The following is a 113942-nucleotide window of genomic DNA, read 5'->3' as shown; positions in this document are numbered from 1 at the left end:
CCGTCTCAGATTGCTGACAAACTGCGTGGACGCACCTTCTCCAATTTTGACGACTTCAGGCAGGCTTTCTGGCTGGAGGTCAGCAAAGACCCTGAACTTTCAAAGCAATTTGATCCACGTAACTTAGCTACGATGAAAAATGGTCGATCCGCCTACGCAAGAAAACCCGATAGCATCGGGCAAAGGGTCAAGTATGAACTTCATCATATCGAAGAGATCAGAAATAGTGGTGCAGTTTATGACGTAGATAATTTGGGTGTCACTACACCAAAGCGGCACATCGAAATTCACCAAGGAAAATAAAATGGTAACGCATAAAGACATCACTGATTTTACTGAAGCTGAGTTCCTCAGTTTTGTTGAAGATATTTGTAACGATACCTATCCATCTGAAAAGGCTCATATGGCTGCTGTAGCAGAGTTTGAGCGGCTTTCTGAACATCCGTCAGGTTCTGATTTGATATATTACCCAGAAGAAGGGAAAGGCGGTCCGGTCGCGGTTGTTCAAGAAATCAAAGAGTGGCGCAAAGCCAATGGCAAGCCCGGTTTTCGCGATGAGTAAATCCTGATTGTGAGTGAATGGCTGGGCTTTGTCCTGGCCTTTGTTTGTTGTAGTTGGTTCACCACGAATCTGGCCTTTATTTCCCATTCATCTCATCGTTATTTGACCTTTATTTACGCACTGAACTTCTTTTATCTAAGGGAATGTCTCGCGGGATATTTCATTTTTTGTGATGACTAGCACAAAACGCTGCGCGATACGTTTTTATCGAGAATAATCGAACGCAATCGATCGCCATCACAAAATTACTGGCTGATAAATCGTACAAAACTACTGTTAATGCAATGTTGCATTTGATGGTTCTTTGTATGTTTTGGTTTAAATATTAATAAATGCAATGTTTCTTTACAAACAAATAAGGCTAAAAAACGTGATGCATAACGTTATTTGACCACTATAAACGATAAAATATAATTATATTTGATAAGTTGCTTATTAAATTTAAGCGCTGTTTTGCCTGGTAATTACTCTGTAATTGATTGAAATATAGCCTTTCGTGGTTTTAAGAAATAGCAGGAGAAATGGTGTTGTTATAGCCATAAAAAATCGTTATCCCCCCATCTTTTTTTGATTAAAGTCAGGATAAAGTGAGATCGATATTTCATATCTATATGATTATTAAGTGATTTCAATTTAAATAATAGTCTTACAAAATGTAAGTCAAGGGGATTTGTGAGTGGTAGCACATATCCTCGTTCGCTTAATTTGGTACACTTCCTGCCGTCAACAAAGTAATTAGCGCAGGTCGATATGAATACTATTACACTCCCTAAAACACAGCACTTAGTGGTCTTTCAGGAAGTCATTAGAAGCGGTTCTATCGGCTCAGCTGCAAAAGAATTAGGTTTAACTCAACCGGCTGTCAGCAAAATCATTAATGATGTAGAAGCTTATTTCGGTATTGAGTTAGTCGTACGCAAAAATACTGGTGTGACATTAACTCAGGCAGGTCAGGTTATGCTCTCATGGTCTGAATCTATTACCCGTGAAATGAAGAACATGGTTGATGAGATGAACAGCATGACGAGCAATGTGGTCGTTGATGTGTCGTTTGGCTTTCCTTCACTGATTGCCTTCACCATCATGTCCGGCATGATTAAAAAATTCAAAGAAGTGTTCCCGAAAGCGCAGGTTTCCATGTATGAAGCTCAGCTCTCCTCGTTCTTACCTGCGATTCGTGACGGGCGTCTGGACTTCGCGATCGGTACGCTGAGTGATGAGATGAAACTGCACGATCTGCATGTTGAACCGCTCTTTGAGTCAGACTTCATCCTGGTTGCCAGCAAGTCCCGAACATGCACCGGCATCACCTCGCTAAGCGCGTTGAAAAACGAACAGTGGGTGTTGCCACAAACGAATATGGGGTACTACAGTGAACTTCTAACCACGTTACAAAATAATGGCATCAGCAGTGAAAACATCGTTAAAACAGACTCCGTCGTTACGATTTATAATCTTGTTCTCAATGCTGATTTCTTAACAGTAATTCCCTGCGATATGACCACACCATTTGGCTCAAACCAGTTTATTACTATCCCGGTAGAAGAAACCTTACCCGTCGCGCGTTATGCCGCCGTATGGTCGAAAAATTATCGAATTAAAAAAGCAGCATCTATTTTGGTGGAATTAGCCAAAGAGTATTCATCATATAATTGTCGGAGACGAAGGCAATTAATTGAAATTGATTAAAGATTGAATTTGTTTTAACACGAAATCAACGCCATCTGTCTATATCTGACAATGGTCATGGCTATCTATTTACTTTAATACCCTAGTAAGAGGTTCTAATGCACATTACATACGATCTCCCAGTTGCAATTGAAGATATCCTCGAAGCGAAAAAAAGACTGGCGGGGAAAATTTATAAAACGGGAATGCCTCGCTCTAACTATTTTAGTGAACGTTGCAAAGGGGAAATTTTCCTCAAGTTTGAAAATATGCAACGTACCGGTTCATTTAAAATCCGTGGTGCGTTTAACAAGCTCAGTTCATTAACCGAAGCTGAAAGATGTAAGGGCGTGGTGGCTTGCTCTGCAGGTAACCATGCGCAAGGGGTTTCTCTCTCCTGCGCCATGCTCGGAATCGACGGCAAAGTGGTCATGCCGAAAGGCGCGCCGAAGTCTAAAGTTGCTGCAACCTGCGATTATTCCGCAGAGGTTGTGCTGCACGGCGACAACTTCAACGACACCATCGCTAAGGTTAGCGAGATTGTGGAAACTGAAGGCCGTATCTTTATTCCGCCATATGATGACCCGAAAGTGATTGCTGGTCAGGGCACTATTGGTCTGGAAATTCTGGAAGATCTGTACGATGTCGATAACGTGATTGTGCCAATTGGCGGTGGCGGACTGATTGCTGGTATTGCAGTGGCAATTAAATCTATTAACCCGACTATTAAAATTATTGGCGTACAGTCTGAAAATGTTCATGGCATGGCGGCTTCTTTCCACGCTGGAGAAATAACCACGCACCGAACGACCGGCACCCTGGCGGATGGTTGTGACGTTTCCCGCCCGGGTACTTTAACGTATGAAATTGTTCGTGAGTTGGTGGATGACATTGTCCTGGTCAGCGAAGATGAAATTCGCAACAGCATGGTGGCATTAATTCAGCGAAATAAAGTTGTGACTGAAGGTGCCGGCGCGCTGGCTTGCGCAGCATTATTAAGCGGGAAATTAGATAGCTATATCCAGAACAGAAAAACAGTCAGCATTATTTCTGGCGGTAATATCGACCTTTCTCGTGTATCTCAAATTACTGGTTTAGTTGACGCTTAATATACTTCGTTGAGGATAGGATATGAGTACTACTGATAGCATTGTATCCAGCCAGACAAAACAGTCGTCCTGGCGCAAATCGGACACCACCTGGACACTGGGTTTATTTGGTACAGCCATCGGCGCCGGGGTGCTGTTCTTCCCTATCCGCGCAGGTTTTGGCGGACTGATCCCCATTCTGATAATGCTGGTGTTAGCATACCCCATCGCCTTCTATTGCCACCGTGCGCTGGCACGCCTGTGTCTTTCCGGTTCTAACCCTTCCGGTAACATCACAGAAACGGTTGAAGAGCACTTTGGTAAAACGGGCGGCGTGGTTATCACGTTCCTCTACTTCTTTGCGATTTGTCCGCTGCTGTGGATTTATGGCGTCACCATTACCAACACCTTTATGACCTTTTGGGAAAACCAGTTGCAGATGCCAGCGTTAAACCGTGGCTTCGTGGCACTGTTCCTGCTGCTGCTGATGGCATTCGTCATCTGGTTTGGTAAGGATCTGATGGTTAAAGTGATGAGCTACCTGGTATGGCCGTTTATTGCCAGCCTGGTGCTGATCTCTCTGTCTCTGATTCCTTACTGGAACTCTGCGGTTATCGATCAGGTTGATCTCAGCAATATCGCACTGACTGGCCATGACGGCATCCTGGTTACCGTGTGGCTGGGTATTTCCATCATGGTGTTTTCTTTCAACTTCTCACCTATCGTTTCTTCCTTCGTGGTCTCTAAACGTGAAGAGTATGAGAAAGATTACGGTCGCGAATTTACTGAGCAGAAATGTTCAAAAATCATCTCCCGCGCCAGTATGCTGATGGTTGCCGTGGTGATGTTCTTTGCCTTTAGCTGCCTGTTCACGCTCTCTCCGGCAAACATGGCGGATGCGAAAGCGCAGAACATTCCAGTACTGTCTTACCTGGCGAACCACTTCGCTTCACTGTCCGGTTCGAAGTCCACCTTCGCGACCGTTCTGGAGTACGGCGCTTCAATCATCGCACTGGTTGCTATCTTCAAATCTTTCTTCGGCCACTACCTGGGCACGCTGGAAGGTCTGAACGGTCTGGTGCTGAAGTTTGGTTACAAAGGCGATAAAACTAAGGTTTCCGCTGGCAAACTTAATACCATCAGCATGATCTTCATCATGGGCTCCACCTGGGTTGTGGCTTACGCCAACCCGAACATCCTGGACCTGATTGAAGCAATGGGCGCGCCGATTATTGCCTCTCTGCTCTGCCTGCTGCCGATGTATGCCATCCGTAAAGCGCCGTCACTGGCGAAATACCGTGGCCGTCTGGATAACGTGTTTGTTACCGTGATTGGTCTGCTGACTATCCTGAACATTGTCTACAAACTGTTTTAATCCTTAAGCTCAGGATGAGCGGAGTAGTGAAATGAATGAGTTTCCGGTAGTACTGGTTATTAACTGTGGTTCGTCTTCCATTAAATTCTCAGTGCTGGATGCAGCAAACTGTGAAGTTTTAATGGCGGGAATCGCGGACGGTATTAACTCTGAAAATGCGTTCATAGCAATTAATGGAGGTGAGCCAGCTAAGCTGGCTCACCACAGCTACGAAGACGCATTAAAAGCAATCGCCGTTGAACTGGAAAAACGTAATTTAATGGACAGCGTGGCCTTAATTGGCCACCGCATTGCCCACGGTGGAAATATCTTTACCGAATCAGCAATTATTACTGACGACGTTATCGATAATATTCGCCGGGTATCGCCTTTAGCTCCGTTACATAATTATGCGAACCTCAGTGGGATTGAATCCGCACAGCACCTTTTCCCAGGCGTGCAGCAGGTTGCGGTATTTGATACCAGCTTCCACCAGACGATGGCCCCAGAGGCCTATCTTTACGGTCTACCGTGGAAATATTTTGAGGAGTTAGGCGTTCGTCGTTATGGCTTCCACGGCACGTCGCACCGCTATGTATCTCAGCGAGCGCATGAGCTTCTTGAGCTGCAGAGTGATGACTCCGGTCTGGTTGTGGCTCACCTGGGGAACGGCGCGTCAATCTGCGCGGTGCGTAACGGGCAGAGCGTTGATACCTCAATGGGCATGACGCCGTTGGAAGGGTTGATGATGGGCACACGCAGCGGTGACGTCGATTTCGGCGCCATGGCGTGGATTGCCAGCGAAACCAACCAGACGCTGAGCGACCTTGAGCGCGTTGTGAATAAAGAGTCCGGTTTACTGGGTATTTCCGGTTTGTCCTCTGACTTACGTACGTTAGAAAAAGCCTGGCACGAGGGACATGAGCGTGCGCAGTTGGCGATTAAAACGTTTGTGCATCGTATCGCGCGCCATATCGCCGGACATGCCGCTTCGCTGCATCGTCTTGATGGGATTATTTTCACCGGTGGAATAGGTGAGAACTCGGTATTAATTCGTCGTCTGGTTATCGAGCATCTCGCCGTTTTAGGGGGGAATATCGACAGCGAGATGAATAGCCTGCCAAATTCCCATGGCGAAAGAATTATCTCTAATAAAGATGCTCGTGTTATTTGTGCGGTTATTCCCACAAATGAAGAGAAAATGATTGCGCGTGATGCCATTGCGTTAGGCAAAATTAATATACCAGTAGAATTTGCATAATTAATTTTCAGCAGAGAGATTATTTTTCATGAAGGTAAATATCGATACCAGCGATATGCTGTATGCCGAAGCCTGGAATGGCTTTAAAGGTACGGACTGGAAAGAAGAAATTAATGTCCGTGATTTTATTCAGCACAACTATACGCCTTATGAAGGGGATGAATCTTTCCTCGCCGAAGCAACGCCAGCGACCACTGCATTGTGGGAAAAAGTCATGGCGGGCATCCGTATTGAAAACTCGACGCACGCGCCGGTTGATTTCGATACCAATATTGCCACCACGATAACCGCACATGATGCGGGTTATATTGAACAAGAACTGGAAAAAATCGTTGGTCTGCAAACGGATAAGCCGCTCAAGCGTGCTCTGCATCCGTTTGGCGGCATCAACATGATCAAAAGCTCTTTTGATGCTTATGGTCGTGAGATGGATGCTGATTTTGAATACCAGTTTACTGAACTGCGTAAAACCCATAACCAGGGCGTATTCGACGCCTACTCTCCGGATATGCTGCGCTGCCGTAAATCCGGCGTGCTGACCGGTCTGCCGGACGGCTATGGCCGTGGTCGTATCATCGGCGACTATCGCCGCGTCGCGTTGTACGGTATCCGCTACCTGGTACGCGAGCGTGAACTGCAGTTTGCCGATCTCCAGTCGAACCTGGAGTGGGGCCAGAATCTTGAAGCCACGATTCGCCTGCGCGAAGAGCTGTCTGAGCACCGTCGCGCCCTGCTACAGATGCAGGAAATGGCAGCGAAGTACGGCTGCGATATCTCCCGCCCGGCGCGTAATGCGCAGGAAGCGGTGCAGTGGGTTTACTTTGCTTACCTGGCTGCGGTGAAATCTCAGAACGGCGGCGCAATGTCGTTGGGCCGTACCGCATCGTTCCTCGACATCTACATTGAGCGCGATTTCAAAGCGGGAATTTTAAACGAGCAGCAGGCGCAGGAGCTGATCGACCACTTCATTATGAAGATCCGTATGGTGCGCTTCCTGCGCACGCCGGAATTCGACACCCTGTTCTCAGGCGACCCTATCTGGGCGACTGAAGTTATCGGCGGCATGGGGCTGGATGGCCGCACGCTGGTGACGAAAAACTCGTTCCGCTACCTGCATACGCTGCACACCATGGGACCGGCGCCTGAGCCGAACCTGACGGTGCTGTGGTCTGAAGCGCTGCCGATTGCCTTCAAAAAGTACGCCGCCCAAGTGTCTATCATCACCTCGTCTTTGCAGTATGAAAACGACGATTTGATGCGTGCCGACTTTGACAGCGATGACTATGCCATTGCCTGCTGCGTAAGCCCGATGGTTATCGGCAAACAAATGCAGTTCTTCGGTGCGCGTGCCAACCTCGCCAAAACGTTGCTGTACGCAATCAACGGCGGCGTGGATGAGAAGCTGAAAATTCAGGTTGGGCCGAAAACGGCACCGCTGATGGATGACGTGCTGGATTACGATACGGTGATGGAGAGCCTGGACCACTTTATGGACTGGCTGGCCGTGCAGTACATCAGCGCGCTGAACATCATCCACTATATGCACGACAAGTACAGCTATGAAGCTTCGCTGATGGCGCTACACGATCGTGATGTCTATCGCACGATGGCTTGTGGTATGGCGGGTCTGTCCGTGGCGGCGGATTCTCTGTCGGCTATCAAATACGCCCGCGTGAAACCGATTCGTGATGAAAACGGTCTGGCTGTCGATTTCGAAATCGAAGGCGACTATCCGCAATACGGCAACAACGACGAGCGAGTAGACAGCATTGCTTGCGACCTGGTCGAACGTTTCATGAAGAAAATTAAGGTGTTGCCAACCTACCGTAACGCGGTGCCGACGCAGTCCATCCTGACCATCACCTCCAACGTGGTGTACGGACAGAAAACCGGTAACACACCGGACGGACGTCGCGCAGGTACGCCGTTTGCGCCGGGGGCTAACCCGATGCACGGTCGCGATCGTAAGGGCGCGGTTGCGTCATTAACCTCGGTGGCCAAACTGCCGTTTACCTATGCCAAAGACGGTATCTCGTACACCTTCTCCATTGTGCCGGCTGCACTGGGCAAAGAAGATGGGGTGCGTAAAACCAACCTGGTTGGTCTGCTGGACGGTTACTTCCACCATGAAGCGCATGTGGAAGGTGGGCAGCATCTGAACGTTAACGTTATGAACCGTGAAATGTTGATGGATGCCATTGAGCACCCGGAAAATTATCCGAACCTGACGATCCGCGTGTCTGGCTATGCGGTGCGCTTCAACGCGTTGACCCGTGAACAGCAGCAGGATGTTATTTCACGCACTTTCACCCAGGCGCTCTGACGCCGGAGGGATTATGAGAAAAGTTATTGCAACCGAATGTGCGCCAGGGGCGATTGGGCCTTACGTACAGGGGGTGGATCTGGGCAGCATGGTGTTGACGTCAGGTCAAATCCCGGTGTGTCCACAGACCGGTGAAGTGGCAGAAAACGTGGCCGATCAGGCACGTCAAAGCCTGGAAAACGTGAAAGCGATCGTCGAGTCCGCAGGTTTGAAAGTGAGCGATATCGTGAAGACTACCGTTTTCGTATCCGACCTGAACGACTTCGCCACCATTAACCAGGTGTACCAGCAGTTCTTTGATGAGCATCAGGCTATCTACCCCACGCGCAGTTGCGTACAGGTCGCCCGCTTACCAAAGGATGTGAAGCTGGAGATTGAAGCCATCGCCGTACGTGGCGACACGCTGTAATCCCTTGCGGGGCGATCTCAGGATCGCCCCAATCCTTAATGAGTGTGAAACCTGGTCTTCACTGAACGGCAATCCGAGGGTGTGGATATGATTAGCGCATTCGATATTTTCAAGATTGGCATTGGACCTTCCAGCTCCCATACCGTGGGGCCAATGAACGCAGGTAAAAGCTTTATCGATCTGTTGGTCAGCAGCGGCGAACTCCCCAGAACCACGCATATTGTGGTCGATCTTTACGGATCGCTTTCCCTGACCGGGAAAGGTCATGCGACAGATGTCGCGATCATGATGGGGCTGGCCGGTAACAGTCCGCAAAACGTTAATATAGACTCAATCGCTGGTTTTACTCAGGAAGTGGCCCGTACCGGACGTTTGCCGGTTGCTGAGGGCATGCATGTTGTCGATTTCTCTCCAGATGAAAATATTCTCTTTCATACCGAAACGCTGCCACGCCATGAAAATGGCATGCGTATCACCGCGTGGAACGGCACCGAGAGGCTATTAAGCAAAACCTATTACTCCGTCGGCGGTGGTTTTATCATTGAAGAGGAGCAATTTGGGCAGGTGCATGATGTTGAAGCACACGTGCCCTACAATTTTCATTCCGCCAGCGAACTGCTGAAACTGTGCGAGCGCAATGGGCTGTCTGTTTCCGGCTTGATGATGCAAAACGAGCTGGCGATGCGCAGCAAAGAGGAAATCGATGCTGGCTTTGCCGCCATTTGGGACGTCATGCACGCCGGGATTGAGCGCGGCATGAACACCGAAGGCGTCCTGCCGGGGCCGCTTAACGTTCCACGTCGCGCCGTGGCATTACGTCGGTTGCTGGTTTCCAGCGATAATCTGTCCAGCGACCCGATGAACGTTATTGACTGGATCAACATGTTCGCGCTGGCCGTGAGCGAAGAAAACGCCGCCGGGTGCCGGGTTGTGACGGCGCCGACCAACGGTGCATGTGGGATTATTCCCGCCGTATTGGCCTATTACGACAAGTTCCGCCGTCCGGTGAATGCGAACTCCATTGCCCGCTATTTGCTGGCCGCGGGGGCGATAGGCGCGCTGTATAAGATGAACGCCTCTATTTCTGGTGCTGAGGTGGGCTGCCAGGGTGAGATTGGCGTAGCCTGTTCAATGGCGGCTGCCGGTCTGACAGAACTGCTGGGCGGTAGCCCGTCGCAGGTCTGTATCGCAGCGGAAATCGCCATGGAGCATAACCTGGGGCTGACCTGCGATCCGGTAGCCGGACAGGTGCAAATACCGTGCATTGAACGTAATGCGATCAACGCAGTAAAAGCCGTCAACGCCGCGCGCATGGCGCTACGTCGAACGTCAGAACCACGCGTTTCGCTCGATAAAGTGATCGAGACCATGTATGAAACGGGCAAAGATATGAACGACAAATACCGTGAAACCTCACGCGGTGGGCTGGCAATTAAAGTGGTTTGTACCTGAGGTGAAAAGCCGTGCCTGGTCAGCGAAGCGCTATCCGGCAATAAATTATTCAATATGGCATGATAAAAAAGGTGCACGTTAGCGCGCCTTTTTTGTTGTGATCTGCTTCAAATATAGAAATTCAATTCTTTATATTGAAATAAAAGAGAAAATATTTCTTAACTTTTAGAAATTACAGGGGTTTGTTTGTGAAGTTTTTCTCTGATCCTGCGCGTATGATTTCCTCATTACTCCAATAGCTCACCTGCACCGTAGTACTGCGTATCGCATTGAGGCAGTACGAAAAAAATATAAAAACCTCTACCTACACATTGAGCGGAAAATTATGGAAACGGCAACGAATAACAGCGTAATACTCGACGCATCTGCTCCGGCACGTCGGGCGGGAATGACCGAAAGTGAATGGCGCGAAGCCATTAAATTCGACAGCATGGACACCGGCTGGGTCATTATGAGTATCGGTATGGCAATTGGTGCGGGGATTGTTTTTCTTCCCGTCCAGGTGGGTTTGATGGGGCTGTGGGTGTTTTTGCTCTCCTCTATAATCGGCTACCCAGCCATGTATCTGTTCCAGCGTCTGTTTATTAATACGCTGGCTGAGTCCCCAGAGTGTAAAGACTACCCGAGCGTAATCAGCGGCTATCTGGGTAAGAACTGGGGCATCCTGTTAGGTGCGTTGTATTTTGTGATGCTGGTTATCTGGATGTTCGTCTATTCCACCGCCATCACCAACGATAGCGCCTCCTACCTGCATACTTTTGGTGTTACTGAAGGGTTACTGTCCGACAGCCCGTTCTATGGCCTGGTGCTGATTTGCATCCTGGTGGCTATCTCGTCCCGCGGGGAAAAACTGCTGTTTAAAATCTCCACCGGTATGGTACTGACCAAGCTGCTGGTGGTGGCGGCGCTTGGCGTGTCGATGGTTGGGATGTGGCATTTATATAACGTAGGTTCACTGCCGCCGATGGCGCTGTTGATCAAAAACGCGATTATCACGCTGCCGTTTACCCTGACCTCGATTCTGTTTATTCAGACCTTAAGCCCGATGGTTATCTCCTATCGTTCTCGCAATAAATCCATTGAAGTGGCACGCCATAAAGCCCTGCGAGCCATGAATATTGCGTTCGGTATTCTGTTTGTGACCGTCTTTTTCTACGCCGTTTCCTTCACGCTGGCGATGGGCCATGACGAAGCGGTTAAAGCTTATGAGCAGAACATTTCCGCTCTGGCGATTGCCGCGCAGTTTATCAGCGGCGCGGGTGCTGGCTGGGTGAAAATCGTCAGCGTTATTCTGAACATCTTTGCCGTAATGACCGCTTTCTTCGGCGTTTACTTAGGGTTCCGTGAAGCCACTCAAGGGATCGTGATGAACGTGCTGCGCCGCAAAATGCCAGCCGAGAAAATCAATGAGACCCTGGTTCAGCGCGGCATTATGGTTTTCGCTATCCTGCTGGCGTGGGGAGCCATTGTGCTCAATGCGCCGGTACTGAGCTTCACTTCTATTTGTAGCCCTATCTTCGGCATGGTGGGATGTCTGATCCCGGCCTGGTTGGTCTACAAAGTTCCTGCACTGCACAAATACAAAGGCGCTTCCCTGTATCTGATTATTGTCACGGGCCTGCTGCTGTGCGTTTCTCCGTTCCTGGCATTTTCCTGAGATATCTGAGCAAAGGTTGTTGTTATGTTTGAGACTACATTGAATCCATTATGGGATAGTTTTATCCGCGCGGTGCAGGAAGAAGTTAAGCCTGCGCTGGGCTGCACGGAACCTATCTCTCTGGCTCTGGCGGCAGCGGTCGCCTCCTCTGAGCTGGACGGCGCGGTTGAACGCATTGATGCGTGGGTCTCACCGAACCTGATGAAAAACGGCATGGGCGTTACCGTGCCGGGTACCGGAATGGTTGGGCTGCCTGTCGCGGCGGCACTGGGTGCGCTGGGGGGAAATGCCCACGCCGGTTTAGAGGTACTGAAAGACGCCTCGCCTCAAGCGATTGCCGATGCGAAAGCGATGCTTACCGCCGGGAAGGTCGCGGTGATGCTGCAGGAGCCATGCGAGGACATTCTCTTCTCCCGTGCGAAGGTTTATAGCGCTGAGGGATGGGCGTGCGTGACGATTGTTGGTGGTCATACCAACATTGTGCACATTGAGACCAATAAGGGCGTGGTGTTCACGACAGAACAGAACGCTCAGGAAGAGGAGCAGGAGTCACCGCTGGCGGTATTGTCCCACACGTCGCTGGAAGAGATTCTGGCGTTCGTGAACGCGGTACCGTTTGAGTCAATCCGCTTTATTCTCGATGCGGCGAAACTGAACGGTGCGCTGTCCCAGGAAGGGCTGCGCGGTAACTGGGGCTTGCACATCGGAACCACGCTTGAGAAGCAGTGCGCGCGTGGCCTGCTGGCGAACGATCTCTCCACCTCTATTCTGATCCGCACCAGTGCGGCATCGGATGCGCGAATGGGCGGGGCGACGCTTCCGGCAATGAGCAACTCGGGCTCTGGAAATCAGGGGATTACCGCGACCGTTCCGGTAATGGTGGTGGCTGAGCACTTTGGTGCGGATGAAGAGAAACTGGCGCGTGCGCTGATGTTGTCTCACCTGAGCGCTATCTACATCCATCATCAGCTTCCGCGTTTGTCTGCACTGTGTGCGGCAACCACGGCGGCGATGGGCGCCGCGGCGGGGATGGCGTGGATTGTTGATGGTCGCTACAACACTATCGCGATGGCAATCAGCAGCATGATTGGCGACGTGAGCGGAATGATTTGCGATGGCGCCTCAAACAGCTGCGCGATGAAAGTTTCAACCAGCGCATCTGCGGCGTGGAAAGCGGTGCTGATGGCGCTGGATGACACCGCAGTGACCGGCAATGAAGGGATTGTGGCGCACAACGTGGAGCAATCGATCACGAACCTGTGTGCGCTGGCGTGTCGCTCGATGCAGGAAACCGACAAGCAGATCATTGAGATCATGGCCAGTAAGGCACATTAATCTGCAGGCCGGGTAAGGCGGAATCGCCCCCGGCATAACTCTAAGCCGCCTTTTCAGGCGGCTTCTTCGTCTTCCAGCCGTAGCTCGGCATCCGCCACAATCGCTTCCAGCTCTGTCAGCATTTCTTCATAGCCGAAGGTCACAGTATCCTGTTTTTTCGGCTCAACCTGCGGCTGGCGTTTTTTTGATGATTTCTTGCTCAATAGTCGTACTCCATTGTTTTCCCTGACTATACGGGCAAATCTATCAGCAAAGCGCGCAGCGCGGTATCGGCGACTAACGTTATGTTAGTTTCGTCACGAATAAATGCGCCATCGCCGCAGGTGAGCGCTTCCTTTTCGGCGCCAGATGTCACCGCATGGAATCTGCCGTGGATCGACTGTAAGTAAGCCCGCGGCCCATGTAACTGAAAACTCAGCGATTCACCTTGTTGCAGTTCAACGTGGTGCACCCATACCTGTTGACGCAGATGCAGGCTGCCTTGTTCTCCATCCGGCGAGGCGAGCAACTGATGCTTACCGGCACTCAGCGTGGCTTTCTGTACGCAGGCGTTTTCGCGCTGCGGGCAGGCATCCAGCCAGAGCTGCATTCGGGTTAACGGTTTATCTTTGCTGATATTGTGTTCGCTGTAGCTAATTCCCGGCTGTGTGGCGAGCAGTAAAACTTCTCCTGCCTTGGCCTGGATATGGTTCCCTTCACTGTCGCGATACTCCGCTTCCCCTTCGAGGATCAGATTGACGATATCCACCTTCGGATAGGTACGTGGCTGGAAAGAGGCTCCCGGTGCCAGAACTTCCTGGTTCAGAACACGCAGCGAGGCATAACCCAGCAGTTTAGGATCAAAATAGTGTCCAAAGGAGAAGGTATAACGGGCCTGCAGCCAGCCGTAGTCTGCTTGCCCGCATTGTTTGGCTGTACGGGTAGTAATCATAGTTCTTGACCTCTCTTTACTTCCTTTTATGTTAAATGGCTAGACGCTGCATTGTTAGCCAGATATTCTGCCCGGTATGTTCAAATTTCCTGAATGAGAACGAGATGGCCAAAGAAAGGGCTTTAACGCTTGAGGCGTTACGCGTCATGGACGCAATAGACCGGCGTGGCAGCTTTGCCGCCGCGGCGGACGAACTGGGGCGCGTTCCTTCCGCGCTCAGCTATACCATGCAGAAGCTGGAGGAAGAGCTGGACGTCGTGCTGTTCGACCGTTCAGGTCATCGCACAAAATTCACCAACGTCGGGCGTATGCTGCTGGAACGTGGGCGTGTACTGTTGGAAGCTGCGGATAAGCTGACCACCGATGCCGAAGCGCTGGCTCGCGGTTGGGAAACGCATCTGACCATCGTCACCGAAGCGCTGGTGCCGACGGCGGCGTTTTTCCCGCTGATCGACAGACTTGCCGGGAAGGCCAATACCCAGCTTTCCGTTATTACCGAAGTTCTGGCCGGGGCGTGGGAGCGTCTGGAGCAGGGGCGGGCGGATATCGTGATTGCGCCGGATATGCATTTTCGCTCATCTTCGGAAATCAACTCGCGCAAGCTGTACTCGCTGATGAACGTATATGTGGCGGCCCCGGATCATCCAATTCATCAGGAGCCGGAACCGTTATCGGAAGTCACCCGCGTGAAGTACCGCGGAATCGCGGTGGCGGACACGGCCCGCGAACGTCCGGTGCTGACGGTTCAACTGCTGGATAAACAGCCGCGTCTGACGGTGAGTTCGATAGAAGATAAACGCCAGGCGCTGTTGGCCGGTCTTGGCGTGGCGACGATGCCATACCCGCTGGTGGAAGAGGACATTGCGGCGGGTCGGTTGCGTGTGGTTAGCCCGGAATCGACAAGCGAAATTGATATTATTATGGCCTGGCGTCGAGACAGCATGGGCGAAGCGAAATCCTGGTGTTTGCGGGAAATTCCCAAGCTGTTTGCGGGTAAATAGCAGGGCTGTTACGCCGGATGCGGTGCAAATGCACCTTATCCGGCCGACAAGATGGTGTATTACATCAGGACAGTTTTTTCGGGTCAGCACCGAAGCGGTTGCTCCCCTGAGTCCCATTTTGACAGTTGAAAATGATGATTACCAACCAGCCTACGATCGGGATCAGCAGCACCAGTAGCCACCAGGCCGAACGGTCGGTGTCATGTAAACGCCGGAACTGCACCGCCCACCACGGGATAAAGACCAGAACCCCATAAATCGTCGTTAATATGCCTTCCCCTCCGGCGCGTTCCCAGCCAAGCATTCTGTCCAGAATGCCCAGCACGAACGTAAAGATGATGTTGACCAGCACAAACATCCAGTATTCTTTACGACGCGCGCGGCCCCCAAAACCAAAGTAGTTCTTTAATACGTTTAAATACCAATCCATTTTTGCCTCGTTCTGTATTCAATTACTTGTTTTTAAAGCAATCAAATTAAGAATAGCTGTGAATGGAATGCTGGTAAATATTTGCAGTATTAATTATTTGGCCCCCAAAGGGGACCCGTGTAAATCAGGCAAAACGGTCATCACGCCCGTGGGGCTCGTTGAGGTCCTGCCATGGTCCGACAGAAATAATGCCGGTCGGGTTAATGGTTTTGTGGCTACGGAAGTAGTGATTGCGGATGTGATCGAAATTAACGGTCTCCGCAATGCCTGGCATCTGGTAGATATCGCGCAGGAAACCGTACAGGTTCAGATAGTCGCTAATCCGGTGTTTGTCGCACTTGAAGTGCGTCACATACACAGGATCAAAGCGCACCAGCGTGGTCCACAGGCGAATATCGGCCTCTGTTAACTGGTCCCCGGTCAGGTAGCGATGTTGCCCAAGGATCTGCTCCAGTCGCGCCAGAGATTGAAAGACTTTTTCTACGGCGTCGTCGTAGGCTTCCTGACTGGTGGCAAATCCGGCTTTATACACGCCGTTATTGACGTTGTCATAAATCCAGCCGTTCAGCTCGTCGATTTTAGTTTGCAGAGCGGGTGGATAGTAATCCCCGGCTTTCGCGCCCAGCGCATCAAACGCAGTGTTAAACATACGGATGATATCTGCAGATTCGTTGCTGACAATGGTGTGGTTCTTTTTGTCCCACAGCACCGGAACGGTCACCCGACCGCTGTAGTGCGGATCGGCGTGTAAATAGAGTTGATAAAGAAATTCGTGCTGATACAGGGTATCGCCGGTTGCCGCCGGGAAGTTATCATCAAAGGTCCAGCCGTTTTCCAGCATCAGCGGATGCACAACGGAAACGGAAATAAACGGTTCCAGCCCTTTGAGTTTACGCAAGATCAGCGTGCGATGCGCCCACGGACAGGCCAGAGAAACGTAGAGATGATAGCGGTCTTTTTCGGCGGCGAAACCCCCTTCGCCCGTTGGACCGGGTGCGCTATCCGCAGTGAGCCAGTTACGGAAAGCTGATGCAGAGCGTTGAAATTTTCCCCCGGTTGATTTGGTGTCATACCAGGTGTCATGCCATACGCCGTCAATGAGTTGTCCCATGATTTTCGCCTCCTCAGATAGCAAAAGCGAGGAGATGTCTCCTCGCTTTTTGATGCGTTTAGTATAGCTCGCTTACCATTTTTTATTCAGTACACGGTCGATGCTGAATGCGCCCGGACCGGTGATAGCCAGCAGCAGGAAGCCGCCTGCGATGGTCAGGTTTTTCATAAACATCAGAGAGTTCACACCTTCCGCAAAGTTGCTGTGGAAGAGGAACGCCGTCAGCAGCGTGAAGCCCGCGGTGAACAGCGCAGTAGTACGGGTCAGGAAACCAAACAGGATGGCCAGACCGCCGCCAAACTCAAGCAGGATAACCAGCGGTAACATAAATCCTGGGACGCCCATGGCTTCCATGTACTGTTGGGTACCCGCATATCCGGTGATTTTTCCCCAACCTGCGGTAATAAACAGGATTGGCATCAGAATGCGCGCTACCAGTACACCAACATCTTCTAATTTCTTCATCATACTCTCCAGGAAACCACTCAGGCGGCTTATTGTGTTTTTTTGTGCAACGACGTCGCAGAGTGCGTCGTTGCTGTCGATGGAGAGAATCATAAACGCGGCTAATGACAATTGTTAGCAAGGAAAACTGTCAGAAATTTTCAAAAAATTTGAGGTTAGGGGGAGAAGAGGTGATTAGCCGCGCAGTTGCTGTTGTCTGATGGTCGATTTAACCAGACGCCAGATGCTCCACACGCTAAAGCCGCGTTTAGCCCAGCGTACCAGCAGATTCGGGTTACGGATGGTGCGAACCGCCATAATACTGCTTCCGACCAACACCCAGCCACGCAGGTTCAGCAGCGTCTTCCAGCCACGATCGTAAACTTCGGTGGCTTCAAGCCAGTCGCGGCGAGTGGCAGACAGATCCAGCCTTTGCTGCTGGATCTGTCCAAGCAGTTGCGCCTTACGTTGTTGACGTTCGACTTTACTGCTCATTATGCATCATCCTCCAGGGCCTGCCTGTCGTTAGCGAGTTCATTGCGTGTATGGCGTAGCAGCGTTGTTTTACGCGCTTTACTCAGCGTCCATAGCCCGCCGATAAGCGCTAAAAGCAACAGCACAACGGTGGTGGCAATCATGGCGTTCAGGCGATACTGCGGGTCTATGGCCCAGATGATAAGCACCATCAGGCTCATCAGACCAAACGCCGCGAACAGCATGGTCAGCCCAAGCATCAGCAGGATCTGGATGAGATTGGCTTTTTCCTCTTCCAGCTCAACGACGGCCAGCCGCAGCCGCGTCTCTACGATCTCAACGAGAATCGTCAGGATCCGCTGTCCAATACCCAGTACGCCTTTGCCTGGACCTTGTGCGTGTTGAGAGTCTGCCATTATTAACGGCGCGACAGCAGTACACCAAGTACCACACCGACTGCAGCGCCAATGCCGACGCCTGTCCATGGGTTTTCGCGTACGTAGTTATCGGCTTTTGCCGCGGCCTCACGGGTCTGTTTAGCAATCACATCGCTGGTTTCGCTCAGACGATGGCGGCTCTCGCGTAACGCATGTTCGGCTTTACTGCGAATTTTACTCATCTCTTCCTTCGACTTATCGCCAGAGGAGCTAAGTACTTCTTCAAGCGTATCCGCAAGAGATTTCAGCTCAGCGCGCAGGTTTTCCGTAGCATTATCTTTCGACATAGTTTTCTCCAGTTGAGTGACTAGTTACCGTACTTAGTAATCGCGTGTCTCGAGTTCTTTCAGCTCTTGCTGAGCTTCAGCAAGCTTATGTTCGCGCTTGGCTATCTTATCCGCATCGCCTTTTTGCTTCGCCTCGGCCAAATCACGTTGACGCTCGGCTATCTCATTTTTCTGCTCGGCGATTTTTTTCTGATGGTCGGCGCGCAGTTTGCTGTCAGTACAATTTGCCCGAACTTCGCTCAGCGCTTTGTTCAGACCATTGATGCGGTTTTGATTGTTGTGCTTTTCGGCATAGCTTATCTCCCGCTGAATATCCTGTTCTTTTTCCTGACAGAGGGTGGAGGCGTAACTGCCGGCACTGAGAGCGAAAAGACTAATTGCTAAAGCGATGCGGTATTTCATTCTTGAACCTTCCATTGTGATTCGACCTTGTGGTTTTGGCCGATGCTCCAGAATAATAAAGCAATGGGTCATAAACCCAGTTTATTAATCATAGGCGCTAAATGATGAAATCACCAAAGTGAGTGATCTAATTCAGATTCCTGGAGATTAACCAAAACGGTGCGGGGTATCACGTAAGCGGGATAACCACTGTACCGCCTGATTATCATCATCCTGCTGAGCAATAACGAAACCGCGCGGTAACGTTCGGTCCAGCACGACCTTTGCGGCTGCGCTTTGCGCGCTGGAATCAAAGGTGATCAGCAGCGCGTCATTTTGCGGAGTAATGCTTTTAAAGCGAATGCCGTTGGCGTCCAGGTGATGCCAGATAGAGAAGCCATCAGGCATGGTGGCTCCCTGGTTTACAGCACGAATGGCAAGCGTTGACTCCTGCTGGCGGATGACCGACCAGGTCAGGAGCAGCGCGCCGATAAACAGCATAAAAGTAGTCGTCCAGGCCAGTCGTCGGAGTGTTATGCATGATTTCAGCATAATTTACCCTCGGTTCCCGTATTTCTTTTTCCAAAGCACAACCAGTGAACCTGCCAGACCAAACACCAGTAACACCACGGGAAGCAGCATCAGACAAGACATCAGCTGATCTTCATATTTGAGAAACACTGGCGTTTTGCCCAGCAGATAGCCAAGCGTTGTGAGAATCAGAACCCAAAGCAGTCCGCTCATCCAGTTAAAGAACTGAAAGCGCGCATTGTTCAGACCGGACAATCCTGCGATGGTCGGCAGTAATGTTCTGACAAACGCGATAAAGCGACCGACCAGCAGGGCAGACAAGCCATGCTTATGGAACAGATGATGTGCGCGCTGATGGTAGTGCGCGGGTAGATGAGACAGCCAGTTTTGAACGGTGCGGGTATTTCCCAGCCATCTCCCCTGGATATAGCTGAGCCAGCAACCCAGGCTGGCCGCGGTGGTGAGCAGCAGTACCGTTTGCGGAAAACCCATCGCGCCTTTAGCGATAAGTACGCCGACCAGTACCAGTAGACTGTCGCCAGGTAAAAAGGCTGCTGGCAGCAGTCCGTTTTCCAGAAACAAAATGGTAAACAGTACGAAATAGAGCATGCCAATCATGGAGGGATTGGCCAGCGTTTCAAAATCCTGAGCCCATAAAGCATTCAGTAATTGAGTCAGTAGTTCCATTCAATATTCCTGGAGAATCGGTTGTCGTCATGCCGGTATTCTGGAGTTTGTAACGCCGCAATTTTATTGGTGTTTTTTACATGGATCGCGGTCTGACACAAATTCACGGCCTGAACTATTCCCTGTAAAGTTGTGAAGTAAGCAAGCTCTCAAACACAAAAATTCAAATAACAACTAATTGTAACAAAGGTCAACGTAGTCCGTTATAGAAATTACGGGTGTTGCACTGTGATTTTGCTTATCGCAATGGAGGGAGGCGAGAGGATTTACACAGGCTGACACTTTATACCTAATGCTTACCAAGCGTCAGAAACAGGCGCTTTGTCGCGCCTGCATCGTTAAGATTGTTTATTTTGCGCCGTTAGCTGCCGTATCGAGATGAACGACGGGATTATCGGTAAAAAGATAACGGTCTGCGTTGAATTCAAAATCATCGCTGGTTTCGTTAAACAGCATCTGCTTTGTGTTCTCAAGATGCTGCCACATCGCCAGTTTGGCGGCGTGTGGATCTTTGCGAATCAGCGCCCGCAGGATCTGGTCATGGTCGTCGCACCAGTTATCTATCGTGCGCAGGTCGATGTGGTCGTGCAGCTTCTTCCAGTAGGGGTTGTGAATACGCTGAGTCCACATTTTTTCAACAATCGCGGCCAGGGCAGAGTTCTGTGTTGCCAGCGCGACCTGCACATGGAACAGGAGATCCCACTCGGAGTCACGAAAGCTTTTTTCGTTACGCGACTTCTCCTGAATTTCCATCAGTTTCATGATGTCCTGTTTGGTCACCTGGGTGGCGGCAAACTCAGCAATGTTGCTTTCTATGAGCTGGCGAGCCTGGAGCAGCTCAAACGGACCGTAGCTGGCGAATTCCAGACTTTCATCTGGCGCGACATAGTGTTTGGGTTGGTTTGAAATGACGTGGATCCCCGATCCTTTACGCACTTCAACATAGCCCTCAACCTCGAGCATGATAATCGCTTCACGAACCACGGTGCGGCTGACATTTTTTTCATCGGCGATAAAGCGCTCGGCGGGGAGTTTGTCACCCACCAGGTAGACACCCTGCTCAATGCGTTCTTTCAGATCAGCGGCAAGTTGTTGGTACAAACGTCGTGGTTCGGTGATTTCCATATGCGCTACAGGCATGATACGGCAGACTCTATTTGTTATACCACTTTTGCGATTACGGCTCCACTCGCGGCGATAAAAAAGCCGCCAGATGACTGGCGGCTTAGCATTACATAACCTTGTTAAATCGTGTCTGGTTAACTTTGCGCAGCGGGATCGCCAGTTTGCGAAGCTGACTCTACCTCGCTGGCCGATTTGTTCTGCAATACTGTCCAGATGACTAACGCGCCGAGCAGGTCGAATACCGCCAGTACGGCGAACAGCGGGCTGAAGCCGATGGTGTCAGCCAGCGCGCCAACGACCAGCGCAAACAGCGTACTTGCAAGCCATGCGGACATACCGGTCAGACCGTTCGCGGTTGCCACTTCATTACGACCAAATACGTCAGAAGAGAGCGTGATCAGCGCACCGGACAGCGCCTGGTGAGCAAAGCCGCCGACGCACAGCAGGGCGATAGCAATGTACGGGCTGGTGAACAGACCGATCATCCCTGGGCCAATCATCAGCAATGCGCCCATGGTGACGACCATTTTACGGGAAACGATCAGGTTAACGCCGAACCAGCGCTGGAACAGCGGCGGTAAGTAACCCCCTACGATACAACCCAGGTCAGCAAACAGCATCGGCATCCAGGCAAACATCGCAATCTCTTTCAGGTTAAAGCCGTAGACTTTAAACATGAACAGCGGGATCCAGGCGTTGAAGGTACCCCAGGCCGGCTCTGCCAGGAAACGCGGCAGCGCGATGCCCCAGAACTGGCGGTTACGCAGGATCTGACCGAGAGACATTTTCTTGGCGGTGCTGTTTTTATGCTGTGATTCCTGACCATTCAGAATGTAATCACGTTCTTCATCAGACAGTTTTTTCTGATCGCGTGGGTGTTTGTAAAATACCAACCAGCACATGGCCCAGATGAAGCTCAGGGCACCGGAAATAATGAATGCCATCTGCCAGCTGTGCATGACGATAGCCCAGACGACCAGCGGCGGAGCAATCATCGCGCCGATAGAGGAACCGACGTTAAAATAACCCACGGCGATTGAACGTTCTTTTGCCGGGAACCATTCAGAACTGGCTTTCAGGCCCGCAGGGATCATCGCAGCTTCAGCGGCACCGACTGCGCCTCGCGCCAGCGCCAGTCCACCCCAGCTACCAGCCAGTGCGGTCGCGCCACAGAAGACGGCCCACAGAACGGCGAACATCGCGTAACCAATTTTTGTGCCGAGCACATCGAGCACATAGCCGGCAACGGGTTGCATTACGGTGTAAGCAGCAGAATACGCTGCGATGATATAGGAATACTGTTGGGTGGAGATGTGTAACTCTTCCATCAGAGTTGGCGCAGCTGCCGCCACAGTGTTACGTGTCAGATAACCCAGCACGGTGCCAAGCGTCACCAGTGCGATCATGTACCAACGTAACCCTTTAATTTTACGCATGTAAAACCTCATCGTTTTGTTATGTCCGCGAACGAGCGGTCATCTTCCAGTTCAGGGAGGAGGATGTTCTTTTACGAGGGGGTAACCGAAAAAAAGCCGGTACTCCCCGAACTCTGCCATGTCAATATTTGTGCTAATTCGGTTTCCGTACCGGTTAATCCGATGGTGATACATCGGTAATTTGCATTCCGTCGGCTTATGTATCGCGACGGCAAAAAGATAACTTGTCATACAGCTTTAAAAGGTGAGTGCCATCACAAAAGTGTGAATCTTCGTGTGGTCATTATTTCGATTCAGCAAAGCCAGTGCTGGTGCGGCTTGGCGCGTGGTTTACCTCTTTGAGAGTAATTTTTTTGTCGCCATTTGTTGATCTAACTCACGAAAATATCTTCAGTGTATGGAAATTGGTGTGATAACTTTGTCAACATCAAAACATAAGCAATCTGACGCACTCGCTGAGAGGAAGACGATAATGACCCCGTTTATGACTGAAGATTTCCTGTTGGACACCGAATTTGCCCGCCGTCTGTATCATGATTACGCCAAAGACCAGCCAATCTTCGACTACCACTGCCATTTGCCACCGCAACAAATCGCGGAAAACTACCGTTTTAATAACCTGTATGACATCTGGCTGAAGGGTGACCACTACAAGTGGCGTGCGATGCGTACTAACGGCGTCGCTGAGCGCCTGTGTACCGGCGATGCGTCCGATCGCGAGAAGTTTGACGCCTGGGCCGCCACGGTTCCACACACAATCGGTAACCCGCTGTACCATTGGACCCACCTCGAATTACGTCGCCCGTTTGGTATTACAGGTAAGCTGCTGTCTCCGGCAACGGCTGACGAAATCTGGAACCAGTGCAACGAACTGCTGGCGCAGGACAAATTCTCCGCGCGCGGCATCATGCAGCAGATGAATGTGAAAATGGTTGGTACTACCGATGACCCGATCGACTCTCTGGAGCATCACGCGGCCGTTGCTAAAGACGGAAGCTTTGATGTGAAAGTGCTGCCGAGCTGGCGTCCGGATAAAGCCTTTAACATTGAGCAGGCGACCTTTAACGACTATACGGCGAAGCTCGGTGAGGTGTCTGACACGGATATCCGCCGCTTCAGCGACCTGCAAGCTGCACTGACCAAACGTCTGGATCACTTTGCGGCTCACGGCTGTAAAGTCTCTGACCACGCGCTGGACGTGGTGCTGTTTGCTGAATCTAACGAATCTGAACTGGATAGCATTCTGGCACGCCGCCTGGCGGGTGAAACGCTGAGCGAGCATGAAGTTGCCCAGTTTAAAACCGCGGTGCTGGTGTTCCTCGGTGCGGAATACGCGCGTCGTGAATGGGTACAGCAGTACCATATCGGCGCACTGCGTAATAACAACCTGCGTCAGTTCAAACTGTTGGGCGCGGATGTCGGCTTCGACTCCATCAACGATCGCCCGATGGCCGAAGAGCTGTCCAAACTGCTGAGCAAGCAGAACGAACAGAACCTGCTGCCGAAAACCATTCTCTACTGCCTGAACCCGCGCGATAACGAAGTGCTGGGCACCATGATCGGCAACTTCCAGGGCGAAGGTATGCCGGGCAAGATGCAGTTCGGTTCCGGCTGGTGGTTCAACGATCAGAAAGACGGTATGGAACGTCAGATGACGCAGCTGGCCCAGCTCGGTCTGCTGAGCCGTTTCGTCGGCATGCTGACCGATAGCCGTAGCTTCCTGTCATACACGCGCCATGAATACTTCCGTCGCATCCTGTGCCAGATGATTGGCCGTTGGGTTGCTGCAGGTGAAGCGCCGGCAGATATCCAGCTGTTGGGTGAAATGGTCAGAAATATTTGCTTCAACAATGCGCGTGATTATTTCGCCATTGAACTGAACTAAGGCCTGGGTGAAGGTATGCAATACATCAAGATCCATACGCTGGATAACGTCGCGGTAGCGCTCGCTGATTTGGCTGAAGGAACCGAAGTCACCGTTGATGGGCAAGCGGTAATCCTGCGCCAAGCGGTTTCTCGTGGCCATAAATTCGCTTTATGCGATATTGCGCAAGGCGAAAACGTCATTAAATACGGTTTGCCAATCGGTCATACGTTGGTGGACGTGGCGGCGGGTGAGCATATTCATGCTCACAACACGCGCACGAATCTGAGCGACCTGGACACGTATAGCTACCACCCTGATTTTCAGGCAGAGCTTGTTCAACCCGCCGATCGCGACGTACAGATCTACCGTCGCGCCAACGGCGAGGTCGGCGTGCGCAACGAACTGTGGATCCTGCCGACGGTCGGCTGCGTCAACGCTATGGCGCGTCAGATGCAGACCCGCTTTCTGAAAGAGACCAACGACGCCGAGGGTATCGACGGCGTGCATCTTTTCAGTCACACCTACGGCTGTTCACAGCTGGGTGACGACCACATCAACACCCGTACCATGCTGCAAAATATGGTGCGCCACCCGAATGCGGGTGCGGTGCTGGTGGTCGGCCTGGGCTGTGAAAACAACCAGGTTGATGCCTTCCGCGAAACCTTAGGCGAGTACGATCCTGAGCGTGTTCACTTTATGGTCTGCCAACATCAGGAAGACGAAGTGGAAGCGGGGATTGAACATCTCCATCAGTTGTACAACGTGATGCGTAACGATAAGCGTGAGCCGGGTAAGCTGGGCGAGCTGAAGTTTGGTCTGGAATGCGGCGGCTCTGACGGCCTGTCTGGTATTACCGCCAACCCGATGCTGGGGCGTTTTTCCGACTACGTGATTGCCAACGGCGGCACCACCGTGCTGACTGAAGTACCGGAAATGTTCGGTGCCGAGCAGCTGCTGATGGACCACTGCCGTGACGAAGAAACCTTCGGCAAGCTGGTGACCATGGTCAATGACTTTAAGCAGTACTTCATTGCTCACGACCAGCCGATTTACGAGAATCCATCGCCGGGCAACAAAGCGGGCGGGATCACCACGCTGGAAGATAAATCTCTGGGCTGCACGCAAAAAGCGGGCTCCAGCCAGGTGGTGGATGTACTGCGCTACGGCGAACGCCTGAAGACACACGGCCTGAACTTACTGAGCGCGCCGGGTAACGATGCGGTTGCTACCAGTGCCCTCGCGGGCGCGGGCTGTCATATGGTGCTGTTCAGCACCGGCCGCGGTACGCCGTACGGCGGTTTTGTGCCGACGGTGAAAATTGCGACCAACAGCGAGCTGGCGGCCAAGAAAAAACACTGGATCGATTTTGACGCCGGACAGCTGATCCACGGTAAAGCGATGCCTCAGCTGCTGAGCGAGTTTGTCGATACGATCGTTGAGTTCGCCAATGGCAAGCAAACCTGCAACGAGCGCAACGATTTCCGGGAACTGGCTATCTTTAAAAGCGGCGTAACATTGTAATTACCCTTCATCTTTCGCGTGACAGCCGCGTTGGCTGCGTCCATTCACCGCGGTCACTTACTCCAGTAAGCTCCCGGGGATGTCTGAACTTACCGCCTTGCGGTAGCACGAAATCTATTGGGTAATCGAAATGGAGTGGATTTTAAAAACGGCGTTTCATAATATGGAGCGCCGTTTGTTTTTGCGTTTCCTCACAAGGATCTTCCATGACCGCGTATTGGCTGGCCCAGGGCGTAGGTGTCATCGCCTTTTTGATCGGCATTACCACCTTTTTCAATCGAGATGAGCGCCGTTTCCGGCTGCAACTTGCCGTCTACAGCGCCACCATTGGCGTGCATTTTTTTCTGATGGGCGCCTGGCCTGCGGGAATGAGTGCAGAGCTAAACACCATCCGCACACTCGTCTCGATGCATACCCGCAAACTGTGGGTAATGACCGTTTTTATTATCCTCACCCTGGTTCTCGGGCTGGCGAAATTACAGCATGCGATGGAGCTGTTGCCGATTATTGGCACGCTGGCCAGCACCTGGGCGCTGTTTCGCTGCCAGGGGCTGACCGTGCGCTGCGTAATGTGGTGCGCAACCGCCTGTTGGGTTATCCATAATTTCTGGTTGGGATCGATTGGTGGGACGATGATCGAAGGTAGTTTTCTGGTGATGAACGGCCTGAACATTATTCGCTTCCGGCGGATGCAAAAACGCGGAATTGATCCATTCAAAATTGAAAAAAGCGTACAAGAAGAGAACCCCTCCGTCCGGTGACGGAGGGGCAGAGATTAGCCGCGCAGTGCGTTATTTGCCAGACGTTCGTCTTCAGCCTGGCAGGCCGCAGCGGTAAACAGGACGTCTGTAGAAGAGTTCAGCGCCGTTTCACAGGAATCCTGCAATACGCCGATGATAAAGCCAACGGCAACGACCTGCATGGCGATGTCATTCGGGATACCGAACATATTACATGCCAGTGGGATCAGCAGCAGAGAACCTCCCGCCACGCCCGATGCGCCGCAGGCACACAGCGAAGCCACCACGCTCAGTAACAGCGCCGTCGGTAAATCGACCGGAATACCCAACGTATTTACCGCCGCCAGCGTCAACACGGTAATGGTGATCGCCGCGCCAGCCATGTTGATGGTGGCTCCCAGCGGGATAGAAACCGAATAGGTATCACGATCCAGGTTCAGCTTCTCACACAGCGCCATATTCACCGGAATGTTTGCCGCGGAGCTACGGGTAAAGAAGGCGTACACGCCGCTTTCACGCAGACAGGCCAGCACTAACGGATATGGGTTGCGGCGAATTTTCCAGAATACCAGCAGCGGGTTGACCACCAACGCTACCAGCAGCATACAGCCTACCAGCACGGTCAGCAGCTGCGCGTAGCCCCAAAGCGTGGCGAAACCGGTGGTTGCCAGCGTGGAGGAGACCAGGCCGAAGATACCGATCGGCGCGAAACGAATCACAAGCTTCACCATAAAGGTAACAGCGTTGGACATATCGTTGACCAGATTTTTGGTCGTTTCATTACCGTGACGCAGCGCAAAGCCCAGACCGACGGCCCAAACCAGGATGCCGATGTAGTTGGCGTTAAGCAGTGCATCAATTGGGTTAGAAACCATGCTCATTAGCAGGCCACGCATCACTTCGATAATGCCGGACGGCGGTACGATATCGCTGGCGCTGCTGGAAAGATGCAGCGTTGATGGGAAGGCGAAGCTGAAGACAACGGCCGCTAACGCTGCGGAAAATGTTCCGAGCAGGTAGAGGAACAGGATTGGGCGGATATTGGTTTTTTGCCCGTGCTGGTGGTTGGCGATAGAAGCCATTACCAGCATCAGAACCAGAATTGGTGCGACGGCTTTTAACGCGCCGACGAACAGAGTACCCAGTAAACCAACGGCTTCTGCCGCAGGTTTTGACACCAGTGCCAGTAAAATCCCCAGAACCAAACCGATCAAAATTTGTTTAACCAGGCTCCCTTGCGCCAGGCGCGAGAATAGCCCCGATGAACGTTGCGTAGTCATGTAGTAATCCTTTCATTGTGTTGTTGCCCTGCCTTTGTGCGTTCTGTAGACGCATCTTTCAGGATGAGGCAAATGTTTGCATGGCTGAGTATAAGGAAAGAACAGGGTTCTGGAAGCGAAATATCCTGGATTTCGCGTTGAGATCATATTTTATAACTTTGAGTTAACATTATTTTGACATGATAAACAAAAAGCCCGACGCACGCAGTGTGCTGTCGGGCTTTTCAGCTAGCAGATGAAACTTACTGTATTTGTTGCTTTTTATCGTGCTGGTGGTTGACCCAGGCGTTCACAATCAGCGTCACAAACAGAATGCCAAATACCACGCCTAACGAGATAGCGATCGGGATATGGTAGAAATCGACGATCAGCATCTTAATACCGATAAACACCAGAATGACCGACAAACCGTACTTCAGCATGGAGAAGCGCTCTGCCACGCCCGCCAGCAGAAAGTACATTGCGCGCAGACCCAAAATAGCAAACAGGTTTGAGGTCAACACGATGAACGGGTCGGTAGTGACGGCAAAGATAGCCGGAATACTGTCGACGGCAAAAATGACGTCGCTCAGCTCAACCAGAATCAACACCAGCATCAGCGGCGTAACAAACAGCAGGCCGTTTTTACGCACGAAGAATTTTTCATCTTCGATGGTATCGGTCATGCGCAAATGACCGCGCAGCCAGCGTACTAACGGCCTGTCGCCAATACCGGAAGCATCTTCTTTCGCCAGCGCCATTTTTACGCCGGTAAACAGCAGGAATGCACCAAACACGTACAACAGCCACTCAAACTGGGTGATAAGCCAACTGCCAGCGAAGATCATGATCGTACGCAGAACAATGGCTCCCAGCACGCCATACACCAGTACCCGACGCTGCAACGCAGGCGGTACGGAGAAGTAGCTGAACAGCATCAACCAGACAAAGACGTTATCTACTGCCAGCGATTTTTCGATCAAATAGCCGGTAAGGAACGCCAGCGCCTGTGGGTCGGCAACGGCGCGGCCCTGGGTTTGTGCCAGGTACCACCAGAAGACGGCGTTAAACAGTAACGACAGCGTTACCCAAACGATTGACCAGGCCGCAGCCTGCTTCATCGACATCGTATGCGCGCCACGACGACCCTGCAACAGCAGGTCGATGGCCAGCATAATTACCACCACGACAGCGAAGCCACCCCATAACAACGGTGTGCCGACAGTATTCATTGTATTTCCCCATGCATAAAAAAAACGGCCAACGCCGAATGACGTTAGCCGCTGCTTTTTATGCATAGACCTTGCCATTCGGCAAGGTCTCACTTACAACAACAAAGGAATACGATGGCGTATTCCTTTGTTATCGCCCGGCGACCGGATGTGGTTTTTCACACATCGTAATGACGATCAACCGACAACGAAGTTACTCCCCTTTGCGGGTTACAAAATATTACAGGCCATGCATTCAGTCAATGGCCTGCAACATTCGTTTTACATACTTTTACGCAGTCAGCGATATTACCGCTTCGTCTGCCGGGAAAATCACGCCGGTCTGGCGGCGAATCTCTGTTTGCAGTTTGGCGGTGATACGGCTGACGGCCAGTGCGGGGTGATCCACTTCGCCGGATTCAACCAAATGAGCAAAAGCCTCTGCCTCATACAGCATAGTATTGATGTGCTGAGGCGTCGTCAGATCCTGGGTTTTCCCCCCGCGAGGAACGAAGCACACTTTCTGACACTCGGAGATATGCTCGATCACCAGCGATCCCTGCTCACCCTGAATTTCACTGGCTAACACCGAGTCGCTTACTTTTGAGTGCTGGAGTGTGACGCTGAAATCACCGTAATTCATCACCACCACGCCGTGGGCATCTACGCCGCTTTCCAGCAGACTGGCGCTGGCCTGAACGCTTTGCGGCTCACCCCACAGCGCAACCGCTGAGGCCAGGCAGTAAAAACCGATATCCATAATCGAGCCATTTGAGAACGCCGGATTAAACGTGTTCGGATTTTCACCGTCCAGATAGCGCTGGTAACGCGAGGAGTACTGGCAGTAATTAATAAACGCTTTCCTGATTCTTCCGACTTTGGGTAGAGATTGCTGCAACAGCAGGAAGTTAGGCAAGCTGGCGGTCTTAAACGCTTCAAACAGCACGACCTGATTTTCGCGCGCGCAGGCGATAGCGGCTTCGGCTTGCGCCTGGTTTGAGGCCAGCGGCTTTTCGCAAATAACATGCTTTTTGTGCCGCAAAAACAGCTCAGTCTGCGGGAAGTGCAGGGAGTTTGGACTGGCGATGTAGACGGCGTCGATCGCCTCGCTTTGCGCCATCGCTTCCAGTGAGGTAAACAGATGCTCGACGGGGTAATCATTGGCGAAGATCTGCGCCTGCTCGAGGCTACGGGAATAGACCGCGGTTAACTTATATTTGCCGGTTTCATGGGCGGCATCGACAAACTGGCGGGTGATCCAGTTTGTGCCAATTACTGCGAAACGTATCATAATGGCCTTCAGGCTGCGAAAAGGGATCCTTTCGTCAATTTAGCATGCTCTGAAGACAAAGCCAGTGCGCGACTACGCAGTTTGCTTTAACGATTGTTGCGTTAACCACAGGCGGGTATCGAACTCCAGTTGATGATACTGAGGCTCCATATGACAGCACAGCTGGTAAAACGCTTTGTCGTGCTCTTTTTCTTTCAGATGCGCCAGTTCATGAACGACGATCATGCGTAAAAAAGGTTCAGGGGCATTGCGAAACACGGTGGCAACGCGGATCTCCGCTTTGGCTTTTAGCTTACCGCCCTGCACGCGAGATACGGCGGTATGCAGCCCCAGCGCATTCTTCAGAACGTGTATCTTGCTGTCATACATGACTTTATTCAGCGGCGGGGCATTACGCAGGAACTGATTTTTCAGATCCTGAGCATATTGCCAGAGCGCTTTGTCGGTCGCGAAATCATGCGTCCCCGGATAGCGCTTCTCCAGCACTGCGCCCAGACGCTGTTCAGCAATCAGCGTTCTCACCTGAGAAAGCAAATGTTCCGGGTAGCCCTGGAGATAAGTTAGTTGGTTCATCTTTGCCCATGCCAATCATAAAAAGTGTATACTCACGCACCCTTTTCAGGGATACGCCGAAATTTTACCATTCAGGAGGGCCGATGAGCCACATAGACAACGGTTTCCGTTCGCTGTCACTTAAACGTTTCCCGGAAACGGATGACGTTAACCCGCTGCTGGCGTGGGAAGCGGCAGATGAATATCTGCTGCAACAGCTGGACGATACCGAGATTAGCGGCCCGGTGCTAATCCTGAATGATACCTTTGGCGCGCTGGGCTGTGCGCTGGCGCAACATTCGCCGTACAGCATTGGCGACTCCTATCTCAGCGAGCTTGCCACACGCGAGAACCTGCGTCATAACGATATTGCCGAGTCGAGCGTCAAATTCCTCGACAGCACCGCTGAATATCCGCAGGCGCCGGGCGTGGTGCTGATTAAGCTGCCAAAAACCATGGCGCTGCTGGAGCAGCAACTGCGCGCGCTGCGTGAAGTGGTGACGCCGCAAACGCGTATCATCGCCGGGGCAAAAGCGCGTGATGTGCATACCTCGACGCTGGAGCTGTTTGAAAAAGTGTTGGGTCCAACCACCACCACGCTGGCGTGGAAAAAAGCCCGTTTAATCAACTGTACGTTCAGCAAACCTGAGCTGGCCGCTGCCTCGCAAGTGCTAAGCTGGAAGCTGGAAGGTACCGAATGGACTATCCATAACCACGCCAACGTCTTCTCCCGTACCGGACTGGATATCGGCGCGCGCTTTTTTATCGAGCATCTGCCGGAAAACCTCGAAGGGGAGATTGTTGACCTCGGCTGTGGTAACGGTGTCATCGGTATGACGCTGCTGGCGAAGAACCCGGAAGCCAGCGTGGTATTTGTTGATGAATCGCCGATGGCGGTGGCTTCAAGCCGCTTGAACGTGGAAAGTAACATGCCTGAAGCGCTGGATCGCTGTGAGTTTATGATCAACAACGCGCTGTCGGGCGTCGAACCGTTCCGCTTTAACGCCGTGCTGTGTAACCCACCGTTCCACCAGAAGCACGCGCTGACGGATAACATTGCCTGGGAGATGTTCCACCACGCTCGCCGCTGCCTGAAAATCAACGGTGAGCTGTACATTGTGGCTAACCGTCACCTTGACTACTTCCACAAGCTGAAGAAGATTTTCGGCAACTGCGTGACCATCGCCACCAATAATAAATTCGTGGTGCTAAAAGCGGTCAAAACCGGTCGCCGCCGCTAATCGTGTGTGCCGGATGGCGGCGTGACCGCCTTATCCGGCCTACGAAATACATACTGTTAAATTTCCAGCGCCAGCGTCGTCCCTTGGGCAATAGCGCGCCGGGCATCCAGCTCCATCGCCACATCGCAGCCGCCGATCAGATGTACCGTTTTACCTGCCGCGTGGAGTGGATCAACCAGTTCACGGCGCGGCTCTTGTCCGGCGCAAATCACCACGTTATCCACGTTAAAGATCAACGGTTCGCCGTTCAACACGACGTGTAACCCATCATCATCAATTTTCTGATAGCTAACTGCCGGGATCATTTTCACGCCGCGTGAGAGCAGGGTGGCGCGATGGATCCAGCCCGTCGTTTTCCCTAAACCTTGTCCCGGTTTGCTGGCTTTGCGCTGCAACATCACTATCTGGCGCGGGCTGCGGGATAAGTGCGGGCCTTCCAGGCGTAAGCCGCCAGGCTGTTGCAGGCTGGTGTCGATCCCCCATTCCACGCAGAATTCCGCAATGTTTTGGCTGGTGGGCTCACCGGGCTGGCTCAAATACATGGCGGTATCAAAACCGATCCCGCCGCAGCCAACGATCGCCACGCGTTTGCCCACCGGCATTTTATCGCGCAGGACGTCGAGATAGCTCAGCACTTTAGGATGCGCGATCCCCTCGATCGGTGGCATACGTGGCTCGATCCCGCTGGCGAGGATCACTTCATCGAAGGGGTACAGATCGCGTGCGCTGACAAAGTGATTCAGCTTCAGCGACACGCCAGTCACATCGATCATCCGGCGGTAGTAGCGCAGGGTTTCATAAAATTCTTCTTTGCCGGGGATCTGCTTAGCGATATTAAACTGCCCGCCAATCTCGCTATGCGCGTCAAACAATGTCACGTGATGACCGCGTGCGGCGGCATTAATGGCGAAGGCGAGGCCTGCAGGACCTGCTCCGACAACCGCCAGATTTTTCGGCACAGTGGCGGCAACGATCGGCATTTTGGTCTCATGGCAGGCGCGCGGATTCACCAGGCAAGAGGTGACTTTGCCGATGAAGATCTGATCCAGGCAGGCCTGGTTACAGCCGATACAGGTATTGATCTCATCCGCTCGCCCGGTTTGCGCTTTTGACAGCAGTTCGGCATCGGCGAGGAACGGACGGGCCATCGACACCATATCGGCATCGCCACGGGCCAGAATGTCATCGGCGACTTGAGGATCGTTAATGCGGTTGGTGGTGACCAGTGGGATCGTCACATGCCCTTTCAGCTTACGTGTCACCCAACTAAACGCACCGCGCGGCACCGGGGTGGCAATAGTGGGAATACGCGCCTCATGCCAGCCTATACCGGTGTTAATAATGGTCGCCCCTGCGGCTTCTATCGCCTGCGCCAGTTGGACGGTTTCGTCGAAGGTTCCGCCGTTTTCCACCAGATCGAGCATCGACAGGCGGAAGATAATAATAAAGTCATTACCGGCACGCTGGCGTACCGCGCGCACCACTTCCACGGCAAAACGCATGCGGTTGGCATACTCGCCACCCCACTCGTCATTGCGCTGATTGGTGCGCAGAGTCAGGAATTCGTTGATGAGATAGCCTTCCGAGCCCATCACTTCGACGCCATCATAGCCCGCTTCCCGCGCCAGTTGAGCGCAGTGGGCAAAATCTTCAATCAACTGCAGTACCTCATCGTGCGTCAGCTCATGCGGCGTAAAGCGGTTGATTGGCGCCTGAATGGCAGAAGGTGCCACCAGATGCGGCTGGTAGCTGTAACGCCCGGTATGCAGGATTTGCAGGGCGATTTTGCCGCCTTCGTCATGCACCGCGTCGGTAATGACGCGATGATGTGCAAGCTGGCTGGTGTCGTTCAGCATCGCGCCGCCTTCCATCCCCACGCCGGAAAGCGCAGGCGCAATACCTCCGCTCACAATTAACGCTACGCCGTGACGGGCGCGTTCGGCGTAGAACGCGGCCAGCCGTTCTGCACCGTCGGGATACTCCTCCAGCCCGGTATGCATTGAACCCATCAGCACGCGGTTTTTAAGCGTGGTGAAGCCTAAATCGAGCGGGGCGAACAGCGACGGATAGCTCATAAAGGTGTCCAGTATGTAAAATTATTGTTATGTGGTCGGATGAGTTAATAATTTAGCCGTCGCCGCGTAAAAGGGAAAAGGGGAATGCCGTGATTGTGATGGGATTCAAAAAATGCCCCTGCGGACGCAAGGGCAAGTGGGTCAGAACGCCAGTCGTTTACCCAGACCGTCAAAGAGGTGCAGGTGCGACTCTTGTACGGTGAGCGTAAGTGGTGTATCCGGCATGAAGCTAAGCTGTTGAAAAGACTTCAGGCACACGGGGTGGCCGGCTAAATCCAACCACACCAGCGTGGAGTCGCCCTGTAATTCACACAGCCGGGTACGCCCTTGCAATGTGAAATCCCCGGTCTGCTGGTACTGCATATGCTCCGGGCGGATGGCGACAAACAGTTTGTCCCCGTCGCTAACGCCTGTGGGCTGACGGGTGAGGCGGAAGACGAGGTTATCGGCGATATGCAGAGCGCCTTCACGCCATACCGCTGGCAGAACATTGATTTTCGGCGTGCCGATAAACTCAGCGACAAACAGGTTTGCCGGGGTGTTATACAGCTCCAGCGGCGTGCCCACCTGCTCAATTTTTCCCTTGTAAAGCACCACGATGCGATCGGCCAGCGTCATCGCCTCCACCTGATCGTGCGTTACATAAATCATGGTGTTTTTCAGGGTGTTATGCAGGTGCTGGATCTCCTGGCGCATCCCGACCCGCAACGCGGCATCCAGGTTAGACAGCGGTTCATCAAACAGAAACAGTTCCGGTTGCTGGACAATAGAACGCCCGATCGCCACACGTTGGCGCTGCCCGCCGGACAGATTCTGCGGCAGCCTGTCCAGCATCTCTTCCAGCTTCAGCATGCTGGCGGCGTGAGCGACCCGCTTATCAATCTCGGCGGCGGGCGTGTTGATATTACGTAAACCGAATGACAGATTTTCCCTGACGGTCATATGCGGGTAGAGGGCGTAGGACTGAAACACCATCGACAGGTTGCGTTTGCCCGCCGCAAGTTTGGTAACCTCTTTTCCCCCCATCACCAGTTTACCGCCGTCGGGGATTTCCAGTCCGGCGATGATCCTCAGCAGCGTGGATTTCCCGCATCCGGAAGGGCCAACCAGCACAATGAACTCCCCGGAGGCGATCTCCAGCGACAGATTTTCAATGATGGTGTTCTTGCCCCAGGCTTTATGAATATTACTCAGGCTTAGCGCGGTCATAACCTCTCCTTGTCAGAATCCCAGGCTGCAATCAGCGTTAAAAGTTCATCGGTTTTGCGCGCCAGCAGTGCCGTATCCGCGCGGGTTTCTACGTTCAGGCGCAGCAGCGGCTCGGTGTTGGAGGCGCGTAAGTTGAAGCGCCAGTCAACGAAGTTGATGCTCAACCCGTCGCAATCGTCACGCAGGCCGCCGGCTTGCTGATAGTGAGCGGCGATGGATTGCATGACCGATTGCGGATCGGCCACCGTCAGATTGATTTCGCCGGAAACCGGAAAGCGCACCTGGGCGTGTTCGATATACGCCGACAGCGGACGGCTGTCGCTGCCGATAATTTGCAGCAGCAATACCAGTGGGATCATCCCGCTGTCGCAATAGCCAAAATCGCGGAAGTAGTGGTGGCCGCTCATTTCTCCGCCGTAGACCGCGTCCTCTTCGCGCATCCGCGCTTTGATAAAGGCGTGCCCGGTTTTGCTGATGACCGGGATTCCGCCGCAGCGAGTTACAACGTCCAGCGTATTCCACGTCAGGCGCGGGTCGAGAATGATGTGACTGCCTGCGGAGCGTTGCAGGAAGTGCTCGGCGAACAGGCCAACCAGGTAGTAGCTCTCAATAAAGCGGCCACACTCATCAAAGAAGAAGCAGCGATCGAAATCGCCGTCCCAGGCGATGCCGAAATCAGCCTGATTCTCGATAACCGCCTGCTGGGTGATGAGGCGGTTTTCCGTCAGCATCGGATTCGGCACGCCCGCCGGGAAATGACCGTCCGGCTGATGGTGCAGGCGAATAAACTCAATCTGAACGCCCGCACGGGCCAGTCCGTCGGCGATCGCGTCAAGCGCAGGCCCGACGGTGCCATGTCCGGCGTTGGTCACAATACGTAGCGGGCGAGTCGGCGGATGCTGAAGGAAGCGCAGCAGGCAGGCAATCCAGGCGGGGCGATTATCATAAGGGATGAGGCTGCCACGATGGACGATCGGAGCAAAGTCATTGCGCTCCGCCAGCGCTTTTATCTCCAGCAGGCCGTTGTCGTTACTGATCGGACGCGCCTCTTCACGCACCAGCTTCATCCCATTGTACTGCGCCGGGTTATGGCTGGCGGTAATCTGAATGCCGCCGTCGGCACGCAGTTCCCGGGTGGCGAAATAGATCTCTTCGGTGCCTGACAGACCAATGTCGATAACATCCACGCCGCTGGAAATCAGCCCGTCGGTCACGGCGGATTTTAACGATTCCGAGCTAAGGCGAATGTCGGCGCCGATCACTACCCGGCGCGGATGGCGCCAGGCGGCGTAAGCGCGACCGATGCGAAAGGCGATATCCGGCGTCAGGTTGACGCCAACCTCACCGCGAATGTCGTAGGCTTTAAAACAGGTTAGTTCATCCATAATCTACTCTTCTGTAATTAATGAGTCAGGCTGACTCCCGAATGATGAGCTGGTAAGGCAATTCATAGTGGGTCACCGGTCCTCTGGTGAGCAGCAATTTGACGGCCATTTCCCCTTTCTTTTCCGCGTCTTGCGCGATGGTGGTCAGGCGTATTCCCGCCACCTCAACGGCGAGATTATCGAAACCGGTAACGGCAACCCGCTGCGGAACCGCCAGCTGCTGCCGTTGGCAGTAGTGGATCGCGCCGACGGCGAAGCGATCGGAAAGGCAGATAAGCGCAGTGATCTCCGGATGGGTTTCCAGTAACGCTTTGGCCGCCTGTTCGCCGTGTTCTTCATCGTGTCGGGTTTGATACAGCCAGCTCGTATCAAGGGCGAAGCCGCGCTGCTGGAAAACCTCCCGGCAGGCATTCACGCGGGAGAGCATCAGCAGGTTGTCGCCGGTGACGGGGGCGGTCAGATCGCACATTCCCTGCGCCGAGGGCTGTGACGGAAAGGCGATGATGCCGAAATGTCGATGACCTTTATCGGCCAGATAGTGGGCAATATCGCGCATGGCGCAGGCGTTATCGATGGAGACGCTGCTGTGGTCGGGAAACTGAAAATCGAGCGTGACCACCGGACGTCCGTGAGCCAGCGCGTGCTGGATCATGGCCGCATTGTTATGCGTGGCGTTGAGAATATAGCCATCAACCAGGGTGTTGAGCGGCGTCTGTTGCCGCTTACGCAAAGGGATCAAGACCAGATTGACGTTTTGTTCTTCACACTGGACGGCGATCCCCCGCATCAGCGCAATGTCGTGGGGATCGATAAACACGTAACTCATAGAGTCGTTGAATATCACGCCGATGGTGTCAGATTTACCGGTACGCAGCGCGCGCGCCAGCTTGTCCGGTCCCTGAAAGCCAAGCTCGCTGGCATATTGCAAAATTCGCTGGCGCAGCTCCGGAGATAATTTTTCCGGATTATTCCATGCGTTCGACACCGTGGTATGGGAAATACCCATAATTTTGGCCAATGATTTTATCGTAATACGTTTCTTATCTTTATTATCATTAACGTTTATTTTCATGTTTAATATATTTGCTGGGTTTATATATTGGCGTGAATTATTTATTTCTATCGTCCATTGCGTTGAACGTTGATGCAAAGTTTAACGTTAAACAAAAATCGTTTTGTGATTTGTTTAACGTTAAACATAAAAAGGGGGTGTTAATTTACGCTCCATTCAATAGCAGGGTAGCGGTAAATCAATACTTATTGAAAGTAAATGGAGAGTTATCGTGAGAGTTGTAAAATTAGCTAAATTAACAGCCTGTGTACTATTCGCATTTTGTATTTCTGGCTGCGGTCCGGATGATAAAAAATCCGCAGAGACAGCAAAAACGCCAATTAAAATGTGGGTGGCACCAAACGAAAATGAAGAAGCCTTCTGGAATACTATGGTTAAAGAATGGAATAAAGACCCGGCGCATACCCCGGTCGAATTTACGCCCATTCCTGCCGCCAGCAGTTCTGAAGAGGCAATAATGAACGCGCTGGCTTCCGGCACGGAACCCGATATTTCCAGTAATATCTTTATCGGTTTTGCCAGCCAGTTGGTGGAAATTGGTCAGCTTGAAGACCTGTCTAAAATGAGTGGTTTTAATGAACTCGTTAATAACCGACAGATGGGCAAAATTATTCCTGCCTGGCAATTAAACGGCGAGCAACACGTTCTGCCAATCTATATTAATCCTATCGTCTGGTGGTGGCGGGGCGATTTACTCAAGCAGTATGGTTTTGACCATGTTCCGACCCGTTATGATGAGCTTTATCAGCTGGCAGAGCGCCGGGCGGCGGATAATAACGGCTATGTTATCCAGATGACCGCCGGGAAAAACTGGTGGGAACGCTGGTTCGATTTTATTCCGCTTTATTATGCACAAAACGGCGGTAAACCTTACCTCGCAGGTCATCAGGCGACGTTTGCCGATCCTGCCGGACAGGCGGTACTGACCTTTATGGGGAAAGTCTTTAACAGCAAGTGGAGCAGCTACGACTTCACCGCCGCCGACGATCCGTTAGCGACTGGACAGGTGCTGGCGTCCGCGCGCGGTCCGTGGGATATCGCTCGCTATCACAAGCAGTATCCGGAGATCCTCAAAACGCTGCAAATTGGGCCGATGCTCACCGAGAAAGGCGACGCGCACCCGTATACGTTCGGCGACAGCAAAGGGGTGGTGATCTTCAGTTCCAGCAAGCGCAAAGCGCAGGCGTGGGCGTTTATTCAGTGGGTCTTTAACAACGCCGAGCACGACCGGAGCTGGCTGGAGTTGACCGGTATGCCGCCAGCACGCAGTGATTTAATGAGTAATCCGCTGTTTGTGAATTACTTTGAGAAAAACCCGCTGGAGAAGGCGATCGCATCTTACGTGGACGTCGCGCTGCCGCCAGCGGCCACTACGCAAACCACGGAGATTCAGCGCAGCATGACGCAGATGCTGGAGCAGGTCATTTTCAACCACGCCGATCCGGCAGCCACCCTCGATAAATCCGCGCAGGAAATTAACACATTGCTGGCGAAATAAGGGGAAAAAATGGCTGGATATGAATCCCGCACCGGAGGCCTGTTGGCCTCCACGTGGATCGGTTATTCGTTGCTGTTCTGGTTTTATCCGCTGTGCTGGCTGGTCGTGCTTAGCGTGACGAACTGGCAATTTATTGGCACGCCGACGTTTAGCGGATTACAGAATATCATTGGTGTGTTTCATGACGCGTTATTCTGGCAATCGATGTGGAACGTGTGCCGTTTTTTAATGTGGTATATCCCGATTGTCTTTCTTGCCTCGCTGCTGTTTGCCGCGGGATTACGAAAAATTAAGTACGGGAAAAGTTTTATTGCCCTGAGCTTTTTACTGGCGAATATCTCTTCGGGGGTGGCCTATTCCATTGTCTTTGCAAAACTGTTCAGCGAATACGGGCCGGTCAATCAATTTTTACAGGCCAGTTTCGGCATCTCTGTGCCCTGGTTTACCAACCCTGACTGCGCCATGTTATCCATTGCGTTAATTGTTACCTGGAAATTTGTCGGTTATTACGGGCTGATTCTCTATTCCGGGATGGTGGCGATCCCCGCGGATATTTACAGCGCGGCGCAGTTGGATAAAACCGGGAAGTTTAAGCAAAGTTGGGCGATTACCCTGCCGATGATGAACGCGCAAATCGTGATGGTGATGGTGCTGGCGATTACCGTGGCGTTCAGCATCTTTACCGAGCCGTATCTTATCACCGGCGGCGGACCGCTCAACAGCACCACCAGTCCGATGGTGGTGATGTATGAAGTGGCGTTCCAGAAAATGAAGCCAACCTGGGCGGCGACCATGTCGATTATCGTTGCGGCATGCAGTTTCCTCGCCATCTGGGTCTTCCGCAAAGTATTCGAAAAACATATCGAGATTGTGTGAATGAAGAAACTGACTCCTTTAACGCTGCTCATTCACGCCGTGATGTTTTTGCTGGCGCTCACCTGGCTTTATCCTTTTATCTGGATGGTGATCTCCTCGTTGAAACCGACGGCGCAAATCTACACGACCGGGCTGTTTTCCGGTCATCTGACGCTGGAGAATTACGCTTTTCTGTTCGATAACAGCAACCGGGCGGACAAACCTTTTTTGCGCACCCTGGTTAACTCGCTGTTCGTGTCGCTCACCATTACCGTCTGCGTCACGCTGACCTCAATGCTGGTGGGATATGCCGTCGCGAAAACCGAGTTTCGCGGCAAAAATGCGTTTCGCAACCTGTTGATTGTGCAGATGGTTTTCCCGGTCTTTATGTTCATCATTCCACAGTTTGTCCTGATGCGTGAACTGGGGCTGATCAACAGCTACGGGGCGATGATCCTGCCGTATGCGATGAGCGCCTGGGGCATTTTCATGGTTTCGCAGAGCTTTAAAGGCACGCCGAATGATTACCTGTACGCCGCAAGGCTCGATCACGCCAGCCTGTGGGGGATCCTGCGGCATGTGATGATGCCGCTGAATAAATCCATTCTGGCGATTGTCGCACTGTTCACCTTTTCCAGCTCATGGGACAACTTCCTCTGGCCGCTGATCGTGATGCGCGAAGTGGACAAAATGCCGTTTTCGGTGCTGCTCGCCACCTTCAGCAAATCCTACGGCATCTACCTGGGACCGGTGCTGGCGGGGTCGGTGGTGCAGATGCTGCCAATCGTTGTCCTGTTTATTCTGTTCAGAAAATACTTCCTCGAAGGCATGTCGTTATCACTGAAATAAGGAACGTGACGGTGAAAAAGCAACCGTGGTGGCAGGCGTGTACCTGCTATCAAATTTATCTGCCTTCGTTTTGCGACGGCAATAACGACGGGCTGGGCGATTTTCCGGGCCTGATTTCCCGGCTGGATTATTTGCAGGCACTGGGCATCGGCGCGGTGTGGATCACGCCGTTTTATCCCTCTCCGCTGGTGGATAACGGCTACGATATCAGCGATTACTGCGCCGTTGACGCCCGTTTCGGCACTCTGGACGATTTCCGCCGGGTGGTTGACGGCTGCCATGCCAGAGGCATTCGGGTGATTATCGATCTGGTGGTCAATCACGTCTCCTCAGAACATCCCTGGTTTTGCGATGCGTGGAATAATCCGGACAGCCGCTATCGTGATTATTTCCTTTTTCGCCGCCAGCCGAATAACTGGCGTTCTTTCTTTTCCGGCAGCGCGTGGACCGCTGAGCCAGACACCGGCGAGTTTTATTACCATAAATTCGCGCCCGGCCAGGTGGATCTCAACTGGGCCAACCCCGCGGTGGAACAGGAAATTTACCGGGTAGTGGATTTCTGGGTTACGCAGGGGGTGGACGGTTTTCGCTTTGACGTCATCAACTTTCTTACTACCGACGGCATTGGGCCTGATAACCCGGAAGAGAACGGCGAGCAGCGCCATGAATTTGACATCAATCAGCCGCGACTCCCGGAGACGCTGCAACGGCTGTGTGCCCATGTTCGGGCGCAGGGGGACTATTTCCTGATTGGCGAAATCGGCAGCGAAGACCCTGACGTGCTCAGCCGCTATCAAAGTCCGCAACTGATGGACGTGGTGTTTAATTTTAATATCGGCAGCCAGAAAACCTTTGATGTTTCCCGTCTTTTCAGCCAGTTAAAAACTACGCTGGCTGCGCAGTCGGGTTTACCGACGCTGTTTTTCTCCAGCCATGATATGTCGCGGATGATCAGCCGCTTTGGCGAAAACGAGCGCGATACCGGGCGGGCGCTGGCGGTGTTGGCGCTCCAGCTAACGGTGAGCGGCGTGCCGTTTATCTTCCAGGGAGAAGAGCTGGGGGTGACCGACTACCGTCCACAAACGGCAGAGCAGCTTTTTGATATACAGGGAAAAACCCATTACCGCACCGCCCTTGCCGCAGGCAGCAGCCCACAGCAGGCGCTGGCGCTGGCTATTGAACATTCGCGGGATGGTTCGCGCGCGCCGCTGCCCTGGCGCGACGCCCCCTTTGGCGGATTTTCCACCGTCGCGCCGTGGATGCCCGTCGGCGGCGATATCGCCCTGATTAACGCGGAGCGCCAGCAACAGGATGAGACATCGTTCTGGCATCAGTACCGGCTGCTGATCGCCCTGCGCCGCTGCGTTGCGGCGCTGCATCAGGGACAGCAGGACTCGCTTAACCTCACTGACGAATGCGTCTGGTTTACCCGTTCGACGGCGGCGGAGCAGGTCTGGGTCGCCATCAACTTTGGTGCGCCCGTTCGCAATCCGTGGCAGGAGATTGAGGCTGAAGTGCTGTACGGGGAGGACGCGCAATGGATTGGCAAGAATCAATGTTTGATCAAAAGGAGAGTACATGGACAGGCACAGTAAAAACCCGTTGATTACCCCGGCGGACGTGACGCCTTCACTGCCCGGCAGGAAGGTCGATTGTGTTTTCAATGCTGGCGTAACGGAGTGTGACGGGGAGATCGTTTTGCTGCTGCGAGTGGCGGAAAGCGTGATCAATTCCGACCCGCAGCAGCGTGTCGTACCGCTGTTGGAAAAAACCGATGCGGGCTGGGTACAGGCCACCGCGAGTTTCGATCGTCGCGATGAACGCTATGATGTCAGCGATCCGCGGGTGATCGTGCTGAAAAGCGATCCGGCGCGGGTGTGGCTGACCTCCATGTCGCATCTGCGTCTGGCGCGCAGTCGCGACGGGGTGAACTTCCGGATTGACAGCCAGCCGTTTATTATCGCCGATACGCAATATGAAGAGTTTGGCTGCGAAGATGCGCGGATCACCCGCATCGATGATACCGCGTACATCAACTACTCGGCGGTGTCGTCGCTGGGGATTTCTACCGCGCTGGCGGTGACCAAAGACTTTGTCACGGTGGAGAAAAAAGGGTTGATCCTCTGTCCGGACAACCGCGACGTCTGCTTTTTCCCGGAAAAGATCGCCGGTAAATATCACGCCCTGACCCGTCCGGCCCCGTGCCACTTCGGTCATCCGGAAATCTGGATCTGCGAGTCGCCGGATATGTTGCACTGGGGCAACCATCGCCACCTGCTGGGACGGTCCGGCGATGCCTGGGACTGCCGTAAATCAGGCGGCGGCGCGCCGGTATTAAAAACCGATCGCGGCTGGCTGGAGATCTACCACGGTGTGGATGCCGATCAGCGCTACTGCCTTGGCGCGCTGCTGCTGGATCTCAACGAGCCGACCCGCATTCTGGCGAAATCCCCGGTACCGTTGCTGGAGCCAGATGCGCCCTACGAGCGCGAAGGCTTCTTCGGCAACGTGGTGTTCACCTGTGGGGCGCTGATCCGCGATGAGACGCTGCACGTCTGGTACGGCGCCGCCGATGAGTGTGTGGCGCTGGCGACAATGCCGCTGGACAAACTGTGGCGGCATCTGGGGGTTAAATAAATGCCGCAGAGCGTCCTGGGTTGCTAAACCCGTTTCTGGCAGGGGACGTCGATTCACACGTTGTGGCCGCTGGTGGACGAATCTTTGCTGCAAATAATGAAAATACACAACAGAAGAGCAGGGCAATAAATGCCCTGCAAGTCTGTATATTTAATGTCACATTGTATTTCAGGTGCGCAAGAAAACAGATTGCGCTTATCGTTATTAATATTTTAATTAATATCTGACGCGGGGGCCGCCTCAATAGCTTTTTCTTCTTTGGTTAGCCCTTTGATGTATTTACTGTATTTCCACCAGGCAAAACCGAGGAAAATAACAATCCCCCCGACGTTATAGAAAATAATGGTCATGATGTTACCACCGGTCGGGAAGGTCGAGGCAATAAACCCGATGGTGAAGAGGACAATCAGCATCGATACCACAATAATGCCGGTTTTTTGCGAGCCCATACGGAAGTCGCGCGGTAAGTGGTCCAGTTTTGCGCGCAGATTCAGGTAAGCCAGCATAATAAACAGCGGCGGCAGCATCGATGCGGCGGCGGTCATGTTGATGATGGTGTTCATTAAATCCTGCACGGTATTGGAGCCGAGCGTTGGGATAATCATCAGCGGGATAACAATCAGGAACTGAATCCAGGCTGCGCGGGCCGGAACGCCATTTTCATTCAGTTCGACGGTTTTTTTACCGAAAATACCCGCCGGAATTTCAGAGAAGAAAATTTTCACCGGCGTTGCGGTCCACATCAGCAGAGAGCCGAACATCGCGGTAAAGGAGACCAGGCCGACAAAGCGGTTAACGATCAGTTCCGGCAGGCCAAAGTATGCCGCCAGGCCGTGGAATACCTGTACCGAACCACCGGTAAATTTCAGCTCTTTGCTGCTCACGAAGACGTTGATCAGTACCGAGGAGATGGAATAGAGCACGCCGATAAAAATCCCGGCAATGATAATGACCTTCACGAACGATTTGGACCCGCCCTTGACGTCGTTGACGTACACTGCCACCGACTCCGCACCGCCTGCCGCCATAAAGATCCAGGTGGTGATACCGAGGAAGGCCCAGTTAAAATTCGGGATCATTGCGTCTACGGTGATAGGGTCAGCAGGCTGTACGCCGCCAACCAGCGCAGTACCCGCCAGTAGGATGTAGGACAGGGTCAGCAGCAGCATCAATGTGGAGGTGACCGAAGTAATCGGTCCTAACATTTTTGCGCCGTTGGTCGAAACCCAGGTGGAGAAGGCAAACAGCACCATACTTAACACCGTGGTTGCGAACGGTGTCAGAATGTATTCGTAGCCTAAAAAAGCATATGAGGCGTAGGCGATAACACGGGGTAACAGCGAGGTAAAAAAGAACAGGTTAACGAACCAATAGGTGTAGGCGGTAATAAATGCCCAACGTCCGCCCAGCGAACTTTTCACCCATGCATAGACACCGGCTTCGGAGTTTTTATTCAGCGAAACAAATTCAGCGATGATTAAGCAGAACGGAATAAAGTAGAAGATCGTCGCGAGGAAAAACATCGGTGCGGATGCCAGACCCAGCTCAATATTATTGTTGATAACGTTATTAAAACTATAAACCGCGGCAAAGGTGAGTGAAAGTAAGCCGAACTTGCCGATGGTATTACGTTTGGTATCAGACATAGCACATCTCCGATTCCTGATTATTATAGGGTACTGGCGGCGCAACGTCGGCGCCGCCTGTGTTTTTATTTATTATGAAAATAACCATCTTCGATGGTGACTTTGAGTACGACTTTCTTCACTGCGTTATTACAAATAAAACGATAGGCTTCATGGTTGTCACAAATAACCATTTGTCCTTCGCGCACTTCTACGGTTTTTCCACAGCCTTTCAGATATTCGCGATCGGTTTCATCGCGATAATATTCAACCACCTGGAGATCCTCTTTGGCGGCATACTCTATTTTTTGCTGTCCTTGCAGGTAGTAATGGATCTCAAAATAACGACGATAACCGGTAAACAGTGCATCGGTCGCGGAGTCTGTCTCCACGCGATAGCTCAGGGAATCACCGATAGAGTGGGCGACACCTGGTTGAATATTGTCAATATTTTCAATCGCTTCGACGCAGCGCTGCCACTTCTTCCCGGATGCGTAAATTTGTTGGAACTGCGCTAAGTTGTCGATGATCCTCATTTTGTATTCTCGCTGTGCAAATTCGTGGAAAAGAACCCGGTACCAAAGACGCGGCTGGCGGCGGTTTGAGCGCTAGATTCGCTACCGGAAACCGGCAACAACGTGAAGCCGTAGGTGAACGAACGGAACCAGACGCGCCAGGAATCAAGCACCTCGCTTCCCCAGGAGTTGGAGCCTAAGCCCAGCACCTGGTGGTCCAGATTCAGGGTGATGTCATCGCTGCGCTGCAGCGCATTACAGTGCTGTGCGGCAAAGATATTTTCTGGCGTATAGCGCCAGGCGCTCAGGTTGACAGGGCGCTGCGGAACCACCAGCAGACCGTTGCCGTGGCGGTTGGTTAGCGTTGCCCAGCGCACGTCCTGACGATTGCCGTTGTTTTGCGGGAACGGATAGTTTTCGAACATCTCATCCACGCTGCTGCGCCAGATATCGATGATGTTGGCCTGCTGGCTATCGGCATAGTTTTCACCGGGACCACGTCCGTAATACGCCACCTGCCCCAAATCGCCGTTGATGCCCATCGTGAAGCCGATGCACGGAATAATGTCCCGGTACTCGCCGTAAGGCTGGCCGGAAAGCTCCACGTTCAACTGACCATCTGCGGCAATCCGCCAGCGGTAGGTACAGCGCATACCGAAATCAAATACCGGCGGGGCGATAATCGTCTGGCTGGTTATCAACAGCGCGTCATCGGTTTGCTCAATGGCAAAATCGCGCAGATGCTCCTGCATAATCTGTAAATGATTTGGTTGCCAAAGGCCTTCGAACTCTTGTTTGTGGTTATCAATGGTTGGTTTGAAGAAATTAATCTTCGGCTCGCGGGTAATCAGCTCCTCACCGTTAACGGTCCAGCTAATGGGCTTACCGTTCAGTTTTGAGAAGGTCAGAAGGAAGTTATAACCGCGTATGGTGCAGCTCTGGGGGCTGTCTTCCAGCGTCAGAGGGGTAGCGTTTTTCAGGCTAAACGGTACGGCAGCCGCCGTTCTGGCCTTCAGCGGGAACTGATAAGTCGCGATGTGGTGCCCGGCTTCGCTGTATGCCGTACGGGAATCTTTCGTCACGATGACGTTGAGGAACGCTTCGCGCGCATCCAGTTCCGGCAGTGTGCATTGCACCAGGGTATCGCTATTAGGAGGGACGTCGCGCAGTTTTATCTGCTGAGCAGAAAGCGTATCTCCTTCGGCGCGAACCTCAATATGCAAGGTGTAGTCGTCAAGCGTGGTAAACCACAGTTTGTTTTCTACCCGTAGCTCGCCGCGAGCCAGATCCTGTGCGCGTACTTTTACTGGCGCAATCACCTGCTTGTACTCCTGCAGACCCGGCCCCGGGGTTTGATCGGAATAAATCAGGCCATCAAGGCAGAAGTTGTAGTTGTTCGGATAGTCGCCGTAGTCGCCGCCATATTTGTACCAGACGTTGCCGTCGTCATCTTTGGCCTGAATCCCGTGATCGCACCACTCCCAGACATAGTGTCCCTGAATGCAGTCATGCTGATAAAAGACGTTCTGATATTCCGTCAGCCCGCCGGGACCGTTGCCCATGGCGTGAGCATATTCGCAGATGATGCGCGGCTTAGGATGTGGATATTCGCCAAACTCATTCATCAGCGGCACACGGGTGTACATGGTGGAGATGATATCCACCACTTCGGCGTCACGATCTTCTTCGTAATGGATCAGACGCGTGTCATCCAGCGCTTTCGCGGCGTGATACATGGCGCGGATGTTACAGCCGTATCCGGATTCGTTGCCGAGCGACCAGATGACGATCGACGGGTGGTTTTTTTGTGCATGGATGTGGCGCACGATGCGCTCAACGTAGACGTTTTCCCACAGCGGATCGTCGGTTATCCGGCTGATATCGCCGATATTGGCGAAGCCGTGAGATTCAACGTCGGTTTCAGCCATCACGAACAGACCGTAGATATCGCACAATTCATAGAAGCGCGGATCGTTCGGGTAATGGGCGGTACGCACGGAGTTGATGTTGTGCTGCTTCATTAACAGCAGATCTTTTTCAACGCGATCCATGCCAACCGCGCGGCCTTTAAGATGATCGTTATCGTGACGGTTAACGCCATGCAGCATCACGTAGCGGTTATTGATGTAAAACAGACCGTCGCGAACTTTGATATCGCGGAATCCGACCCGCTGTGGCACGACCTCAAGGAGATTGCCGTTGGCATCTTTCAGCGTCATCACCAGATGATAAAGATACGGCGATTCCGCTGACCACTGCTGCGGCGCGCTAACCTTGAAATTAAAAGCGGTGAGGGTGTGTTGATCCACTGCCAGATTGTTAATCACGCCGCTATGCAGCGCCTGCTCACCGTCAAACAAGGTGTATTCGAGCGACGCCATCGCTGGCGTGGAAGCCAGGTTTTCCAGCGCAATGTCGCAGGTGAGGATGGCGTCGCGATAGTCATCATCGAACTCGGTGCGAACGGTAAAATCCTGAATATGGGTCGCCTCTTTGCCTACCAGATAGACGTCGCGGAAAATTCCCGCCGACCACCACATGTCCTGGTCTTCAACGTAAGTGGAATCAGCCCATTGCATTACGCGAACGCACAGCAGGTTGTCACCGGTCTTCACCACCGCGCTGATATCAAATTCAGCCGTCAGGCGGCTGCCTTTGCTGAAACCGACGTACTGACCATTCACGTAAACTTCGAAGTAGGTTTCTACGCCATCAAATTTAATCAGCGTTTGTTTGCCCTGCCAGCCTTCGCTGAGGGAGAAAATGCGCTGGTAGGCTCCGGTGGGGTTATTGGTCGGAACGTAGGGGACATCAATCGGGAAAGGAAAACCTTCGTCGGTATACTGCAGTTTGCCGTGTCCTTCCATCTGCCACATGCCTGGGACGGTGATGCTGCCCCAGTCATTCATCAACTGCGACGTAAAGATTTCCGGTACCTGCAGCGGATGCTCAAAGTACTGAAAATTCCACTGACCGCTTAGCAACTGAAAGAGGCTGCTGGTTTCGCGGGCAAACGAGCGAGCCTGCGCAACGGAGTCATAAGAGAAAAAATATGCGCGTGGCGCCAGTCGATTTTCGTGGGTGAGCTGAATGTTTTCCCAGCGATTCATAAGGCCTCCCGGTGGAGAAAAATCGGAACCATTCATTGTAATGGTGAGTAAGTGTAATTGATGGTGATTTTAGTAAAAGTTTTACTAAAATATAGCGAATGAGGTGATTTACTTTAACTGGATCACGAAAATAATGGGGGCGCAGAAAATAATGCATGACAATGCGCGCCCGGCATCTGAAGAAACCGGGCGTGTTTACTGGGGATTTTAGCGGGTGGTGCCGCGCAGTTTCAGCTTGCTGGGAACAAAAACCAGCAGAGGAAGCGCACGCCCGTCGCGGGCTTTCTCAAACAGCAGGTTGACGCCCTGACTGCCCATCATTTCTGAATGGATGCGAACGGTGGAAAGCGGAGGAAAGGTGAAGCGCGCTGTCGGGATATCATTAACGCTAATCAGCGAAATGTCCTGCGGAATGTTCAGGCCACGCTCGTGAATGGCGCGCAGAACGCCAATAGCAATCGAGTCTGAAGCCACAAACAGGGCACCGGGATAGTCGGCTTTCGCCAGCATTTTTTTGGCCAGTTCATACCCTGATGAACTGGAGAAACCGCCGCGATAGATGTCCTGTTCAGAAACGACCTGCTGCAGACGACCGTATTCGACAAACGCGGCTTCACGGATATCTGCCTTGCCGGGTTCGTCTTCACCGCCGATGAAGCCAATGCGAGTGACGCCCTGGGCGATGAAGTAGTCGATGCTCTCTTTACTGATGCGGGCCAGATCGATATCGACGGCGTCATATTCGCTGCCGGGTTCATGGAAATCGATAAAGCAGATGTTGTCAGTAAGCGCTGTTGCCGCATTACGCAAAACCGGAGAAGGCTTGCCGACAATAAGAATGCCGGTAATGTTTTTGCTCTCCGGCAGCCCACTGTGCTCATAGCAGTTGGTCAGTTCGATCCCCAGCTTCTCACACTGGGTTTCTATTCCGTGACGGATCGCGAGATAGTAAGGATCGTTGATTTCCAAATCCTGCTGGTAGCTGTAGAGCGCCAGAATATGCTGGGGGCCGAGCGCGCTGGTCTGGTTTTTACGAGCACTGCTGGTTTTGTACTCCAGTTTTTCCGCGATCTCCAGAATGCGATGCTTGGTCTCTTCTTTTACATTCAGCGTGGGGTCATCGTTTAAAACCCGGGACACTGTCGCCAGGGACACGCCAGCTTCGATTGCGATGTCTTTAAGTGTTGCCATGTTTGCCTTTTCCCTGAGTTACCTGCGCATTGTAAATGAAGTGCTTATCTATTCATCTGTTTTCAGTAAAAAAAGTACGTTTAATTGACATGCCTGGGGTAAAACTGGGCTTTCAGAGTGTGATGACTACGTCATTTTCCCGCTTTTGAGAACCATGCCAAGAAAATATTTTGCTAGTATTTAGTAAAATTTTACCAAAGGAGAACACAATGGATACCGTCGCATTTGCTGATTTTGCCCGAATGGAAATACGTGTTGGAAAAATCGCACAGGTAAAGCGCCATGACAATGCTGATAAGTTGTATATCGTGCAGGTGGATGTGGGAGAGCGTACGCTGCAAACCGTGACCAGCCTGGTGCCTTATTACAGCGAAGAGGAGCTGATGGGGAAAACGGTGGTGGTGCTGTGTAATCTGCAAAAGGCCAAAATGCGCGGGGAAACGTCAGAATGCATGTTGCTGTGCGCTGAGACGGACGATGGCAGCGAAAGCGTGCTGCTGACGCCAGAACGCCTTATGCCTGCGGGTGTGCGGATTGTTTAAGTTGTGCTAATTGCCGGATGGCGGCTACGCTTTTAGCCGACCTACATTTGATCCCGTAAGCCTGAGATGCGCAGCGCCATCCGACCTGTATTACACCTGCTCAACGCTCACCCGTAATGCTGCCAGGGCTTTGCGCGTCGATCGCAATACCAGATCGCATTGCTCGATCGTTAACGTTAACGGCGGTTCGATACGGATCGTCTTTGCATTGTTTAGCGTGCCGGCAACCAGTACCCGCTGGCGGAACATCTCACTGGCAAAGTTGTAGCCGATTTCATTATCGACAAACTCAATTGCCATCAGCATGCCTTTACCGCGTACATCATGCACCAGGTCTGGGTACTCCCGCGCAAGCTGGCGGAAACCATCCAGCAACATATCGCCTTTCTGCTCCGCCTGAGCCGGTAAATTTTGCTCCAGCAGGACGTTAATGGTGGCTAACGCAGCCGCACAAGCGAGCGGGTTGCCGCCAAACGTGGTGGTATGCAAGAAGGGATTGTCGAACAGGACGGAAAACACCTCTTCGGTGGCAATGGTTGCGCCAATTGGCATCACGCCGCCGCCCAGCGCTTTGGCCAGACACATAATGTCGGGCTGCACGTTTTCGTGCTCGCAGGCGAACATTTTGCCGGTACGACCCATGCCGGTCTGCACTTCATCAAGGATCATCAGCGCGCCAAACTCATCGCAAAGTTTACGCACGGCGGGCAAATACCCTTGCGGTGGCAGGATCACGCCCCCTTCACCCTGGATAGGTTCGAGGATCACGGCTGCGACGTCGTCACCGGTCTTTTTACACTCGCTGAGCATGGTGCGCATCGCGTTAATATCGCCAAACGGCACATGGCGGAAACCCGGCAGCAGCGGCATAAAGGGTTTGCGGAAGGTTGATTTAGCCGTGGCGGACAGTGCTCCCAGTGATTTGCCGTGGAATGCGCCACTGGTGGCAATGAACGTAAATTTACCGCGCGGCGATTGATACGCTTTCGCCAGCTTCAGAGCGGCTTCAACCGACTCGGTCCCGCTGTTACAGAAAAAACTGTATTTCAGTTTACCTGGCGCCAGCGCGGCGAGGGTTTTTGCCAGCATGGCCCGCAGAGGGTCAAGTAACTCCTGGCTGTGCAGAGGTTGTTTCGCGAGTTGATTCTGTACGGCGGAAACCACGACTGGATTACGGTGCCCCACGTTGAAAATTCCAAATCCACCCAGGCAATCGACGAACTCCTGCCCCTGGGTGTCGACAAGCGTATTCAGGCTTCCCGCTTGCCACTCTACGGCTCCGTAATCCCCGCCTGCAGTTACAGATTTTCGATACTCTAAGAACCCCGGATTGACATGCTCCTTGAAGTATTCAATCACCTCTCGGTTTAATGATTTCATTTCCTCATGATCAAGCGTGCGCTTTTCGATGAGATTCAGTGCGTGTGCGCTGCAGGCCAGGGCCGATGCGCTGGAAGGTAACCTGTTCAAAATATGCTCCCGGAGCTCGCGTATCACATGATACTGATTTAAGTATTGCAGTGATTGCGCCATTCCGGCGCGCTTAGCAAAAATCGGGATAAACACCAGGAAACATCTCATTCACGCAACATTTAATTCTAATGTTTAACATTTGCTGGCATTTTGCCCAGGTTAAGGCCGTGAAAACAGATCGGAAAAGCACTTTTCTGCTCTAAAAGTGAGCAATATTTGCACTGTGACGGTGCGTTGGTAGACGTGTAGTTGAATAGTTACTGAATGAAAGTATTTTAAATCAATGGATTAGAATGCGTACAGATTTTGAGGTTTAATCGCAAATTGCGATCTAAATCAAATTTAACAACTAAAGATAAAAAAATTATCGCCGAAATAACATAAGCCGAAAGAGTTAACAACCAGATAACCTGCACAGGACGCAATCATGTCTTCTCATCCCTACGTTAGTCAGCAAAATACACCGCTGGATGATGATATCACCCTCATGTCGACCACCGATTTACAAAGCTATATCACCCACGCGAACGATACCTTTGTCCAGGTCAGTGGCTATCAACTGAATGAATTGCTCGATAAGCCGCACAATCTGGTTCGTCATCCGGATATGCCAAAAGCGGCGTTTGCGGATATGTGGTACACCCTGAAACAGGGCGAGCCATGGAGCGGGATTGTGAAAAACCGGCGTAAGAATGGCGATCACTACTGGGTAAGGGCCAATGCGGTGCCGATGGTACGGGAAGGTCGTGTCACCGGATATATGTCGATTCGTACCCGGGCCACGGACGAGGAGATTGCGGCGGTAGAGCCTTTATATAAAGCGCTGAATGAAGGGCGTTGCAACCGACGTATCCATAAAGGACTGGTGGTACGCAAAGGCTGGCTGGGTAAACTCCCGGCGCTGCCGATTCGCTGGCGAGTGCGCAGCGTAATGGCAATTATGTTTATCGTACTGGCGGCCGCATTGCAGCAAATGGGCGGCGAATGGCCGTTACTGCTGATAAGCGCGCTGGTGATGATGCTGGGAACGGCTATTTTCGAATGGCAGATTGTGCGTCCTATTGAGAATGTCGCTCGTCAGGCGCTAAAAGTGGCGACCGGTGAACGAAACAGCGTGTCGCATCTTAACCGCAGTGATGAACTGGGCCTGATGCTGCGAGCGGTCGGGCAACTGGGGCTAATGTGCCGTTGGCTCATCCATGATGTCTCCAGTCAGGTGAGCTGTGTGCGCAGCGACAGCGAAACGCTGGCGAAAGGCAGCGATGATTTAAACAAGCATACGCAGCAGACCGTAGAGAACGTGCAGGAAACGGTGACCACTATGAATCAGATGGCGGCATCGGTGAAGCAAAACTCAGAGACCGCCGCCGCGGCCGACAAGCTCTCCATTGCAGCCAGCAGCGCGGCGACGCACGGCGGCGAGGCGATGGATACCGTCATCAAAACTATGGACGATATCGCCAACAGCACCCAGCGGATCGGCACCATTACCACGCTGATTAACGATATCGCTTTCCAGACTAATATTCTGGCCCTGAACGCCGCTGTTGAAGCCGCACGGGCGGGTGAGCAGGGGAAAGGGTTCGCCGTGGTGGCGGGAGAGGTGCGTCATCTTGCCAGCCGCAGCGCCAGTGCAGCCAATGATATCCGCAAGCTGATTGATGCCAGCGCCGATAAGGTGCAGTCCGGATCTGACCAGGTTCACGCCGCAGGGCGCACGATGGATGATATTGTGGCGCAGGTGCAAAACGTGACGCAGTTGATCGCCCAAATCAGTCACTCAACGCTGGAACAGTCAGATGGTCTTTCGAGCCTGACTCGCGCAGTGAATGAATTAAGCAACATTACGCAGAAAAACGCCGAGCTGGTTGAAGAGAGTGCCCAGATTTCCGCGATGGTGAAACATCGCGCTGGTCGTCTGGAAGATGCAGTCACGGTGCTGCATTAATATTAACGATAAAGGCGGAACGCAGGGTGAACGCGTTCCGCCTGCTCTGTAGATTAATCCAGTTGAGTAATATCCAGCGCAGCGCGATCGATAATACCGATGATTTTTTTGATCTGCGCATCGCTGGTATCACCATGATTGACCCGTAGGTCCAGCACGGCTTTGAAGTTCTCCAGCGCGCGTTTCATCTGCGGATTCTTGCGTAATTCAAAACCCACGCAGCGGGCTTTAATACGTTCGTGGATATGTTCCAGATGCTCACGGTTTTCATCCAGCCACTGCTGGCCCTGGGTTGTGATCGCTATCTGTTTACGCCCGCCTTCCTCGTCGCTGATGGTGATCAGCTCTTGATCCTGCAAGAAATCCAGCGTCGGATAGACGACGCCCGGGCTCGGGGTATAGTTGCCCTGAGTCAGGGTTTCAATCGCTTTAATCAGCTCATAGCCGTGGCTGGCGTCGCGGGTCAGGATATCCAGAATGACCAGGCGTAATTCTCCGTGACCGAAGAAGCGCTGGCGACGACCGCCGCCGCGACCGTGGCGGTGTCCACAACCCTGTTCGTGGTGATGTTCTTTGTTGCAGCCTTCATGGCGATGTTCTTCACCTTTGCAGCAACCTGCATGGTGTTCGTTGTGGCGGCCTTCGTGGTGACGTCCTTCACCCTTGCAGCAGCCTTCGTGTTGGTGCTCTGTATGCTTGCAGCAACCTTCATGATGGTTTTGCATCATCGTCTCCTGATGTATTTTAGATATATCTAATTTATATCTAAATATTGTTTTGGTGCAAGCCAATAAAATGTTTTTTGTTTAAGTTAGTGATTTTTATCTGTTTTAAAGGGGTTGCGTTAGCCGGTTAATCAGAAGGCGACTATATCAAAAAAGTGCTTGCAATCTTTCTGATTAGCAATCATTATCATTTAAAAATTAAATTAGATATATCGTATTATCTTCCGAAGGCGAAAAAATGACAAAAAACACCTCACGCTACCCGCAGCGCGTTCGCAATGAACTGCGTTTTCGGGAACTTACCGTCCTGCGCGTCGAACGTATTAGCGCGGGCTTTCAGCGCATTGTACTGGGCGGTGACGCTCTGGATGGTTTTAGCTCACACGGCTTTGACGACCATACCAAGGTCTTTTTCCCTGAACCGGGCAGCCACTTTGTGCCGCCGGTTGTCACCGATGAAGGTATTGTCTGGGCTGACGGCGTGCGTCCGATATCCCGTGATTACACGCCGTTGTATGACGAAGCGCGCCATGAGCTGGCACTGGATTTCTATATTCATGACGGTGGCGTGGCAAGTACGTGGGCGATGAATGCCCGCGAGGGTGACAAGCTGACGGTAGGCGGACCGCGTGGTTCTTTGGTGGTGCCAGAAGACTATGCGTATCAGGTTTACGTGTGTGATGAATCGGGAATGCCTGCGCTGCGCCGACGCCTGGAGTCGCTCAGCCGTTTAGCGGTACGTCCGAACGTCACGGCGCTGGTAAGCGTGCAGGATGCCGCGTACCAGGACTATTTTGCCCATCTCGACGGATTTACTATTCAGTGGTTTATCGGCCATGACGAGCAGGCGGTGAATGAACACTTATCGCAGCTAAGCGTACCTGCAGATGATTACTACATCTGGATTACCGGCGAAGGTAAGGTGGTCAAAAACCTGAGTGCTCGCTTTGAAAGCGAGGCGTTCGATCAGCAACTTGTTCGCGCAGCGGCTTACTGGCATCAGCGTCGTTAATCAGTAATTAGATGGCGGAACGCCAAACGCCTGGCGGAATGCGTAGCTAAATGCCGCGGTGCTTGAATACCCTACGTCGAGCGCCACGGCGGTCACGCTTTTATTTTTCTTCAGCATTAATACGGATTCCAGAATACGCATTTTTTGCTTCCAGACGCTGAAAGGCAATCCGGTTTCTTTTTTGAAATGGCGTGAAAAGGTACGGGCAGACATACCCAGATGCTGCGCCCAGTATTCAACCGAATGCTCCAGCGCCGGGGATTCTTGTATTGTTCGGCAAACCTTGGTTAATTCGCGATCCTGCGGCCAGGGTAATACAAAAGCGACTTCCGGAAGCTGCAGAATAATGTCGACCAGGACGCTAACCAGCTTGCCTTCTTTTGACTGGCTATCATAATGGCCCGAAATTAAATTCGTGGCGTAATGAATAAACTCTCTGGCGAAATCACTGATAGCCACCACTTTACATTCATTGATGCTCTCTTCAAGAAAGCTCGGTTTAATATCCAGATTCTCTAAATGCACATCATCCAATGCCCAAACCGCATGCTCCGTATTATTCGGGATCCAGATGCCATAATGCGCCGGGATTATCCAGCACTTGCCGGCAACATCAATACGCATACTGCCTTTGCGGGCGAAATGAAACTGCATAAAAGAGTGTGAATGCTGTGGAACATGATGATTGGCTTCCAGGACATAAGAGCGAAAGTAAACATCCTGCGGCAGTTCCGTCATGGAGTTATCCGGGAAGGAGTTCCACTGTTTTTGCACGAGAGTTTCCATAAATAAATCGTCAATGCTCCCGATGGTGTGTCCGCTGCTCGATAGATCTTGTCCGCGGATCATAATACATACACTCTGTTTTCCATAATAATCTTGCGTAAGAATTTTTAGCCCACCTTTGGTAAATACCATGAACTCGCTTTGTTCAGATGCTGTCATCGTCAATGAAACAAATGATAACTGGACCCGAATGGGAAAAGAGCTGCTTTCGCAAGCGGATATCAGGATTAATGGCTCCCGCGCCTGGGACATTCAACTTCATCATGCCGGTTTCTTTAAACGGGTACTGCAACAAGGCTCGTTAGGGCTTGGCGAAAGCTATATGGAAGGCTGGTGGGACTGCGAGCGGCTCGATATTCTGTTCTGCAAAATCCTGAAAGCAAAACTTGATCAGCAGATGCCGGGTAACCTGAAAGATATTTTACGTATTGCCAGCGCACGCCTGTTTAATTTGCAGTCGCGGAGCCGCGCGTGGATTGTCGGCAAAGAACATTATGATATTGGTAACGATCTCTTTGCGCTGATGCTTGATCCGCATATGCAATATTCCTGCGCTTACTGGAAAGATGCGACCACATTAGACGATGCGCAAAATGCTAAATTAAAAATGATCTGTGAGAAGCTACAACTTAAACCGGGTATGCGTTTACTCGATATTGGTTGTGGCTGGGGTGGACTGGCGGAATATGCGGCGCGTCATTATGGCGTGGCGGTGGAAGGCGTCACCATTTCCAAAGAGCAGCAAAAAATGGCGCAGCAGCGCTGTGAAGGACTGGACGTTAACATTCTGCTGCAGGATTATCGCGACCTCGATAAACACTACGATCGCATTGTCTCCGTGGGGATGTTTGAACACGTCGGGCCAAAAAACTACGACACTTATTTCAGCATCGCCGACCGCTGTTTAAAACCGGACGGACTGTTCCTGCTACATACCATTGGTAGCAATAAAAAAGGGATGAGCGTCGATCCGTGGATCAATAAATACATTTTCCCGAACGGCTGCTTACCGGCGATCTCCCATATTGCCGAAGCCAGCGAATCACGGTTTGTGATGGAAGACTGGCATAACTTTGGCAGCGATTACGATAAAACGCTGATGGCGTGGCACGAGCGCTTTAATCAAGCATGGCCGGAGCTGTCATCACGTTATTCCGCCACCTTCAGAAGAATGTTTAACTACTATTTATGCGCCTGCGCCGGGGCTTTCCGCGCCAGAGATATTGAACTTTGGCAGGTGCTGTTTAGTCGCGGCGTAGAGGGCGGGATCCGCGTGTATCGTTAACGTTCTGCCTGATAAGCGAAGCGCCATCAGGCAGTAAATACCTGAGAAGCGCTCCTTGTTACATCTTAGCCCAGCTCACTCTCCGCCAGCGCTTTAAACACCATCGCTACGGCGTGCGCGCCGGGGTCCATATTTCCGAGTAGGCTTTCGCTGCTCAGATACGATGCGCGACCCGCATTGGCTTTGCTCGACAAACAGGTTCGTTCGGCTCCCGCTTGCGCGGCGTCGAATGCGGCCTGCAGATTTTTCGGCTGTGTGAGCAGCGAAGTCAGGGCCGGTTGCAGCGCATCAATCATCGTGCGATCGCCTTCGTCTGCGCCGCCGTAGAACTTCATCTGCGCCAGCCCCGTATTTAGCGCTTCGACAACGTTAGCGCCCTGTTCCAGTTTCTGCCCGGCGGCGGTAAAGAAGATTGACATCAGCACACCGCTGGAACCGCCCATCACCACGGTCAGACGTTCGCCAATCAGCGCGAACAGCGTGGCAAGGTTATCCAGCGGCAGCTGCTGGCGATGCAGCAGGCTGGCAATTTCACGCGCGCCGGCGGCAAAGGTCGAACCTGTATCGCCATCGCCGACTTTGGCGTCCAGCGCATTCAGATGAGTCTCCAGATCGGAAAGGGTTGCGGTGACCAGCTCCACAATCCCGGCCACCAGGGCGTTTGCCGAAGGCTGGAATTCCACGCGGGCGCTACGCTGAGATGACGCTACGCAGCTGATTTCACGCGGTGGGACCGGCGTCGGCCAGTTGCTGGTTTCCACTTCGGTGAGCAGTGCTTTTTCGATGCTCTCTTCCAGCACGATGGCCGTCAGTGAGAAGCCTTTCATATCCAGCGCAGTGACCAGCGAGGCCGGGCCAATTAGCCAGTCGATACGCGAGTGCAGCGGGCTGCTGGCGAGTTCGCGGGTGATGATGGCCATTTCGGCCACGGAAACGCCGCCAAGATTATTAATCATCACCGCCAGACGACCGGTTTCAGGCAGGGCGGCCAGCAGTTTATCCACCATCAGGTTTACCACTTGCGCACTGTTTTGGGTGTCGATAACCGATGCGCCTGGTTCGCCGTGAATGCCCATACCCAGCTCCGCATGACCCGGATGATGACGAGGGGCTGCGTCGGTTTCTTGCGGCAGATGACAGCTGGAAAGGGCTACGCCCAGGCTAAAGGTGTTGCTGGCTGCGTACTGCGCTTCACGCAGGACGGTGGCGAGGTTATAGCCGCGTTCGGCAAAATAGCCTGCGACTTTATGCACCAGGATAGTTCCCGCAATGCCACGTGGGTGTTTGTTATCCGGCAGGGAGATGTCGTCGCCGACAATCAGCATTTCAACGTTATAGCCAAGGCGACGCGCCTTCTCGGCGGCGAGACCGAAATTAAGACGGTCACCGGTGTAGTTTTTCACAATCAACAAACAGCCAGCCTCACCGGTCACCGCCTGAATGGCGGTCAGTACTGCATCCATGCTCGGGGAGGCGAAAACATCGCCGCAGACCGCAGCGGTTAGCATGCCTTTACCGATAAACCCAACGTGCGCGGGTTCGTGTCCCGAACCGCCGCCGGAAATGACCGCTACGTTATTTTTATTAAGGTCACGACGGACCACGATGCGAATGGCCGGATCGCTTTCCAGACGCGCCAGGTTATTCCATGGGCTGGCGATAATCGCCCCGTCGATGACGTCGCTCACAAGATGGGTGCGTTGGTTAAAAAAGAATTGAGACATAACGGCTCCTCGAGGTTGAGTGAAAGACAAACCCCCGAATGTAGGATCATGGTGCGGAGGCAATGAAGAGATTCTGGCGAAGTCAGCGTGGAAAAAAACAACGCTAAAATGAGTTTCATTACGGAACGCTGACGCTGTTTTTTGTTCCGAAATGAAACTTAAAAAAGCGGGGAATGATCATAATGCGAGCTCGCTCGACTTTTTTCTCCTGCGATCAGCGCCGCTCATACGGCGCAGCCAGCCTTTTTTTGCCGGTTTTAATACAACTGCATGAGTAAAAGAGGAACTGAGCTTCGTGTTTGCTGGAGATTTGGGGGTAAATGAACGGATCGGGATCGCAAACCTTATCATTTTTGTGGATAAGCGTTCCAGAATGGAACGTGCGTCGTTTTTATCTGTTTCATATCAGAACAAAATGACGAAAGATTTTTTTGTTCACGCCTCGCCATACAGTTATTGCATCGCTCCGGTACCTCCTGTTTTTGCCGACAGCAACAGGCCAAACAGGTTAACGCCAGGGCTCACCATGTAAAAACATGTACTTATTTGAGGATGAAAGGAATGCTAAAAGTTATTCAATCTCCAGCCAAATATCTCCAGGGCCCTGACGCTTCAACCTTATTTGGTCAATATGCTAAAAATCTGGCGGACAGCTTTTTCGTGATTGCGGATGACTTCGTGATGAAGCTGGCGGGAGAGAAGGTACTCAATGGCCTGCACAGCCACGACATTAGCTGCCACGCGGAACGCTTCAACGGTGAATGCAGCCATATTGAAATTAATCGCCTGATTGCCATTCTGAAACAGCACGGTTGCCGCGGCGTGGTTGGGATTGGCGGCGGGAAAACGTTGGATACCGCCAAAGCGATTGGTTACTACCAGAAGCTACCGGTGGTGGTGATCCCGACTATCGCCTCTACCGATGCGCCAACCAGCGCGCTGTCCGTTATCTATACCGAAGCCGGTGAGTTTGAAGAGTATCTGATCTACCCGAAAAACCCGGATATGGTGGTGATGGACACCGCAATCATTGCCAAAGCGCCGGTACGCCTGCTGGTGGCCGGGATGGGCGATGCGCTCTCAACCTGGTTTGAAGCGAAAGCCTGTTATGACGCCAGAGCGACCAGCATGGCGGGCGGACAGTCCACCGTAGCGGCGCTGAGCCTGGCGCGCCTGTGCTATGATACCCTGCTGGCGGAAGGCGAAAAGGCACGCTTTGCCGCGCAGGCTGGCGTGGTGACTGATGCGCTGGAGCGTATTGTCGAAGCGAACACTTACCTCAGCGGCATCGGCTTTGAAAGCAGCGGTCTTGCAGGGGCGCATGCTATCCACAACGGTTTTACGATTCTGGAAGAGTGTCACCATTTGTACCACGGTGAAAAAGTCGCCTTTGGCACGCTGGCGCAGCTGGTGCTGCAAAACAGCCCGATGGAAGAGATCGAAACCGTGCTGAATTTCTGTCAGAAAGTAGGCCTGCCGGTAACGTTAGCGGAAATGGGCGTGAAAGACGACATTGACGGCAAGATCATGGCCGTGGCCAAAGCGACCTGCGCGGAAGGTGAAACCATCCACAATATGCCGTTCCCGGTGACGCCTGAGAGCGTACATGCCGCGATACTGACGGCAGACCTGCTGGGACAGCAGTGGCTGGCGCGTTAATCAGTCGTCGGTAAGTTTTTATCCGGCATCTTCTCCCCCTCTGACAGTCTCTGCCGGAGGGGTTGTCTATGGTAAAACAGCGGAAAGGGATATGACGACGCACACTCAGGACATTGGGAAGGAAGTCTCTTCGGTCATTGCCCAGTCATGGCATCGTTGCAGCAAGTTTATGCAGCGGGAAACCTGGCAGGCGCCGCATCAGGCGCAGGGCCTGACCTTTGAGTCGATCTGTCGTCGCAAAACGGCGCTGCTGACGATTGCTCAGGCCGCGCTGGAAGATGCCTGGGAGTTTATGGACGGCCGTCCGTGCGCGTTGCTAATTCTGGATGAATCAGCCTGTATTCTCAGCCGTTGCGGCGATCCGCAGACGGTGGAGCAACTGGCGGAGCTCGGTTTTCGCGACGGCAGCTACTGTGCAGAAAGCATTATTGGCAGTTGCGCGTTGTCGCTGGCGACGATGCCGGGGCAGCCGACAAAAACCTCTGGCGATCAACACTTTAAACAGGCGTTGCATCCGTGGTCGTTCTGCTCTACGCCAGTATTCGATAACCATGGTCGACTGTTTGGCTCCATCTCGCTGTGCTGTCTGGTAGAGCATGAGTGCGTTTCTGATTTATCCCTGACGCTGGCGATTGCCAGAGAAGTCGGCAACTCATTGCTGACTGACAGCCTGCTGGCTGAATCCAACCGCCATCTGAACCAGATGTACGGGCTGCTGGAGAGTATGGATGATGGCGTGATGGCCTGGAACGAACAGGGCGTATTGCAGTTCCTCAATGCGCGCGCGGCGCTGCTTTTGCATCTCGACGCGCAGGCCAGCCAGGGGAAGAATATTAACGACCTGCTCAATCTCCCCATGCTGCTGCGTCGGGCGATCAAACATGCCCGCGGCCTGAATCATGTCGAAGTCACCTTTGAAAGCCAGCACCAGTTTGTTGATGCCGTCATCACCCTGAAACCGATTGTTGAAGAGCAGGGCAACAGCTTTATCCTGCTGCTGCATCCGGTGGAGCAAATGCGTCAACTGATGACCAGCCAGCTCGGCAAGGTGAGCCATACCTTTGAGCAGATGTCGACAGACGATCCAGAAACCCGACGTTTGATCCACTTTGGTCGTCAGGCGGCGAGGGGAAGTTTCCCGATCCTGCTGTGCGGGGAAGAGGGCGTCGGTAAAGAGCTATTGAGTCAGGCCATTCACAATGAAAGCGAACGCGCCAGCGGGCCGTATATCGCCGTGAACTGTCAGCTGTATGCCAACAGCGTACTGGGGCAGGATTTTATGGGCAGTGCGCCCACTGATGATGAAAACGGGCGGCTGAGCCGTCTTGAACTGGCGAACGGCGGCACGCTGTTTCTGGAAAAAATTGAATATCTGGCACCGGAGTTACAATCCGCGCTGCTGCAGGTGATTAAGCAGGGTGTTTTAACCCGCCTGGATGCCCGGCGGCTGATTCCGGTGGATGTCAAAGTGATCGCCACCACCACGGTTGATCTCGCGAATCTGGTGGAGCAAAACCGCTTTAGCCGTCAGTTGTATTACGCGCTGCACTCTTTTGAGATCGTTATCCCGCCGCTGCGGGCGCGGCGTAACAGTATTCCATCGCTGATTTATACGCGGTTGAATAGCCTGAAAAAACGCTTTTCATCCAGCCTGAAGATCGACGACGACGCATTGGCACAGCTGGTGGCCTATTCGTGGCCGGGTAATGATTTTGAGCTGAACAGCATTATTGAAAACATCGCCATCAGCAGTGATAACGGCCATATTCGGCTGAGCAATCTGCCGGATTATCTGTTTGGCGAACGTCCTGGTCTGGAAACGGCGTCTTCACTGCTGCCCGCCAGCCTGACCTTTACCGCCATCGAGAAAGAGGCGATTATCCATGCCGCCCGCGTGACCAGTGGGCGTGTTCAGGAGATGTCGCAACTGCTGAATATTGGTCGCACCACCCTGTGGCGTAAGATGAAGCAGTACGACATTGATGCCAGCCAGTTTAAGCGCAAACATCTGGAGTAGTTTCTTCGATTCTGGCCATCGAGAACAGCGCATCCGACAGCCGGTTGATATAACGCCTGGCCTCATCGCGTAACGTCAGCGTTCTGCCCATCGCGATGAGGATCCGCTCCAGCCGACGCGTCAGGGTTCGCGCAACGTGCAGCTGTGCCGATGCCAGATTTTTCCCCGGAATAACAAACTCTTTGAGCGGGCCGCTTTGCGCCATATTGCGGTCAATAAGCTGCTCCAGCGCCTGAATATCCTCTTCGCCAATACGCTGTTTTAAGCGTGTGAGTCCTTTCTGATCGCTGGCGAGTTCCGCCCCCAGTACGAACAGCATCTTCTGCATAGCGTGCAATTCCTGGCGTAGCTCGGCCTGGCGCGTGCTGGCATAGCAGACGCCAAGCTGGGAAATCAGTTCATCCACCGTGCCGTAGGCCTCAACGCGGATGTCGTCTTTATTGATACGGCTGCCGCCAAACAGCGCGGTCGTGCCGTTATCGCCGGTTCGGGTATAGATGCGGTACATTTATTTTATCTCGCTGAAGGGAAGAACTTTAACCAGTTGACCGGCATTGGCGCCGAGCGTGCGGATCTGTGCTGTCCCGGCGCGGGTATGCCCGCAGACCAGCGCCCGATCCTCGGGCAACTGGGCATGGGTTAAGGCAATATCACCGGTGGCGTTGAGACCGAGACCCACGCGCAGCGTCGAACTTTTGGCCGCCAGTTTGCCGAGCGCCAGCGCGCAGTCATGATCGTCGCAACAGATTGCCCGGCAGGGAACGCCTTGCTCTTCCAGCCCCCAACACAGCTCATCAAGCACGCGAGTACCCTGCCAGCGTGAGTGATAAAACAGGTGTACGCCCGGTGATGAAAGTGACATTGCGCCCCCTGCGTTATCAGAATGCCTGACGGAAGATCTCGGCAATTTCTTTCTCGTTCCCTTTGCGCGGGTTGGAGAAGGCGTTGCCGTCCTTCAGCGCCATTTCCGCCATATACGGGAAATCGGCTTCTTTGACGCCCAGATCGCGCAGATGCTGCGGAATACCGATGTCGGCGGAGAGGCGGGCAATAGCATGAATGGCCAGCTCGGCGGCATCCATGGTGGAGAGTCCGTCCGTGTTTTCGCCCATAAACTCTGCGATGTCGGCAAATTTTTCCGGGTTAGCGATCAGGTTATAGCGTGCTACGTGCGGCAGCAGTACGGCATTCGCCACGCCGTGCGGCATGTCGTAAAGACCGCCAAGCTGATGCGCCATCGCGTGAACGTAGCCGAGGTTGGCGTTGTTGAAGGCCATACCCGCCAGCAGGGAGGCGTAGGCCATGTTCTCGCGAGCTTTCAGGTTGCTGCCCAGCGCCACGGCCTGACGCAAGTTACGGGCGATCAGGCGGATCGCCTGGATAGCGGCAGCGTCGGTGACCGGGTTGGCATCTTTGGAAATGTAGGCTTCCACGGCGTGGGTCAGGGCGTCCATCCCGGTGGCCGCAGTCAGTGGGGCTGGTTTGCCGAGCATCAGCAGCGGATCGTTAATAGAGACCGACGGCAGGTTGCGCCAGCTGACAATCACAAACTTCACTTTGGTTTTGGTATTGGTCAGCACGCAGTGGCGGGTGACTTCGCTGGCGGTACCGGCGGTGGTATTCACCGCAACGATCGGCGGCAGCGGGTTGGTCAGGGTTTCAATCCCGGCATAGCTGTAGAGATCCCCTTCGTGAGTCGCCGCGATACCGATGCCTTTACCGCAATCATGCGGGCTACCGCCGCCAACGGTAACGATGATGTCGCAATGCTCTTTCCGAAAGACCTCCAGGCCGTCGCGCACGTTGGTGTCTTTGGGGTTTGGCTCAACGCCGTCAAAAACTACGACGTCAATACCGGCTTCACGCAGATGTGTGAGGGTTTTATCTACCGCGCCGTCTTTAATCGCCCGCAGACCTTTATCAGTGACCAGCAGCGCTTTTTTACCGCCCAACAGTTTACAGCGTTCGCCGACCACGGAAATAGCATTGGGGCCAAAGAAGTTCACATTTGGCACCAGGTAATCAAACATACGATAGCTCATAATATACCTTCTTAGATTTAAATTATAATTCAGAGAAACAATTCAATGCGGTTTCTGCTAATAATCTGTCTTGTTCGACGGTACCGCCACTTACGCCAACGGCACCGATTAATTTGCCGTTTAATATGACAGGTAAACCGCCGCCAAAAATAACAATTCGTTGTTGATTGGTGAGCTGCAAGCCATATAGAGAGGCACCTGGTTGTACCGCATCGGTAATTTCATGGGTACCCTGTCGCAGGCAGCAGGCGGTATAAGCTTTATTAAGAGAGATATCACAGCTGGTGACAAACGCGTCGTCCATACGTTGCATTAGCAGCGTGTTCCCGCCGTGATCCACCACGGAAAACACCACCGGAACGTTGATTTCAAGCGCTTTAGCCTCGACGGCCTGCGCCATTTTCTTTGCAGCCGCCAGCGTAATAGTGGCGATTTGTTGGCTCTTATTCACAGTCTCTCCTGAAAAGGTTGTAGGGCTGAGGTCACGAAAATATCGCGCAACAGCTATTTTTATCATTGGCTTTATCTTATTTTCTCGCCCCGCGTTATTAAGTCAATAGGGTGGGGATTTCAAAAATATTACGTTCAGTTTCCTGTTGTGGCGTTTATTGATAATGATCATTTAACCTCGTCACAATTCACGGTGAATATTCCTGAGCCGCGTTTCAATATGAAACGATGGTTTTTTATTACGTGCCAAATTGGAACGAAATTAATTTTATTTTTTTATTGTCCTGCTCATTTAGAGTTCGGCTATTGCTGATGAAAGGCGAATGCCGGGTGTTGTGTCCCCGGCAATACGGCCCGGCGTCCCTATTTTTTATCTTTTGAGTCCATAAACTATGAGAAGATCAAAACGATTCGAAGTGCTTGCCCAGCGGCCTGTAAATCAGGATGGGCTAATTGGCGAATGGCCTGAAGAGGGGCTGATCGCAATGGAAAGCCCTTACGATCCGGCTTCGTCGGTGAAGGTGGAAAATGGTCGTATTGTTGAGCTGGACGGCAAGAGCCGCGCCGAGTTCGACATGATTGACCGGTTCATTGCCGATTACGCGATTAACGTGCCCGAGGCCGAGCGCGCCATGCAGCTCGACGCGCTGGAGATCGCCAGAATGCTGGTGGATATCCACGTCAGTCGGGAAGAGATCATTGCCATTACGACTGCCATCACCCCGGCGAAAGCGGTGGAGGTGATGGCGCAAATGAACGTGGTGGAGATGATGATGGCGCTGCAAAAAATGCGCGCCAGACGCACCCCCTCCAATCAGTGCCACGTGACCAACCTGAAAGATAATCCGGTACAGATTGCTGCCGACGCTGCTGAAGCGGGGATCCGTGGCTTTTCCGAACAGGAAACAACGGTCGGGATCGCCCGCTATGCGCCGTTTAACGCCCTGGCGCTGCTGGTGGGGTCCCAATGCGGTCGCCCCGGCGTGCTGACGCAATGCTCCGTTGAAGAGGCCACAGAGCTGGAGCTGGGAATGCGCGGGCTAACCAGCTACGCCGAAACGGTGTCGGTATATGGCACTGAGTCGGTGTTTACCGATGGCGATGATACGCCGTGGTCAAAAGCGTTTCTTGCCTCGGCGTATGCTTCTCGTGGTCTGAAGATGCGCTACACCTCCGGCACCGGCTCGGAAGCGCTGATGGGCTATTCCGAAAGTAAATCGATGCTTTATCTGGAGTCGCGTTGCATTTTTATCACCAAAGGCGCGGGCGTACAGGGGTTACAAAACGGCGCGGTCAGCTGTATCGGCATGACCGGCGCTGTGCCGTCGGGGATTCGCGCGGTGCTGGCGGAAAACCTGATTGCCTCTATGCTCGACCTTGAAGTGGCCTCCGCCAATGACCAGACCTTTTCCCACTCCGATATTCGTCGTACTGCCCGCACCCTGATGCAGATGCTGCCGGGCACCGACTTTATCTTCTCCGGCTATAGCGCGGTACCGAACTACGACAACATGTTTGCCGGGTCGAACTTCGACGCTGAAGACTTCGATGATTACAACATTCTGCAACGCGATCTGATGGTTGATGGGGGCCTGCGTCCGGTCACGGAAGAGGAGACAATCGCCATCCGCAATAAGGCCGCACGCGCCATTCAGGCGGTGTTCCGCGAACTGGGCCTGCCGCTGATTAGCGATGAAGAGGTGGAAGCCGCCACTTACGCTCACGGCAGCAAAGATATGCCCGTGCGCAATGTGGTGGAAGATTTGGCTGCCGTGGAAGAGATGATGAAACGCAATATCACCGGGCTGGATATCGTCGGCGCGTTGAGTTCCAGCGGCTTCGAAGACATCGCCAGCAATATCCTCAACATGCTGAGGCAGCGTGTTACTGGTGATTACCTGCAAACGTCGGCCATTCTGGATCGTCAGTTCGACGTCGTCAGCGCCGTTAATGACATCAACGACTATCAGGGACCCGGCACCGGCTATCGCATCTCTGCTGAACGTTGGGCTGAAATTAAAAATATTGCGGGCGTGGTTCAGCCCGGCTCGATCGAATAAGGCGGTACACAGTGGAATGCACAACTGAACGTAAGCCGGTTTTCACCTTGCAGGTGAGTGAAGGCGAGGCGGCTAAAGCGGACGAACGCGTGGATGAAGTCGTGATAGGCGTCGGCCCCGCCTTTGATAAGTATCAGCACAAAACATTGATTGATATGCCGCACAAAGCGATTTTGAAAGAGCTGGTTGCCGGCATTGAAGAAGAGGGGCTGCATGCACGGGTGGTGAGGATTCTGCGCACCTCGGATGTTTCATTTATGGCATGGGATGCGGCAAATCTCAGCGGTTCTGGCATCGGGATTGGTATCCAGTCGAAAGGAACCACGGTGATTCATCAGCGCGATCTGCTGCCTCTGAGCAACCTTGAGCTGTTCTCTCAGGCTCCGCTGCTGACGCTGGAAACCTATCGCCAGATTGGTAAAAACGCCGCGCGCTATGCACGTAAAGAGTCGCCTTCGCCAGTGCCAGTGGTTAATGACCAGATGGTACGACCCAAATTTATGGCCAAGGCCGCGCTGTTTCATATCAAAGAGACCAAACACGTGGTGCAGGATGCTGCGCCTGTCACGCTGCATATTGCACTCGTAAGGGAATGACCATGAACGACAACATCATGACCGCGCAGGATTATCCATTAGCGACCCGCTGCCCGGAGAAAATCCAGACTCCTACCGGCAAACCGCTAACCGAGATTACCCTTGAGAATGTGCTGGCGGGCCGCGTAGGTCCGCAGGATGTGCGTATTTCTCAGCAAACCCTGGAGTACCAGGCGCAGATTGCCGAACAGATGCAGCGTCACGCCGTGGCGCGTAATTTCCGTCGTGCGGCGGAGCTTATAGCAATCCCGGATGCCCGTATTCTTGAAATTTACAACGCGCTGCGGCCGTTTCGTTCTTCGTTCGCCGAGCTTCAGGCCATTGCCGATGAACTGGAACATACCTGGCATGCCACGGTGAACGCCGGGTTTGTCCGCGAGTCGGCAGAGGTGTATCAGCAGAGAAACAAGCTGCGTAAAGGCAGCCAGTGACGGAGGTTGTATGCCGTTAATTGCTGGGATTGATATCGGCAACGCCACCACCGAAGTGGCGTTGGCGCAGCATGGCCGGTTTATCGCCAGCGGGATTGTCGCCACGACCGGTATGAAAGGTACACGGGACAATATTGCCGGGGTGGTGGCCTCCCTGCAGCAGGCGCTGAATAACACCCTATGGTCGCTTCAGGACGTGGCGAAAATCTGCATCAACGAGGCGGCACCGGTGATTGGCGATGTGGCGATGGAAACCATCACTGAAACCATCATTACCGAATCAACAATGATTGGGCATAACCCGCAAACGCCCGGCGGCGTTGGCGTGGGAATGGGAACTACCATCGCCGTGGAGAAGCTGGCGGCGTTGAGCGAAGATCGGTTTACCCAGGGCTGGATCCCGCTGGTCGGTGAGGAGAAGGATTTCCTCGAGGCGGTTTGGTTTATCAATGAAGCGCTGGATCGCGGGGTCAACGTGGTAGCGGCGATCCTGAAAAAAGATGATGGCGTGCTGGTGAACAATCGTCTGCGTCGAACAATGCCGGTGGTAGATGAAGTCACCCTGCTGGAGAAGGTGCCGGAAGGTGTGCTGGCGGCGGTGGAAGTGGCGGCCCCAGGACAGGTGGTGCGAGTGCTGTCGAATCCTTATGGCATCGCGACCTTTTTTACCCTGACGCCCGAGGAAACGCAAACCATCGTCCCCATCGCCAGGGCGCTAATTGGCAACCGTTCCGCCGTGGTGCTGAAAACCCCGCAGGGTGATGTGTGCTCAAGGGTGATCCCGGCGGGTAAGATCTTTATCCGCGGCGAAAAGCGCGGCGGTGAAGCCGACGTAGCGCAAGGCGCACAGGCCATTATGCAGGCGATGAGCACCTGTGCGCCCGTGTGCGATATTCGTGGTGAAGCAGGTACGCATGCAGGTGGCATGCTGGAGCGGGTGCGTAAGGTGATGGCCTCGCTGACCGGTCACGACATGAACGCGGTGTATATTCAGGATATGTTGGCGGTGGATACGTTTATTCCGCGCAAGGTGCAGGGCGGTATTGCCGGGGAGTGTTCAATGGAGAACGCCGTTGGCATTGCGGCGATGGTGAAATCCGATCGCTTACAGATGCAGGCCATCGCCAGTGAGCTGAGCGCCCGGTTAAATATCCCGGTTGAAGTCGGCGGAGTGGAGGCCAACATGGCTGTCGCCGGTGCGTTAACAACGCCCGGATGTGCTGCACCGCTGGCGATCCTCGATTTAGGCGCAGGCTCCACCGATGCCGCCATTATCAATAGCGATGGCGTTGTGAAAGCGGTCCATCTGGCTGGCGCGGGGAATATGGTCAGCCTGTTGATTCAAACCGAGCTGGGCTTAAGCGATCCGTTTCTGGCGGAGGAAATTAAAAAATACCCGCTGGCAAAAGTGGAGAGCCTGTTCAGCATTCGCCACGAGAACGGCGCGGTGGAGTTTTTTCGCGAACCGCTCAGTCCGTCAGTGTTTGCCAAAGTCGTTTATCTGAAAAACGGCGAGTTGATCCCCGTAGATAACCAGACCTCACTGGAAAAAATTCGGTTGGTGCGCCGACAGGCCAAAGAGAAGGTTTTTGTGACCAACTGCCTGCGCGCTTTACGCCAGGTGTCACCCGGCGGCTCTATTCGCGATATGACTTTTGTGGTGCTGGTGGGCGGCTCCTCGCTGGATTTCGAAATCCCGCAGATGATCACCGACGCGCTGGCGCATTACGGCGTGGTTGCCGGACAGGGCAACATCCGTGGTACCGAAGGGCCGCGTAATGCGGTAGCGACCGGGCTGGTTTTGGCCGGGATAGCGAATTAATCGTGCAGAAAACAGCCGCCGCAAGCGTTTAGCTGCGGGGTAAATCAAATAAAGGTGATGTTCTCTTTGATATCCCGGCGGAGTTGGGTACATAGTATAAATGTGTCTCTCACGTGGTTAATTTTAAGGATAAGAGCATGCCAACAGCAATTGAGAAAGCATTGGATTTTATTGGTGGTATGAACACTTCGGCGTCAGTACCCCATTCAATGGATGAAAGTACCGCTAAGGGAATCTTAAAGTATTTGCATGACTTAGGTGTGCCAGCAAGTCCGGAAGCTGTGATGGCACGGGGTGAGCAGGAGGGATGGAATCCCGAGTTCACGAAAAAAGTGGCCGGATGGGCAGAAAAAGTGGCCTCCGGTAACCGCATCCTTATCAAGAACCCAGAGTATTTTTCAACCTATATGCAGGAGCAGCTCAAAGAGCTAGTTTGAGCTGACTATCGAATCAAACTCTAACGGACGTTTCCATCTCTGGATGGCAACGTCCAGAGGGGGACAGTGACAAGCTTGTTGCTGGACAGAGGCATCCCGTAATATATCTTCAGGCCCCGCCTGCCGTATTCTTCCCGGCTCTTATTTCACATTTTGGTGCGAACAGATATTGATTTGTTCCAGCAGGAATCCTTTTGGCTCGCGCCAACAGCTACGGAAGAACCCCCAAAAAAAAGGACCTGCGATTTCTCGCAAGTCCTTGAATCTTGGTGGCCCCTGCTGGACTTGAACCAGCGACCAAGCGATTATGAGTCGCCTGCTCTAACCACTGAGCTAAGGGGCCGTGGCGGTGGATTATAAAGTAACTCCGCGTTGCAATCCAGACATAAGCGTACGGATGCTGTTTTTATAAACAATGTATTTTCAGTCCGTTATACTTGTTCCTCTGATGTATTGATGGGAGTAATTATGGTTAAGGACATACTGGCGCCGGGGCTGCGGGTGGTGTTTTGCGGCATCAATCCGGGGTTGTCTTCCGCAGGTACAGGATTCCCCTTTGCACATCCCGCTAATCGCTTCTGGAAGGTCATCCATCAGGCGGGATTTACCGATCGCCAGCTCAAACCCGAAGAGGCACAACACTTGCTGGACTTCCGTTGCGGGGTGACTAAATTTGTCGACAGACCGACGGTGCAAGCCAATGAAGTGAAGCTACAGGAGATGCGCAACGGCGGCCGTAAGCTCATGGAGAAAATAGAGGAGTATCAGCCTGCCGCACTCGCAATCCTTGGGAAGCAGGCATTTGAGCAGGGCCTCAGCCAGCGTGGGGCGCAGTGGGGAAAACAAACGCTGACTATTGGCGCGACGCAAATATGGGTTTTGCCGAATCCCAGCGGGTTAAGTCGGATTACTCTGGATAAACTGGTGGAGGCGTATCGGGAAGTGAATGACGCCCTGGCCAGGCGGGGACTATAAAGAAAAACGCCACCTTGCGGTGGCGTTTATGCTTATGCGGCGAGATTAATCGTCGAGGAAGCTACGCAGCACTTCAGAGCGGCTCGGGTGGCGCAGTTTACGCAGCGCTTTCGCTTCGATCTGACGGATACGTTCGCGGGTAACGTCGAACTGTTTACCGACTTCTTCCAGCGTGTGGTCGGTATTCATATCGATACCGAAACGCATACGCAGAACTTTCGCTTCACGGGCGGTCAGGCCAGCCAGAACGTCGTGCGTTGCGGCACGCAGGCTCTCGGTGGTAGCAGAATCCAGCGGCAGCTCGAGGGTGGTATCCTCGATGAAATCACCCAGATGCGAATCTTCATCGTCGCCGATCGGCGTTTCCATGGAGATAGGCTCTTTAGCGATCTTCAGCACTTTACGGATCTTGTCTTCCGGCATCAGCATGCGTTCAGCCAGCTCTTCTGGCGTCGGCTCGCGGCCCATCTCTTGCAGCATCTGACGGGAGATACGGTTGAGCTTGTTGATGGTCTCAATCATATGTACCGGGATACGGATGGTACGTGCCTGATCCGCGATCGAGCGGGTGATCGCCTGACGGATCCACCAGGTTGCATAGGTAGAGAACTTGTAACCACGACGGTATTCAAACTTATCAACCGCTTTCATCAGACCGATGTTACCTTCCTGAATCAAATCCAGGAACTGCAGACCACGGTTGGTGTATTTCTTGGCGATAGAGATAACCAGACGTAAGTTCGCTTCAACCATCTCTTTTTTCGCACGGCGGGCTTTCGCTTCACCGATGGACATGCGACGGTTGATGTCTTTAACCTGCTCGATGGTCAGGCCGGTTTCTTCTTCAATCTGCTGCAGTTTCTGCAGTCCGCGGTGAACGTCATCTGCCACGTCGTGCAGTTTTTCAGACCACGGTTTGTTCATCGCGATTGCCGCGTTGAACCAGGTTTCGCTGGTTTCGTTGCCAGTGAACAGGGTGATGAAGTTTTTCTTCGGCATTTTGCACTGCTCAACGCAGAGCTTCATGATCAGACGTTCCTGAGTACGCACGCGGTCCATCATGACGCGCATGCTGTTTACCAGGTAGTCGAACTGCTTCGGCACCAGGCGGAACTGTTTGAACACTTCAGACAGCTTCTGAATTTCTTCCTGCGCGGCAGCATGGCTGCGGCCTTTCGCTTTGATGGTGTCGCGAGTGATTTCGTACTGAGTACGCAGTTCACCGAATTTTTCACGCGCTAATTCAGGGTCGATGCTGTTGTCGTCATCGCTGCTGTCGTCGTCATCTTCTTCATCTTCGTCTGCATCGTCATCCATCTCTTCCTGAGAGAGCTCAGAACCGACGTGTGTCGCCGTTGGCGCCATGTCTTCTTCCGCGTTCGGATCGACAAAGCCGGTGATCAGATCGGAAAGACGCGCTTCTTCAGCTTCTACACGATCGTATTGCTCAAGCAGGTAGGTGATGGCTTCCGGGTATTCGGCAACGGAGCATTGAACCTGGTTAATCCCGTCTTCGATGCGTTTAGCGATGTCGATTTCGCCTTCACGGGTTAACAGTTCAACGGTACCCATTTCACGCATGTACATGCGGACCGGGTCAGTTGTACGACCGATTTCGGACTCAACGCTGGACAGAACCTGGGCAGCCGCTTCTTCCGCGTCTTCATCGGTGCTGTTGGAGGTTTCAGCAAGCAGCAGATCATCGGCATCAGGTGCTTCTTCCATCACCTGAATACCCATGTCATTGATCATTTGGATGATGTCTTCGATTTGATCTGAATCGACGATATCTTCCGGCAGATGGTCATTGACCTCGGCATAGGTCAGATAGCCTTGCTCCTTACCACGTTGGACAAGTAGCTTCAGCTGTGACTGCGGGTTTTGCTCCATAAGACGGTATCCACACTTAATTCGTTTGATTGGTGTTGGGCGGTAAAACCGCCAACGGCAAAACGAGGGCATACTTATATTTTGCCGCTGCCTCTCCGTGCGGCTGTCGGGGGCTTCCCGAGCGATATTCGGCAGTTAAGCCGTTAAATACTTTTGTCTTTCTGTTATTTCTTGGCCAGTTCCTGGTTCAGCGTCCAGAGTTCCCGGCGTTCTTCGCTGCTTAAACCGTGTGTGCGCTCACGAGCTATCAACTCTTCCTGGCGCAGCTCAAGCATCGAATCAAACATATGGTTGAGTGAGTCGGTGAAGGTTTTTTCTGCGATATCTTTATCTGCTATATCGTCCCACATCGACAGTTTTTCAAGGGTCGCAGCATCATTTGTGCCACGATAGTGTTCTAAAAGTTGTCCGGTGGTCAGACCTGGCTGAGCCAGACAAGTGTTGACCAGTTCTCTGAATAAGCCAAGTCCAGGCAGCTTATTGCTATCCAGTGCGCCTAACGGCGGAACCAGCGGGGCGAGACCCGGGTTCTGTACCAGCAACCCTATAAGTATACGCATGGTCGTACGTTTTAGCTGTGGAACAGGGCGGGAAGCCCCATTTTCTGCCAGTTTTGGCATTAAACGTTCAAGCTGACTGTCATCCAGAATGCCGAGCTTGTTTCCCAACTCCTGTCGCAGATAAATGCGCAACGTTTCGCCTGGTACCTGAGTAATCAGCGGTAATGCCAGCGTGCTGAGCTGTGCGCGTCCGTCCGGGGTACTCAAATCCACCTGTGGCATCAGGCTGTTAAATAAAAACGCGGAGAGCGGCAGCGCCTGCTCCATCCGGGCTTCAAAGGCCTCCTTCCCTTCTTTACGCACCAGCGTATCGGGGTCTTCGCCGTCAGGTAAAAACATAAAGCGTAGCTGGCGTCCGTCTGTCATATAGGGCAGTGCGGTTTCCAGCGCGCGCCATGCTGCGTCGCGTCCGGCACGGTCACCGTCGTAACAGCAAATTACGTTGTTCGTCGCGCGGAACAACAACTGGATGTGATCGGCGGTGGTTGACGTCCCAAGGGATGCCACAGCGTAGTTAATGCCGTATTGCGCCAGCGCCACCACATCCATATAGCCTTCTACCACTAACAGGCGCTGCGGATCGGCGTTATCCTGCTGGGCTTCATAAAGGCCATACAGCTGGCGACCTTTATGGAAAATATCGGTTTCCGGGGAGTTGAGATACTTCGGCAGGGCATCGCCCAGCACGCGTCCACCAAAACCAATGACTCGACCACGTTTGTCGCGGATGGGGAACATCACCCGTTCGCGGAAGCGATCGTAACTGCGTCCCTGATCGTTGGTGACCAACATTCCCGCATCGACCAGCGATTTACGATTCTCAGCATTGCCGCCAAACCGTTTCAGGACGTTGTCCCAGCCGGGGGGCGCAAAACCAATAGCAAAACGGGTGATAACGTCGCTACTTAATCCTCGCTTTTCCAGGTACTGGCGCGCGGGGGTAGCGGCGGGTTGCATCAAAGACTGTTGATAAAAAGTGTTCAGGCCGTCCATCAATTGATAAAGGCTTTGCCGTTGATGGCGCTCTATCTGACTAGGGCCACTGCCTGCTTCATAGGGCACTTCAAGGTTGTGCATTGCGGCCAGTTCTTCGACGGTTTCCACAAACTCGAGCTTGTCGTAGTTCATGAGAAAGTCGACGGCGTTGCCATGTGCGCCACACCCAAAGCAGTGATAAAACTGTTTCTCACCGTTTACGGTGAAAGAGGGGGTTTTTTCGTTATGGAACGGACAGCACGCGTGATAATTTTTGCCCTGCTTCTTCAGCTTTACCCGCGCGTCGATGAGATCGACAATGTCGGTTCTTGCCAGCAGGTCATTTATAAATACGCGTGGAATTCGTCCAGCCATATGCCCCGTTTATTTTTTTATGACTTATATACACAAAATCATTCAAGATGCTTCAAGACGGCAAGGGAGCGAATCCTCAGGAGCGTACATCAGTACGTGACTGGAGGGAACGACTGCAGCCAACGCAGAGGCAGCTTGAATGATGACGCGTATAAACGAAAACAAGCCGCGCATTCCTTCCGGAAGCACGGCCTTACAACTACAACTCTGTCTGAATTGAGAGCCTTGGCTCTCAATGGATTAGTACAGACGAGTACGGCGTGCGTTTTCGCGAGCCAGTTTCTTCGCGTGACGTTTCACAGCAGAAGCTTTAGCGCGCTTACGTTCAGTAGTCGGTTTTTCATAGAACTCACGACGACGAACTTCCGCCAGAACACCTGCTTTTTCGCATGAACGCTTGAAGCGACGCAGTGCTACGTCGAACGGCTCGTTTTCACGTACTTTAATTACCGGCATGTAACTCTCACCTTTATAAATTCGGTTTGCCGCTGGCATCAACGCCAGCTTATTTCAAAATGGTGCGGAATTTTACTGCAATTGCTGCTGCTTTGTAAAGCACCGACGCGATTTTGAAAGGGACTTTTATAAGGATAAGGAGTATACACGAGCGGAACTCCTGGGGCGAACAAAGTTTTACATCAACCCGCATTGGTCCTACACTGCGCGGTAATAGAGCGAGGTAAAACAAGTCATGCGTGTACTGGGTATTGAAACATCCTGCGATGAAACCGGCATCGCCATTTACGACGATGAAAAAGGTCTTTTAGCCAACCAATTGTATAGTCAGGTGAAATTACACGCTGACTACGGCGGCGTAGTGCCAGAACTGGCCTCGCGCGATCACGTACGTAAAACCGTACCGCTGATCCAGGCCGCGCTGAAAGAAGCGGGACTGACGGCAAAAGAGATTGATGCGGTGGCGTATACCGCAGGTCCTGGTCTGGTTGGCGCGCTGCTGGTCGGCGCAACCGTAGGACGTTCGCTGGCGTTCGCCTGGGGCGTACCGGCAATTCCTGTACACCATATGGAAGGGCATCTGCTGGCGCCGATGCTGGAAGATAATCCCCCTGCTTTCCCGTTCGTTGCGCTGCTGGTTTCCGGCGGTCACACGCAACTGATCAGCGTCACCGGTATTGGGCAGTATGAATTGCTGGGTGAATCGATAGATGATGCTGCTGGTGAAGCGTTCGATAAAACGGCCAAGCTGCTGGGGCTGGATTATCCTGGCGGCCCAATGCTGTCAAAGCTTGCATCGCAAGGCGTTGAAAAACGCTTTGTCTTCCCGCGCCCGATGACCGACCGTCCGGGTCTGGATTTCAGCTTCTCCGGCCTGAAAACTTTCGCCGCGAATACCATTCGTAATAACGAAAATGACGATCAGACGCGTGCAGATATCGCCCGTGCGTTTGAAGATGCTGTGGTTGATACGCTGATGATCAAGTGTAAACGCGCGCTGGATCAAACCGGTTTTAAACGTCTGGTGATGGCGGGGGGCGTGAGCGCTAACCGTACGCTGCGTGCAAAACTGGCCGAGATGATGCAAAAGCGTCGTGGCGAAGTGTTTTACGCGCGTCCGGAATTTTGCACCGATAACGGGGCGATGATCGCCTACGCGGGCATGGTGCGTTTTAAAGCGGGTGCAACGGCGGATCTTGGCGTGACCGTGCGTCCTCGCTGGCCGCTGGCGGAATTACCGGCGGCATAAGCACATAATATTGTAGGCCCGGTAAGCGTAGCGCCACCGGGCAATACTCTACTCCCGCAGCATCCCTTTCTCTTCCAGAAACGCGATAATTTTTTCCAGACCCTCTCCGGATTTTAAATTACTAAACGTCCACGGACGCTCGCCGCGCATGCGTAGGGTATCGCGCTCCATCACCTCCAGCGAGGCGCCCACGTAAGGGGCCAGATCGGTTTTATTGATCACCAGAAAATCAGATTTGGTGATCCCCGGGCCACCCTTACGCGGGATCTTCTCACCTTCGGCAACGTCGATCACATAGATTGTCAGATCCGCTAATTCCGGGCTGAAGGTGGCGCTCAGGTTATCGCCGCCGCTTTCCACAAAAATCAGATCCAGATTGCCGAATTTCTCGCTCAGCGCCTCAACGGCGGCCAGATTCATCGACGCATCTTCACGGATAGCGGTGTGCGGGCAACCGCCGGTTTCCACGCCGACGATCCTGTCTGGCTCCAGTGCGCCTGCTTCGGTGAGAATGCGCTGATCTTCTTTGGTATAGATATCGTTGGTTACCACCGCCAGTTGATAGCTGCTGCGCATGGATTTGCATAACGCTTCCAGCAGCGCCGTTTTGCCGGAGCCAACCGGGCCGCCAACGCCCACGCGCAGGGGATGCTTGTTGTTACTCATTTTTTCTCCTCAGGAGCGGAATAATCGGGAATATTGGGTTTCATGCCGGGCAGATGCGATGGCCGCCAACGGGGTTGCGGAGCCGAGGCTGGCGTCAGGACACGCCAGCGCCTGTGCCAGACCTTGCGCATACCGATTGCAGAGCGCAATGATCAAACGCTGGGCCGCCTGCTGCCCAAATGGAACCAGTTTGACGCCAGCCATCACTGCGCTCTCAATCCAGCTGTAGCCGAGGCTTAATGCCAGCTCCGTCAGGGGGATTTTCCAGCGCACGCCCAGCCAGGCCATACCGCAGAGTTGGCTGTCGACAAAGAGCGCGCGCCACTCCCGCGAGCAATCTGCTTCCCAGTCGGTGACCAGCCGAGTAAACGCCGCGCCCCGACTGCGTTCTTCATCCCGTAGTTCGCGGGTTTCCCGACAGGCCAACAGGTAAGCGCTCCAGCGGCGTGCTGCAGCGAGATCGTCCTGCTCGCAGGCGCGATACAGTCTCGCCAGTAGCGGTAGGTCGACGGTAAAGAAGTTCTGCTCCATCTGCTGGATTTGCCAGTCAGAGAAGTCATCGGCGCTTTTCACCCAGCCGATTTCAACCGCCCACTCCAGACCCTGGGACCAGGTAAACGACCCCACCGGGAGAGCGCTGCTGGCGAGCTGCATCAGACGCAGCTGTTGGATGTTATGCATCAGTGCGCATGGGCGTGATGATGCCCGTGTGATTCACTGGCATAAGCGCCTGCTTCCGGTTCAAACGGTAGTTGAGCAAACGTCACCTCCAGGCTGAACTGGCGCAACATGGCGTCCAGCACATGATCGTGATGGTAGCGCAACTCATCCGGCAGAATTTGCAGCGGAACGTGGCGATTGCCGAGGTGATAACAGGCTTTGGCGAGCAGGAAAGGATCGGCGCAGCGCACCACGGAAACTGACTCCGGCGCGGCGATCACTTCGATCACCTCGCTGCCATCTTCGGTGGTCAGCAGATCACCACTGCGTAACAGCAAACCGCGCGGAAGCATTAGCCCGGCTTCGCGACCGTCGTTCAGCGTCACTCTGGCACGGCTTTTTACTCGCATATCAATGGGTAGCGTGACGCTTGCGGTGACGCGGTGGGCGTGGTCAAGGCGTAGGGTCAGGTAGATCATCGTCACTCCTCAAAACAGGAAATAGCGTTGCGCCATCGGCAAAACGTCTGCCGGTTCGCTGGTGATTAGTTCGCCATCAATGCGCACCTCATAAGTCTGAGCATCGACGGTAATATTGGGTTGCAGGCCGTTGTGGATCATGTCGGCCTTTTTCACCGTCCGACAGCCTTTGACGACGGCGATGGCGCTTTGCAAATTGAGCTGCTGCGGGATGTTTTGCGCGTTAGCGGCCTGCGAAATAAAGGTCAGCCGAGTACGATGCCGCGCCGCGCCAAGTGCGCCGAACATCATGCGGTAATGCACCGGCTGCGGGGTGGGGATCGAGGCGTTGATATCGCCCATCGGCGCACAGGCGATCATCCCGCCCTTTACGATCGTCGCTGGTTTTACGCCAAAAAAGGCTGGGGACCACAGCACCAGATCGGCCAGTTTGCCAGGCTCAACGGAGCCAACTTCGTGGGCGATGCCGTGGGTTAGCGCCGGGTTGATGGTGTATTTGGCGACGTAGCGTTTAACGCGCTGGTTGTCGTTGTCGCCTGTTTCTTCTGCCAGCGGACCACGCTGAACCTTCATGCGGTGCGCCACCTGCCAGGTGCGCAGGATCACTTCGCCCACGCGCCCCATCGCCTGTGAATCGGACGAGGTCAGGGAAAACGCGCCAATGTCATGCAGCACATCTTCGGCAGCGATCGTTTCCCAGCGAATGCGTGATTCGGCAAAGGCCACGTCTTCGGCGATATCCGGATCGAGGTGGTGGCAAACCATCAGCATGTCGAGATGCTCGTCGATGGTGTTGACGGTATAGGGCAGCGTCGGGTTAGTGGAGGAGGGCAGAATATTCGGATGCGCGCAGGCGGTGATGATATCTGGCGCATGGCCGCCGCCCGCGCCTTCGGTGTGGAAGGTATGAATGGTGCGATCGCCAATCGCCGCCAGCGTATCTTCAACGAAACCGGATTCATTGAGCGTATCGCTGTGCAGCGCCACCTGGATATCCATCTCCTCTGCTACTTCCAGGGAACAGTTGATGGCGGCTGGCGTAGCGCCCCAATCTTCATGGATTTTCAGGCCAATGGCGCCCGCGGTGATTTGCTCGCGCAGGGCGTCAGGGCTTGAGCCGTTGCCTTTACCCAGCAAACCGATGTTAACCGGCAAGGCGTCTGCCGCCTGCAGCATGCGCGCGATGTACCACGGACCCGGCGTGCAGGTGGTGGCGTTAGTTCCTGCTGCCGGGCCGGTGCCGCCGCCGATCATCGTCGTTACGCCGGAAACCAGCGCCTCCTGTGCCTGCTGTGGACAGATCCAGTGAATATGCGTATCCACGCCGCCCGCGGTGACGATCTTGCCTTCCCCGGCGATGACTTCAGTTCCCACGCCTATCGGGATCGTGACGTCGGGCTGAATATCAGGATTACCCGCTTTGCCGATGGCGAAGATCCTGGCGTCCTTGATGCCGATATCCGCTTTCACGATCCCCCAGTGATCGACGATCAGCGCGTTGGTTATCACCAGATCCACACACGCTTGCGCGCGCATTTGTCCCTGACCCATGCCGTCGCGGATCACTTTCCCGCCGCCGAATTTGACCTCTTCGCCGTAGGTGGTGAAGTCTTTTTCCACCTCAATCCACAGCTCGGTATCCGCCAGGCGTACCTTATCGCCGGTGGTTGGGCCAAACATGTCGGCGTACGCCTGCCGTGAAATTTCACTCATCATTTGCCTCCAGCGCGCCCATCACTTCGCTGCGAAAACCCACGATCCTTTGTGCGCCAGCGACGTGCACCAGTTCGACTTCGCGTTTTTGTCCCGGCTCAAAACGTACCGCCGTGCCCGCAGGAATGTTTAGACGAAAGCCGCGTGCAGCCCGCCTGTCAAAGCGCAGCGCCGGGTTCACCTCGGAAAAGTGATAATGCGATCCCACCTGGATGGGTCTGTCGCCATGGTTTTCCACCACGATCGTACAGGTTTCCCGCCCCTGATTGAGCGCGATATTGCCTTTGGCTATCTGATATTCACCAGGGATCATTGCCGCTCCTTAAACGATCGGGTTGTGGACGGTGACCAGCTTTGATCCGTCCGGAAACGTCGCTTCAACCTGAATATCTGGGATCATCTCCGGAACGCCTTCCATCACCTGATCGCGGCGCAGGACGTGACGCCCGTCTTCCATCAGCGAGGCCACGGTTTGACCATCGCGTGCCCCTTCCATGATGAAAGCGCTAATTAGCGCCACCGATTCCGGATAGTTCAGCTTCAGCCCGCGGGCCAGGCGACGTTCTGCCACCAGCGCGGCGGTAAACAGCAACAGCTTGTCTTTTTCTCTGGGGGTCAGTTCCATACGGGGTCTCTTAGGTTTGCCAGATTCGCGGCAGTACGGGCGGTTTGTGTGTCAAAAGCGGGCGCAGAAATTGCCAAATGTCACGCATAACGCGCTGAACAATCAGGTTGTCGTCGGCAAGAAAGCGGATCGTCAGCAGTGAGTCGTTAAGCGTTGCCCCGGCGTAATCGCCAAGCGGTGTCAGCCGCTCGCGCGTGCCTTCCAGCATGTTTTCAGTGGCCGGATAACACAGCAACGTGCCGACCCAGGGATGGTGCGCGACGCCGCTCAGCTCCCCCTTCTGCAACTGCAAGCGCTCTATCAGCAGCGGCTGCCCATTTCGCCATACTTCCAGACGGTTTTGCAGCGAGCCGTGGCTGAAGGACTCCTGCATAACCGGTCGCCCGAGACACAGCAGATCCCAGGCCAGCAGTCGACTCTCTGACGCGATGTGAAAGACGGACTGGATAGTGGCGTTGGCGCCAGGAAAGAGGATCGTATCCTGGGGGAGCCACTCCAGCGTGGCGTGCGGCGCGAGCGTGAAATGTTGGCGCAGCAACGCCTGCGGCCCACCGCTGCGATAAAACTTTCCCGCGCCGGGCTGGGTGATTAACGCATGGCTGTTTTCGTTGAGAGTTACGGCAATGTGTAGTTCATCCCCGCCGACGATCCCCGCGGGTGGATGAAGCAAATAGAGGTGGCAGACGTCCTCTTCCGGGTAAAACGGACGCTGAACCGTCAATGGACCATGATGACGCGCCGAGGCGAGCACCGTGTTGTGCCCAGTGCGGATGAAATGCAGATCCAGTTCGGCCTGCCAGCCCCGTGTGAGTGTCTCGTGCGCAACCGTGTCCAGAGCGTTTCCCTTATCAGCATGAGGGTGTTTGCATACAAAAAAGTATGCCTCAGCACATCGGGAAATCGATCATATGAGAAGCTTATGGATGAAGGGGCGACAATATGCCGCCCCAATGGGGTTTTACAGTAAAACGAGGGGCATCCAGACCAGACCGGTAATCACCAGCAGCACAAGGAAAATCAGGCCAAAAATAGCACCGAGTCGCCAGTAATCTACCGTCGGCAAATAGCCGCTGCCGTAGTAGATAGGGCTAGGACCGGTGGCATACGGGGTCAGAATGCTGCCGAGACCAATGGCTGCGCCGACCATCAGGCAGAAGACCGGAAGTGGGATTTCCGGCATCGCCAGCGCGGCGGCAATCATCATCGGTGCCAGGGCGGAGGTATACGCCGTGGCGCTGGCAAAGAAGTAGCGCAGCAGATAGAACACCACAATGAGCGCCACCATCACCATCATCGGCGAATAGCCGCTCAACCCGTGTGCCAGCAGCTTGCCGAACCAGGTAATAAAACCGGTGTTATTGAGCCCGGTCGCCAGCGTTATCAGCGAGGCCAGCCAGAAAAAGACGTTCCACGCGGCTTTATTACTGACGATGTCATCCCAGCTAATGATGCGCAGTACCAGCATCAACGCCACTACGCTGTATCCGACCATCGCAGCGTCAATGTAATCGCCGCCGAAGATCCACAGCACCAGTGCGCCGACCATCAGCACCAACATCTTTTTCTCGCGTGCGCAGAGCGGTCCCATTGCTTTTAGCTCTGTATCCGCCCAGCGCGGAACCTGATCGCCGGATTTCAGTACCGGTGGATACAACACGTACGCCAGCCAGGGCACAATCAGCACCAGTAAAATACTCAGCGGCAGCATGCCTAAGAACCAGTCTCCCCAGCTCAGCGCCGTGTGGGACGCGCCTTTCATCAGGCCGATTAACAGCAGGTTCGGCGCCATCGCCGTTAAGAAAATGGCGCTGGTGACGCAGTCGGCGACAATGCCCATCCACATAATGTACGAGCCAATGGAGCGAGAACTGGCGCTATTGGGCTGCGAGTTATACAACGGCGGCAGGTTGCGGATAATCGGGTAGATTATTCCGGCCCCGCGCGCGGAGTTGGACGGCGTGACGGGAGCGAGGATAAGTTCAGAGAACATCACCGCATAGCCGAGAAACAGCGTCCGGTGCCCCATCTTTTTCACCAGCATCAGCGCGATACGCCGACCGAGCCCGGTTTTCTCATAGCCGGTACCAAACATAAAGGCCGCGAAGATAAGCCAGATTACCGAGTTTGAAAAACCTGATACCGCCCATGACAGCGATTTGGCGGTAAATTTAAAACCGTCCTGCGCGAGTTGCTCCGGGCTGAACAGCAGCCACGGTGAAAGGACGGCGATGATCGAAATGCCAATCATCGCTACCACCGCGCCCGGTACAGGTTCCAGAATAAGCCCCACAATCACACCGGTAAAAACGGCAAAATAGAGCCAGGTGTGGCTCTCAAGGCCGTTGGGGACGGGCAGTACAGCAATAATGGCGATGACCACCAGCGGAGCCAGGTATCGCCACCAACCAGCTAAAGGTGCCATTGTTGTATCCCTACGAAAGGGGAGAGGCGTAGCGCCTCTCCGGGAGGGTTATTTGATGTAGTGCACGTGCTCGCAGATTTCATCGACGATAGGATCGCGACGTTCAGCGAACAGCTTTTTGTTTTCGGCGATCAGGTTATTGCCGTGGGTATCGATGGAAACGATCAGCGGGCCGAACTCTTTAACCCGACATACCCACAGGGATTCCGGCATGCCAAGTTCGGTCCAGTGTACCTCTTCGATCTCTTCGACCTGGGTTGCCGCCACGACCGCACAGCCTGCCGGGAAGATTACGTGCAGCGCTTTAAACTGCTTGCAGCCTGCTTCCGTTAGCGGTCCCATGCCGCCCTTGCCGACCACCAGTTTGACGCCCGTCTGCTCGATAAAGTCTTTCTCAAACGCTTCCATACGCATGCTGGTGGTTGGGCCAACGGAGACCATCTCCCATTTTTCACTGTTCTTACGTACGATGGGCCCCGCGTGGAAAATGGCTTTGCCGTTCAGGTCATAAGGAATCGGGCGCTTCAGTTCGATCAGGCGGCGGTGACACACGTCACGGCAGGTCACCAGCGTACCGGTCAGGTAGATGACATCGCCAACGCGAATGTCGGCCAGATCTTCGGCTTTGATCGGGGTTGTGAGGATCTTTTTCATAACGCGCTCCGGGTGTGAGACAGGTTTTCGAAGGAGAGGTCAGCATGAACCAACAGCGTGCCGCGACGGTGTGCCCAGCAGCCGGTAGAAACGGCAACGCCGATAGTCGACGGATGGCGTGCGGCGGATTCGATATGCACGCCCATCACCGAGCTATTCCCGGTCAACCCTTGCGGGCCAATGCCCAGATGGTTCAGCCCTTCTTCAAGACGCAGTTCCAGTTCGGCCGCTTTTGGATTCGGATGACGTGATCCGATAGGACGTAGTACTGCTTTACGAGAAAGGACGGCGGCGGTTTCCACGGAGGTGGCAATACCTACGCCCACCAGCACCGGCGGGCAAGCGTTGACTGCCAACGTGGAGATATTTTCGAAGACAAATTTCACCACGCCCTCGTAGCCTTCAGAAGGCATTAACACTTTCGAACGTCCCGGCAGCGTACAACCGCCGCCTGCCATGTAGACTTCGATTTCCGCGTCGTCGTTATCAGGGATGATGTCCCAGGTGACCCACGGCACACCGGTACCGGTATTTTTGCCGGTATTCACTTCGTCAAAAATCTCGACCGCGTTATGGCGCAGCGGCGCTTTTACCGTGGCGTCTTCAACGGCCTGTTTCAGGATGCTTTGCAGTTCGCCCAGCAGCGGAAAACGGGAGCCGACCTTCACAAAGAACATAATCTCGCCGGTGTCCTGACAGGCCGGACGGTTCAGGTCGATAGCTTTCTGCATGTTGTCAAACATGGTGTGGTAGATGATTTTACCCATCGGCGAAGTTTCGCCTTCACGCAGCTGTTTTAATTTATCTACGACGTCGTCAGGCATGCGGGTAGAAATCATGGCGGTAAAATCGGCGACAATGTTTGTCAGCGTAGTTATCGCATTTTGGTTATTTTGATTGCTCATCTTGTTAACTCCAGTTCTTTTATTTATCTGGAAATAAATTCTCCGCCACAAACTACCACTAAAAATGTGGTTTTATATTATTTGCCACTGTGAATATCCAATTAACAGATCGTGAATGATGTTCAGATAAGCAATAAAAATTGCGCAAAGGCAGGGTTTAATACGCATGAGGGAATTACACTGCGGTTAACAACTTTACGGATATACCGATCATGCTGAACACGTATCCCCTCGCGAAAGACCTGCAGGTCCTGGTTGAAATTGTTCATAGCGGCAGTTTCAGTGCCGCCGCCGCGGCGCTGGGCCAAACGCCCGCGTTTGTGACGAAACGCATTCAGATCCTTGAGTCCACGCTGGGGACGACGCTGCTAAGCCGCTCCGCGCGCGGCGTGACACTCACGGAGAGTGGTCAACGTTGTTATGAGCATGCGCAGGCTATTCTTGCGGGCTATCAGCATCTGGTCGATGACGTCACGCAACTCAAAACACGCCCGGCAGGGATGATTCGTATCGGCTGTAGCTTTGGCTTTGGGCGCAGTTATATTGCACCGGCTATTACCGAACTGATGCATAGCTATCCTGAATTACAGGTGCATTTTGAACTTTATGATCGGCAAATTGATTTGGCGCAGGATAATATCGATTTGGATATTCGTATTAATGACGAGATTCCGGATTATTATATTGCGCATTTGTTAACGAAAAATAGAAGAATATTATGTGCAGCGCCGACGTATTTACAAAAATATGGTGAGCCGACAACGCTGCAGGAATTAAGTCGTCATGATTGCCTGGTCACTAAAGAACGCGATATGACCCACGGGGTGTGGGAGCTGGATAACGGTCAGGAGAAAAAGTCGGTCAAGGTGGCGGGACATCTCTCCTCTAACAGCGGCGAGATTGTGTTGCAGTGGGCGCTACAGGGAAAAGGGATTATGCTGCGTTCCGAATGGGACCTGCAGCCGTTTCTGGCAAGCGGTGAACTGGTGCGCGTGCTGCCGGACTATGCGCAAAGCGCCAATATCTGGGCGGTTTATCAGGAGCCGCTGTATCGCAGCGTGAAGCTTCGGGTGTGCGTGGAGTTTCTGGCGACGTGGTGCCAGCACCGATTAGGCAAACCGGTAGAGGGGTATCACATTCCCCACGCCGGATAAGACGCTGTTGCGTCGCTATCCGACATTAAAATCACTCTGGGTCTCTTTCGCGTTTTTTCTTCAGCTTGGTCCAGATCTTTGGCTCCTGACGACGCCACAGACGCTGAATGTTGTCATGGTGGCGTAACAGAATTAAGCACGACAGCATGGACACCGGGAAAGTGAACTGGGGATTGAACCACCAGACGTAAAAGGGGGCGATCAGCGCGCTGACGATAGCGCCTAATGATGAATAGCCGCTTAATAAGACGGTCAGCAGCCAGGTTCCGGCCATCACGCCGGTTAAATCCCAACCAATCGGCGCAATTGCGCCAAAGGCGGTGGCAACGCCTTTCCCACCTTTAAAGCCGAAGAAGACCGGCCAAATGTGACCCAGACAGGCGGCGATCGCGATCAATCCCAGCCAGAAGGGGCTAATGCCTAGCGCATAGGCACCCCAGACGGGTAACATACCTTTCAGGACGTCGAAAATCAGCACCGCGACGGCGGCTCCTTTGCCACCGATGCGCAATACGTTTGTCGCGCCCGGATTCCCAGATCCGCTGTCACGCGGGTCCGGTAATCCAGCAAGGCGGCATACCAGAATAGCACTGGAAATTGAGCCACAGAGGTACGCGAAGATAATCATTCCAGGCGCGATTGCACTCATAAGCTGTTCCGTTTTGAAAATGTCGTGTAAAACGCTACTTCTGTGGATAATACGCATATTTCGCCGGAAGTGGTATCCGGGTTAGCCAAAAAGCAGGCAGGTCGTGATGGATATTGTATTTATAGAGCAACTTTCTGTAATCACCACTATTGGTGTTTACGACTGGGAACAAACGATCGAACAACAGTTGGTGTTCGATATCGAAATGGCGTGGGACAACCGTAAATCGGCTAAAAGCGATGATGTGGCTGATTGTCTGAGCTATGCTGATATTGCTCAAACGGTTGTTAATCATGTGGAAGGCGGGCGCTTTGCGCTGGTCGAACGCGTGGCGGAAGAGGTGGCGGATCTGCTGCTTAGCCGTTTTAATTCTCCATGGGTGCGGATCAAACTCAGTAAACCTGGCGCGGTAGCCCGTGCGGCGAACGTCGGGGTTATCATTGAGCGTGGCAATAATCTGAAAGAAAATAATTAACTTAATAATATCTAAACCAAACGGGTATAAAAGGGTCTTTATGTCGGCTCGTTTTCGCCGTGGTTTCTCTATCTAGAGGTTCATTAATGAGTGATATGCACTCGCTGCTGGTGGCGGCAATTTTGGGTGTGGTCGAAGGATTGACGGAGTTTTTACCCGTTTCCAGTACCGGCCATATGATTATTGTTGGTCACTTGTTGGGTTTTGAGGGTGATACCGCAAAAACATTTGAGGTGGTTATCCAGTTGGGCTCTATCCTGGCGGTCGTGGTGATGTTCTGGCGACGCCTGTTTGGCCTGATTGGCATTCACTTCGGTAAGGTCCCACATGAAGGCACTGGCAAAGGTCGGCTGACGCTGGGCCATATCCTGTTGGGGATGGTTCCTGCCGTCGTACTGGGACTGATTTTCCACGACATCATCAAATCGTTGTTTAACCCGATCAACGTCATGTATGCGCTGGTGGTAGGGGGCGTGCTGTTGATTGCCGCAGAATGCCTGAAGCCGAAAGAGCCGCGTGCGCCGGGTCTGGATGATATGACTTATCGCCAGGCGTTTATGATTGGCTGTTTCCAGTGTCTGGCGCTGTGGCCGGGTTTTTCTCGTTCCGGGGCGACGATTTCTGGCGGTATGCTGATGGGAGTAAGCCGTTACGCGGCCTCCGAATTCTCCTTCCTGCTGGCCGTGCCGATGATGATGGGCGCAACGGCGCTGGATCTCTACAAAAGCTGGACGTTCCTCAGCGCATCAGATATTCCGATGTTTGCAGTTGGTTTCGTGACGGCGTTTATCGTGGCGTTGGTGGCGATCAAAACCTTCCTGCAGCTGATTAAGCGCATCTCGTTTATTCCGTTTGCGATTTACCGCTTTATTGTGGCGGCTGCCGTTTACGTCGTGTTCTTCTGATTTTACTAGCTTGCCGGATAGCGGCGTTAACGCTTATCCGGCAATGCACTGTCTACGCTTTCGGGCAACGTTGTTCTTTCCAGTCGGCCACCGCCGCGATCCGACGCCGGGTCAGTTCCTCGCGAATAGCCTGACCTTTGAATCCCGCCTCAACGACGTCTTTCGTTGGTACCGCCTGCGCAACCTGCCAGGCTTCACGCAACAGCCTGCCTTGCGGATAATCCGCCGCTTCAAAACCGGTTCGCCCACGCACGTCGGCCTCGCTGGTCAGGGCGATTTGCTCCACGCGCTGCGGTTTGCGCCAGGCATCGATGGAATCAAACAGCTTAACGATGGTTTTCGGCTGCAGGATCGGGAAGGTATGAATGAGGTCGTGGAACTCGGCTACCAGTTTGGCTAAATCACGGATGTCATTCGGCACGCGCAGGCGTTGGCACAGTTGCTCGACCAGCTTCACGCCAGCCGGACCGTGACCGTGGTGGCGTGGCCACAGCGCTTTTGGCGTCAATGCCTTGCCAAGATCGTGGCACAGCGTGGCGAAACGCACGTCGACCTCCGGACTCAACATGGCCGCCATCGACAGCGTCATCAGCGTGTGAATACCGGTATCAATTTCCGGATGCCATTGCGCGGGCGCGGGAACGCCAAACAGGGCATCTACTTCCGGAAACAGGACGTGCAGTGCGCCGCAGTCGCGCAGGACCTGAAAAAATACCTGTGGGTTGCGGGTGGTTAAAGCACCTTCCGTTTCTTTCCACACCCGCTCTGGCGTCAGGTGTTCCAGTTCCCCGGCGGCGTTCATATCGCGCATCAGCGTCATGGTTTCTTCAGCGATACGAAAACCGAGGTGCGCATAGCGGGCAGCAAAGCGCGCCACGCGCAGCACGCGCAATGGATCTTCGCTAAAGGCGGGGGACACATGGCGTAGCAGACGGTTTTCCAAATCGTCGCGTCCGTTATACGGATCGATAATCTCGCCGTCGTCATCGCGGGCCATTGCGTTGATGGTCAGATCGCGACGCTGAAGATCGGCCTCCAGCGTCACATCCGGCGCGGCGTAACAGGTGAATCCGGTATACCCCGAGCCTGATTTGCGTTCGGTACGCGCCAGCGCATACTCTTCCCGGGTTTGCGGATGCAGAAACACGGGAAAATCGCGGCCTACCTGCTGGTAGCCCGCGTCGAGCATCTCTTGCGGCGTGGCGCCGACAACAACCCAATCTTTATCTTTAATCGGTAGCCCTAATAACGCATCCCGAACAGCACCACCGACCAGATAAATCTTCACGCCACTTTCCTTTTGAAATTATGATCCCTTAATCATATGTCAGTGCGGCGGAGAAGGCGATTCAGTTCATCCAGCGATCTTTGCGTTTACGGCTGGGGATCATGTGTGGCAGAACCAGGCCGAGCAACAAACCAAGACCTAGCACGCCGCCGCCGTACATAAACCACTGCATGATGATGGTGCGCTGTTTGTCATCAAGCTGAAGGTTGGCTGCGCTGACCTTCTTTTGCGCCACGATAAGCTCGTTCCTCAGCTTCTGGTTTTCTTGTTTCAGCCCGTCGATTACGCTGTCGCTTTGCGACACTTTTTGCTGCATATCGGCGGTGCGCTGATTCCACGTGGTGTCGATATTATTGAGCTTATCGGTCAAGGTCTTGACCTGGTTTTCCAGATCGGGAACGCGGGTACGCAGGCTCGGCGTACTGTTCAGCTCTTTCAGTGGGATCCAGGCGGTACGTCCGGTGCTGTCTTTCACCTGGGCGTAGTTAGTGTTGGCATCGGTCTGTAATAGCGTGACTTCCTCGCCGGCGTTAACCGTACCCACGAGGCGATAATTATCTCCCGGACCGCTGCGGACCCAGGTGTTCAGTTCGTCAGAAACATAGCGCTTTTCTTCGGCATGAGAGACTGCAGTGGCGCTAAGTGCGAGTAAAGTTAATCCAATCAGGCGTAATTTTGGCATCAGGCTGTCGTTATTGTCATAGAAAGTGGAACGATAGTAGTGGCATCAGTGTCTCTACGCAAAGCATTCGACATCAATCGGAATCATCTGTGTCCTTTTTGCCACCACTCGAAACTTTTACGCCCGTCAAATTGCTCGTTGCATGGCAATTTGGCGCAAAATACTATCTACTGACCATAAAGAACGAGCTTAGTTCGCAGTCAGTTTTCTCAACTGTGACATAACCCATAAGTACAAGACCATGGCCCAGGAAATCGAATTAAAATTTATCGTCAATAGTGACGCTGTAGATGCGCTACGTGAACGTCTGAATACGCTGGGTGGAGAGCATCATGCGCCCAGCCAGTTGCTGAATATCTACTACGAAACGCCGGATGCGTGGCTGCGTGGTCACGATATGGGGCTGCGTATTCGCGGTGAAAACGGTCATTACGAAATGACCATGAAAATTGCCGGACAAGTGACGGGCGGCCTGCATCAGCGGCCGGAGTTTAACGTTGCGCTGAACGCGCCAGAGTTGGATCTCTCCCTGTTCCCAACGGAAGTCTGGCCTGATGGCGAACTGCCCGCTGAACTTGCCTCTCAGGTACAGCCGCTCTTCAGCACCGATTTTTACCGTGAGAAATGGCACCTTGATATCGACGGTAGCCGCATTGAAATGGCCCTCGATCTCGGGGAAGTGAAAGCGGGCGAGTTGGCTGAACCTATCTGTGAGCTTGAACTGGAGCTGTTAAGCGGCGATACCCGTGCGGTATTGAAGCTGGCAAACCAGCTGGTATCGCAAACCGGTTTACGCCAGGGCAGCCTGAGTAAAGCGGCGCGCGGCTATCATCTGGCTCAGGGGAATGCACCGCGTGAACTCAAACCGACGCGCATTTTGAAGGTTCCGGCAAAAGCGAGTATTGAGCAAGGGTTGGAAGCGGCGCTGGAGCTGGCATTATCACAGTGGCAGTACCATGAAGAGCTGTGGGTGCGCGGCGTCAAAGGGGCGAAAGCCGAGGTGCTGGCTGCGATGGCCCTGGTGCGTCACATTCTGATGCTGTTTGGCGGTAATGTGCCGCGAAAAGCGAGTGCTCACTTACGTGATTTGCTGACCCAGTCGGAAGCGATCATTGCGTCTGACGTTTCTGCCGTTTCCGCGGTTTACAGCACGCAAACGGCGATGGCCAAGCTGGCGCTGACCGAATGGCTGGTGACCAAAGGGTGGCAGCCGTTCCTTGATGCGAAGGCGCAGGGTAAAATAGCCGACTCCTTTAAGCGTTTCTCAGATACCCATCTCTCGCGCCATGCTGCTGAACTGAAAACAGCTTTTGCTCAGCCGCTGGGCGATCAGTACGCCGATCAACTTCCGCGCCTGACGCGCAATATTGATAGCATGCTGATGCTGGCGGGATACTACGACGAAAATGTCGCATCGGAATGGATCGCCACCTGGCAGGGTTTACGTCATGCCATTGCGGCTAACCAATACATTGAAATTGAACACTTCCGCAACGAGGCGATTGCTTTGGAACCGTTCTGGCTGCACAGCGGAAAACGATAATCAGGGTGAGGCCGGGATGCCTGATGGCGCTGCGCTTATCAGGCCTACGCGATGGGCGGAAGCGTCATGCAGGCTGGATAAGGCAACATGCCGCTACCCGGTACTATTCAAAGGATAATCCATAAATGAAGCAGCTCTCTTCACCGTTACAGCAGTACTGGCCGACCGTTGTTGAGCGGCTGCCAGCAGCAATATCTGCGTCCTCGCTTAGCATTCAGGCGAAGTCAGTGCTTACATTCAGTGATTTTTTTCGCGACAGCATTATTGCCCATCCCGAATGGTTGGTCGGACTGGAAAGCACGCCACCCGAGGCGGATGAATGGCAACACTATGCTGATTGGTTACAGCAAGTATTGGTCGACGTTAGCGACGAAAACACGCTGATGCGTGAGCTGCGCCTGTTTCGCCGTCGCATCATGGTGCGTATCGCCTGGGCGCAGACGCTGTCGCTGGTGACGGAAGAGAGTATCTTGCAGCAGCTAAGCCATTTGGCTGAAACGTTGATCGTCGCCGCGCGTGACTGGTTATACGCCGCCTGCTGTCGTGAATGGGGTACGCCCTGTAATCCACAAGGTGTTGCGCAACCGCTGCTGATTTTAGGCATGGGGAAACTGGGTGGCGGCGAACTGAATTTTTCCTCTGATATCGATCTGATTTTTGCCTGGCCGGAGCACGGCAGTACGCAGGGTGGACGTCGCGAGCTGGATAACGCGCAGTTCTTTACCCGTATGGGCCAGCGGCTCATCAAAGTGCTGGATCAGCCCACAATGGATGGATTTGTCTATCGGGTGGATATGCGTTTACGCCCGTTTGGCGACAGCGGCCCGCTGGTGCTGAGCTTCTCCGCGCTGGAGGATTATTACCAGGAACAAGGGCGCGACTGGGAACGCTATGCGATGGTCAAGGCCCGCATTATGGGCGATTGCGACGGTACTTACGTCAGTGAGCTTCGCGCTATGCTGCGGCCTTTTGTCTTCCGCCGCTATATTGATTTCAGCGTGATCCAGTCTCTGCGTAACATGAAAGGAATGATTGCCCGCGAAGTGCGCCGCCGTGGTCTGAAAGACAACATTAAGTTGGGCGCGGGCGGTATTCGTGAAATCGAATTTATCGTGCAGGTATTCCAGCTTATTCGCGGTGGGCGCGAGCCGTCATTGCAATCCCGCTCGCTGTTACCCACGCTCAGCGCCATCAATGCGTTGCACCTGCTGTCAGATACCGACGCGGAACAACTGCGCGCAGCCTATCTCTATTTACGTCGTCTGGAGAACCTGCTGCAAAGTATCAATGATGAGCAGACCCAGACGTTGCCAGGCGATGAACTGAACCGCGCGCGGCTGGCGTGGGGGATGAACGTCGATGACTGGCAGCAGCTAACCGATGTGCTGGCCAGTCATATGGACAACGTGCGCCGGGTGTTTAACGAGTTGATTGGCGATGACGAAGCAGAAACCCAGGAAGAGTCGCTCTCAGAACAGTGGCGTGAACTGTGGCAGGACGCATTACAGGAAGATGACACCACGCCGGTGCTGACGCATCTGGCGGATGACGATCGCCGGCGCGTGCTGTCTCTGATTGCCGATTTTCGCAAAGAGCTGGATAAACGCACTATTGGCCCACGCGGACGCCAGGTGCTGGATCACTTAATGCCACATCTGCTGAGCGATGTCTGTTCGCGTGACGACGCCTCAGTCCCACTGTCGCGCATCACACCGCTGCTGGTAGGCATTGTGACCCGTACGACCTATCTGGAGCTGCTGAGCGAATTCCCCGGAGCGCTTAAGCATCTGATTTCGTTATGTGCCGCTTCGCCGATGATCGCCAGCCAGCTGGCGCGGTATCCGCTGTTGCTCGATGAACTGCTGGATCCGAATACCCTGTATCAACCCACCGCGACGGATGCCTACCGTGATGAACTGCGCCAGTATTTGCTGCGCGTGCCGGAAGATGACGAAGAGCAGCAGTTGGAAGCGCTGCGTCAGTTTAAGCAAACGCAGCTGCTGCGCATTGCCGCGGCAGATATCGCTGGTACGCTGCCGGTGATGAAGGTGAGCGACCACTTAACCTGGCTGGCGGAAGCTATTATTGATGCGGTAGTCCAGCAGGCGTGGATGCAGATGGTCGCTCGCTACGGGCAACCCACTCATCTTAACGAGCGCGAGGGGCGCGGTTTTGCCGTCGTCGGGTATGGCAAACTGGGCGGCTGGGAGCTGGGCTACAGTTCGGATCTTGATCTGATCTTCCTGCATGACTGTCCTATGGACGTGATGACGGATGGTGAGCGTGAGATTGACGGGCGACAGTTCTATCTGCGTCTGTCGCAGCGCATTATGCACCTTTTCAGCACCCGCACCTCATCCGGTATTTTGTATGAAGTGGATGCGCGGTTGCGCCCGTCCGGCGCGGCGGGAATGCTGGTGACATCAACCGAGGCTTTCGCTGATTACCAGCGCAACGAAGCCTGGACGTGGGAGCATCAAGCGCTGGTGCGCGCTCGAGTGGTGTACGGCGACCCACGGTTGACCTCTCAGTTTGATGCGATTCGTCGCGATATCATGACCCTCGTCCGCGATGCGAAAACCTTGCAGACCGATGTGCGCGAAATGCGTGAGAAAATGCGTGCCCATTTGGGCAATAAGCATCGCGATCGTTTTGATATCAAAGCGGATGAAGGCGGCATCACCGACATTGAGTTTATTACGCAATACCTGGTGCTGCGCTATGCGCATGAAAAACCGAAGCTGACGCGCTGGTCGGATAACGTGCGCATTCTGGAGTTACTGGCGCAAAACGACATTATGGATGAGCAGGAAGCGCTGGCGCTTACCCGTGCTTATACGACGCTGCGTGATGAACTTCACCATCTTGCATTGCAGGAACTTCCGGGCCATGTGGCGCCGGAGCACTTCGACGCTGAACGTACGCTGGTGCGTGACAGCTGGCAGAAGTGGCTGGTTGCCGAGTGAAGTGTGCTATTATCGCGCGCAAATTTTAAGACCCTCAGAGAATCTCTCAGGAGACAGGAATGAAAGTAACGCTGCCAGAGTTTGAACGTGCAGGAGTCATGGTTGTCGGTGATGTGATGCTAGATCGCTACTGGTACGGTCCTACCAGCCGTATTTCACCTGAAGCGCCGGTTCCGGTGGTGAAGGTTGATACCATTGAAGAACGTCCCGGTGGCGCAGCAAACGTGGCGATGAACATTGCCTCTCTGGGAGCGAATTCGCGTCTGGTCGGCCTGACTGGGATTGACGACGCGGCGCGTGCGCTGAGCAAAACGCTGGCGGATGTGAACGTAAAATGTGACTTCGTTTCTGTGCCAACTCATCCGACGATCACCAAACTGCGCGTGCTTTCCCGCAACCAGCAACTGATTCGCCTGGATTTCGAAGAAGGTTTTGAAGGCGTGGATCCGCAGCCGCTGCATGAGCGTATTAACCAGGCTCTGGGCTCCATTGGCGCTTTGGTGCTCTCCGATTACGCCAAAGGCGCGCTGGCAAGCGTGCAGCAGATGATTGCTCTGGCGCGTAAGGCTGGGGTGCCGGTGCTTATCGATCCGAAAGGGACCGATTTTGAACGCTATCGTGGCGCAACGCTGCTGACGCCGAATTTGTCTGAATTTGAAGCGGTGGCCGGTAAGTGCAAAAGCGAAGATGAACTGGTTGAGCGCGGCATGAAAGTGATTGCAGATTTCGACCTTTCCGCGCTGCTGATCACGCGTTCCGAACAGGGTATGACGCTGCTGCAACCGGGCAAATCGCCACTGCATATGCCGACGCAGGCGCAGGAAGTGTATGACGTGACGGGGGCGGGCGATACGGTGATCGGCGTGCTGGCTGCGACGCTGGCGGCGGGGAACACTCTGGAAGAGGCGTGCTATTTTGCTAATGCCGCAGCGGGTGTTGTCGTCGGTAAACTGGGGACTTCAACCGTTTCCCCGATTGAACTGGAAAACGCCGTGCGCGGTCGGGCCGACACTGGCTTTGGCGTGATGAGCGAGTCTGAGCTGAAACAGGCCGTAGCCAGCGCCCGCAAGCGCGGTGAGAAAGTGGTGATGACCAACGGCGTGTTCGACATCCTGCATGCGGGCCACGTTTCCTATCTGGCGAATGCGCGCAAGCTGGGCGATCGTCTGATCGTGGCGGTAAACAGCGATGCTTCGACCAAACGTCTGAAAGGCGAAACGCGTCCGGTCAACCCGCTGGAACAGCGCATGATCGTGCTGGGCGCGCTGGAAGCCGTCGACTGGGTGGTCTCTTTTGAAGAAGACACACCACAGCGTCTGATTGCCGGGATCCTGCCGGATCTGCTGGTAAAAGGCGGCGACTATAAGCCGGAAGATATTGCCGGCAGCAAAGAAGTGTGGGCGAACGGCGGTGAAGTGCTGGTGCTGAACTTTGAAGATGGCTGCTCAACGACCAATATCATCAAGAAGATCCAAAAAGACAGCGATAAATAACAAATGCTGGAAACGTATCGAACTTTTGGATTCGATACGTTTCTTGCTATTGATGCTGCGGTTTTCTTCAACCCAGAGTAAAGGAATAAGGGGAGAGGGGATTTCTCCCCCCGATTTACTTTTACATGACGTCACAATAAGCGTGCGTCACGCTGACCTTAAATCCGACCCCTCTTAGATTTCGTGGGAAACTGTGAACCAACGCAGTGGGTTTGCGCACAATATGTACAGAATAACTTCGCATCCAGGGAAATACTGAAATTAGAAAAAGCATATGGCCTTAACAGATATTCAATAACTGGAGGGTATGCTCATGAACAGCAATATGTATTCAATGAACAATTTCGATTTCCTGGCCCGTAGTTTTGCCAGGATGCAAGCTGAGGGCCATCCCGTAGATATCCAGGCGATAACTGGGAATATGGATGAAGAACATCGTAGCTGGTTTTGCAAACGCTATGCGCTGTACTGCCAGCAGGCGACGGAGGCCAGGAAGCTAGAACTGGAACACTAACAGAAAAAACGGGCCTTGCGGCCCGTTGTCGTTTTTACTCTTGCGGATCGACTGACGGGATCGCGGGAGCAGGTTTAACTTCTGCCGTTTTTTCACGCGATTCCAGCTCAGTCAGACGTTGCTCAAGTAGCGCCAGCTTTTCACGGGTACGCAGCAAAACCTGAGTCTGTACATCAAACTCTTCACGGCTTACCAGATCCAGACGGGTCAGCTGTGACTGCAGCGTTTGACGAATTTTCTTCTCGACGTCTTCGCCAAACTCGCGGATCCCTTTCGGCATCGACTCGTGAACCTGACGAGCAATCTGCTCAATTTTTTTCGGGTCAATCATTGTGGTTTCCCTGAACTGGTACGTGTTGTTGCCTATTGTAGTGCGAACTGGCACAGGCATAAACCAGAATTGTGTGAAGCTAAGACGAGTAAAGGCGTTGATGAAGGTAATCAATAGCGTTATAGTTAACCCGCTTATTCTCAGGGCGGGGCGAAATTCCCCACCGGCGGTAAATCAACTCAGGTTGAAAGCCCGCGAGCGCTTTGGGTGCAAACTCAAAGGTCAGCAGATCCGGTGTAATTCCGGGGCCGACGGTTAGAGTCCGGATGGGAGAGAGTAACGATCCAGTCGGGCATGGACCCGCTCACGTTATTTTTTTGCCGCTTAGACGGTACTCCTAAGACTGCCCTGATTCTGGTAACCATAATTTTAGTGAGGTTTTTTTACCATGAATCAGACGCTACTTTCCTCTTTTGGTACGCCTTTCGAACGTGTTGAACTTGCGCTGTCTGCGCTGCGTGAAGGACGCGGTGTGATGGTGCTTGACGACGAAGATCGTGAAAACGAAGGCGATATGATTTTCCCGGCAGAAACCATGACCGTTGAACAGATGGCTCTGACCATTCGTCACGGCAGCGGTATTGTATGCCTGTGCATCACTGAAGACCGACGCAAACAGCTCGATCTGCCAATGATGGTGGAAAATAACACCAGCGCTTACGGTACCGGTTTTACCGTGACCATTGAAGCCGCAGAAGGCGTGACCACCGGCGTTTCCGCTGCGGACCGTGTTACTACGGTGCGTGCGGCAATTCAGGATGGCGCTAAACCTTCCGATCTTAACCGTCCGGGGCACGTTTTCCCGCTGCGTGCTCAGGCAGGTGGCGTGTTGACCCGCGGTGGTCACACTGAAGCAACCATCGACCTGATGACGCTGGCAGGGTTTAAACCGGCAGGCGTGCTGTGCGAACTGACTAATGACGATGGCACCATGGCGCGTGCGCCAGAATGTATCGAATTTGCCGGCAAGCATAATATGGCGGTAGTTACTATCGAAGACCTGGTGGCTTACCGTCAGGCGCATGAGCGCAAAGCCAGCTAATCGCAAATTACCACGTTAGTCGCGGTAAGCATAAAAAACCGAAGCCATCTTCCAGGCTTCGGTTTTTTTGTTTCTTGCTCCGATTATTTGGTTCTCACCCGCTTTAATGCCCATGCGCCGCTCATAATGACGAGCAACAGTAAGCACAAACTAAAGGCCAACAAACAGGCCTGCGCCATGTTCATAAAATGCCAAGGCGGGATCAGATACCAGCCTTCTGACTGCTGGTACAGATCGACAAACCACTTTTGTGTACTGCTGAGCGCCACGCCGTCAGGAACAATGGGAGCGTCATAGCCGCAATCTCCTGTGGGTTTAAACCACTCCGGAGCCCAGTTGGCCAGAGGCAAATTAAAAGGGAATGTCGGATCGGTGGAGCATCCCTGTACGCCAAACAGCGAATCTGGGTCCGGGTTATGTACAGCATAATGAATGCCGTTAAGTTTAATGGAGAACTTAATGCCCAGGATGCTGCCGTAAAATGCCGCGATACAACCGATGAGCTTCAGAACAACATTTTTGGGGTTGATTGCCGCAATCAATCCGCCAAAAACCATCACCAGCATGGCAAAGCGAATGTAGACACATTGCTCGCAGGGGGCCATGTAGAGATAGATTTGGAAGAACGAGTGCGCCAGAATAATCAATCCACCCATTGCGCAAGCCATCAACAGCCACAGAAAGCGCTGTTCCTGCCATCTCACCAGGGTATCAACCGGTGTATTGCGTAAGTCTCGCCACGATCCTTTTATGAAAGCCATAGCCGGGTCCCTGTTTATTTTTTCGCGAGCTCTCTGACAAGCTCAGCCATGGAATCAATAGATTTGATATTTTTGGTGTAGATCAGGTATTTACCATTGACGACGTAAGCCGGAACGCCCTGAATTTTGGCGACATCATATGCTGCTTTCCATTTCTCCAGCGTTTGCTGGACGGCAGGATCCTTCAATGCCGCGTCAAAATCAGCCTGGCTTATGCCCGCTGCATCCAACCCTGTTTTGATGAATGAGGCGGGATCTTTACCCTCTGACCAGCGCTCTTTCTTATCGTGGTAGGCGGCGTAATAAGCGAACTTGGCTTTTTTAAACTGTGATTTGGCGTCAAACAATGAAATACCTGCAGCCATGTCCCTGGCAATCATTACGGCAAAGATTTCACTGGCCTGCTTACCGTATTCCCCTTTGGTTTCCAGATGAAACGGAGTGAAAGTAACGACATCGGAGACTTTGTCTGACACGGGCCCTGTCACGGCTTTATCATATTTGTAGCAAAATGGGCAGGCGTAACTGAATACTTTGATTAACGTCTTATCAGCATTGGGAATTGGTTTTTCCAGAACCATATAGTCAGTGCCTTCAGTAAACGCTGATGCTGCAAACGGTGAGGCCAGCGCGGCGGTTAATACCACACTTTTAAATAATGAAGTGATCCATTTAGATGACATAATTAATCCTTAATCTAATGTAATTATTTAAACATTTGGCGTGGATGAACCAGCAATGCACGGTAGTGAGTTTGATTTGGCTTATCGGACAGGACATTAATTTCGACTTTGACTTCTTTTGTTTTGTAGTCAATTTCGTTGATTTTGCCGATGGTTGGCTGTCCAACGTCAAATAAATTAATCGAACCACCAAAGCCAAACATGGTGTCACGATCTTTTTGATATTCGATAACCGAGGTGATAGGGCTATAAAAATCATAACCGCGCTCTTTTCCGTACTCCCAAATTTGCTGGACGGTCCCTTTTTTCTCGTCAATTTTATATTCGACGAAACGGGAGTATTTCATCGTTGGTAACGCTGGTTGTTCGAGTCCGCGGCCATCGCCGTTGTCAAAAATGGTAAGCGTTCCTTTGCTGGAGAGCCATGCGGTGTGTTGAGTGTAGGTAAAATCGAAATCGGTATTCTCGCACTTGCCATTTTCATCACATTTCAGTGCGTTGCCTTTATCATCAACCGGTTTTAACAGCTTGCTTGCCAGCGCCTTATTCCAGCCTTTAGACGGTGCAAGGATCCACTTAACCTGTTTATCGCGACCGATTTTGACAACCCCCTGATGGCGGGAAGAGATAATGATGGCGTCATCTTTGGCATCAAAGGCGATAGAGTTAACGTGCGCCCAGTTACGACCTGCACCCACTCCGAGGGCATCACCGTAGGGGGTATCTGGCTCCAGTTTTGCCTGCTGGCCGGCATGAGCGAGGTCCACGTTGACGCATACCGCGCCCGCATCCAACGCACCCAGCAGTGCATCACGCATCGGATCGAGAATTTTTGTCAGATCCCACACGTCGACAACACGACCGGATTTGTCGACTTCAATAATCTGGTCGCGAATAGTTTGTACGTGAATGCCATCTTCCTTGCGATAGTCGCGTTTACCCACGCGAAGCAGTACGGTGCCGTTCACCGTTTCGACGGACTCATGCGATGCGTCGAGGAATCCGCGCGGCAGCTTATGGTCGGCCAGAATCTGGCCCATCATATCGAACTCATACCAGTGCTGGCCCTGTACGGCGGTGAAGGTGCCGCGCGGTGTCTCCCGTATGCCCATCAGGTAACCGCGCTTATTGATATCCATGTCATGGCCGTCATAGAAAGTGTCCTGATCCAGCCACCAACGATATTCGCCTTCCGTATCAACGACAAAGGTAAAGGGTGCGATATCAAAGGGTAATGCGCCACCGGCCGGACCAGCATCCAGGATACCGGCATTTTTATCTTTTTCACCATGCCAGTGGAATTCTGCGCCCTGCGCGGTAAAGGTGTGGGTATTCACCAGATAGAGACGGTCTTCAAAGCCAGGTGCGACCTTAATAACGTTTGTTTGCTGTAAATCGGAAATAGAACGGTTATCCATGTAGTGATTAACGATGGCAGATGTTTGCACCACGTAATCTTCCTTGATGGCCTTGCCATTTTCTTTATATTCAACAGTGACCTTATTAGCGAACTTTTGATAAAGGCCAAAAATAGGAACCCCATCGTAGGTGGCGAGGGATTCTTTGCCGACGGTATAGGTAATTGGGACTCCTTTTTCACCTTTACCATGAACGGTAACTTTAACATCCGAAATAACGTGACTATCTAATTCAACCAGTGCGGTAAGAGGGGCGTTTCCGTATGGGTCAACGACTATCGCACCCAATTTTCCTGCGGGCTGGGCTGGTTGGAAACCTGCGGAAAATGAATTCCCTGCGGCAAAGCCAAACGTCAGTGCAAGCGTTCCGGCTAGAAGTGTTTTTCGGTACTGTGTAAACATGGATATATCTCCTTATATTATCTTTAAATATAACAGTGCTGAATATATTATGTTTTTACGATGTGAATATAATAAAAATGGTATTGCTGATGCTACTTTTATGGTGAATATATTAATATTGATGAAATGTATTATTTTGCAGGTGCTAATTTTTATTATTTTTTGGATGGTATGAGTGCGTTATTTTAAGGGCAATATTTATTATTGCGCAGTGTGATCTTGTCGACATTGTTTTATTTTTTATAACGGTGTTAACTATTTGCATAGCTGCTGGTTTATATGATCGAAATCATATATTTGTTTCTGGAATATGCCACTATAGGAGTATGTCATAATAAGGTTGTGTAAAATTTTAACGTTAAATGTTTAATGATGTTAAATTTTAAGGGTAAAAGAATGTTTATCGCCTGGTACTGGATTGTATTAATTGCACTCGTTGCAGTTGGTTATTATTGCCATATGAAGCGTTATTGTCGGGCATTTCGGCAAGACCGGGATGCATTACTCGAGGCGCGAAACAAACTCTTTCGTCGTTCTGGCGAAGATAACAGCGCGGTTAAGGAACAGGAATAGTCCTTCACGTTCTGCTATGGATGAGCGGATGCTGTAAATTAGCAGGGTGGCATCCGCCCTCTGAATTAGCCGATCCCCATGGACTGGAGGATGACAAGACTTAACCCCATCACCGACATTCCACAAAGTACCCCATAGCTGGGATTATTATTCGGGTCGATCTCTTTTGCCAACGGCATTAGCTCATCGACGGACAGCGCCACCATAATTCCTGCGACTGCTGCCATTATTGCCGCCATCACCACCGGCGAGATCAGGCTCCCCAGAATTAACCACGCCAGTACGCCACCCAGGATTTCCGCCATGCCCGAGATCCCGGCCCAGAATATCGCCGTACGTTTGGAGCCCGTGGCTGCATAAACTGGACCCGCAACGGCTAATCCTTCAGGAATATTGTGTAATGCGACGGCAAGGGCAATACCAAAGCCCAGCTCGAGGTTGCTGCTGGCGGTAACAAACGTCGCTATCCCTTCAGGGAAGTTGTGCAGGCTAATGCCGAGCGTTAATAAAATCGCAGTACGTTTAATGGAGCCGGGCAGAGGCCGCGTGGTTTTCTGTACCAGATCCTGAGGGTGCGCATGCGGCAATAGGCGGTCCAGGCCAAAGTATCCCAGTAAGCCAACGATAAACATTCCGTAGCCCAATATCGGCGACATACCTTCAGCAGCCAGTGCGGCTGGGAGCATCTCCATCAGTGAGATCAGTAACATAATCCCTGCGGCGAAGCCTAACGAAAAGGCGAGCACGCGGTTGGAGGGTTTTTGCCCTAACACGCCGAGAAATGCGCCGATAAACGTGGCGGCGCCTGCCAGTAAAGTCAGAAGTAAAGGTACTGACATCGACAAATAAAACTCCTTATCAATCTGCTGTCCGGGTTGGATCGTCAAAATAACTGATGATCTTCATCATGGTTATCTGAGTTCTTCATCAGCCGAATAAGCGTATTGTGGTGGTATCAAAATGACTCCCTCAGTAAGGATATCATCATGTCTTCAACTCGTATGCCAGCATTGTTTTTGGGCCACGGTAGCCCGATGAATGTTCTGGAAGATAACGTTTATACCCGCGCCTGGCAGCAACTGGGGGAAACGTTGCCGCGCCCGAAAGCTATTGTGGTGGTCTCGGCGCATTGGTTCACTCGTGGCACGGGCGTGACGGCGATGGAAGCGCCTAAAACAATCCACGATTTTGGCGGTTTTCCACAGGCGCTGTATGACACCCATTACCCGGCTCCTGGATCACCGGAACTGGCGCAGCATCTGGTTGACTTGCTGGCCCCGGCGCCCGTTACCTTAGACAAAGAGGCGTGGGGTTTTGACCACGGTTCATGGGGCGTGCTGATCAAGATGTACCCGCATGCGGATATTCCGATGGTGCAGCTGAGCATTGACAGTACCAAACCTGCAGCCTGGCATTTTGAAATTGGCCGCAAGCTGGCGGCACTGCGTGATGAGGGCATTATGCTGGTAGCCAGCGGTAACGTGGTGCATAACCTGCGCACTGCGCGTTGGCACGGTGAGAACACGCCATATCCGTGGGCGACCTCATTCAACGAATATGTTAAAGCAAACCTGACATGGCAGGGACCGGTTGAACAGCACCCGCTGGTGAACTATCTCGATCATGAAGGGGGATCGTTATCGAACCCGACACCGGATCACTATCTGCCGCTGCTGTATGTATTAGGTGCCTGGGATGGCAAAGAGCCGGTGACTATTCCTGTTGACGGTATTGAGATGGGAAGTTTGAGTATGTTGTCGGTGCAGGTCGGATGATAAATGCGCCCGATGGCGCTGCGCTTATCGAGCCTACAGTTCGTGCTGTAGGCCGGGTAAGACGCAGCCACCACCCGGCACTCTCAGTCATTCGACAAAAATATGCGGATAGAAACGCGAGAGATCCTGCGTGATCAACGCGCGGTCTTCGCGAATGCCGATGCCAGCTGGTTGATCGTTGATTAGCCAGCTGCCGATCAACATATAGCTGTCGCCAAACTTCGGTAGCTGATGGAATTGCTGCACGATCATACCTTCTTCGCCGTACGGCCCTTCCACTGCTTCGATCGTTTTACCGTTTTCGATAATGGAAACGTTCGCGCCTTCACGTGAGAAGATCGGCTTTACGACGAATTTATCCATCTGAGGATAGTCATCTTCGGCGAAATACGCAGGCAGCAGATTCGGATGATCCGGGAACATTTCCCACAACAGCGGTAATAACGCTTTGTTGGAGATGATGCTCTTCCAGGCTGGTTCCAGCCAGCGAACGCCAGCGTCTTCCAGCTTAGTGGAGAACATTTCACGCAGCATGAATTCCCACGGATAGAGCTTGAACAGGTTAGCAATGACCTGATCCTGCATATCCGTGAACTGACCTTTTTCACCAAGACCAATATCTTCGACATAGAGGAATTCAGTGGCGATTTCAGCTTCGGCAGCGCAATCCTGTAGATACTGGATCGTTCCGCGGTCTTCCACCGTATCGCGACAACAGGTCAGATGTAGCAACTGAAAACCATACTGCTCACGCAGCTCGGCGAAACGCTCGATCAGCTTTTCCTGCAGACTGTTGAATTGATCGCTGCCTTCCGGCAGGTTGCCTGCATTGAGTTGGTCTTCCAGCCAGATCCACTGGAAAAACGCAGCTTCGTACAGAGAGGTTGGCGTATCGGCGTTGTTTTCTAACAGCTTAGGCTCGCCCATGCCGTCCCACGCCAGATCGAGACGCGAATAGAGCGACGGTTGCTGTGTCTGCCAGGACTGGCGGACAAAGCCCCAGGTATGCTTCGGAATGCGAAACTTGGTCATCAGCTCATCGCTGGCGATGACCCTTTCCACCACTTTGAGGCACATTTGATGCAGCTCTGCGGTGACCTCTTCCAGCTTTTCTACCTGAGCAAGCGTGAGCTTATAATACGCATCCTCACACCAGTACGGCTCGCCGTACATAGTGTGAAAGTTGAAACCGTATTCGGTGGCTTTATCGCGCCAGTCCGGGCGCTCAACAATACTGACTCTTTCCATGACGATCAGCCGCCCATTGAACGTGTGGTAGTACCGCTTGCGCTACGCTGCATGGTGCTCTGTTTAGCCACAGATTCGCCAAATCCGCCGCGGGTTACGGTAGAGGTGGTAGCCGGTTTCGGCGCCATGGCGGTTTTCGGTACGGTCATGGTGCGACCCGGCGTTGCGGCGCCGTAGTTTTTGCCGCCGGCATCCGTATATTTGCCGTATGCCGGGCTGGCCGGATTTTTCGAGCTGAACAGCGGCTGCTGAGCGCCCATACCGCCACCCATCATGCGGCCCATCATATAGCCTGCCATCAGCGGCATCCAGAAGCTGCCGCTGCTTTGATTCTGCGCCTGAGCCTGGCCTTCACCGGTCGGCGCCATGCCCGCTTGTGCAGGTGCCTGCTGGCACTGGCCTTCGCCGAATTCAGCGATACAGTCTTCGCGAGTGGCGTATTTTGGCGCGGTGCGTTCAGCTTCTTTCAGCGCATTGTTAAACGCGGTGGTACATTCGGCGCTTTTACCCGGATTAGCTGCAGAGCAGTCGTCCGCGTTCTGATAAAGCGAAACCGTTTCGTCACTCTTTTCACAGCCCGCGAGCATAAAAACAGCGGTAACTGCCAGAGCGACAGGAGTCAGGTGGCGCGCGCTCCAGCTTTTGCGGAACGAGGCGTGATGTATAGATTTTGTCCGTTTCATTTATGTCTTCCAGGACCCAGTGGTAACTCTGCTCAGAATAGAGGATGACTGGTCGAAATTGAAGCGGGAAGAGGCGAGAATGCGGAAGAAGGGGTGGATCTTTACGTTGCCTTACGTTCAGACGGGGCCGAAGCCCCGTCATCAGCATCAGTTACGGAACGGGTTGTTACCGTTGCTGCTGGTTGAACGTGCAGCCGTTGGTTGAGCCGCAGGCATATTGCCGTTGCTGTTAAAGTCATTCACCGCGGCATCTTGCTGCGGATTTTGCGGCGCTACGTTATCCGGAGAAGTCGGGATCGGTTTACCCAGCGTATTATTCAGCGCCACCAGATCCTGCTCGTTCAGCGTACCGAGCGCAGATTTGACGTTAAGCTGGTTGATAAGATAGGTATAACGCGCATTCGCCAGTTGCTGCTTGGCGTTGTACAGCGTGGTGGTGGCATCCAACACATCCACGATGGTACGGGTACCTACGGAATAGCCTGCTTCCATCGCATCTAAAGAGCTTTGGGCAGAGACAACCGCTTGTTTGTACGCGTTAATGCTACTGATGGAAGCATTAATGTTGTTGAACGAAGAACGCACGGTTTGCACCACGCTGCGGTGTGCGCTTTCCAGTTGTTCGCTCGCGCCAACAAAGTTGTACTGCGCTTGTTTCACCTGCGAGTTAACCATCCCACCCTGGTACAGCGGCAGCGAGAAGTTCAGACCGATTTTGTTCTGGCCCATGTTGCTGTCGTCGTACTGGGAGGTGTTGGTTTTCGACCCGTTGTAGGAGGTGTCAGAAACGCCGGTAGAGGCGGTCAAACCCAGCGTCGGTAAGTGACCATCCTGCGCCAGACGAATCTGTTCACGCGCCAGATCCTGGCTCAAACGCGCCTGCAATAATGAGAGGTTGCGGTTTTCTGCTTCTTTCAGCAGCGCGTTCACCGCCTGCGGTTTGTTGGTTTTAAAGCCATCAACGTTCAGCGAAGCCAGTTCGGGGTAGTAGTTACCGGTCACCTGGCGCAGCTGTTCTACCGCGTTGTCGAGATTGTTACGCGCGGTCACTTCGTTCGCCAGCACGGTGTCGTATTGTGAACGGGCGTTCTGTACGTCAGTGATGGCGACCAGGCCCACGTTAAAACGCTGTGTGGTCTGATCTAACTGACGATAGACCGCATCTTTCTGTGCCTGAGTGTAAGACAGCACGTCAATCGCGTTCAGTACGTTAAAATAAGCGGTAGCGGTATTCAGGATCAGCGTTTGCTGATCGGTCTGATACGTTACGTCCTGGATGCCTGCTGATTTTTCTTGCAGCGTCAGGGCACGCCATTTAGACATGTCGAACAACGTCTGAGTCAATTGTAATGACGCGCTGGTTGCGTTGGAGTTGACGCCATTTGCATCACGGTAGCCATTGCTGTAGGTGTAATCGGCACCTAAACCTAGTTGCGGCAGTAATGGGCTACGCGCTTCGTTAATTTTTTCGAATGCAGCATCGCGATCGGCGGCGGATTTACGCAATTCCGGGTTGCTCAGGCGTGCTTGCTGATAAACCTGCATCAGGTTTTCTGCCTGGCTCAAAGTAGTGAACCCCGACAGGCTCAGGCCGATAAGGATGGGGAGCAATTTCTTCATTTGCATTCCTTGTTGTGAAGCAGTATTTAGCGCTGATCAAATTGTAAAAATATTTGCTGATTCTAGCAGAATCCGCCACTTCAAAAAGTTGGCGTTACGTGCCATACGGCGTTAATTTGCATCAATTTAACACAAGGGCGTTCAAACATCAGTCAAACGACCTTGAAATTCACATTTTAATCACTATTGGTTTCAGGACAGCACAATGCGTAAACCAGACAACTTGCCAATGACTTTCACTAAAAATGATGTAGAAATTATTGCACGAGAAACGCTATACCGCGGTTTTTTTTCACTGGATCTTTATCGGTTCCGCCATCGCCTGTTTAACGGCGGTATGAGTGGTGAGGTAAAGCGCGAAATTTTTGAGCGCGGACACGCGGCAGTCTTGCTACCCTTTGACCCTGAGCGGGACGAAGTTGTTCTGGTCGAGCAGATCCGTATCGCAGCGTTTGATACCAGCGAAAGCCCGTGGCTCCTGGAAATGGTGGCCGGAATGATTGAAGAGGGCGAAACCGTTGAGGATGTGGCTCGTCGTGAAGCGATGGAGGAGGCTGGGCTGGAAGTTAAACGTACCAAGCCCGTTCTGAGCTATCTGGCAAGCCCTGGCGGCACCAGTGAGCGCCTGTCTATTTTAGTTGGCGAAGTGGACGCCACGACCGCGAGCGGGATCCACGGTCTGGCTGATGAAAACGAAGATATTCGTGTTCATGTGGTGAGCCGGGAGCAGGCTTATCAATGGGTTGAAGAGGGGAAAATCGACAACGCGGCTTCTGTCATCGCCTTGCAATGGTTACAGCTGCACTATCAAGAGTTAAAAACTGAGTGGAAAAAATGAAGCGTTACACACCTGACTTCCCTGAAATGATGCGCCTGTGCGAAACCAACTATTCGCAATTGCGCCGTCTGCTGCCGCGTAATGACGCAGCCGATGAAACAGTGAGCTATCAGGTCGCAAACGCACAATATCGGTTAACGATCGTTGAATCGACCCGATACACTACGCTTGTCGCGATCGAACAAACGGCACCCGCGGTCACTTACTGGAGCCTGCCGTCATTGACAGTCCGCCTGTATCATGACGCGAGGGTGGCTGAAGTGTGTTCGAGTCAGCAGATCTTTCGCTTCAAAGCGCGGTATGATTATCCAAATAAAAAGTTGCATCAACGCGACGAAAAGCATCAAATTAATCAGTTTCTGGCCGACTGGTTACGGTACTGTTTAGCACATGGAGCGATGGCGATTCCGGTTTATTAGCGTCGTGAAACCTAAGGACACCATTTGGAAAGCCTGTTAACCCTTCCTTTGGCTGGTGAGGCCAGAGTCAGGATCTTACAAATTACAGACACTCACCTGTTTGCCGAAAAGCATGAAACGCTGCTGGGTGTAAACACCTGGGATAGCTATCAATCCGTACTGGATGCAATACATGCAGAGTCGCCTGAATACGATCTGATCGTCGCGACTGGTGATTTGGCGCAGGATCAATCCGCTGCGGCCTATCAGCATTTTGCTGAGGGCATCGCAAGCTTTCGTGCGCCCTGCGTTTGGCTACCGGGCAATCACGATTTTCAGCCGGCAATGTACAGCGCGCTACAGGACGCGGGGATCTCACCCGCTAAACGCGTTTTTATTGGTGAACAGTGGCAAATCCTGTTGCTGGACAGCCAGGTATTCGGCGTTCCCCACGGTGAATTAAGCGAATTTCAGCTCGAATGGCTGGAACGTAAACTTGCCGATGCGCCTGAGCGCAATACTTTGCTGCTTCTGCATCATCATCCTCTGCCAGCAGGTTGTAGCTGGCTCGATCAGCATAGCCTGCGTAATGCCGCAGAGCTGGATAACGTGCTGGTGAATTATCCTCGTGCCAAGTATTTGTTGTGTGGGCATATTCATCAGGAACTGGATTTGGACTGGAACGGACGCCGCCTGCTGGCGACGCCGTCGACCTGTGTGCAGTTTAAGCCACACTGTTCCAACTTCACGTTAGATACCATCAGCCCCGGCTGGCGGACGTTGGAGCTTTTTGCTGACGGGACGTTGCAGACTCAGGTACGCCGTCTGCAGGGTAATCGGTTCCACCCTGATACCGCTTCAGAAGGCTACTGATGTCTACGCTTCTTTATCTTCACGGATTTAATAGTTCTCCTCGTTCGGCGAAGGCATGTTTGCTGAAAAACTGGCTGGCGGAGCATCATCCGCACGTTGAGATGATCGTACCCCAACTGCCACCGTATCCGGCCCAGGCCGCAGAGATGCTGGAATCGATCATTCTTGAACATGGCGGAGAGTCGCTGGGAATTGTCGGTTCCTCACTAGGAGGCTATTACGCCACCTGGCTGTCGCAATGTTTTATGCTGCCCGCGGTGGTGGTGAACCCTGCTGTCCGACCTTATGAACTGCTGGTCGACTATCTCGGTCAAAACGAGAACCCCTACACGGGGCAGCAATATGTGCTAGAGTCACGCCATATTTACGATCTTAAAGTCATGCAGATTGACCCGCTGGAAGCGCCGGATTTGATCTGGCTGCTTCAACAAACGGGCGATGAAGTGTTGGACTACCGCCAGGCGGTGGCGTATTACGCCTCCTGCCGCCAGACAGTTATTGAGGGCGGAAACCACGCATTCACGGGCTTCGAAGATTATTTCAACCCGATTGTCGATTTCCTTGGACTGCACAGTTTCTGACGATCAATTCGAATTGCTTATTTAAACCATGACGCAAACTTATAACGCTGATGCCATTGAGGTACTCACTGGGCTTGAGCCGGTACGCCGTCGCCCGGGGATGTACACCGATACAACCCGTCCGAACCATCTTGGACAGGAAGTGATTGATAACAGTGTGGATGAAGCACTGGCGGGCCACGCAAAACGCGTGGACGTGATTTTACATGCCGACCAGTCTCTGGAAGTTATTGATGATGGCCGCGGCATGCCGGTAGACATTCACCCTGAAGAGGGCGTTCCGGCGGTAGAGCTGATCCTCTGTCGTCTGCACGCAGGCGGTAAGTTCTCCAACAAAAACTATCAGTTCTCTGGTGGTTTACATGGGGTGGGGATCTCCGTGGTCAACGCCCTGTCGAAGCGTGTGGAAGTGAACGTGCGCCGCGACGGGCAGGTGTACAACATCGCGTTTGAGAACGGCGATAAGGTGCAAGATTTACAGGTTGTCGGTACCTGCGGTAAACGCAATACCGGAACCAGCGTGCACTTCTGGCCGGATGAAAGCTTCTTTGACAGCCCGCGTTTTTCCGTTTCGCGCTTAACCCACGTACTGAAAGCCAAAGCGGTGCTGTGCCCAGGCGTTGAGATCACCTTTAAGGATGAGGTCAATAACAGTGAACAGCGCTGGTGCTACCAGGATGGTCTGAATGACTATCTGAGCGAAGCGGTGAATGGCCTGCCGACGCTGCCGGAAAAACCGTTTATCGGTAATTTCAGCGGTGAAACAGAAACCGTGGACTGGGCGCTGCTCTGGCTTCCGGAAGGCGGCGAGCTGCTGACTGAAAGCTATGTGAACCTGATCCCCACCATGCAGGGCGGTACGCACGTTAACGGCCTGCGCCAGGGTTTGCTGGATGCAATGCGCGAGTTCTGTGAATACCGCAATATTCTGCCGCGCGGTGTGAAGCTGTCGGCGGAAGATATCTGGGATCGCTGTGCTTACGTGCTGTCAGTAAAAATGCAGGATCCGCAGTTTGCCGGACAAACCAAAGAGCGCCTCTCTTCGCGGCAGTGCGCGGCATTCGTCTCTGGCGTGGTGAAAGATGCTTTCAGCCTGTGGCTGAACCAGAACGTGCAATCAGCCGAACTGCTGGCTGAGATGGCGATTTCCAGCGCCCAGCGTCGTCTGCGTGCGGCGAAAAAAGTGGTGCGTAAAAAGTTGACCAGCGGTCCGGCGTTGCCGGGGAAACTGGCGGACTGTACCGCACAGGATCTTAATCGCACCGAACTGTTCCTCGTCGAAGGTGACTCGGCGGGCGGATCGGCTAAACAGGCGCGCGATCGTGAATATCAGGCGATCATGCCGCTGAAAGGTAAGATCCTCAACACCTGGGAAGTCTCTTCCGATGAAGTGTTGGCCTCGCAGGAAGTTCACGATATTTCGGTGGCGATCGGCATCGATCCGGACAGTGATGATCTGAGCCAGCTGCGCTACGGTAAGATCTGTATTCTGGCGGATGCGGACTCCGATGGTTTGCACATCGCCACGCTGCTGTGCGCGCTGTTTGTGAAACACTTCCGTACGCTGGTGAAACACGGTCACGTCTATGTGGCGCTGCCGCCGTTATACCGTATCGACCTCGGTAAAGAGGTGTATTACGCGCTGACGGAAGAAGAGAAAGCGGGCGTGCTGGAGCAGTTAAAGCGCAAGAAAGGCAAGCCGAACGTGCAGCGCTTTAAAGGTCTGGGTGAAATGAACCCGATGCAGCTGCGTGAAACCACGCTGGATCCGAATACCCGCCGCCTGGTGCAGCTCATCATCGATGACGAAGACGATCAGCGTACCAACGCAATGATGGATATGCTGCTGGCCAAGAAGCGTTCTGAAGATCGCCGTAACTGGTTGCAGGAGAAAGGCGACCTGGCGGATCTCGAAGGGTAATTGACCGTGAATGCCTGGTGGCGCTGGGCTTACCAGTCCTGAGGATTGCAGTATAAGCCGGATACGTCTGTTTATGGCGTTATCCGGCAAATCGACAATCTTAAATGCCAGACTCCAGAATACGAATACTCATGTCCAGCACGTCGCCTTTCACGGCTTCGCTATAGGCTTTCATATGCGGTGTCTGCAAATGCGCTTCAAGATGCGCAATGCTTTCCCACTGTTCAACCATCACGATTGAGTCCGGGGCTGTGGTCTGAAAACTGACGCCAGCAGCATGATCGACCATCGGCGCGTAGCCGTGGCAACCTTCCTCTTTCAGTACGGTTGGAACGATTTTAGCGAATTGATCCAGTACCGCCTGGCGGTGATGTTGACCTGGACGTGTACGGATTTCTGCAATAACGGTAAGCATGGTTAACTCCTTCTAATTCCAGGTTACCAGTTAACCAAAAATTTCGTTCAGATGCTTGCGATATTCTGCGATATAACGCGGGACGTCCGGCATTTTAATCACGTCATTGGTGATAAAGGTCGGCAGCGCTTCCATTCCCAGGAACTGGTTTGCTTTATGGAACGGGAGATAAACGCCATCAACGCCAACGCCATGGAAGAACTGATCTTTTTCAGTAAAAGCTTCCATCGGTGCGTTCCAGGTCAGTGACAGCATGTATTTTTTGCCCTGAATCAGCCCACCGGAGCCGTATTTTTTAGACGCATCTGAACGCGTGCGACCATCGCTGGCGTACAGCGTACCGTGACCTTCGGTAAACACGTCATCAATGTATTTTTTCACGGTCCACGGCGCACCCATCCACCAGCCAGGCATTTGCCAGATAACCACATCGGCCCAGACGAAGTTCTGTACTTCATCAGAAATGTCATAGTCGCTGTCGGCGCGCACGATTTTAACATCATGCCCGAGGTCGCGCAGAAGGCCATCCGCGACCTCGGTCAGGGTGTCGTTTAACTGACCGTTGGAGTGGGCGAATTTTTTCGCACCATTGATAATCAGAATGTTGCTCATTTTGTGTCCTCAGGGAAATACGTTTGAAGACGATTTTACCCCTACCAGCGACGCGGTGAAATTAGCAAAATGTGCAAAGTCTTTTGCTATTTGAGCAATAATAACGCAATTACCAACTGACCTTCGCTTCAAAGCCACCTTGCGGAGCGTTGCCAAACGAGGCTGACATTCCATGCAATATTGCGATACGGCGGACAATCGATAGGCCGAGGCCGCTGCCGGTCACGCTTTGTCCCGGTGGACGATAAAAGCGTTCCCCGATGTGCGTCAGGACCTCTGGCGCAACGCCAGGACCATTATCCTTGACGCTAAAATTACGGGCGTTGAGCGTCACTTCCACAATGCTACCCCGCGGGCTGTAGCGGATCGCATTATCCAGCAGATTTCGTACCATCAGGC

General features: G+C 53.1%; 109 protein-coding genes, 1 tRNA gene and 1 riboswitch (1 of these 111 running past the window's edge). Of the genes, 49 read left to right on the top strand and 61 right to left on the bottom strand.

Features of this window, described 5'->3' with window-relative positions; translation table 11 throughout:
• From OGV52_RS17805 to OGV52_RS17755, 11 genes are all read left to right on the top strand, one after another.
• Positions 1 to 303: HNH endonuclease signature motif containing protein (locus tag OGV52_RS17805; protein WP_287108879.1), on the top strand; the 303-nt coding region annotated here is incomplete at its 5' end.
• Position 304: 1 nt separating this feature from the next.
• A complete protein-coding gene (locus OGV52_RS17800; protein WP_047358949.1) occupies positions 305 to 562 on the top strand; it encodes a bacteriocin immunity protein in 258 nt (85 codons plus the stop codon).
• A gap of 750 nt (positions 563 to 1312) precedes the next feature.
• Positions 1313 to 2251, top strand: coding sequence for a transcriptional regulator TdcA (tdcA, locus tag OGV52_RS17795; protein ID WP_287108878.1), 939 nt, complete (start codon positions 1313 to 1315; stop codon positions 2249 to 2251).
• 98 nt (positions 2252 to 2349) lie between these two features.
• On the top strand, positions 2350 to 3339 hold the full coding sequence (gene tdcB / locus OGV52_RS17790; protein WP_003828594.1) for a bifunctional threonine ammonia-lyase/L-serine ammonia-lyase TdcB: 990 nt from the start codon (positions 2350 to 2352) through the stop codon (positions 3337 to 3339).
• 22 nt (positions 3340 to 3361) lie between these two features.
• Entirely contained in the window at positions 3362 to 4693 is a 1332-nt protein-coding gene (gene tdcC / locus OGV52_RS17785; protein WP_016154633.1) for a threonine/serine transporter TdcC, read from the top strand.
• Positions 4694 to 4724: 31 nt separating this feature from the next.
• Positions 4725 to 5933, top strand: coding sequence for a propionate kinase (gene tdcD / locus OGV52_RS17780; protein WP_047499660.1), 1209 nt, complete (start codon positions 4725 to 4727; stop codon positions 5931 to 5933).
• A 28-nt stretch (positions 5934 to 5961) separates the two neighbouring features.
• Positions 5962 to 8256, top strand: a complete 2295-nt coding sequence (pflB, locus tag OGV52_RS17775; protein WP_016154631.1) for a formate C-acetyltransferase — start codon at positions 5962 to 5964, stop codon at positions 8254 to 8256.
• Positions 8257 to 8269: 13 nt separating this feature from the next.
• The gene (locus OGV52_RS17770; RefSeq protein WP_016157544.1) at positions 8270 to 8665 is read left to right on the top strand and encodes an enamine/imine deaminase; all 396 of its coding nucleotides are present in this window, start codon (positions 8270 to 8272) and stop codon (positions 8663 to 8665) included.
• Positions 8666 to 8752: 87 nt separating this feature from the next.
• The gene (tdcG, locus tag OGV52_RS17765; protein WP_287108876.1) at positions 8753 to 10117 is read left to right on the top strand and encodes an L-serine ammonia-lyase; all 1365 of its coding nucleotides are present in this window, start codon (positions 8753 to 8755) and stop codon (positions 10115 to 10117) included.
• A 325-nt stretch (positions 10118 to 10442) separates the two neighbouring features.
• Positions 10443 to 11774 (top strand): SLC5/6 family protein, encoded by a 1332-nt coding sequence (locus OGV52_RS17760; RefSeq protein ID WP_016157542.1) that lies wholly within the window; start codon positions 10443 to 10445, stop codon positions 11772 to 11774.
• A gap of 24 nt (positions 11775 to 11798) precedes the next feature.
• Positions 11799 to 13109, top strand: coding sequence for an L-cysteine desulfidase family protein (locus OGV52_RS17755; protein WP_016154627.1), 1311 nt, complete (start codon positions 11799 to 11801; stop codon positions 13107 to 13109).
• 53 nt (positions 13110 to 13162) lie between these two features.
• Here OGV52_RS17755 and OGV52_RS17750 read toward each other — a convergent pair whose 3' ends face one another.
• The gene (locus OGV52_RS17750; RefSeq protein WP_016157540.1) at positions 13163 to 13312 is read right to left on the bottom strand and encodes a protein YhaL; all 150 of its coding nucleotides are present in this window, start codon (positions 13310 to 13312) and stop codon (positions 13163 to 13165) included.
• Between the two features lie 26 nt (positions 13313 to 13338).
• Complete coding sequence (locus tag OGV52_RS17745) at positions 13339 to 14040, bottom strand: pirin family protein (RefSeq protein ID WP_016157539.1); 702 nt, start codon at positions 14038 to 14040, stop codon at positions 13339 to 13341.
• Positions 14041 to 14144: 104 nt separating this feature from the next.
• Between OGV52_RS17745 and yhaJ the strand changes: the two genes are divergently transcribed.
• A complete protein-coding gene (yhaJ, locus tag OGV52_RS17740; protein ID WP_016154624.1) occupies positions 14145 to 15041 on the top strand; it encodes a DNA-binding transcriptional regulator YhaJ in 897 nt (298 codons plus the stop codon).
• A 64-nt stretch (positions 15042 to 15105) separates the two neighbouring features.
• Here the strand turns inward: yhaJ and OGV52_RS17735 are convergent, their stop codons facing one another.
• From OGV52_RS17735 to OGV52_RS17685, 11 genes are all read right to left on the bottom strand, one after another.
• On the bottom strand, positions 15106 to 15471 hold the full coding sequence (locus tag OGV52_RS17735) for a DUF805 domain-containing protein (RefSeq protein ID WP_019077757.1): 366 nt from the start codon (positions 15469 to 15471) through the stop codon (positions 15106 to 15108).
• A 124-nt stretch (positions 15472 to 15595) separates the two neighbouring features.
• Positions 15596 to 16582 carry a glutathionyl-hydroquinone reductase YqjG gene (gene yqjG, locus OGV52_RS17730; protein WP_200047070.1) on the bottom strand — a complete coding sequence of 329 codons (987 nt, stop codon included), beginning with the start codon at positions 16580 to 16582 and terminating at the stop codon, positions 15596 to 15598.
• 72 nt (positions 16583 to 16654) lie between these two features.
• The gene (locus tag OGV52_RS17725) at positions 16655 to 17047 is read right to left on the bottom strand and encodes a DoxX family protein (protein WP_003024847.1); all 393 of its coding nucleotides are present in this window, start codon (positions 17045 to 17047) and stop codon (positions 16655 to 16657) included.
• 174 nt (positions 17048 to 17221) lie between these two features.
• Positions 17222 to 17521, bottom strand: a complete 300-nt coding sequence (locus tag OGV52_RS17720; RefSeq protein ID WP_003024845.1) for a YqjK-like family protein — start codon at positions 17519 to 17521, stop codon at positions 17222 to 17224.
• Positions 17521 to 17916, bottom strand: a complete 396-nt coding sequence (locus tag OGV52_RS17715; protein WP_016157537.1) for a phage holin family protein — start codon at positions 17914 to 17916, stop codon at positions 17521 to 17523. The genes OGV52_RS17720 and OGV52_RS17715 overlap by 1 nt, the downstream gene beginning before the upstream one ends.
• Positions 17917 to 17918: 2 nt before the next feature.
• A complete protein-coding gene (locus tag OGV52_RS17710; RefSeq protein WP_003024832.1) occupies positions 17919 to 18224 on the bottom strand; it encodes an ElaB/YgaM/YqjD family protein in 306 nt (101 codons plus the stop codon).
• A gap of 33 nt (positions 18225 to 18257) precedes the next feature.
• On the bottom strand, positions 18258 to 18626 hold the full coding sequence (locus OGV52_RS17705) for a DUF1090 domain-containing protein (RefSeq protein WP_016154619.1): 369 nt from the start codon (positions 18624 to 18626) through the stop codon (positions 18258 to 18260).
• Positions 18627 to 18773: 147 nt separating this feature from the next.
• Entirely contained in the window at positions 18774 to 19142 is a 369-nt protein-coding gene (mzrA, locus tag OGV52_RS17700; RefSeq protein WP_287108886.1) for an EnvZ/OmpR regulon moderator MzrA, read from the bottom strand.
• An 18-nt stretch (positions 19143 to 19160) separates the two neighbouring features.
• On the bottom strand, positions 19161 to 19823 hold the full coding sequence (yqjA, locus tag OGV52_RS17695; protein WP_003024820.1) for a DedA family general envelope maintenance protein YqjA: 663 nt from the start codon (positions 19821 to 19823) through the stop codon (positions 19161 to 19163).
• Positions 19824 to 20171: 348 nt separating this feature from the next.
• The gene (exuR, locus tag OGV52_RS17690) at positions 20172 to 20948 is read right to left on the bottom strand and encodes a transcriptional regulator ExuR (protein ID WP_103767077.1); all 777 of its coding nucleotides are present in this window, start codon (positions 20946 to 20948) and stop codon (positions 20172 to 20174) included.
• Between the two features lie 134 nt (positions 20949 to 21082).
• Complete coding sequence (locus OGV52_RS17685) at positions 21083 to 22384, bottom strand: MFS transporter (RefSeq protein WP_016154616.1); 1302 nt, start codon at positions 22382 to 22384, stop codon at positions 21083 to 21085.
• 472 nt (positions 22385 to 22856) lie between these two features.
• Here OGV52_RS17685 and uxaC point away from each other — a divergent pair, with 472 nt between their 5' ends.
• The 3 genes from uxaC (at position 22857) to OGV52_RS17670 (ending at position 26533) form a co-directional block, all read left to right on the top strand.
• On the top strand, positions 22857 to 24269 hold the full coding sequence (uxaC, locus tag OGV52_RS17680) for a glucuronate isomerase (protein WP_287108867.1): 1413 nt from the start codon (positions 22857 to 22859) through the stop codon (positions 24267 to 24269).
• A 15-nt stretch (positions 24270 to 24284) separates the two neighbouring features.
• Positions 24285 to 25772, top strand: a complete 1488-nt coding sequence (locus tag OGV52_RS17675; RefSeq protein ID WP_016154614.1) for a UxaA family hydrolase — start codon at positions 24285 to 24287, stop codon at positions 25770 to 25772.
• Between the two features lie 206 nt (positions 25773 to 25978).
• Entirely contained in the window at positions 25979 to 26533 is a 555-nt protein-coding gene (locus tag OGV52_RS17670; protein WP_016154613.1) for a YgjV family protein, read from the top strand.
• 14 nt (positions 26534 to 26547) lie between these two features.
• Here OGV52_RS17670 and sstT read toward each other — a convergent pair whose 3' ends face one another.
• The 4 genes from sstT to OGV52_RS17650 form a co-directional block, all read right to left on the bottom strand.
• On the bottom strand, positions 26548 to 27792 hold the full coding sequence (gene sstT / locus OGV52_RS17665) for a serine/threonine transporter SstT (protein WP_049283300.1): 1245 nt from the start codon (positions 27790 to 27792) through the stop codon (positions 26548 to 26550).
• Positions 27793 to 28034: 242 nt separating this feature from the next.
• Positions 28035 to 29003, bottom strand: a complete 969-nt coding sequence (locus OGV52_RS17660; RefSeq protein ID WP_016154611.1) for a TerC family protein — start codon at positions 29001 to 29003, stop codon at positions 28035 to 28037.
• A gap of 271 nt (positions 29004 to 29274) precedes the next feature.
• Positions 29275 to 30273 (bottom strand): Gfo/Idh/MocA family protein, encoded by a 999-nt coding sequence (locus OGV52_RS17655; RefSeq protein WP_287108865.1) that lies wholly within the window; start codon positions 30271 to 30273, stop codon positions 29275 to 29277.
• Between the two features lie 72 nt (positions 30274 to 30345).
• On the bottom strand, positions 30346 to 30846 hold the full coding sequence (locus OGV52_RS17650) for a M48 metallopeptidase family protein (protein WP_103767079.1): 501 nt from the start codon (positions 30844 to 30846) through the stop codon (positions 30346 to 30348).
• 83 nt (positions 30847 to 30929) lie between these two features.
• Here OGV52_RS17650 and rlmG point away from each other — a divergent pair, with 83 nt between their 5' ends.
• Positions 30930 to 32066 (top strand): 23S rRNA (guanine(1835)-N(2))-methyltransferase RlmG, encoded by a 1137-nt coding sequence (gene rlmG / locus OGV52_RS17645; RefSeq protein ID WP_279265474.1) that lies wholly within the window; start codon positions 30930 to 30932, stop codon positions 32064 to 32066.
• 56 nt (positions 32067 to 32122) lie between these two features.
• Here the strand turns inward: rlmG and OGV52_RS17640 are convergent, their stop codons facing one another.
• The 4 genes from OGV52_RS17640 to OGV52_RS17625 form a co-directional block, all read right to left on the bottom strand.
• A complete protein-coding gene (locus tag OGV52_RS17640) occupies positions 32123 to 34141 on the bottom strand; it encodes an oxidoreductase (RefSeq protein ID WP_141875690.1) in 2019 nt (672 codons plus the stop codon).
• 141 nt (positions 34142 to 34282) lie between these two features.
• Positions 34283 to 35350, bottom strand: coding sequence for an ABC transporter ATP-binding protein (locus tag OGV52_RS17635; protein WP_287108863.1), 1068 nt, complete (start codon positions 35348 to 35350; stop codon positions 34283 to 34285).
• The gene (locus OGV52_RS17630; protein WP_287108862.1) at positions 35347 to 36735 is read right to left on the bottom strand and encodes a phosphohexomutase domain-containing protein; all 1389 of its coding nucleotides are present in this window, start codon (positions 36733 to 36735) and stop codon (positions 35347 to 35349) included. Before OGV52_RS17630 ends, OGV52_RS17635 begins: the two co-directional genes overlap by 4 nt.
• Before the next feature lie 25 nt (positions 36736 to 36760).
• Positions 36761 to 37807, bottom strand: a complete 1047-nt coding sequence (locus tag OGV52_RS17625) for a LacI family DNA-binding transcriptional regulator (RefSeq protein WP_287108861.1) — start codon at positions 37805 to 37807, stop codon at positions 36761 to 36763.
• Positions 37808 to 38018: 211 nt separating this feature from the next.
• Here OGV52_RS17625 and OGV52_RS17620 point away from each other — a divergent pair, with 211 nt between their 5' ends.
• The 5 genes from OGV52_RS17620 to OGV52_RS17600 are packed head-to-tail and all read left to right on the top strand — an operon-like array spanning position 38019 to position 43646.
• The gene (locus OGV52_RS17620; RefSeq protein WP_016154603.1) at positions 38019 to 39305 is read left to right on the top strand and encodes an ABC transporter substrate-binding protein; all 1287 of its coding nucleotides are present in this window, start codon (positions 38019 to 38021) and stop codon (positions 39303 to 39305) included.
• Positions 39306 to 39314: 9 nt separating this feature from the next.
• Positions 39315 to 40181 carry a carbohydrate ABC transporter permease gene (locus OGV52_RS17615; RefSeq protein WP_016154602.1) on the top strand — a complete coding sequence of 289 codons (867 nt, stop codon included), beginning with the start codon at positions 39315 to 39317 and terminating at the stop codon, positions 40179 to 40181.
• Positions 40182 to 41009, top strand: a complete 828-nt coding sequence (locus OGV52_RS17610; RefSeq protein ID WP_016154601.1) for a carbohydrate ABC transporter permease — start codon at positions 40182 to 40184, stop codon at positions 41007 to 41009.
• 11 nt (positions 41010 to 41020) lie between these two features.
• The gene (locus OGV52_RS17605; RefSeq protein ID WP_287108860.1) at positions 41021 to 42604 is read left to right on the top strand and encodes an alpha-glucosidase; all 1584 of its coding nucleotides are present in this window, start codon (positions 41021 to 41023) and stop codon (positions 42602 to 42604) included.
• Entirely contained in the window at positions 42588 to 43646 is a 1059-nt protein-coding gene (locus tag OGV52_RS17600) for a glycoside hydrolase family 130 protein (RefSeq protein ID WP_287108859.1), read from the top strand. The genes OGV52_RS17605 and OGV52_RS17600 overlap by 17 nt, the downstream gene beginning before the upstream one ends.
• Positions 43647 to 43858: 212 nt before the next feature.
• Here the strand turns inward: OGV52_RS17600 and OGV52_RS17595 are convergent, their stop codons facing one another.
• From OGV52_RS17595 to ebgR, 4 genes are all read right to left on the bottom strand, one after another.
• The gene (locus OGV52_RS17595; protein ID WP_016154598.1) at positions 43859 to 45292 is read right to left on the bottom strand and encodes an amino acid permease; all 1434 of its coding nucleotides are present in this window, start codon (positions 45290 to 45292) and stop codon (positions 43859 to 43861) included.
• Positions 45293 to 45357: 65 nt separating this feature from the next.
• Positions 45358 to 45807 (bottom strand): beta-galactosidase subunit beta, encoded by a 450-nt coding sequence (locus OGV52_RS17590; protein ID WP_047358669.1) that lies wholly within the window; start codon positions 45805 to 45807, stop codon positions 45358 to 45360.
• Positions 45804 to 48896: a beta-galactosidase subunit alpha gene (gene ebgA, locus OGV52_RS17585; RefSeq protein WP_287108857.1), complete on the bottom strand. Its 3093-nt coding sequence runs from the start codon at positions 48894 to 48896 to the stop codon at positions 45804 to 45806. Before ebgA ends, OGV52_RS17590 begins: the two co-directional genes overlap by 4 nt.
• A 207-nt stretch (positions 48897 to 49103) precedes the next feature.
• A complete protein-coding gene (gene ebgR, locus OGV52_RS17580) occupies positions 49104 to 50087 on the bottom strand; it encodes a transcriptional regulator EbgR (protein WP_047499182.1) in 984 nt (327 codons plus the stop codon).
• 209 nt (positions 50088 to 50296) lie between these two features.
• Between ebgR and OGV52_RS17575 the strand changes: the two genes are divergently transcribed.
• Entirely contained in the window at positions 50297 to 50629 is a 333-nt protein-coding gene (locus OGV52_RS17575) for a tRNA-binding protein (RefSeq protein ID WP_016157522.1), read from the top strand.
• A 90-nt stretch (positions 50630 to 50719) separates the two neighbouring features.
• Here the strand turns inward: OGV52_RS17575 and ygjG are convergent, their stop codons facing one another.
• Positions 50720 to 52099: a putrescine aminotransferase gene (gene ygjG / locus OGV52_RS17570; protein ID WP_049259762.1), complete on the bottom strand. Its 1380-nt coding sequence runs from the start codon at positions 52097 to 52099 to the stop codon at positions 50720 to 50722.
• A gap of 430 nt (positions 52100 to 52529) precedes the next feature.
• On the opposite strand from ygjG, the gene OGV52_RS17565 reads away from it, so the two are divergent.
• Positions 52530 to 54050, top strand: coding sequence for a methyl-accepting chemotaxis protein (locus OGV52_RS17565; RefSeq protein ID WP_200047060.1), 1521 nt, complete (start codon positions 52530 to 52532; stop codon positions 54048 to 54050).
• A gap of 53 nt (positions 54051 to 54103) precedes the next feature.
• On the opposite strand, the gene OGV52_RS17560 is transcribed toward OGV52_RS17565, so the two are convergent.
• The gene (locus OGV52_RS17560) at positions 54104 to 54778 is read right to left on the bottom strand and encodes a PadR family transcriptional regulator (protein ID WP_181220869.1); all 675 of its coding nucleotides are present in this window, start codon (positions 54776 to 54778) and stop codon (positions 54104 to 54106) included.
• A gap of 235 nt (positions 54779 to 55013) precedes the next feature.
• Here OGV52_RS17560 and OGV52_RS17555 point away from each other — a divergent pair, with 235 nt between their 5' ends.
• Positions 55014 to 55787 (top strand): siderophore-interacting protein, encoded by a 774-nt coding sequence (locus tag OGV52_RS17555; protein ID WP_019077743.1) that lies wholly within the window; start codon positions 55014 to 55016, stop codon positions 55785 to 55787.
• Here the strand turns inward: OGV52_RS17555 and OGV52_RS17550 are convergent, their stop codons facing one another.
• Complete coding sequence (locus OGV52_RS17550) at positions 55788 to 56636, bottom strand: helix-turn-helix domain-containing protein (protein ID WP_200047059.1); 849 nt, start codon at positions 56634 to 56636, stop codon at positions 55788 to 55790.
• A 67-nt stretch (positions 56637 to 56703) separates the two neighbouring features.
• On the opposite strand from OGV52_RS17550, the gene cfa reads away from it, so the two are divergent.
• Positions 56704 to 57858, top strand: a complete 1155-nt coding sequence (cfa, locus tag OGV52_RS17545; protein ID WP_046276244.1) for a cyclopropane fatty acyl phospholipid synthase — start codon at positions 56704 to 56706, stop codon at positions 57856 to 57858.
• A gap of 65 nt (positions 57859 to 57923) precedes the next feature.
• Here cfa and OGV52_RS17540 read toward each other — a convergent pair whose 3' ends face one another.
• Positions 57924 to 59582: a glycerone kinase gene (locus tag OGV52_RS17540; protein ID WP_287108854.1), complete on the bottom strand. Its 1659-nt coding sequence runs from the start codon at positions 59580 to 59582 to the stop codon at positions 57924 to 57926.
• A 561-nt stretch (positions 59583 to 60143) separates the two neighbouring features.
• Here OGV52_RS17540 and OGV52_RS17535 point away from each other — a divergent pair.
• Positions 60144 to 61241, top strand: a complete 1098-nt coding sequence (locus tag OGV52_RS17535; protein WP_016154586.1) for a glycerol dehydrogenase — start codon at positions 60144 to 60146, stop codon at positions 61239 to 61241.
• Positions 61242 to 61332: 91 nt separating this feature from the next.
• A complete protein-coding gene (gene dhaR / locus OGV52_RS17530; protein ID WP_049283291.1) occupies positions 61333 to 63258 on the top strand; it encodes a dihydroxyacetone kinase operon transcriptional regulator DhaR in 1926 nt (641 codons plus the stop codon).
• Here the strand turns inward: dhaR and OGV52_RS17525 are convergent.
• The 4 genes from OGV52_RS17525 to OGV52_RS17510 are packed head-to-tail and all read right to left on the bottom strand — an operon-like array spanning position 63236 to position 65751.
• Positions 63236 to 63766, bottom strand: coding sequence for a cob(I)yrinic acid a,c-diamide adenosyltransferase (locus OGV52_RS17525; protein WP_049283290.1), 531 nt, complete (start codon positions 63764 to 63766; stop codon positions 63236 to 63238). The two genes, dhaR and OGV52_RS17525, sit on opposite strands and share 23 nt — an antisense overlap.
• Positions 63767 to 64120: a glycerol dehydratase reactivase beta/small subunit family protein gene (locus OGV52_RS17520; RefSeq protein ID WP_049040240.1), complete on the bottom strand. Its 354-nt coding sequence runs from the start codon at positions 64118 to 64120 to the stop codon at positions 63767 to 63769.
• Positions 64121 to 64136: 16 nt separating this feature from the next.
• Positions 64137 to 65300, bottom strand: a complete 1164-nt coding sequence (gene dhaT / locus OGV52_RS17515) for a 1,3-propanediol dehydrogenase (protein WP_016157511.1) — start codon at positions 65298 to 65300, stop codon at positions 64137 to 64139.
• A 22-nt stretch (positions 65301 to 65322) separates the two neighbouring features.
• Entirely contained in the window at positions 65323 to 65751 is a 429-nt protein-coding gene (locus tag OGV52_RS17510) for a GlcG/HbpS family heme-binding protein (RefSeq protein WP_003828504.1), read from the bottom strand.
• Positions 65752 to 66142: 391 nt separating this feature from the next.
• On the opposite strand from OGV52_RS17510, the gene OGV52_RS17505 reads away from it, so the two are divergent.
• The 5 genes from OGV52_RS17505 (at position 66143) to OGV52_RS17485 (ending at position 71096) form a co-directional block, all read left to right on the top strand.
• Positions 66143 to 67810: a propanediol/glycerol family dehydratase large subunit gene (locus OGV52_RS17505; protein WP_287108853.1), complete on the top strand. Its 1668-nt coding sequence runs from the start codon at positions 66143 to 66145 to the stop codon at positions 67808 to 67810.
• Between the two features lie 11 nt (positions 67811 to 67821).
• The gene (locus OGV52_RS17500; RefSeq protein WP_016154579.1) at positions 67822 to 68406 is read left to right on the top strand and encodes a propanediol/glycerol family dehydratase medium subunit; all 585 of its coding nucleotides are present in this window, start codon (positions 67822 to 67824) and stop codon (positions 68404 to 68406) included.
• 2 nt (positions 68407 to 68408) lie between these two features.
• Positions 68409 to 68837, top strand: coding sequence for a diol dehydratase small subunit (locus OGV52_RS17495; protein ID WP_016154578.1), 429 nt, complete (start codon positions 68409 to 68411; stop codon positions 68835 to 68837).
• A gap of 10 nt (positions 68838 to 68847) precedes the next feature.
• Positions 68848 to 70659 (top strand): diol dehydratase reactivase subunit alpha, encoded by a 1812-nt coding sequence (locus tag OGV52_RS17490; protein WP_287108852.1) that lies wholly within the window; start codon positions 68848 to 68850, stop codon positions 70657 to 70659.
• 113 nt (positions 70660 to 70772) lie between these two features.
• Positions 70773 to 71096 (top strand): DUF1889 family protein, encoded by a 324-nt coding sequence (locus OGV52_RS17485; protein WP_071524484.1) that lies wholly within the window; start codon positions 70773 to 70775, stop codon positions 71094 to 71096.
• 267 nt (positions 71097 to 71363) lie between these two features.
• On the opposite strand, the gene OGV52_RS17480 is transcribed toward OGV52_RS17485, so the two are convergent.
• Positions 71364 to 71439, bottom strand: a tRNA-Ile gene (locus OGV52_RS17480).
• 125 nt (positions 71440 to 71564) lie between these two features.
• Here OGV52_RS17480 and mug point away from each other — a divergent pair.
• Positions 71565 to 72071 carry a G/U mismatch-specific DNA glycosylase gene (mug, locus tag OGV52_RS17475; protein ID WP_131380122.1) on the top strand — a complete coding sequence of 169 codons (507 nt, stop codon included), beginning with the start codon at positions 71565 to 71567 and terminating at the stop codon, positions 72069 to 72071.
• 45 nt (positions 72072 to 72116) lie between these two features.
• Here the strand turns inward: mug and rpoD are convergent, their stop codons facing one another.
• From rpoD to rpsU, 3 genes are all read right to left on the bottom strand, one after another.
• Positions 72117 to 73961 carry an RNA polymerase sigma factor RpoD gene (gene rpoD, locus OGV52_RS17470; protein ID WP_016154549.1) on the bottom strand — a complete coding sequence of 615 codons (1845 nt, stop codon included), beginning with the start codon at positions 73959 to 73961 and terminating at the stop codon, positions 72117 to 72119.
• 164 nt (positions 73962 to 74125) lie between these two features.
• On the bottom strand, positions 74126 to 75871 hold the full coding sequence (gene dnaG / locus OGV52_RS17465) for a DNA primase (RefSeq protein ID WP_019077713.1): 1746 nt from the start codon (positions 75869 to 75871) through the stop codon (positions 74126 to 74128).
• A 240-nt stretch (positions 75872 to 76111) separates the two neighbouring features.
• A complete protein-coding gene (gene rpsU / locus OGV52_RS17460) occupies positions 76112 to 76327 on the bottom strand; it encodes a 30S ribosomal protein S21 (protein WP_001144069.1) in 216 nt (71 codons plus the stop codon).
• A gap of 235 nt (positions 76328 to 76562) precedes the next feature.
• On the opposite strand from rpsU, the gene tsaD reads away from it, so the two are divergent.
• On the top strand, positions 76563 to 77576 hold the full coding sequence (tsaD, locus tag OGV52_RS17455) for a tRNA (adenosine(37)-N6)-threonylcarbamoyltransferase complex transferase subunit TsaD (protein ID WP_003024694.1): 1014 nt from the start codon (positions 76563 to 76565) through the stop codon (positions 77574 to 77576).
• A gap of 48 nt (positions 77577 to 77624) precedes the next feature.
• Here the strand turns inward: tsaD and ureG are convergent, their stop codons facing one another.
• From ureG to ttdA, 10 genes are all read right to left on the bottom strand, one after another.
• The gene (ureG, locus tag OGV52_RS17450) at positions 77625 to 78242 is read right to left on the bottom strand and encodes an urease accessory protein UreG (protein WP_016154547.1); all 618 of its coding nucleotides are present in this window, start codon (positions 78240 to 78242) and stop codon (positions 77625 to 77627) included.
• A 9-nt stretch (positions 78243 to 78251) separates the two neighbouring features.
• On the bottom strand, positions 78252 to 78923 hold the full coding sequence (locus tag OGV52_RS17445; RefSeq protein WP_016154546.1) for an urease accessory protein UreF: 672 nt from the start codon (positions 78921 to 78923) through the stop codon (positions 78252 to 78254).
• Positions 78923 to 79381 carry an urease accessory protein UreE gene (ureE, locus tag OGV52_RS17440; RefSeq protein ID WP_049283286.1) on the bottom strand — a complete coding sequence of 153 codons (459 nt, stop codon included), beginning with the start codon at positions 79379 to 79381 and terminating at the stop codon, positions 78923 to 78925. The genes OGV52_RS17445 and ureE overlap by 1 nt, the downstream gene beginning before the upstream one ends.
• Before the next feature lie 9 nt (positions 79382 to 79390).
• Positions 79391 to 81094, bottom strand: coding sequence for an urease subunit alpha (gene ureC, locus OGV52_RS17435; protein WP_287108885.1), 1704 nt, complete (start codon positions 81092 to 81094; stop codon positions 79391 to 79393).
• Entirely contained in the window at positions 81087 to 81407 is a 321-nt protein-coding gene (locus OGV52_RS17430) for an urease subunit beta (protein WP_200052138.1), read from the bottom strand. Before OGV52_RS17430 ends, ureC begins: the two co-directional genes overlap by 8 nt.
• Before the next feature lie 9 nt (positions 81408 to 81416).
• Positions 81417 to 81719, bottom strand: coding sequence for an urease subunit gamma (locus OGV52_RS17425; protein ID WP_016154542.1), 303 nt, complete (start codon positions 81717 to 81719; stop codon positions 81417 to 81419).
• A gap of 10 nt (positions 81720 to 81729) precedes the next feature.
• On the bottom strand, positions 81730 to 82554 hold the full coding sequence (locus tag OGV52_RS17420) for an urease accessory protein UreD (RefSeq protein WP_200108289.1): 825 nt from the start codon (positions 82552 to 82554) through the stop codon (positions 81730 to 81732).
• 123 nt (positions 82555 to 82677) lie between these two features.
• Positions 82678 to 84141 carry an anion permease gene (locus tag OGV52_RS17415; RefSeq protein WP_141875664.1) on the bottom strand — a complete coding sequence of 488 codons (1464 nt, stop codon included), beginning with the start codon at positions 84139 to 84141 and terminating at the stop codon, positions 82678 to 82680.
• A 48-nt stretch (positions 84142 to 84189) separates the two neighbouring features.
• Positions 84190 to 84795: a L(+)-tartrate dehydratase subunit beta gene (gene ttdB / locus OGV52_RS17410; RefSeq protein ID WP_047499219.1), complete on the bottom strand. Its 606-nt coding sequence runs from the start codon at positions 84793 to 84795 to the stop codon at positions 84190 to 84192.
• Positions 84792 to 85700 (bottom strand): L(+)-tartrate dehydratase subunit alpha, encoded by a 909-nt coding sequence (gene ttdA / locus OGV52_RS17405; protein WP_141875663.1) that lies wholly within the window; start codon positions 85698 to 85700, stop codon positions 84792 to 84794. The genes ttdB and ttdA overlap by 4 nt, the downstream gene beginning before the upstream one ends.
• Before the next feature lie 212 nt (positions 85701 to 85912).
• On the opposite strand from ttdA, the gene ttdR reads away from it, so the two are divergent.
• Positions 85913 to 86854, top strand: coding sequence for an L-tartrate utilization transcriptional activator TtdR (gene ttdR, locus OGV52_RS17400; protein WP_016154537.1), 942 nt, complete (start codon positions 85913 to 85915; stop codon positions 86852 to 86854).
• A gap of 31 nt (positions 86855 to 86885) precedes the next feature.
• Here the strand turns inward: ttdR and plsY are convergent, their stop codons facing one another.
• Positions 86886 to 87503 carry a glycerol-3-phosphate 1-O-acyltransferase PlsY gene (gene plsY, locus OGV52_RS17395; protein WP_016154536.1) on the bottom strand — a complete coding sequence of 206 codons (618 nt, stop codon included), beginning with the start codon at positions 87501 to 87503 and terminating at the stop codon, positions 86886 to 86888.
• Between the two features lie 106 nt (positions 87504 to 87609).
• Here plsY and folB point away from each other — a divergent pair, with 106 nt between their 5' ends.
• Both folB and bacA read left to right on the top strand, forming a co-directional pair.
• Positions 87610 to 87978, top strand: coding sequence for a bifunctional dihydroneopterin aldolase/7,8-dihydroneopterin epimerase (folB, locus tag OGV52_RS17390; RefSeq protein WP_003828442.1), 369 nt, complete (start codon positions 87610 to 87612; stop codon positions 87976 to 87978).
• 86 nt (positions 87979 to 88064) lie between these two features.
• Positions 88065 to 88883, top strand: a complete 819-nt coding sequence (bacA, locus tag OGV52_RS17385; RefSeq protein ID WP_016154535.1) for an undecaprenyl-diphosphate phosphatase — start codon at positions 88065 to 88067, stop codon at positions 88881 to 88883.
• A 52-nt stretch (positions 88884 to 88935) separates the two neighbouring features.
• Here bacA and OGV52_RS17380 read toward each other — a convergent pair whose 3' ends face one another.
• The gene (locus tag OGV52_RS17380; protein WP_047358654.1) at positions 88936 to 90171 is read right to left on the bottom strand and encodes a multifunctional CCA addition/repair protein; all 1236 of its coding nucleotides are present in this window, start codon (positions 90169 to 90171) and stop codon (positions 88936 to 88938) included.
• A 61-nt stretch (positions 90172 to 90232) separates the two neighbouring features.
• The gene (locus tag OGV52_RS17375) at positions 90233 to 90853 is read right to left on the bottom strand and encodes a TIGR04211 family SH3 domain-containing protein (protein WP_016154533.1); all 621 of its coding nucleotides are present in this window, start codon (positions 90851 to 90853) and stop codon (positions 90233 to 90235) included.
• A gap of 241 nt (positions 90854 to 91094) precedes the next feature.
• Here OGV52_RS17375 and OGV52_RS17370 point away from each other — a divergent pair, with 241 nt between their 5' ends.
• The 4 genes from OGV52_RS17370 (at position 91095) to glgS (ending at position 97369) form a co-directional block, all read left to right on the top strand.
• Positions 91095 to 92396: a CYTH domain-containing protein gene (locus OGV52_RS17370; protein ID WP_287108851.1), complete on the top strand. Its 1302-nt coding sequence runs from the start codon at positions 91095 to 91097 to the stop codon at positions 92394 to 92396.
• Positions 92397 to 92521: 125 nt separating this feature from the next.
• Complete coding sequence (glnE, locus tag OGV52_RS17365) at positions 92522 to 95362, top strand: bifunctional [glutamate--ammonia ligase]-adenylyl-L-tyrosine phosphorylase/[glutamate--ammonia-ligase] adenylyltransferase (RefSeq protein ID WP_287108850.1); 2841 nt, start codon at positions 92522 to 92524, stop codon at positions 95360 to 95362.
• Between the two features lie 59 nt (positions 95363 to 95421).
• Positions 95422 to 96855 (top strand): bifunctional D-glycero-beta-D-manno-heptose-7-phosphate kinase/D-glycero-beta-D-manno-heptose 1-phosphate adenylyltransferase HldE, encoded by a 1434-nt coding sequence (hldE, locus tag OGV52_RS17360; protein WP_016154530.1) that lies wholly within the window; start codon positions 95422 to 95424, stop codon positions 96853 to 96855.
• Positions 96856 to 97162: 307 nt separating this feature from the next.
• Positions 97163 to 97369 carry a cell surface composition regulator GlgS gene (glgS, locus tag OGV52_RS17355; RefSeq protein ID WP_019077704.1) on the top strand — a complete coding sequence of 69 codons (207 nt, stop codon included), beginning with the start codon at positions 97163 to 97165 and terminating at the stop codon, positions 97367 to 97369.
• Positions 97370 to 97403: 34 nt separating this feature from the next.
• Here glgS and ubiK read toward each other — a convergent pair whose 3' ends face one another.
• The gene (gene ubiK / locus OGV52_RS17350; RefSeq protein ID WP_003024618.1) at positions 97404 to 97700 is read right to left on the bottom strand and encodes a ubiquinone biosynthesis accessory factor UbiK; all 297 of its coding nucleotides are present in this window, start codon (positions 97698 to 97700) and stop codon (positions 97404 to 97406) included.
• Positions 97701 to 97832: 132 nt separating this feature from the next.
• A riboswitch (FMN riboswitch) is annotated at positions 97833 to 97982 on the top strand.
• Between the two features lie 106 nt (positions 97983 to 98088).
• Between ubiK and ribB the strand changes: the two genes are divergently transcribed.
• Positions 98089 to 98742, top strand: a complete 654-nt coding sequence (gene ribB, locus OGV52_RS17345; protein ID WP_016154529.1) for a 3,4-dihydroxy-2-butanone-4-phosphate synthase — start codon at positions 98089 to 98091, stop codon at positions 98740 to 98742.
• 83 nt (positions 98743 to 98825) lie between these two features.
• On the opposite strand, the gene dsbI is transcribed toward ribB, so the two are convergent.
• From dsbI to assT, 3 genes are read right to left on the bottom strand one after another with little or no spacing between them, the layout of a single operon-like run.
• Positions 98826 to 99503: a protein-disulfide oxidoreductase DsbI gene (gene dsbI, locus OGV52_RS17340; RefSeq protein ID WP_103928607.1), complete on the bottom strand. Its 678-nt coding sequence runs from the start codon at positions 99501 to 99503 to the stop codon at positions 98826 to 98828.
• Between the two features lie 14 nt (positions 99504 to 99517).
• The gene (locus OGV52_RS17335; RefSeq protein WP_287108848.1) at positions 99518 to 100186 is read right to left on the bottom strand and encodes a thiol:disulfide interchange protein DsbA/DsbL; all 669 of its coding nucleotides are present in this window, start codon (positions 100184 to 100186) and stop codon (positions 99518 to 99520) included.
• 23 nt (positions 100187 to 100209) lie between these two features.
• Positions 100210 to 102006 carry an arylsulfate sulfotransferase AssT gene (assT, locus tag OGV52_RS17330; protein ID WP_287108847.1) on the bottom strand — a complete coding sequence of 599 codons (1797 nt, stop codon included), beginning with the start codon at positions 102004 to 102006 and terminating at the stop codon, positions 100210 to 100212.
• A 396-nt stretch (positions 102007 to 102402) separates the two neighbouring features.
• Here assT and OGV52_RS17325 point away from each other — a divergent pair, with 396 nt between their 5' ends.
• Complete coding sequence (locus OGV52_RS17325) at positions 102403 to 102579, top strand: hypothetical protein (RefSeq protein WP_016154525.1); 177 nt, start codon at positions 102403 to 102405, stop codon at positions 102577 to 102579.
• A gap of 65 nt (positions 102580 to 102644) precedes the next feature.
• Here the strand turns inward: OGV52_RS17325 and zupT are convergent, their stop codons facing one another.
• The gene (gene zupT / locus OGV52_RS17320) at positions 102645 to 103418 is read right to left on the bottom strand and encodes a zinc transporter ZupT (protein WP_047499224.1); all 774 of its coding nucleotides are present in this window, start codon (positions 103416 to 103418) and stop codon (positions 102645 to 102647) included.
• Positions 103419 to 103565: 147 nt separating this feature from the next.
• Here zupT and ygiD point away from each other — a divergent pair, with 147 nt between their 5' ends.
• The gene (gene ygiD / locus OGV52_RS17315; protein ID WP_131380106.1) at positions 103566 to 104354 is read left to right on the top strand and encodes a 4,5-DOPA-extradiol-dioxygenase; all 789 of its coding nucleotides are present in this window, start codon (positions 103566 to 103568) and stop codon (positions 104352 to 104354) included.
• A gap of 87 nt (positions 104355 to 104441) precedes the next feature.
• Here the strand turns inward: ygiD and OGV52_RS17310 are convergent, their stop codons facing one another.
• The 3 genes from OGV52_RS17310 to tolC all read right to left on the bottom strand — a co-directional run bounded on the left by OGV52_RS17310 (position 104442) and on the right by tolC (position 107911).
• On the bottom strand, positions 104442 to 105602 hold the full coding sequence (locus OGV52_RS17310) for a glutathionylspermidine synthase family protein (protein WP_287108846.1): 1161 nt from the start codon (positions 105600 to 105602) through the stop codon (positions 104442 to 104444).
• Positions 105603 to 105607: 5 nt separating this feature from the next.
• Positions 105608 to 106285, bottom strand: coding sequence for a DUF1190 family protein (locus OGV52_RS17305; RefSeq protein ID WP_016154521.1), 678 nt, complete (start codon positions 106283 to 106285; stop codon positions 105608 to 105610).
• A gap of 147 nt (positions 106286 to 106432) precedes the next feature.
• Positions 106433 to 107911, bottom strand: coding sequence for an outer membrane channel protein TolC (tolC, locus tag OGV52_RS17300; protein ID WP_100250039.1), 1479 nt, complete (start codon positions 107909 to 107911; stop codon positions 106433 to 106435).
• Between the two features lie 199 nt (positions 107912 to 108110).
• Here tolC and nudF point away from each other — a divergent pair, with 199 nt between their 5' ends.
• Genes nudF through parE form a run of 5 tightly spaced genes read left to right on the top strand, consistent with a single transcriptional unit; the run spans position 108111 to position 112516 of the window.
• Positions 108111 to 108743, top strand: a complete 633-nt coding sequence (nudF, locus tag OGV52_RS17295; RefSeq protein WP_016154519.1) for an ADP-ribose diphosphatase — start codon at positions 108111 to 108113, stop codon at positions 108741 to 108743.
• Positions 108740 to 109162, top strand: coding sequence for a DUF1249 family protein (locus tag OGV52_RS17290; protein ID WP_016154518.1), 423 nt, complete (start codon positions 108740 to 108742; stop codon positions 109160 to 109162). The genes nudF and OGV52_RS17290 overlap by 4 nt, the downstream gene beginning before the upstream one ends.
• A gap of 24 nt (positions 109163 to 109186) precedes the next feature.
• Positions 109187 to 110014: a 3',5'-cyclic-AMP phosphodiesterase gene (gene cpdA, locus OGV52_RS17285; protein ID WP_016154517.1), complete on the top strand. Its 828-nt coding sequence runs from the start codon at positions 109187 to 109189 to the stop codon at positions 110012 to 110014.
• Complete coding sequence (yqiA, locus tag OGV52_RS17280) at positions 110014 to 110595, top strand: esterase YqiA (protein ID WP_003024575.1); 582 nt, start codon at positions 110014 to 110016, stop codon at positions 110593 to 110595. Before cpdA ends, yqiA begins: the two co-directional genes overlap by 1 nt.
• Positions 110596 to 110623: 28 nt before the next feature.
• On the top strand, positions 110624 to 112516 hold the full coding sequence (parE, locus tag OGV52_RS17275) for a DNA topoisomerase IV subunit B (RefSeq protein WP_003024571.1): 1893 nt from the start codon (positions 110624 to 110626) through the stop codon (positions 112514 to 112516).
• A 100-nt stretch (positions 112517 to 112616) separates the two neighbouring features.
• Here the strand turns inward: parE and OGV52_RS17270 are convergent, their stop codons facing one another.
• From OGV52_RS17270 to qseC, 3 genes are all read right to left on the bottom strand, one after another.
• A complete protein-coding gene (locus OGV52_RS17270) occupies positions 112617 to 112931 on the bottom strand; it encodes a putative quinol monooxygenase (protein WP_016154515.1) in 315 nt (104 codons plus the stop codon).
• Positions 112932 to 112961: 30 nt separating this feature from the next.
• Entirely contained in the window at positions 112962 to 113543 is a 582-nt protein-coding gene (locus OGV52_RS17265; RefSeq protein WP_047358646.1) for an NAD(P)H-dependent oxidoreductase, read from the bottom strand.
• 109 nt (positions 113544 to 113652) lie between these two features.
• Positions 113653 to 113942 carry the 3' end of a quorum sensing histidine kinase QseC gene (qseC, locus tag OGV52_RS17260; RefSeq protein ID WP_287108844.1) on the bottom strand. 1060 nt of this gene lie beyond the right edge of the window, so only the last 290 of its 1350 coding nucleotides appear in the window; the start codon falls outside the window, past its right edge — the gene reads right to left on this strand; the stop codon is at positions 113653 to 113655.

It is taken from the genome of Citrobacter sp. Cb041, from assembly GCF_030336655.1.
Lineage (GTDB): Bacteria > Pseudomonadota > Gammaproteobacteria > Enterobacterales > Enterobacteriaceae > Citrobacter > Citrobacter braakii.
The sequence above is the reverse complement of the archived record's forward strand: the minus strand, read 5'-3'. Positions and strand labels throughout refer to the sequence as shown.

Coding starts and splice junctions, on each gene's coding strand:
- OGV52_RS17600 (WP_287108859.1), top strand. CDS start 42,588: ATGGACAGGCACAGTAAAAACCCGTTGATTACCCCGGCGGACGTGACG.
- OGV52_RS17430 (WP_200052138.1), bottom strand. CDS start 81,407: ATGATCCCTGGTGAATATCAGATAGCCAAAGGCAATATCGCGCTCAAT.
- dsbI (WP_103928607.1), bottom strand. CDS start 99,503: ATGGCTTTCATAAAAGGATCGTGGCGAGACTTACGCAATACACCGGTT.
- ebgR (WP_047499182.1), bottom strand. CDS start 50,087: ATGGCAACACTTAAAGACATCGCAATCGAAGCTGGCGTGTCCCTGGCG.
- OGV52_RS17770 (WP_016157544.1), top strand. CDS start 8,270: ATGAGAAAAGTTATTGCAACCGAATGTGCGCCAGGGGCGATTGGGCCT.
- rpsU (WP_001144069.1), bottom strand. CDS start 76,327: ATGCCGGTAATTAAAGTACGTGAAAACGAGCCGTTCGACGTAGCACTG.
- OGV52_RS17755 (WP_016154627.1), top strand. CDS start 11,799: ATGTTTGAGACTACATTGAATCCATTATGGGATAGTTTTATCCGCGCG.
- OGV52_RS17590 (WP_047358669.1), bottom strand. CDS start 45,807: ATGAGGATCATCGACAACTTAGCGCAGTTCCAACAAATTTACGCATCC.
- OGV52_RS17735 (WP_019077757.1), bottom strand. CDS start 15,471: ATGGATTGGTATTTAAACGTATTAAAGAACTACTTTGGTTTTGGGGGC.
- OGV52_RS17635 (WP_287108863.1), bottom strand. CDS start 35,350: ATGACCGCGCTAAGCCTGAGTAATATTCATAAAGCCTGGGGCAAGAAC.
- ttdA (WP_141875663.1), bottom strand. CDS start 85,700: ATGAGCAATCAAAATAACCAAAATGCGATAACTACGCTGACAAACATT.
- OGV52_RS17540 (WP_287108854.1), bottom strand. CDS start 59,582: ATGTCTCAATTCTTTTTTAACCAACGCACCCATCTTGTGAGCGACGTC.
- yqiA (WP_003024575.1), top strand. CDS start 110,014: ATGTCTACGCTTCTTTATCTTCACGGATTTAATAGTTCTCCTCGTTCG.
- OGV52_RS17800 (WP_047358949.1), top strand. CDS start 305: ATGGTAACGCATAAAGACATCACTGATTTTACTGAAGCTGAGTTCCTC.
- OGV52_RS17625 (WP_287108861.1), bottom strand. CDS start 37,807: ATGAAAATAAACGTTAATGATAATAAAGATAAGAAACGTATTACGATA.
- tsaD (WP_003024694.1), top strand. CDS start 76,563: ATGCGTGTACTGGGTATTGAAACATCCTGCGATGAAACCGGCATCGCC.
- ebgA (WP_287108857.1), bottom strand. CDS start 48,896: ATGAATCGCTGGGAAAACATTCAGCTCACCCACGAAAATCGACTGGCG.
- OGV52_RS17745 (WP_016157539.1), bottom strand. CDS start 14,040: ATGATTACTACCCGTACAGCCAAACAATGCGGGCAAGCAGACTACGGC.
- OGV52_RS17685 (WP_016154616.1), bottom strand. CDS start 22,384: ATGCGTAAAATTAAAGGGTTACGTTGGTACATGATCGCACTGGTGACG.
- ureE (WP_049283286.1), bottom strand. CDS start 79,381: ATGATCTACCTGACCCTACGCCTTGACCACGCCCACCGCGTCACCGCA.
- OGV52_RS17565 (WP_200047060.1), top strand. CDS start 52,530: ATGTCTTCTCATCCCTACGTTAGTCAGCAAAATACACCGCTGGATGAT.
- OGV52_RS17270 (WP_016154515.1), bottom strand. CDS start 112,931: ATGCTTACCGTTATTGCAGAAATCCGTACACGTCCAGGTCAACATCAC.
- OGV52_RS17655 (WP_287108865.1), bottom strand. CDS start 30,273: ATGATACGTTTCGCAGTAATTGGCACAAACTGGATCACCCGCCAGTTT.
- ygiD (WP_131380106.1), top strand. CDS start 103,566: ATGTCTTCAACTCGTATGCCAGCATTGTTTTTGGGCCACGGTAGCCCG.
- OGV52_RS17375 (WP_016154533.1), bottom strand. CDS start 90,853: ATGCCAAAATTACGCCTGATTGGATTAACTTTACTCGCACTTAGCGCC.
- rpoD (WP_016154549.1), bottom strand. CDS start 73,961: ATGGAGCAAAACCCGCAGTCACAGCTGAAGCTACTTGTCCAACGTGGT.
- OGV52_RS17495 (WP_016154578.1), top strand. CDS start 68,409: ATGAACGACAACATCATGACCGCGCAGGATTATCCATTAGCGACCCGC.
- tolC (WP_100250039.1), bottom strand. CDS start 107,911: ATGCAAATGAAGAAATTGCTCCCCATCCTTATCGGCCTGAGCCTGTCG.
- OGV52_RS17660 (WP_016154611.1), bottom strand. CDS start 29,003: ATGAATACTGTCGGCACACCGTTGTTATGGGGTGGCTTCGCTGTCGTG.
- OGV52_RS17675 (WP_016154614.1), top strand. CDS start 24,285: ATGCAATACATCAAGATCCATACGCTGGATAACGTCGCGGTAGCGCTC.
- ttdR (WP_016154537.1), top strand. CDS start 85,913: ATGCTGAACACGTATCCCCTCGCGAAAGACCTGCAGGTCCTGGTTGAA.
- OGV52_RS17560 (WP_181220869.1), bottom strand. CDS start 54,778: ATGATGCAAAACCATCATGAAGGTTGCTGCAAGCATACAGAGCACCAA.
- OGV52_RS17705 (WP_016154619.1), bottom strand. CDS start 18,626: ATGAAATACCGCATCGCTTTAGCAATTAGTCTTTTCGCTCTCAGTGCC.
- ribB (WP_016154529.1), top strand. CDS start 98,089: ATGAATCAGACGCTACTTTCCTCTTTTGGTACGCCTTTCGAACGTGTT.
- OGV52_RS17265 (WP_047358646.1), bottom strand. CDS start 113,543: ATGAGCAACATTCTGATTATCAATGGTGCGAAAAAATTCGCCCACTCC.
- OGV52_RS17445 (WP_016154546.1), bottom strand. CDS start 78,923: ATGCATAACATCCAACAGCTGCGTCTGATGCAGCTCGCCAGCAGCGCT.
- OGV52_RS17640 (WP_141875690.1), bottom strand. CDS start 34,141: ATGAGCTATCCGTCGCTGTTCGCCCCGCTCGATTTAGGCTTCACCACG.
- OGV52_RS17505 (WP_287108853.1), top strand. CDS start 66,143: ATGAGAAGATCAAAACGATTCGAAGTGCTTGCCCAGCGGCCTGTAAAT.
- OGV52_RS17760 (WP_016157542.1), top strand. CDS start 10,443: ATGGAAACGGCAACGAATAACAGCGTAATACTCGACGCATCTGCTCCG.
- assT (WP_287108847.1), bottom strand. CDS start 102,006: ATGTTTACACAGTACCGAAAAACACTTCTAGCCGGAACGCTTGCACTG.
- OGV52_RS17575 (WP_016157522.1), top strand. CDS start 50,297: ATGGATACCGTCGCATTTGCTGATTTTGCCCGAATGGAAATACGTGTT.
- nudF (WP_016154519.1), top strand. CDS start 108,111: ATGCGTAAACCAGACAACTTGCCAATGACTTTCACTAAAAATGATGTA.
- yqjG (WP_200047070.1), bottom strand. CDS start 16,582: ATGGGACAACTCATTGACGGCGTATGGCATGACACCTGGTATGACACC.
- plsY (WP_016154536.1), bottom strand. CDS start 87,503: ATGAGTGCAATCGCGCCTGGAATGATTATCTTCGCGTACCTCTGTGGC.
- OGV52_RS17670 (WP_016154613.1), top strand. CDS start 25,979: ATGACCGCGTATTGGCTGGCCCAGGGCGTAGGTGTCATCGCCTTTTTG.
- OGV52_RS17715 (WP_016157537.1), bottom strand. CDS start 17,916: ATGGCAGACTCTCAACACGCACAAGGTCCAGGCAAAGGCGTACTGGGT.
- pflB (WP_016154631.1), top strand. CDS start 5,962: ATGAAGGTAAATATCGATACCAGCGATATGCTGTATGCCGAAGCCTGG.
- OGV52_RS17325 (WP_016154525.1), top strand. CDS start 102,403: ATGTTTATCGCCTGGTACTGGATTGTATTAATTGCACTCGTTGCAGTT.
- bacA (WP_016154535.1), top strand. CDS start 88,065: ATGAGTGATATGCACTCGCTGCTGGTGGCGGCAATTTTGGGTGTGGTC.
- OGV52_RS17650 (WP_103767079.1), bottom strand. CDS start 30,846: ATGAACCAACTAACTTATCTCCAGGGCTACCCGGAACATTTGCTTTCT.
- parE (WP_003024571.1), top strand. CDS start 110,624: ATGACGCAAACTTATAACGCTGATGCCATTGAGGTACTCACTGGGCTT.
- rlmG (WP_279265474.1), top strand. CDS start 30,930: ATGAGCCACATAGACAACGGTTTCCGTTCGCTGTCACTTAAACGTTTC.
- dhaT (WP_016157511.1), bottom strand. CDS start 65,300: ATGAGCTATCGTATGTTTGATTACCTGGTGCCAAATGTGAACTTCTTT.
- OGV52_RS17550 (WP_200047059.1), bottom strand. CDS start 56,636: ATGATCCGCGGACAAGATCTATCGAGCAGCGGACACACCATCGGGAGC.
- OGV52_RS17710 (WP_003024832.1), bottom strand. CDS start 18,224: ATGTCGAAAGATAATGCTACGGAAAACCTGCGCGCTGAGCTGAAATCT.
- uxaC (WP_287108867.1), top strand. CDS start 22,857: ATGACCCCGTTTATGACTGAAGATTTCCTGTTGGACACCGAATTTGCC.
- OGV52_RS17610 (WP_016154601.1), top strand. CDS start 40,182: ATGAAGAAACTGACTCCTTTAACGCTGCTCATTCACGCCGTGATGTTT.
- zupT (WP_047499224.1), bottom strand. CDS start 103,418: ATGTCAGTACCTTTACTTCTGACTTTACTGGCAGGCGCCGCCACGTTT.
- tdcG (WP_287108876.1), top strand. CDS start 8,753: ATGATTAGCGCATTCGATATTTTCAAGATTGGCATTGGACCTTCCAGC.
- glgS (WP_019077704.1), top strand. CDS start 97,163: ATGCTCATGAACAGCAATATGTATTCAATGAACAATTTCGATTTCCTG.
- yhaJ (WP_016154624.1), top strand. CDS start 14,145: ATGGCCAAAGAAAGGGCTTTAACGCTTGAGGCGTTACGCGTCATGGAC.
- tdcA (WP_287108878.1), top strand. CDS start 1,313: ATGAATACTATTACACTCCCTAAAACACAGCACTTAGTGGTCTTTCAG.
- OGV52_RS17720 (WP_003024845.1), bottom strand. CDS start 17,521: ATGAGCAGTAAAGTCGAACGTCAACAACGTAAGGCGCAACTGCTTGGA.
- OGV52_RS17290 (WP_016154518.1), top strand. CDS start 108,740: ATGAAGCGTTACACACCTGACTTCCCTGAAATGATGCGCCTGTGCGAA.
- yqjA (WP_003024820.1), bottom strand. CDS start 19,823: ATGGAACTACTGACTCAATTACTGAATGCTTTATGGGCTCAGGATTTT.
- OGV52_RS17555 (WP_019077743.1), top strand. CDS start 55,014: ATGACAAAAAACACCTCACGCTACCCGCAGCGCGTTCGCAATGAACTG.
- dnaG (WP_019077713.1), bottom strand. CDS start 75,871: ATGGCTGGACGAATTCCACGCGTATTTATAAATGACCTGCTGGCAAGA.
- tdcD (WP_047499660.1), top strand. CDS start 4,725: ATGAATGAGTTTCCGGTAGTACTGGTTATTAACTGTGGTTCGTCTTCC.
- sstT (WP_049283300.1), bottom strand. CDS start 27,792: ATGACTACGCAACGTTCATCGGGGCTATTCTCGCGCCTGGCGCAAGGG.
- OGV52_RS17595 (WP_016154598.1), bottom strand. CDS start 45,292: ATGTCTGATACCAAACGTAATACCATCGGCAAGTTCGGCTTACTTTCA.
- OGV52_RS17630 (WP_287108862.1), bottom strand. CDS start 36,735: ATGGATGAACTAACCTGTTTTAAAGCCTACGACATTCGCGGTGAGGTT.
- OGV52_RS17335 (WP_287108848.1), bottom strand. CDS start 100,186: ATGTCATCTAAATGGATCACTTCATTATTTAAAAGTGTGGTATTAACC.
- ureC (WP_287108885.1), bottom strand. CDS start 81,094: ATGAGTGAAATTTCACGGCAGGCGTACGCCGACATGTTTGGCCCAACC.
- ureG (WP_016154547.1), bottom strand. CDS start 78,242: ATGAGTAACAACAAGCATCCCCTGCGCGTGGGCGTTGGCGGCCCGGTT.
- hldE (WP_016154530.1), top strand. CDS start 95,422: ATGAAAGTAACGCTGCCAGAGTTTGAACGTGCAGGAGTCATGGTTGTC.
- OGV52_RS17415 (WP_141875664.1), bottom strand. CDS start 84,141: ATGGCACCTTTAGCTGGTTGGTGGCGATACCTGGCTCCGCTGGTGGTC.
- exuR (WP_103767077.1), bottom strand. CDS start 20,948: ATGGAAATCACCGAACCACGACGTTTGTACCAACAACTTGCCGCTGAT.
- OGV52_RS17425 (WP_016154542.1), bottom strand. CDS start 81,719: ATGGAACTGACCCCCAGAGAAAAAGACAAGCTGTTGCTGTTTACCGCC.
- mug (WP_131380122.1), top strand. CDS start 71,565: ATGGTTAAGGACATACTGGCGCCGGGGCTGCGGGTGGTGTTTTGCGGC.
- OGV52_RS17370 (WP_287108851.1), top strand. CDS start 91,095: ATGGCCCAGGAAATCGAATTAAAATTTATCGTCAATAGTGACGCTGTA.
- OGV52_RS17525 (WP_049283290.1), bottom strand. CDS start 63,766: ATGTACCGCATCTATACCCGAACCGGCGATAACGGCACGACCGCGCTG.
- ttdB (WP_047499219.1), bottom strand. CDS start 84,795: ATGAAAAAGATCCTCACAACCCCGATCAAAGCCGAAGATCTGGCCGAC.
- OGV52_RS17310 (WP_287108846.1), bottom strand. CDS start 105,602: ATGGAAAGAGTCAGTATTGTTGAGCGCCCGGACTGGCGCGATAAAGCC.
- OGV52_RS17305 (WP_016154521.1), bottom strand. CDS start 106,285: ATGAAACGGACAAAATCTATACATCACGCCTCGTTCCGCAAAAGCTGG.
- glnE (WP_287108850.1), top strand. CDS start 92,522: ATGAAGCAGCTCTCTTCACCGTTACAGCAGTACTGGCCGACCGTTGTT.
- OGV52_RS17490 (WP_287108852.1), top strand. CDS start 68,848: ATGCCGTTAATTGCTGGGATTGATATCGGCAACGCCACCACCGAAGTG.
- tdcB (WP_003828594.1), top strand. CDS start 2,350: ATGCACATTACATACGATCTCCCAGTTGCAATTGAAGATATCCTCGAA.
- OGV52_RS17520 (WP_049040240.1), bottom strand. CDS start 64,120: ATGTCACTTTCATCACCGGGCGTACACCTGTTTTATCACTCACGCTGG.
- OGV52_RS17615 (WP_016154602.1), top strand. CDS start 39,315: ATGGCTGGATATGAATCCCGCACCGGAGGCCTGTTGGCCTCCACGTGG.
- dhaR (WP_049283291.1), top strand. CDS start 61,333: ATGACGACGCACACTCAGGACATTGGGAAGGAAGTCTCTTCGGTCATT.
- folB (WP_003828442.1), top strand. CDS start 87,610: ATGGATATTGTATTTATAGAGCAACTTTCTGTAATCACCACTATTGGT.
- ubiK (WP_003024618.1), bottom strand. CDS start 97,700: ATGATTGACCCGAAAAAAATTGAGCAGATTGCTCGTCAGGTTCACGAG.
- OGV52_RS17725 (WP_003024847.1), bottom strand. CDS start 17,047: ATGAAGAAATTAGAAGATGTTGGTGTACTGGTAGCGCGCATTCTGATG.
- OGV52_RS17535 (WP_016154586.1), top strand. CDS start 60,144: ATGCTAAAAGTTATTCAATCTCCAGCCAAATATCTCCAGGGCCCTGAC.
- tdcC (WP_016154633.1), top strand. CDS start 3,362: ATGAGTACTACTGATAGCATTGTATCCAGCCAGACAAAACAGTCGTCC.
- cfa (WP_046276244.1), top strand. CDS start 56,704: ATGAACTCGCTTTGTTCAGATGCTGTCATCGTCAATGAAACAAATGAT.